Source organism: Martinezella dioscoreae (assembly GCF_009176305.1).
Classification (GTDB): Bacteria; Pseudomonadota; Alphaproteobacteria; order Rhizobiales; family Rhizobiaceae; genus Rhizobium; species Rhizobium dioscoreae.
The window spans coordinates 1-115,343 of the sequence record NZ_BLAJ01000009.1 but is presented as its reverse complement, the minus strand read 5'-3'; the positions used below and the strand labels follow the sequence as shown (position 1 = coordinate 115,343).

At 60.2% G+C, this 115,343-nt stretch carries 99 protein-coding genes (1 of these 99 running past the window's edge); 50 read left to right on the top strand and 49 right to left on the bottom strand.

The genetic code is table 11. From position 1 onward, the window contains the following. The 3 genes in view from GDN47_RS26210 to GDN47_RS32440 are tightly spaced (at most 40 nt apart) and all read right to left on the bottom strand, a layout consistent with a single transcriptional unit that may run on beyond the window. On the bottom strand, positions 1–2,543 hold the 5' portion of the coding sequence (locus GDN47_RS26210) for an error-prone DNA polymerase (protein ID WP_152094587.1). The gene continues 922 nt to the left of window position 1, outside the view; only the first 2,543 of its 3,465 coding nucleotides appear in the window; it begins with the start codon at positions 2,541–2,543; the stop codon falls past the left edge of the window. After that, complete coding sequence (locus tag GDN47_RS26205) at positions 2,540–3,967, bottom strand: Y-family DNA polymerase (protein ID WP_233790149.1); 1,428 nt, start codon at positions 3,965–3,967, stop codon at positions 2,540–2,542. Before GDN47_RS26205 ends, GDN47_RS26210 begins: the two co-directional genes overlap by 4 nt. 40 nt (positions 3,968–4,007) lie before the next feature. Beyond that, positions 4,008–4,988: an ImuA family protein gene (locus GDN47_RS32440; RefSeq protein ID WP_233790143.1), complete on the bottom strand. Its 981-nt coding sequence runs from the start codon at positions 4,986–4,988 to the stop codon at positions 4,008–4,010. A gap of 162 nt (positions 4,989–5,150) precedes the next feature. On the opposite strand from GDN47_RS32440, the gene GDN47_RS26200 reads away from it, so the two are divergent. Continuing rightward, the gene (locus GDN47_RS26200) at positions 5,151–5,588 is read left to right on the top strand and encodes a metallopeptidase family protein (protein WP_069611396.1); all 438 of its coding nucleotides are present in this window, start codon (positions 5,151–5,153) and stop codon (positions 5,586–5,588) included. A gap of 52 nt (positions 5,589–5,640) precedes the next feature. Here the strand turns inward: GDN47_RS26200 and GDN47_RS26195 are convergent, their stop codons facing one another. After that, positions 5,641–5,847, bottom strand: a complete 207-nt coding sequence (locus GDN47_RS26195) for a DUF1737 domain-containing protein (RefSeq protein WP_069611395.1) — start codon at positions 5,845–5,847, stop codon at positions 5,641–5,643. A 26-nt stretch (positions 5,848–5,873) separates the two neighbouring features. Continuing rightward, positions 5,874–6,818: an HpcH/HpaI aldolase/citrate lyase family protein gene (locus tag GDN47_RS26190; RefSeq protein WP_152094585.1), complete on the bottom strand. Its 945-nt coding sequence runs from the start codon at positions 6,816–6,818 to the stop codon at positions 5,874–5,876. Between the two features lie 111 nt (positions 6,819–6,929). Here GDN47_RS26190 and GDN47_RS26185 point away from each other — a divergent pair, with 111 nt between their 5' ends. From GDN47_RS26185 to GDN47_RS26140, 10 genes are all read left to right on the top strand, one after another. Continuing rightward, complete coding sequence (locus GDN47_RS26185) at positions 6,930–7,166, top strand: hypothetical protein (RefSeq protein ID WP_069613878.1); 237 nt, start codon at positions 6,930–6,932, stop codon at positions 7,164–7,166. A 191-nt stretch (positions 7,167–7,357) separates the two neighbouring features. Further along, complete coding sequence (gene leuD, locus GDN47_RS26180) at positions 7,358–7,966, top strand: 3-isopropylmalate dehydratase small subunit (RefSeq protein WP_113333457.1); 609 nt, start codon at positions 7,358–7,360, stop codon at positions 7,964–7,966. Between the two features lie 264 nt (positions 7,967–8,230). Next, a complete protein-coding gene (locus GDN47_RS26175) occupies positions 8,231–9,049 on the top strand; it encodes a sugar phosphate isomerase/epimerase family protein (RefSeq protein ID WP_152094584.1) in 819 nt (272 codons plus the stop codon). 156 nt (positions 9,050–9,205) lie between these two features. Next, on the top strand, positions 9,206–10,318 hold the full coding sequence (gene leuB, locus GDN47_RS26170) for a 3-isopropylmalate dehydrogenase (RefSeq protein WP_112722971.1): 1,113 nt from the start codon (positions 9,206–9,208) through the stop codon (positions 10,316–10,318). A gap of 194 nt (positions 10,319–10,512) precedes the next feature. Then, the gene (lpxE, locus tag GDN47_RS26165) at positions 10,513–11,277 is read left to right on the top strand and encodes a lipid A 1-phosphatase LpxE (RefSeq protein ID WP_152094583.1); all 765 of its coding nucleotides are present in this window, start codon (positions 10,513–10,515) and stop codon (positions 11,275–11,277) included. A gap of 146 nt (positions 11,278–11,423) precedes the next feature. Beyond that, entirely contained in the window at positions 11,424–11,678 is a 255-nt protein-coding gene (locus tag GDN47_RS26160; RefSeq protein ID WP_083258232.1) for an ArsR/SmtB family transcription factor, read from the top strand. Between the two features lie 157 nt (positions 11,679–11,835). Next, positions 11,836–12,585: an SDR family NAD(P)-dependent oxidoreductase gene (locus GDN47_RS26155; RefSeq protein WP_113352835.1), complete on the top strand. Its 750-nt coding sequence runs from the start codon at positions 11,836–11,838 to the stop codon at positions 12,583–12,585. Positions 12,586–12,880: 295 nt separating this feature from the next. Next, complete coding sequence (locus tag GDN47_RS26150; protein ID WP_152094582.1) at positions 12,881–13,390, top strand: Dps family protein; 510 nt, start codon at positions 12,881–12,883, stop codon at positions 13,388–13,390. A 374-nt stretch (positions 13,391–13,764) separates the two neighbouring features. Beyond that, on the top strand, positions 13,765–14,799 hold the full coding sequence (locus tag GDN47_RS26145) for an aspartate-semialdehyde dehydrogenase (protein ID WP_152094581.1): 1,035 nt from the start codon (positions 13,765–13,767) through the stop codon (positions 14,797–14,799). Between the two features lie 284 nt (positions 14,800–15,083). Next, positions 15,084–15,905: a lytic murein transglycosylase gene (locus GDN47_RS26140; RefSeq protein ID WP_092718611.1), complete on the top strand. Its 822-nt coding sequence runs from the start codon at positions 15,084–15,086 to the stop codon at positions 15,903–15,905. Positions 15,906–16,016: 111 nt separating this feature from the next. On the opposite strand, the gene GDN47_RS26135 is transcribed toward GDN47_RS26140, so the two are convergent. Both GDN47_RS26135 and pdxY read right to left on the bottom strand, forming a co-directional pair. Beyond that, positions 16,017–16,658: a carbonic anhydrase gene (locus GDN47_RS26135; protein ID WP_113389673.1), complete on the bottom strand. Its 642-nt coding sequence runs from the start codon at positions 16,656–16,658 to the stop codon at positions 16,017–16,019. Between the two features lie 72 nt (positions 16,659–16,730). Beyond that, positions 16,731–17,606, bottom strand: a complete 876-nt coding sequence (gene pdxY, locus GDN47_RS26130; protein WP_152094580.1) for a pyridoxal kinase PdxY — start codon at positions 17,604–17,606, stop codon at positions 16,731–16,733. Between the two features lie 294 nt (positions 17,607–17,900). Here pdxY and GDN47_RS26125 point away from each other — a divergent pair, with 294 nt between their 5' ends. Then, entirely contained in the window at positions 17,901–22,691 is a 4,791-nt protein-coding gene (locus tag GDN47_RS26125) for an NAD-glutamate dehydrogenase (protein ID WP_152094579.1), read from the top strand. A 48-nt stretch (positions 22,692–22,739) separates the two neighbouring features. Continuing rightward, complete coding sequence (locus GDN47_RS26120; protein WP_113397765.1) at positions 22,740–24,131, top strand: MFS transporter; 1,392 nt, start codon at positions 22,740–22,742, stop codon at positions 24,129–24,131. Positions 24,132–24,288: 157 nt separating this feature from the next. Here GDN47_RS26120 and purH read toward each other — a convergent pair whose 3' ends face one another. From purH to htpX, 4 genes are all read right to left on the bottom strand, one after another. After that, the gene (gene purH / locus GDN47_RS26115; protein ID WP_113397766.1) at positions 24,289–25,905 is read right to left on the bottom strand and encodes a bifunctional phosphoribosylaminoimidazolecarboxamide formyltransferase/IMP cyclohydrolase; all 1,617 of its coding nucleotides are present in this window, start codon (positions 25,903–25,905) and stop codon (positions 24,289–24,291) included. Between the two features lie 97 nt (positions 25,906–26,002). Beyond that, positions 26,003–27,649, bottom strand: a complete 1,647-nt coding sequence (locus tag GDN47_RS26110; protein ID WP_233790141.1) for a heparinase II/III family protein — start codon at positions 27,647–27,649, stop codon at positions 26,003–26,005. A 149-nt stretch (positions 27,650–27,798) separates the two neighbouring features. After that, a complete protein-coding gene (locus GDN47_RS26105; protein WP_152094577.1) occupies positions 27,799–29,208 on the bottom strand; it encodes an RsmB/NOP family class I SAM-dependent RNA methyltransferase in 1,410 nt (469 codons plus the stop codon). Further along, positions 29,205–30,203 (bottom strand): zinc metalloprotease HtpX, encoded by a 999-nt coding sequence (gene htpX / locus GDN47_RS26100; RefSeq protein WP_152094576.1) that lies wholly within the window; start codon positions 30,201–30,203, stop codon positions 29,205–29,207. The genes GDN47_RS26105 and htpX overlap by 4 nt, the downstream gene beginning before the upstream one ends. Positions 30,204–30,314: 111 nt before the next feature. Here htpX and GDN47_RS26095 point away from each other — a divergent pair, with 111 nt between their 5' ends. Further along, positions 30,315–30,542, top strand: a complete 228-nt coding sequence (locus GDN47_RS26095; protein ID WP_069613897.1) for a DUF1674 domain-containing protein — start codon at positions 30,315–30,317, stop codon at positions 30,540–30,542. Between the two features lie 32 nt (positions 30,543–30,574). Beyond that, the gene (locus GDN47_RS26090; protein WP_152094575.1) at positions 30,575–31,567 is read left to right on the top strand and encodes an alpha/beta hydrolase family protein; all 993 of its coding nucleotides are present in this window, start codon (positions 30,575–30,577) and stop codon (positions 31,565–31,567) included. Between the two features lie 62 nt (positions 31,568–31,629). Here the strand turns inward: GDN47_RS26090 and acs are convergent, their stop codons facing one another. Continuing rightward, a complete protein-coding gene (gene acs, locus GDN47_RS26085; protein WP_152094574.1) occupies positions 31,630–33,588 on the bottom strand; it encodes an acetate--CoA ligase in 1,959 nt (652 codons plus the stop codon). 224 nt (positions 33,589–33,812) lie between these two features. Here acs and GDN47_RS26080 point away from each other — a divergent pair, with 224 nt between their 5' ends. Beyond that, complete coding sequence (locus GDN47_RS26080; RefSeq protein WP_095433387.1) at positions 33,813–34,520, top strand: DUF1013 domain-containing protein; 708 nt, start codon at positions 33,813–33,815, stop codon at positions 34,518–34,520. A gap of 216 nt (positions 34,521–34,736) precedes the next feature. Here the strand turns inward: GDN47_RS26080 and GDN47_RS26075 are convergent, their stop codons facing one another. Further along, the gene (locus GDN47_RS26075; protein WP_113352909.1) at positions 34,737–35,396 is read right to left on the bottom strand and encodes a YggS family pyridoxal phosphate-dependent enzyme; all 660 of its coding nucleotides are present in this window, start codon (positions 35,394–35,396) and stop codon (positions 34,737–34,739) included. Between the two features lie 199 nt (positions 35,397–35,595). Between GDN47_RS26075 and leuS the strand changes: the two genes are divergently transcribed. Genes leuS through holA form a run of 3 tightly spaced genes read left to right on the top strand, consistent with a single transcriptional unit; the run spans position 35,596 to position 39,788 of the window. Then, positions 35,596–38,226 (top strand): leucine--tRNA ligase, encoded by a 2,631-nt coding sequence (gene leuS, locus GDN47_RS26070; RefSeq protein WP_152094573.1) that lies wholly within the window; start codon positions 35,596–35,598, stop codon positions 38,224–38,226. Beyond that, complete coding sequence (gene lptE / locus GDN47_RS26065) at positions 38,216–38,737, top strand: LPS assembly lipoprotein LptE (RefSeq protein WP_152094572.1); 522 nt, start codon at positions 38,216–38,218, stop codon at positions 38,735–38,737. The genes leuS and lptE overlap by 11 nt, the downstream gene beginning before the upstream one ends. A 13-nt stretch (positions 38,738–38,750) precedes the next feature. Continuing rightward, on the top strand, positions 38,751–39,788 hold the full coding sequence (gene holA / locus GDN47_RS26060; protein WP_113352849.1) for a DNA polymerase III subunit delta: 1,038 nt from the start codon (positions 38,751–38,753) through the stop codon (positions 39,786–39,788). 151 nt (positions 39,789–39,939) lie between these two features. Here the strand turns inward: holA and GDN47_RS26055 are convergent, their stop codons facing one another. From GDN47_RS26055 to hemE, 8 genes are all read right to left on the bottom strand, one after another. Further along, the gene (locus tag GDN47_RS26055; protein WP_152094571.1) at positions 39,940–40,824 is read right to left on the bottom strand and encodes a ParB/RepB/Spo0J family partition protein; all 885 of its coding nucleotides are present in this window, start codon (positions 40,822–40,824) and stop codon (positions 39,940–39,942) included. A 36-nt stretch (positions 40,825–40,860) separates the two neighbouring features. Further along, positions 40,861–41,658: a ParA family protein gene (locus GDN47_RS26050; RefSeq protein WP_075853352.1), complete on the bottom strand. Its 798-nt coding sequence runs from the start codon at positions 41,656–41,658 to the stop codon at positions 40,861–40,863. 21 nt (positions 41,659–41,679) lie between these two features. Next, positions 41,680–42,297 (bottom strand): 16S rRNA (guanine(527)-N(7))-methyltransferase RsmG, encoded by a 618-nt coding sequence (gene rsmG, locus GDN47_RS26045; protein WP_152094570.1) that lies wholly within the window; start codon positions 42,295–42,297, stop codon positions 41,680–41,682. Positions 42,298–42,326: 29 nt separating this feature from the next. Then, a complete protein-coding gene (mnmG, locus tag GDN47_RS26040; RefSeq protein WP_152094569.1) occupies positions 42,327–44,207 on the bottom strand; it encodes a tRNA uridine-5-carboxymethylaminomethyl(34) synthesis enzyme MnmG in 1,881 nt (626 codons plus the stop codon). Positions 44,208–44,321: 114 nt separating this feature from the next. Then, a complete protein-coding gene (mnmE, locus tag GDN47_RS26035) occupies positions 44,322–45,641 on the bottom strand; it encodes a tRNA uridine-5-carboxymethylaminomethyl(34) synthesis GTPase MnmE (RefSeq protein WP_173002572.1) in 1,320 nt (439 codons plus the stop codon). A gap of 148 nt (positions 45,642–45,789) precedes the next feature. Further along, on the bottom strand, positions 45,790–47,055 hold the full coding sequence (gene rho / locus GDN47_RS26030; protein ID WP_004127423.1) for a transcription termination factor Rho: 1,266 nt from the start codon (positions 47,053–47,055) through the stop codon (positions 45,790–45,792). A gap of 198 nt (positions 47,056–47,253) precedes the next feature. After that, positions 47,254–47,799 carry a protoporphyrinogen oxidase HemJ gene (gene hemJ / locus GDN47_RS26025; protein WP_173002571.1) on the bottom strand — a complete coding sequence of 182 codons (546 nt, stop codon included), beginning with the start codon at positions 47,797–47,799 and terminating at the stop codon, positions 47,254–47,256. Next, a complete protein-coding gene (hemE, locus tag GDN47_RS26020; RefSeq protein WP_152094567.1) occupies positions 47,799–48,833 on the bottom strand; it encodes a uroporphyrinogen decarboxylase in 1,035 nt (344 codons plus the stop codon). Before hemE ends, hemJ begins: the two co-directional genes overlap by 1 nt. Positions 48,834–49,234: 401 nt before the next feature. Between hemE and GDN47_RS26015 the strand changes: the two genes are divergently transcribed. Genes GDN47_RS26015 through dnaQ form a run of 5 tightly spaced genes read left to right on the top strand, consistent with a single transcriptional unit; the run spans position 49,235 to position 52,874 of the window. Beyond that, a complete protein-coding gene (locus GDN47_RS26015) occupies positions 49,235–50,056 on the top strand; it encodes a pyruvate, water dikinase regulatory protein (protein WP_113352854.1) in 822 nt (273 codons plus the stop codon). Between the two features lie 33 nt (positions 50,057–50,089). Further along, positions 50,090–50,689 carry a Maf-like protein gene (locus GDN47_RS26010; protein WP_152094566.1) on the top strand — a complete coding sequence of 200 codons (600 nt, stop codon included), beginning with the start codon at positions 50,090–50,092 and terminating at the stop codon, positions 50,687–50,689. After that, positions 50,682–51,539, top strand: a complete 858-nt coding sequence (locus GDN47_RS26005; RefSeq protein ID WP_152094565.1) for a shikimate dehydrogenase — start codon at positions 50,682–50,684, stop codon at positions 51,537–51,539. Before GDN47_RS26010 ends, GDN47_RS26005 begins: the two co-directional genes overlap by 8 nt. 1 nt (position 51,540) lies before the next feature. Next, positions 51,541–52,140, top strand: a complete 600-nt coding sequence (coaE, locus tag GDN47_RS26000; protein ID WP_152094564.1) for a dephospho-CoA kinase — start codon at positions 51,541–51,543, stop codon at positions 52,138–52,140. A gap of 17 nt (positions 52,141–52,157) precedes the next feature. Then, the gene (gene dnaQ, locus GDN47_RS25995) at positions 52,158–52,874 is read left to right on the top strand and encodes a DNA polymerase III subunit epsilon (RefSeq protein ID WP_069613912.1); all 717 of its coding nucleotides are present in this window, start codon (positions 52,158–52,160) and stop codon (positions 52,872–52,874) included. A 75-nt stretch (positions 52,875–52,949) separates the two neighbouring features. Here the strand turns inward: dnaQ and secB are convergent, their stop codons facing one another. Continuing rightward, positions 52,950–53,432, bottom strand: a complete 483-nt coding sequence (gene secB / locus GDN47_RS25990; protein ID WP_069613913.1) for a protein-export chaperone SecB — start codon at positions 53,430–53,432, stop codon at positions 52,950–52,952. Between the two features lie 95 nt (positions 53,433–53,527). Further along, complete coding sequence (locus GDN47_RS25985) at positions 53,528–54,046, bottom strand: FxsA family protein (protein WP_152094563.1); 519 nt, start codon at positions 54,044–54,046, stop codon at positions 53,528–53,530. Positions 54,047–54,192: 146 nt separating this feature from the next. Between GDN47_RS25985 and GDN47_RS25980 the strand changes: the two genes are divergently transcribed. The 5 genes from GDN47_RS25980 to gyrB all read left to right on the top strand — a co-directional run bounded on the left by GDN47_RS25980 (position 54,193) and on the right by gyrB (position 59,533). Then, positions 54,193–54,894 (top strand): Tim44/TimA family putative adaptor protein, encoded by a 702-nt coding sequence (locus GDN47_RS25980; RefSeq protein WP_152094562.1) that lies wholly within the window; start codon positions 54,193–54,195, stop codon positions 54,892–54,894. Continuing rightward, on the top strand, positions 54,891–56,009 hold the full coding sequence (gene mltA, locus GDN47_RS25975; RefSeq protein WP_152094561.1) for a murein transglycosylase A: 1,119 nt from the start codon (positions 54,891–54,893) through the stop codon (positions 56,007–56,009). The genes GDN47_RS25980 and mltA overlap by 4 nt, the downstream gene beginning before the upstream one ends. After that, positions 56,009–56,593, top strand: a complete 585-nt coding sequence (locus tag GDN47_RS25970; RefSeq protein WP_113352861.1) for a Smr/MutS family protein — start codon at positions 56,009–56,011, stop codon at positions 56,591–56,593. Before mltA ends, GDN47_RS25970 begins: the two co-directional genes overlap by 1 nt. Further along, complete coding sequence (locus GDN47_RS25965; protein WP_113333424.1) at positions 56,590–56,955, top strand: helix-turn-helix domain-containing protein; 366 nt, start codon at positions 56,590–56,592, stop codon at positions 56,953–56,955. Before GDN47_RS25970 ends, GDN47_RS25965 begins: the two co-directional genes overlap by 4 nt. Positions 56,956–57,103: 148 nt before the next feature. After that, positions 57,104–59,533, top strand: coding sequence for a DNA topoisomerase (ATP-hydrolyzing) subunit B (gene gyrB, locus GDN47_RS25960; RefSeq protein WP_113352863.1), 2,430 nt, complete (start codon positions 57,104–57,106; stop codon positions 59,531–59,533). A 64-nt stretch (positions 59,534–59,597) separates the two neighbouring features. On the opposite strand, the gene GDN47_RS25955 is transcribed toward gyrB, so the two are convergent. Continuing rightward, positions 59,598–60,197 carry a nitroreductase family protein gene (locus GDN47_RS25955; protein ID WP_113389657.1) on the bottom strand — a complete coding sequence of 200 codons (600 nt, stop codon included), beginning with the start codon at positions 60,195–60,197 and terminating at the stop codon, positions 59,598–59,600. Positions 60,198–60,275: 78 nt separating this feature from the next. Continuing rightward, complete coding sequence (locus GDN47_RS25950; protein ID WP_113333421.1) at positions 60,276–60,566, bottom strand: DUF2218 domain-containing protein; 291 nt, start codon at positions 60,564–60,566, stop codon at positions 60,276–60,278. Positions 60,567–60,728: 162 nt separating this feature from the next. Here GDN47_RS25950 and GDN47_RS25945 point away from each other — a divergent pair, with 162 nt between their 5' ends. The 11 genes from GDN47_RS25945 (at position 60,729) to GDN47_RS25895 (ending at position 72,761) form a co-directional block, all read left to right on the top strand. Then, on the top strand, positions 60,729–61,682 hold the full coding sequence (locus GDN47_RS25945) for a glutathione S-transferase family protein (protein ID WP_145321707.1): 954 nt from the start codon (positions 60,729–60,731) through the stop codon (positions 61,680–61,682). A 63-nt stretch (positions 61,683–61,745) separates the two neighbouring features. Continuing rightward, complete coding sequence (locus tag GDN47_RS25940) at positions 61,746–63,164, top strand: pyridoxal phosphate-dependent decarboxylase family protein (protein ID WP_152094560.1); 1,419 nt, start codon at positions 61,746–61,748, stop codon at positions 63,162–63,164. A 149-nt stretch (positions 63,165–63,313) separates the two neighbouring features. Then, the gene (locus GDN47_RS25935) at positions 63,314–64,156 is read left to right on the top strand and encodes a fumarylacetoacetate hydrolase family protein (RefSeq protein ID WP_113333418.1); all 843 of its coding nucleotides are present in this window, start codon (positions 63,314–63,316) and stop codon (positions 64,154–64,156) included. A gap of 298 nt (positions 64,157–64,454) precedes the next feature. After that, a complete protein-coding gene (gene phaZ, locus GDN47_RS25930) occupies positions 64,455–65,732 on the top strand; it encodes a polyhydroxyalkanoate depolymerase (RefSeq protein ID WP_152094559.1) in 1,278 nt (425 codons plus the stop codon). A 320-nt stretch (positions 65,733–66,052) separates the two neighbouring features. Next, positions 66,053–66,493 carry a DUF2852 domain-containing protein gene (locus GDN47_RS25925; protein ID WP_113333416.1) on the top strand — a complete coding sequence of 147 codons (441 nt, stop codon included), beginning with the start codon at positions 66,053–66,055 and terminating at the stop codon, positions 66,491–66,493. Between the two features lie 89 nt (positions 66,494–66,582). Further along, a complete protein-coding gene (locus GDN47_RS25920) occupies positions 66,583–67,344 on the top strand; it encodes a M48 family metallopeptidase (protein WP_152094558.1) in 762 nt (253 codons plus the stop codon). 275 nt (positions 67,345–67,619) lie between these two features. Continuing rightward, complete coding sequence (locus GDN47_RS25915) at positions 67,620–68,294, top strand: phosphoribosylanthranilate isomerase (RefSeq protein ID WP_069613928.1); 675 nt, start codon at positions 67,620–67,622, stop codon at positions 68,292–68,294. After that, positions 68,291–69,505 (top strand): tryptophan synthase subunit beta, encoded by a 1,215-nt coding sequence (gene trpB / locus GDN47_RS25910; RefSeq protein WP_113352870.1) that lies wholly within the window; start codon positions 68,291–68,293, stop codon positions 69,503–69,505. Before GDN47_RS25915 ends, trpB begins: the two co-directional genes overlap by 4 nt. Before the next feature lie 10 nt (positions 69,506–69,515). After that, positions 69,516–70,355: a tryptophan synthase subunit alpha gene (gene trpA / locus GDN47_RS25905; protein WP_113389651.1), complete on the top strand. Its 840-nt coding sequence runs from the start codon at positions 69,516–69,518 to the stop codon at positions 70,353–70,355. A 109-nt stretch (positions 70,356–70,464) separates the two neighbouring features. After that, positions 70,465–71,376 carry an acetyl-CoA carboxylase, carboxyltransferase subunit beta gene (gene accD / locus GDN47_RS25900; RefSeq protein WP_069613931.1) on the top strand — a complete coding sequence of 304 codons (912 nt, stop codon included), beginning with the start codon at positions 70,465–70,467 and terminating at the stop codon, positions 71,374–71,376. Between the two features lie 56 nt (positions 71,377–71,432). Beyond that, entirely contained in the window at positions 71,433–72,761 is a 1,329-nt protein-coding gene (locus tag GDN47_RS25895; protein ID WP_173002577.1) for a bifunctional folylpolyglutamate synthase/dihydrofolate synthase, read from the top strand. 270 nt (positions 72,762–73,031) lie between these two features. On the opposite strand, the gene trxA is transcribed toward GDN47_RS25895, so the two are convergent. From trxA to GDN47_RS25830, 13 genes are all read right to left on the bottom strand, one after another. Next, entirely contained in the window at positions 73,032–73,352 is a 321-nt protein-coding gene (gene trxA / locus GDN47_RS25890; protein WP_069613933.1) for a thioredoxin, read from the bottom strand. Positions 73,353–73,427: 75 nt separating this feature from the next. Beyond that, positions 73,428–76,994 (bottom strand): double-strand break repair helicase AddA, encoded by a 3,567-nt coding sequence (gene addA, locus GDN47_RS25885; RefSeq protein ID WP_152094557.1) that lies wholly within the window; start codon positions 76,992–76,994, stop codon positions 73,428–73,430. Next, positions 76,987–80,178: a double-strand break repair protein AddB gene (gene addB / locus GDN47_RS25880; protein WP_113389649.1), complete on the bottom strand. Its 3,192-nt coding sequence runs from the start codon at positions 80,176–80,178 to the stop codon at positions 76,987–76,989. Before addB ends, addA begins: the two co-directional genes overlap by 8 nt. Before the next feature lie 4 nt (positions 80,179–80,182). After that, positions 80,183–80,914 (bottom strand): nucleotidyltransferase family protein, encoded by a 732-nt coding sequence (locus tag GDN47_RS25875; protein ID WP_113389648.1) that lies wholly within the window; start codon positions 80,912–80,914, stop codon positions 80,183–80,185. A gap of 143 nt (positions 80,915–81,057) precedes the next feature. After that, on the bottom strand, positions 81,058–81,771 hold the full coding sequence (locus GDN47_RS25870) for a hypothetical protein (RefSeq protein ID WP_113389647.1): 714 nt from the start codon (positions 81,769–81,771) through the stop codon (positions 81,058–81,060). 34 nt (positions 81,772–81,805) lie between these two features. Then, complete coding sequence (gene tsaE / locus GDN47_RS25865) at positions 81,806–83,317, bottom strand: tRNA (adenosine(37)-N6)-threonylcarbamoyltransferase complex ATPase subunit type 1 TsaE (RefSeq protein ID WP_152094556.1); 1,512 nt, start codon at positions 83,315–83,317, stop codon at positions 81,806–81,808. Further along, positions 83,314–85,893, bottom strand: coding sequence for a PAS domain-containing sensor histidine kinase (locus tag GDN47_RS25860; RefSeq protein WP_113352878.1), 2,580 nt, complete (start codon positions 85,891–85,893; stop codon positions 83,314–83,316). The genes tsaE and GDN47_RS25860 overlap by 4 nt, the downstream gene beginning before the upstream one ends. A gap of 204 nt (positions 85,894–86,097) precedes the next feature. Beyond that, positions 86,098–87,498, bottom strand: coding sequence for an adenosylhomocysteinase (ahcY, locus tag GDN47_RS25855; protein ID WP_113352879.1), 1,401 nt, complete (start codon positions 87,496–87,498; stop codon positions 86,098–86,100). A gap of 183 nt (positions 87,499–87,681) precedes the next feature. Beyond that, a complete protein-coding gene (locus GDN47_RS25850; protein ID WP_069613940.1) occupies positions 87,682–87,957 on the bottom strand; it encodes an HPr family phosphocarrier protein in 276 nt (91 codons plus the stop codon). Positions 87,958–87,976: 19 nt separating this feature from the next. Then, positions 87,977–88,378: a PTS sugar transporter subunit IIA gene (locus tag GDN47_RS25845; protein ID WP_015338202.1), complete on the bottom strand. Its 402-nt coding sequence runs from the start codon at positions 88,376–88,378 to the stop codon at positions 87,977–87,979. Positions 88,379–88,518: 140 nt separating this feature from the next. Then, positions 88,519–88,983, bottom strand: coding sequence for an HPr kinase/phosphorylase (locus GDN47_RS25840; protein ID WP_113333405.1), 465 nt, complete (start codon positions 88,981–88,983; stop codon positions 88,519–88,521). A gap of 8 nt (positions 88,984–88,991) precedes the next feature. After that, complete coding sequence (locus GDN47_RS25835) at positions 88,992–90,785, bottom strand: sensor histidine kinase (protein WP_173002576.1); 1,794 nt, start codon at positions 90,783–90,785, stop codon at positions 88,992–88,994. A 105-nt stretch (positions 90,786–90,890) separates the two neighbouring features. Further along, positions 90,891–91,622, bottom strand: coding sequence for a response regulator transcription factor (locus tag GDN47_RS25830; protein ID WP_197044218.1), 732 nt, complete (start codon positions 91,620–91,622; stop codon positions 90,891–90,893). Between the two features lie 351 nt (positions 91,623–91,973). On the opposite strand from GDN47_RS25830, the gene GDN47_RS25825 reads away from it, so the two are divergent. From GDN47_RS25825 to GDN47_RS25815, 3 genes are all read left to right on the top strand, one after another. Then, positions 91,974–93,584 (top strand): phosphoenolpyruvate carboxykinase, encoded by a 1,611-nt coding sequence (locus GDN47_RS25825; RefSeq protein WP_113352881.1) that lies wholly within the window; start codon positions 91,974–91,976, stop codon positions 93,582–93,584. A gap of 117 nt (positions 93,585–93,701) precedes the next feature. After that, positions 93,702–94,136 (top strand): alternative ribosome rescue aminoacyl-tRNA hydrolase ArfB, encoded by a 435-nt coding sequence (gene arfB / locus GDN47_RS25820; protein ID WP_069613945.1) that lies wholly within the window; start codon positions 93,702–93,704, stop codon positions 94,134–94,136. 286 nt (positions 94,137–94,422) lie between these two features. Beyond that, positions 94,423–95,031, top strand: coding sequence for an alpha-ketoglutarate-dependent dioxygenase AlkB family protein (locus tag GDN47_RS25815; RefSeq protein ID WP_113389644.1), 609 nt, complete (start codon positions 94,423–94,425; stop codon positions 95,029–95,031). 3 nt (positions 95,032–95,034) lie between these two features. On the opposite strand, the gene coaA is transcribed toward GDN47_RS25815, so the two are convergent. The 7 genes from coaA to hisB are packed head-to-tail and all read right to left on the bottom strand — an operon-like array spanning position 95,035 to position 99,701. After that, complete coding sequence (gene coaA, locus GDN47_RS25810) at positions 95,035–96,030, bottom strand: type I pantothenate kinase (protein ID WP_113389643.1); 996 nt, start codon at positions 96,028–96,030, stop codon at positions 95,035–95,037. 5 nt (positions 96,031–96,035) lie between these two features. Then, positions 96,036–96,350 carry a phosphoribosyl-ATP diphosphatase gene (locus GDN47_RS25805; RefSeq protein WP_113352884.1) on the bottom strand — a complete coding sequence of 105 codons (315 nt, stop codon included), beginning with the start codon at positions 96,348–96,350 and terminating at the stop codon, positions 96,036–96,038. 13 nt (positions 96,351–96,363) lie between these two features. Beyond that, positions 96,364–97,152 carry an imidazole glycerol phosphate synthase subunit HisF gene (hisF, locus tag GDN47_RS25800; protein ID WP_113250780.1) on the bottom strand — a complete coding sequence of 263 codons (789 nt, stop codon included), beginning with the start codon at positions 97,150–97,152 and terminating at the stop codon, positions 96,364–96,366. Then, positions 97,149–97,892 (bottom strand): 1-(5-phosphoribosyl)-5-[(5-phosphoribosylamino)methylideneamino]imidazole-4-carboxamide isomerase, encoded by a 744-nt coding sequence (hisA, locus tag GDN47_RS25795; RefSeq protein WP_113352885.1) that lies wholly within the window; start codon positions 97,890–97,892, stop codon positions 97,149–97,151. Before hisA ends, hisF begins: the two co-directional genes overlap by 4 nt. A 25-nt stretch (positions 97,893–97,917) precedes the next feature. Then, the gene (gene hisH, locus GDN47_RS25790; RefSeq protein ID WP_113389642.1) at positions 97,918–98,568 is read right to left on the bottom strand and encodes an imidazole glycerol phosphate synthase subunit HisH; all 651 of its coding nucleotides are present in this window, start codon (positions 98,566–98,568) and stop codon (positions 97,918–97,920) included. A gap of 2 nt (positions 98,569–98,570) precedes the next feature. Beyond that, positions 98,571–99,068 (bottom strand): DUF2628 domain-containing protein, encoded by a 498-nt coding sequence (locus GDN47_RS25785; protein ID WP_113389641.1) that lies wholly within the window; start codon positions 99,066–99,068, stop codon positions 98,571–98,573. Between the two features lie 24 nt (positions 99,069–99,092). Beyond that, complete coding sequence (gene hisB / locus GDN47_RS25780; RefSeq protein ID WP_015338215.1) at positions 99,093–99,701, bottom strand: imidazoleglycerol-phosphate dehydratase HisB; 609 nt, start codon at positions 99,699–99,701, stop codon at positions 99,093–99,095. A gap of 213 nt (positions 99,702–99,914) precedes the next feature. Here hisB and hslV point away from each other — a divergent pair, with 213 nt between their 5' ends. From hslV to GDN47_RS25750, 6 genes are all read left to right on the top strand, one after another. Further along, positions 99,915–100,442, top strand: coding sequence for an ATP-dependent protease subunit HslV (gene hslV / locus GDN47_RS25775; protein WP_113333876.1), 528 nt, complete (start codon positions 99,915–99,917; stop codon positions 100,440–100,442). 47 nt (positions 100,443–100,489) lie between these two features. Continuing rightward, positions 100,490–101,800: an ATP-dependent protease ATPase subunit HslU gene (gene hslU, locus GDN47_RS25770; protein WP_069613954.1), complete on the top strand. Its 1,311-nt coding sequence runs from the start codon at positions 100,490–100,492 to the stop codon at positions 101,798–101,800. Positions 101,801–101,962: 162 nt separating this feature from the next. After that, positions 101,963–102,916, top strand: a complete 954-nt coding sequence (locus tag GDN47_RS25765; RefSeq protein ID WP_113389640.1) for a DUF1402 family protein — start codon at positions 101,963–101,965, stop codon at positions 102,914–102,916. Positions 102,917–103,035: 119 nt separating this feature from the next. Further along, the gene (locus GDN47_RS25760; RefSeq protein ID WP_113389639.1) at positions 103,036–104,430 is read left to right on the top strand and encodes a cytochrome P450; all 1,395 of its coding nucleotides are present in this window, start codon (positions 103,036–103,038) and stop codon (positions 104,428–104,430) included. 87 nt (positions 104,431–104,517) lie between these two features. Then, entirely contained in the window at positions 104,518–106,521 is a 2,004-nt protein-coding gene (locus tag GDN47_RS25755) for a hydantoinase/oxoprolinase N-terminal domain-containing protein (protein WP_113389638.1), read from the top strand. A 118-nt stretch (positions 106,522–106,639) separates the two neighbouring features. Then, on the top strand, positions 106,640–108,808 hold the full coding sequence (locus GDN47_RS25750) for a malate synthase G (RefSeq protein ID WP_113389637.1): 2,169 nt from the start codon (positions 106,640–106,642) through the stop codon (positions 108,806–108,808). Positions 108,809–109,069: 261 nt separating this feature from the next. On the opposite strand, the gene GDN47_RS25745 is transcribed toward GDN47_RS25750, so the two are convergent. Beyond that, entirely contained in the window at positions 109,070–109,744 is a 675-nt protein-coding gene (locus tag GDN47_RS25745) for a L,D-transpeptidase (RefSeq protein ID WP_095436107.1), read from the bottom strand. A 181-nt stretch (positions 109,745–109,925) separates the two neighbouring features. On the opposite strand from GDN47_RS25745, the gene GDN47_RS25740 reads away from it, so the two are divergent. Then, complete coding sequence (locus tag GDN47_RS25740) at positions 109,926–110,462, top strand: MmcB family DNA repair protein (RefSeq protein ID WP_113352892.1); 537 nt, start codon at positions 109,926–109,928, stop codon at positions 110,460–110,462. A gap of 58 nt (positions 110,463–110,520) precedes the next feature. On the opposite strand, the gene GDN47_RS25735 is transcribed toward GDN47_RS25740, so the two are convergent. The 3 genes from GDN47_RS25735 to hrpB form a co-directional block, all read right to left on the bottom strand. Beyond that, positions 110,521–111,108: an ActR/PrrA/RegA family redox response regulator transcription factor gene (locus GDN47_RS25735; protein ID WP_113333884.1), complete on the bottom strand. Its 588-nt coding sequence runs from the start codon at positions 111,106–111,108 to the stop codon at positions 110,521–110,523. A gap of 75 nt (positions 111,109–111,183) precedes the next feature. Then, the gene (locus tag GDN47_RS25730) at positions 111,184–112,476 is read right to left on the bottom strand and encodes an ActS/PrrB/RegB family redox-sensitive histidine kinase (RefSeq protein WP_173002575.1); all 1,293 of its coding nucleotides are present in this window, start codon (positions 112,474–112,476) and stop codon (positions 111,184–111,186) included. A gap of 47 nt (positions 112,477–112,523) precedes the next feature. Next, a complete protein-coding gene (hrpB, locus tag GDN47_RS25725; RefSeq protein WP_113389635.1) occupies positions 112,524–115,001 on the bottom strand; it encodes an ATP-dependent helicase HrpB in 2,478 nt (825 codons plus the stop codon). Positions 115,002–115,343: the final 342 nt, after the last annotated feature.

Sequence of the window (115,343 nt, the reverse complement as noted above, 5' to 3'; positions counted from 1 at the left end):
CGCGGCTCGACCGCATCCTTATCGAAGCGTCCCCGCTCGAGCAGGCAATCCCAGCTGGAGCGATTGATATCCACCGGCCGCACCTCGACGCCATGCTCGCGTGCGTCACGCACCAGCTGCGCCGGGGCATAGAAGCCCATCGGCTGGGCATTGAGGATGGCCGCACAGAAGACATCCGGATAATAGGCCTTGAGCCAGGAGGAGGCGTAGACGAGCAGAGCGAAGGAGGCCGCATGGCTTTCGGGAAAACCATACTCGCCGAAACCTTCGATCTGGCTGAAACAGCGTTCGGCAAAGTCCTGAGGATAGCCTTTCGCGACCATGCCCGAAACCAGATCCGTCTTGAATTCATCGACCCTCCCCGTTCGCTTGAACGTCGCCATGGATCGGCGCAGCCGATCGGCTTTGGCAGGCGAAAATCCGGCTGCAGTGATGGCGATCTGCATCGCCTGTTCCTGAAACAGCGGAACCCCCAAAGTTCGCTCCAGAACAGCCTTCAACTCCGGACGATGATATTCGATCGGCCGCTTGTGAAGATCGTCATCCCGCCGCTTGAGGTAAGGATGAACCATGTCTCCTTGAATGGGGCCGGGACGGACGATCGCTACCTCGATGACCAGATCATAGAATTTACGGGGCCGAAGACGCGGCAGCATGCTCATCTGCGCCCGGCTTTCGATCTGAAAGACGCCGATCGTATCGGCGCGACAGATCATATCATAGACCGGCACGCCATCAGGATATTCCTTGCTCCCAAGGTCGGCGAGCGCCTTCTTCACGTCGTAATGCAACAGCAGTAGGTCGAAGGCCTTGGCAAGGCAGGTCAGCATACCGAGCGCCAGCACGTCGATCTTCAATATATTGAGATTGTCGAGATCATCCTTATTCCACTCAATCATATAGCGATCGTCCATCGCCGTATGCATGATCGGCACGACCTCATCCAGCCGATCCCGCGTGATGACGAAGCCGCCGACATGCTGGGTCAGGTGCCGCGGAAATCCCATCAGCGTCGAGGCATAGGAAAGGACGTTCCGTGTCGTCTTGTCCTTGAGATCGAGGCCGGCAATCTTCGCCTCGCGCTCGGAAAGTTCTTCCGTCGACCAGCCCCAGACGCCGCTCGCAAGAGCCGATTGCACATCTTCCGACAGGCCGAAGGCTTTCGCCACTTCGCGGCCGGCCGAACGTGCGCGATAACTGGTGACCGCCGCCGTCAGCCCGGCATGCTCCTTTTTGTAATGCCTGTAGATGAACTGGATAACCTCTTCACGCTTCTCGTGCTCGAAATCGACATCGATGTCAGGTGGCTCCTCGCGTTCCGTCGAGATGAAACGCTCGAAAAGCAAGCTTGTTATTTCAGGATTGACCTCAGTAATCCTGAGGCAATAACAGACGGTCGAATTGGCTGCCGATCCGCGTCCCTGGCATAGGATATTCGCACTGCGAGCAAACTCCATGATGCGGTGCACCGTCAGGAAATATGGCTCATATTTCCGCTCCCTGATGAGCTTGAGCTCGTGCTCGATCTGCATCGAGACCTTTGACGGGATCCCTTCAGGAAAGCGCCATCTGGCCCCCTCCCAGGTCAGTCTCCTCAGCGTTTCCGCAACGGTCTCTCCAGGAACGCTTTCGTCGGGATAATTATGTTTCAGCTCGTCCAGCGAAAAAGAAAGCCGGCTAAAAAACTTCTGCGTATTGGCGATGGCCTTCGGATAATCCCTGAAGAGGCGCGCCATCTCGGCAGCATCCTTCATGTAGCGCTCGGCATTCGCCGCCAGCCTGAAGCCGGCTTCGGCGATCGGCACATGCTCGCGGATCGAAACGACGATATCGGCAAGCGGCTTGCGCTCAGTCGAATGATAGAGCGGCTGATTGCTGGCGATCAACCGCACGCCGTTGCGCTGCGCCAGAATGGAAAGCGTGGCGAAGACCATGCGGTCCCGCCCGTCATAGGCCGGCGACAGGACCATGTGGAACTTCCGGCCGAATCGCATCCATAACCGCTTCAGGCATTGCTCCAGCTTTTCCTGCCCTTGTTGCGTCTCGACACTTTCAGCATCGGGAATAAGCGCCAGCATCATCTCGTCGCCCCATTCCGTCAGATCGGCCTCTTCGAGCTGGCAGGAACCCTTCTCGGCTCTGAGATTGCCAGCACTCAACAGCCGGCAGAGATGCGCCCAGCCCTTACGGTTTTCCGGATAGGCAAGAATGTCAGGCGTGCCGTCCGAAAACACCAGGCGCGCGCCCGGCTGGAAAGGGACCGGCTTCAGAAGCGGCTTTTCTGGCTCGCCCTTCGCTCGAAGCGTTAGATTCTTCTCAATGCCCTCCTTGTATTTTTCCCAGAGAATCTTGGTATGCGCATGCGCCTTAACGACGCCGGCAACCGAATTGCGGTCGGCAATTCCAAATCCCGACAGTTTCAGGATGGCGGCCTGCGCCACGATTTCCTCTGGATGCGAGGCACCTTCGAGAAAGGAGAAATTCGTTCTCACCCCGATCTCAAAGAAGGGCACGGGTTCGTGGAAGCTCGGACGCGCGTTCATGCGAAGACTCCATGCATGTACCAGTCGGGCGTCGTGCCGCCTCGGCCATAGAGCCCCTTTCGGAACAGCCAGAAACGATGGCCTTCCTCATCTTCGACCTGGAAGTAATCGCGGTCAGGTTCTTGCCTTTCCTCGAGCCACCATTCCGCCGAAAGCCGCTCCGGCCCTTCGGCCCGGCTGACCCGATGCATGATCCGCCGCCAGCGAAATTGCCGGGGCGGGCCATCGGGCACTTCGGCAGCAATGGTTTCGACCAGTTCCGGCATGCGAAACAGCCGCAGCGGCCGCTCGCCGCGGAAGAAGCCAGACCCGGCATCTTCCTGGACTGTCCGCCGCCTCGATGCGAGGATAGTCATGGCCGGCAGCGGTCGCACGGCTCGTTCGGGGATATGGCTCTGCCGCAGCTCGAACCCTTGCAGGCAGTCCGGCCCCAGCCGGGCGGCCACGCGATCCACAAAGGCGGCAAGCGAGCCTTCCTGACGATCTCCTCCGACAAAATCGCCTTGCATGGCATCGAAGGGCGCATGCTGAAGCACATTCAGGCGGATGATTTCGAAACCATAGCCGACATCGAGATCGTCATGAATGGCGCCGAAGCGCTCAGTGAATAGGCTGGCGATCCGGCTCGGCTCACGCAACGGCTGCGATGCGCCGGCCGCGATGCGGAAGACCGCGCCATCCACACGGAAGAGCAGGAGCTCGAAGGAGCGACCGCCGATGCCGCGGGCTTCCAGCCCCGGCTTCAGGCTTTCGGCAAGCTGGCGGGCAAGCTGAAGAATATCCTCTTCGGCCTGCACCGGCTCGGCCAGCCGGCGCTCGGCCGACAATTGCGCGACCGGGCGGCGCGGCGAGATCGGCTCTTCGACCAGACCGACGGCCTGATCGAGCCGCAGCAGCAGCTGCGCGCCGAACCGGCGGGCAAGGGGCGCTCGTGGTGCGGCCAGAAGATCGCCCACCTGCTTCAGGCCCATCTTCTGCAAGGCTGCAATAGTCTCCTCGCCAAGCCGAAGACATGCGACCGGCAGCGATGCCAATGCCTCTTCCATGGCCTCCGGCGGAACGATACGGCTCTCGTCAAAGCGGGCAACGGCCCAGGAGAGGCCGGGTGCGGAGGAAATGGCGCCGCGCACATCGAAGCCCAGCCGGGAAATCCGGATCAAGACATCCTCGAGCAGCGCCTCTTCACCGCCGAAGAGATGGGCGCAGCCGGTAATGTCGAGAAACAGCCCGTCCTTGCCGTCGATCGCCACCAGCGGCGTATAACGGTCACACCAGTCGGCGATCGCTTCCAGAAGCTTGCGATCCGCCGCCGGATCCTCCTCGACGACATCGAGATCGGGACAGATCGCCTTTGCCTCGGCCACGCCCTGCCCCTGTTTCAAGCCGATCATTTCAGCCCGTTCGTTGAGCGCGGTCAGCCGCATGGCATTGTTGAGCTTGCCGGCACAGGCGAGCGGCGGCGCTTCAAGCCTGCCTGTCGAACGCCAGGACAGACCCCAGCGCTTGCGCGCGATCCGGTCGGTCGGCAGATGCGGAAAGGTCAGCGCCAGAATGCGCTGCGTGTTCGCCGGGAAAGGCAGGGTGCTGAACATCGGAGACAGGGGCAAAGCGGCGGTCATGGGCATTCCACTCCAGGGTTATGGAAAGGGGTGCCGGGTTTCGGCTCTTTTCCAAGGTCAGACGAAAGGCCGGATGACCGATGCTGCCGCCAAGCACCGATCCGTCCGGCAGGGGCCGCGCCTGCGCCGGCGCGGGTTCGACGGAAAAGCGGAAGAGGGCGCTGCTTGCTTCCTCCTCGCCTCCCTGTCGCAATAGAAACAAGGGCCGCCCCGCCGCCTTGGCCCTCAGCGCCAACCGCCGGCTTTCGGTCAGGCCGAAACGGGCGGGATTGCCGCGTACTTCCAGTATGATGGCGGCAAAGGCAGCACTGCCAAGCGCCGCCTCCGCCACCCAGAGCGCATCGTCCAGCTTGCGGGGCGACGCCTGCAGAAAAGCCTGAGGCTCCAGCCCAAAATCGCTGATGCCGATGGCATAGGGCAGGCCAGCCTCCATCGTCGCGACCGTATCGCCGATCCACAGAACCGGAGACTTGGCCGGGACCGTATCCGAAGCTTGCGCATGCAGCCGCGCGGCAAGCGCCAGGGCAAAACCACTGGCCACACCGGCATCGCGGAGGCCGAGCGAGCGGATTTCCGTCAGCGCATCGAGCGGCAAACCGCCTTGCAGCGCCGCATCGAGCTCGTCGACACCGATCGGAAGGAGCGATTGTTCACGCATAGGCTGGATATGCAGGGATTTCGCAATACCCGCCATCTGCCTCGCCGGCTTGTCTGCCAGCGTTTCATGCGCCGCAGCCGCCAGTGCCGGGATCGGCCTGCCTTCCAGTCGGGCAATGGTTTCACGCAGGGCGAAAAGCGTTTCCCGCGCCACGGCAGCCTCGGCCATGACGTTCACTCCAGATCGATAATGTTCCTGTTATGTTCTTATGGATTCCAGAGCTTGCAGAAAGAGTCAACACCATTTCATGAGAAAATATTCCTCTGCCGCAATCTACACTCGTAAAAGCGGCGTAAAGTCTCTATATGACCAGCCAAGGAAGGAATATTCATGGCTCGCGTCGACCAGAGCGAAGATTGGCGGGATCGCCACTCGCCCTCCATCAGTACATTCGAATCCCTGGCAATGGAGGCTTACAGCCACCTGCCAGACGAATTCCGTTCGCTCACCGGTGATCTCGTCATCCTCATCGAAGATTTCCCGGATGACGAGGTATTCGAGGACATGGCGCTGGAAACGCCCTTCGACCTGCTCGGCCTCTTCGAAGGCCGCGGCATCTCGGAGCGCTTCACCGCCCAGACGGGGGACATGCCCAACAAGATCCGCCTCTATCGCCGGCCGATCATCGATTACTGGGCTGAGAACGAAGAAACCCTCGGCGACATCATCACCCATGTCCTGATCCATGAGATCGGCCACCATTTCGGCCTGAGCGACGAGGACATGGAGCGCATCGAGGCGAGCGCCGAGGAAGCGACGGATCGCTGATATCGGTCCCGGCCGCAAGACGATCGGGAAGAATGAGAATTTCAGCCGGTGCTTACTGCTCGGAAAGCTTCATATCCGGATCGTAATCCTTGCCGGCCACGTCCTTGACGACAGCCTGACCGCATTCCATCCGCCCGCTTGCTGAATTGAAGCCATAGGTCGGCGAGCCGTATAACTCCCAGCCCTTGTTCAGCGCCGCGCTTACCTTGTGGCAGAAGGATGCGTCATCGGGGCCGGTGAGAAAGCGGTAGAGTTTCATCAAGGCATCTTTCTTGTATTTAGCAATCAGACATCGCTACGGGGCGTTCCGGCGGCGCCCGAAGAGCGCTGCTCGATCAGGCGAGCTTTATGGACGAGTCTCTCTGCCTGGACAAGATGCAGCCGCTCCACCATCCGCCCGCCGAGGTTCACGACATTGAGAGTGGCGGCATCCGGTGCGGCGAAGGCGGCGATGATGGATTCCGCCTCGGCAACAGCGGCCTTGTCAGGGCCAAAATGCCGGTTGGCGGCTTCGATCTGGCTCGGATGAATCAGCATCTTGCCGGCAAAGCCCATGGCAACCCCCTGGCTGCATTCTGCCTCGAATTCTTCGGTATCCTTGAAATCGTTGAAGACGCTGTCGATGGCCTCGAGGCCGTAAGCGCTGACGGCCAATATCACTTGCATCAGCCAGGGCACGAGATAGGGACGGCCGGGCTGCGTCAGGACGCCCGTTTCCTTCCTGAGATCGTTAAGGCCGACGACGAAACAATCGAGCCGGCTGCCGGCCGTGCGGCCAGCCTCGGCGATCGCCGCCGCATTCAGGATGCCGCGCGGCGTCTCGATCATCGCCCAGATGCGCAAGTCTTCCGGCGCATCGGCTTCCGCAAGCCGGTCACTGACACCAGTCACATCCTGCGGCTCACCCACCTTCGGCAGCAGCACCGCATCCGGCTCCAGCTCCACGACCAGCGCCATATCCTCAGCACCGAAGTTCGAGGAACGCGCATTGATGCGGATGATCCGCTCCTTGCCGGGAAGCGGGGAGGCGGCAAAGAAGGCCCGCAGATTTTCCCGCGCCTCGGCCTTTTTCTCCGGCGAAACGGAATCCTCGAGATCGAAGATGACGGCATCGCAATCCAGGCTCGAAAGCTTGTCCAGGGCACGACGGTTGATGGCGGGAACGCTCAAGACGGAGCGGCGCAGACGGGCAGGGCGGGAAGGGGAGGTTTGGCTCTCGGATTGGCTCATTGTGCCGTTTTGCCGCGCTTTTAATCGACAAGCAAGTCAACAAAAAGCCATGCTCCTCTTGCAGATGGCAGAGATGAAGACCACATTGCTTGGTGTAGAGAGGTCTCGACCATGCAGAATATCCGTTCCCTGTTCATCGCGCTTGCCGGTATCACCGTGTTTGCGGCCATGGCGCTGCTGACCGTTTCGGTCACGCTTGCTGTCGGTGCTATACTGACCGTGCTAATGGCGGCCCGCGCGATCTCGCTGCGCATGAAGCCGGCACCGGTGCGCGCCAAGGCGAAGACGAACGGCCAGCGCGAAATGCGCATCTGGAACGACGGTCGCGGCACCATCATCGATCTCTGAGATTGAAACAGGGCAGGGCGGCCTATTGCCGAATCCCTTGATCATGTGTCCAATTCAGGCCACGTGCTGAAGGGCAAAGCGTGCAAAGGGCCGCGTTTGAGAGCATTTCCAAGATTCTCCTTCATTTCGGGCCGGATTTGCTCTATTGGCAGGATAATTCGTGCTTAGACGAGAATGAAGGCAGGACCCCCATGGACAAGTTCGTGAAGTTGACCGGTGTCGCAGCACCCCTCCCGGTCGTCAATGTCGATACCGACATGATCATCCCGAAGGATTATCTGAAGACCATCAAGCGCACGGGTCTTGGCAAGGGCCTTTTCGCTGAAGCCCGCTACAATGAAGACGGTTCTCCGAACCCGGATTTCGTGCTGAACAAGCCGGCCTATCAGAACGCCAAGATTCTCGTTGCCGGCGACAATTTTGGCTGCGGCTCGTCGCGCGAGCATGCCCCCTGGGCACTGCTCGATTTCGGCATCCGCTGCGTCATCTCGACCAGCTTCGCCGACATCTTCTACAACAACTGCTTCAAGAACGGCATCCTGCCGATCAAGGTCAGCCAGGAAGATCTCGACAAGCTGATGGACGACGCCTCGCGCGGCTCCAACGCCATTCTGACGATCGATCTGGAAAACCTCGAAATCACCGGCCCGGATGGCGGCTCACTGAAGTTCGAACTTGACGAGTTCAAGCGTCACTGCCTGCTGAACGGCCTTGATGATATCGGCCTAACGCTGGAAAAATCCTCCGCGATCGACAATTTCGAAAAGTCGAACGCCGCATCGCGCCCTTGGGCCGCCTGATCGATTTCATCACTATTTCGCGTTTCGAAGCCGGGCCTTGTGCCCGGCTTTTTTCATGCCAAAACGCCCGCCGCCTGCAGAGAGAGGGAACTATCCGCGGCTGCGGCACCTCAGGGAGCGGAAAACGCAAATCCCGGAAACGGGACACCATCTTTCCCAACCGTTGTAATATGATCGACAAGAAGGGGGTTCATACAGGCGTGCCGAGACCTTCGGGCCTCTTCTCCCGCCCTTAAATCTTCTCCACGCAAATGGAGCCTCTCCATGACCTCCCTTCCCATTGTTGGCGCCGCCATGACGCTCGACGACGTCGAAATCCATCGTAACTGGTTGCTCGAAAAGCCGCGTGACCTGGAGCTGCAGAGCTTCGTTGAAGCCGAAATCCTCAACGGCGACTGGGCTCCGCTGGCCGACCGCGCCCGCAAGCTGCTTGACGGCCATCAGGGCCGCCTCGGCATCCACGGCCCGTTCTGGGGCTTTGTCATCGCCTCACAGGACCCGGACGTCCGCGGCGTCGTCACAAAGCGCCTGCTGCAGGCACTCGACGTCTGTGCCAATATCGGCGCCACGCAAATGGTCATCCATAGCCCCTATACGTCGTGGTCCTACAACAACCTCGATAACAACAAGGGCGAGCGCGAGAAGATCATCGAATATACGCATCTGACGCTGAAAGAGGCCGTCAAGCGCGCCGAAGACATCGGGCTCACCATGGTCATCGAGAACATCGAGGACAAGGATCCCCATATCCGCGTCGGCCTCGCCGACAGCTTCAATTCGCCCGCCGTCGCCGTTTCCATCGACACCGGTCATGCCCATTACGCCCACGGCTATACCGGCGCTCCGCCGGTCGACTACTACGTCCACGCCGCCGGCAATCGCCTGCAACATGTCCACCTGCAGGATGCGGATGGCTATGCCGATCGCCACTGGAGCCTCGGCGAAGGCAACATCCACTGGCGCGCCGTCTTTGCCGCTATTGCCAAGCTTAACAGCAATCCGCGCCTGATCATCGAAATCAAGGACAAGTCGAAGATCCCGGCATCGGCCGCCTACCTCGCCTCGCTCGGGCTGGCTGAGTAAGGATAAGCAACGCGAGCCACCCGCCCTCGTGGTCCAAGGGCGGGTGACTGGTCTCAAAAGCCCGAAAACCGTACCGTTTCGACCCCTTCCTCGCTTGAAAAGCCGCATTTGCAGGTCTAAAAACCCCGCAACTTTTTCTTTCGCGGAGGCTTTCCCATGACAGTTCGCAATCTTTTCCTCCTGCCGGGCGATGGCATTGGCCCCGAGGCCATGGGCGAAGTTCGCAAAATCATCGCCTATATGAACGAGGCAAAGAATGCCGGCTTCGTCACGGATGAAGGCCTTGTCGGCGGCAGCGCATATGATGCGCATGGCGCTGCCATCTCCGAAGAGGACATGCAGAAAGCGCTTGCCGCCGACGCCGTGCTCTTCGGCGCCGTAGGCGGCCCGAAGTGGGATAGCGTTCCCTACGAAGTGCGTCCTGAAGCCGGCCTGCTGCGCCTGCGCAAGGATCTGCAGCTCTTCGCCAACCTGCGCCCGGCCATCTGCTACCCGGCGCTGGCATCGGCCTCGTCACTGAAGCCGGAACTGGTCGAGGGTCTCGACATCCTGATCGTGCGCGAGCTCACCGGCGGCGTCTATTTCGGCGAGCCGAAGGAGATCATCGACCTCGGCAACGGCCAGAAGCGCGGCATCGACACCCAGGTCTACGACACCTACGAGATCGAGCGTATTGCCGGCGTTGCCTTCGAACTGGCGCGTACCCGCAACAACCGCGTCTGCTCGATGGAAAAGCGCAACGTCATGAAGTCGGGCGTGCTCTGGAACCAGGTCGTCACCGCGACGCATAAGGAAAAATATGCCGACGTGCAGCTCGAGCACATGCTCGCGGACGCCGGCGGCATGCAGCTCGTTCGCCAGCCGAAGCAGTTCGACGTCATCGTGACGGACAACCTGTTCGGCGACATGCTGTCCGACGTCGCCGCCATGCTCACCGGCTCGCTCGGCATGCTGCCATCCGCTTCGCTCGGCGCGCCCGATGCCAAGACCGGCAAGCGCAAGGCGCTCTACGAGCCAGTACACGGCTCCGCGCCCGATATCGCCGGCAAGGGCATTGCCAACCCGATCGCCATGATCGCTTCCTTCGCCATGTGCTTGCGTTACTCCTTCGGCCTCGTCGCTGAAGCCGATGCGCTGGAAAAGGCGATTGCCAACGTGCTCGACAGCGGCATCCGCACCGGCGACATCATGTCACCTGGCAGCCGTCAGGTCGGCACGACAGAAATGGGCGACGCCATCCTCGCCGAATTCAAGGCCCTTTCGGCGTAAGCCAGGTAGATCGCCTGGTATATTTCACGTGAAACACGAAACCCCGTTCCGCGAAGAACGGGGTTTTTTCTTGTGAACGGGATAGGCGCGTCTCAGCTCGAGATCGCCGCGACGCTCCGTCCTGATTTTCTAAAAAACTGTAACAACAACCTGCTATCAATCGGACCGATTGGAAATCGACATAGGCACTGATTATGCAGGCGATCTTGACGTCTCTCGACAGGCGTTGGCGGCGAAGTGATGCTGCTTTTGCACCATCCCATTGGAAAATATGCCTTTTTCTGACCGCCAATATCGTCCTTCTCTCGGCTCTCCTGTTCGATTGGCCTGTCGGCGCCACCCTTAAAAGCCTGTCACCCTGCCTTCGCTTCGTCGGCGGAATGTTGACGGATTTCGGCGATTCCGGATGGATCCTTCTCATCAGTGCCTTCCTGTTTTTCGAAGGTTGGGCTGGCAGCAGGCTGCTGTATTCGCAGCGCTGTCGCTGCCAGGCACTGCGCATCTGCCAGATCGGCGGCTATCTCCTGACGACCGTGGCGCTTTCCGGTATCCTCGCCAATTTGCTGAAGCGCACCATTGGACGCGCCCGCCCCACGCATTTTGCCGATTGGGGACCCTTCGGCTTTTCGCCCTTCAATGGCCGCGCCAGCTTCGAAAGCTTCCCCTCCGGCCATGCGACCACTATCGGCGCTCTATTTGTGGCGCTTGCCTTCCTGTTTCCTCGCTATCGCTATATCTTCGCCGCCTGCGCCTTATGGCTTGCGATCACCCGCGTCATGGTCGGCGCCCATTATCCGAGCGACGTGGTGGCCGGTCTGGCGCTCGGCGGCTGGTTTTCCTTCGTAACGGCGATCATCTATTCCCGCTACGGCTTGCTTTTTCGCATCAACGCCGCCGGCTGGCCGACGCCGCGCTTGCCACTATTCAAAAGCGGCAAGACGCGACAGGCCGATTCCTGAGCCGATCACGGCTGCTGCGCAAAGGTTGCCAAGGCCCTCGCACATTCATATATCTGGCAGAATAGGGATGACCGAAGACGGTCAACCCGATTTCGTTTGCGATGAACACCATGGATGCCGGGCCAATACGTTTAAGCGAAAGGCAGATGGGATTGATCTCCCGGGCACTTGCCGAACCGCGACGTGTGCAGATCTTGAAGGAGATCGGCACACGGAGCGAGCCCATGCCCTGCAGCCTCCTAAACGAGTGCCACGCCGTCAGCGCCGCGACAATGTCCCATCACATCAAGGAACTCGAGAATGCCGGGCTCATCGAGATCCAGCGCGAAGGTAAATTCGCCAATCTCGTGTTACGTCGCGACACTCTGAACGCTTATATGGCGGAACTTTCCAAGATCTGACAATTCCTTACACGCCATCAGCATTTCTTCTCGTGGCTCTTGTATCAATTAGATGATTATCTAAATATCAAAGTGACGGTGCGATCGGTTTTCGGGTCGCATGCGCCAAATGATTCGATGATTGTAAAATTGTCTAAGTTTTTCGAAGGAAAGTGACATGAGCAAACTGGCAGGCAAGGTCGCGATCGTGACTGGAGCATCCAAGGGCATCGGCGCCGGCATCGCCAAGGCAATGGGCGAAGCGGGCGCGGCCGTTGTCGTCAATTACGCATCGAGCCGCGAAGGCGCCGACAGGGTAGTAGCCGAAATCACCGCCAAGGGCGGCAAGGCGCTCGCCGTGCACGGCGACGTTTCCAAAGCCGAAGACGTCAAACGCCTCTTCGCCGAAACGAAACAGGCATTTGGCCGCGTCGATATCCTCGTCAACAATGCCGGCGTCTACCAATTCGCGACCATCGAGGAATTCACCGAGGAAGAATTCCACCGTGAATTCAATATCAACGTGCTGGGCACGCTGCTGACCACGCGGGAAGCCGTCAGGTATTTCGGCCCGGAAGGTGGAAATGTGATCAACATCGGCTCCAACGCCGTCAGCATGAACTTGCCGACTGCCTCCGTCTATACGGCAACCAAGGCCGCGGTCGATTCCATTACCAAGATCCTCGCCAAAGAGCTCGGGCCGCGGAATATCCGGGTCAACAACCTGGCGCCGGGCGGCGTTGAAACAGAGGGTGTCGTTGCGGCAGGCGTCATCGGCAGCGACTTCGAGAAGCATCTCGTCTCCCAGACGCCCCTCGGCCGTCTCGGCCAGCCGACCGATATCGCTCCGGTCGCCGTCTTCCTCGCTTCGCAGGATGCCGCGTGGGTGACCGGCGAAACCCTCTATGTCGGTGGCGGTCTGAAGTAGCCGCTATTCGCGGTGCTGCCTTCCGAGAGGAGGCAGTTTGCCGGGCGCGACACAACCGCGCGCCTGGCCAATACATTAGCAAGCAATTGCCAAACCACCTCATTTTCCTATTTAGTAAAGACGTTCGGGTTTTCCGCTTAGCATCGCAGTTGATCGTGCCGCGAAGCGACAGCTCGGCTGTGAGATTTAAAATGATCCTGTCTTCAATGCGATCCCACGCAGCAGCTGATGTCATCGAACTCCCCTAAGATCCGCCGACGATCGCTGTCGTGAACAACAAATGGAGGACGTCTTTATGAATACTGCCAATACCAAATCGAAATTGGGCACTCGCACCAATCTCAGCGAAGAAGCGACGCGCGATGTTTCCGCGGCTCTGACCGCGCTGCTGGCGGATGTCTTTGCTCTCTATTTGAAGACTAAGAATTTTCACTGGCACATGAGTGGCCCGCATTTCCGTGATTATCACCTGCTTCTCGACGAGCACGGCGATCAGATTTTCGCCATGACCGATCCTATGGCCGAGCGTTGCCGGAAGATCGGCGGAACGACCCTCCACTCGATCGGCCAGATCGCCAAGCTGCAGCGCATTCCCGACAACGACGCCGAATATGTCGATCCGCAGGACATGCTCGCCGAACTGGCTGACGATAACCTCAAGCTCTCCGCCGAAATGCGCGCCGTCCACGACGTTTGCGACGAATATGGCGATGTCGCCACGGCCAGCCTTCTGGAAAACTGGATAGACGAGACCGAGCGCCGCACTTGGTTCCTGTTTGAAACCACGCGCAAGTCCAACCGCTGACACCGAAACGGCACGCCTTCCAATTTGATAAGTTGAAGGCTGGTTTCGACGCCTCCGATTTCCTCGCTTCCGCACCGATACAAGCGAGGAAATCCTTGACTCCTGTGGAAAACATCTTAGAACCGGCGACGGAAAAGGAAGACTTCCATGGTTCGCTTCGAACAGCTCGATAGCTTCAGTCACCTGGCGCAATGTGCCGGGCGGGATGTCTATTTTCCGGTTTCTTCCAAAACCAAGGCCAAAACGACGACGAAAACCGTCTGACGTCTCTGGCCTGCCGCTCTCTCCCCGGCTCGGCCGGGGACAGGAACCGGTCGTTATGGCTGCGGTTCCCCCCTCGCCAAAGAGGAGAGAAGAGAAAGAGAGCTTGAGAAATGGGTTTCAAAGTTGCAGTAGCGGGCGCGACCGGGAATGTCGGCCGCGAAATGCTCAATATCCTGGCCGAACGCGGCTTCCCGGCCGATGAGGTCGTGGCACTCGCATCGGCCCGCTCGCAGGGAACCGAAGTTTCCTTTGGCGACCGGACGCTGAGGGTTTCCAACCTGGAGAACTACGATTTCTCCGACACCGACATCTGCCTGATGTCGGCCGGCGGCGACGTTTCGAAGAAGTTCTCGCCGAAGATCGGCGCCCAGGGCTGCGTCGTCATCGACAACTCTTCCGCGTGGCGTTATGACGCCGACGTGCCGCTGATCGTGCCGGAAGTGAACCCGGATGCCGTCACGCAGTTCACCAAGCGCAACATCATCGCCAACCCGAATTGCTCGACCGCGCAGCTCGTCGTCGCCCTGAAGCCGCTTCATGACTTCGCCAAGATCAAGCGCGTCGTCGTCTCGACCTACCAGTCGGTCTCCGGCGCCGGCAAGGACGGCATGGACGAGCTGTTCAACCAGACCCGCGCCGTCTTCGTCGCCGATCCGATCGAGGCAAAGAAGTTCACCAAGCGCATCGCCTTCAACGTCATCCCGCATATCGATGTCTTCATGGAAGATGGCTACACCAAGGAAGAATGGAAGGTGCTGGCCGAGACCAAGAAGATGCTCGACCCAAAGATCAAGGTCACCTGCACGGCTGTCCGTGTGCCCGTTTTCATCGGCCATTCGGAATCAGTCAACATCGAGTTCGAAAACGAGATCACCGCCGATCAGGCTCGCGATATCCTGCGTGAAGCGCCCGGCTGCCTCGTCATCGACAAGCGCGAAAACGGCGGTTATATCACGCCTTACGAATCCGCCGGCGAAGATGCGACCTATATTTCTCGCATCCGTGAAGACGCGACCGTCGAGAACGGCCTCAACCTCTGGGTTGTCTCCGACAACCTGCGCAAGGGTGCCGCGCTCAATGCCATTCAGATCGCCGAATTGCTCGTCAATCGCGGCCTGATCAAGCCGCGCAAGCAGGCTGCATAAGGATCTGTAAACCAATTTACGGTTTATCAACCCTCTTTGGGTAAGCAGGTTAGAACGGAAGCCCCGCCATTTCGGATGAAAGGCGGGGCTTTTCTGAATGATTTTGGCGGCGATGTTTCACATGAAACGAAAACATCACTCGCTAAAACATGATGACATGATGGTCGGATGCTGGCATGGTCCGGTGGCGACTAAACGCGCGTGATCCCCTGGCTTTCAAGGGTTTACGCGCCATTGAAAACGGTTACCGCGTTCGCACCGCGGTAAGATTTCGGGGACACTGAATGCGCTTCACAAAATCTGGAATGGCAGCTCTCGTGGCGGGCGGATTGCTGCTGGGAATGCCGCTTGCGGCAAACGCCGCATCTTGCGGCAACACTTCCGCCGGATTCGAGAATTGGGTGCAGGAATTCAAACGGGAAGCGCAGGGACAGGGTGTTAGCCCTTCTACCCTCGACAGGGCCTTCGCCAACGTTCATTACAACCAGCCCACCATCCGCGCCGACCGCGGCCAGAAGAGCTTCAAGCTTTCCTTCGAGGAATTCATGAAGAAGCGCGGCGGCCAGACGATCATCAATCGCGGCAAGAGCATGAAGCAGGCCAATGCGGCCCTCTTCGCCAAGATCCAGAAGCGCTTCGGCGTTCCCCCAGGCCCGATCATTGCCATCTGGGGCATGGAAACCGGCTTTGGCAGCTATATGGGCGACCAGCATACGCTTTCGGCCGTCTCGACGCTTGCTTATGATTGCCGTCGTTCCGCGTTCTTTACCGAGCAACTCTACGCGGCCCTGAAGCTCGTCGGCGAAGGTTATCTCAGCCCGTCAGCACGCGGCGCGGCTCATGGCGAAATCGGCCAGACGCAGTTCATGCCGAAAAACGTAGTCGCCTTCGGCGTCGACGAAGATGGCGATGGCAGGGTCGATCTTGTCGGCTCGCGCGCGGATGCACTGGCCTCGACCGCCAACTTCCTGCGCGGCCATGGTTGGCAGCCGGGTGCCGGTTACCAGCCCGGCGAGCCGAATTTCTCCGCCATTGCTGGCTGGAACGACGCGAAGGTCTATCAGCAGGCGATTGCCTATATCGGCCAGCAGATCGACGGCAAGTAAGCCTGATCTCGTGAATCAAAAAAGGCGCTGCGACCAGATGGTCTGCGGCGCCTTTTTCGTTTGATCCACCTGCCGTCCTGCCAGGCGCCTGACTCCTAAACCTCAGGCCTCTTAAATCTCAGGGCGGATGAAATCGCGCGTGGCCGGATCCATGACCCACAGCTCGCCTGTCGAAATATCGAACCATGCGCCGTGGAGATTGAGCTTGCCCTCCTCCTCACGTGCCTTGATTTCCGGAAAGCTGCGCAGATTGTCGAGCGAATTGCGGATCGAAATGCGCTCCAGCGCGGTCTGGCGCTCGGTCTGCGTCATGATGTCATTGCTCTGGATCTGTTCGGCCGCGGGCTTCAGCAGCGCCATCCAACGGCCGATGAAATCGCCCGGCGACAGCGGCTCCGCGTTCGGATCAAGTGCGGCGCGAATGCCGCCGCAGCGGCCATGGCCCATTACGACGATATCGGAAACCTTGAGCGACAGAACGGCGAATTCCAGCGCTGCCGAAGTCGCATGGAAATTGCTGTCCGGCTCGTAGGGCGGTACCATATTGGCGACGTTACGGATGACGAAGAGTTCGCCCGGTCCGGCGTCGAAGATGATCTCCGGCGCCGAACGGGAGTCACTACAGGCTATCACGAGGGTCGATGGGCTTTGGCCAAGCTCGGCGAGAGTGCGATAGCGTTCGCGCTCATCGACGTAACGCCCGCTCATGAAGTTGCGATAACCGTTCAGAAGGGTGTCGGGAAAGCTTTGCATGATATTGGATTACAATGCACTTCGGCCGATGGCAACTGCTGCGCTGCAAAAAGCTCCCGCCGCTTTCAGCCGTTACTTTTTCTTCCGCTGCGCCGGGTGGACGAGATGCCTCAGCTGCACCATCGCCATTGGCGTCGACAGGCTTGCGGAATCGACGGCAAGCGTCAGCTCGTTGCTGCCGCGTTTGACGGCGCGCGCCAGCACTTCAAAGACGCTGGCCGTCGTCAGCTGTAATGCCCGCTCCTCATCTATGCCGGAAAGCAGGCGCGACAGGAACACGGCAGACAGGAGATCGCCCAGTCCATTCGGCGCGCCTTCGACGCTGCGATGCTCGGCAAGCAGGGCGTTTCGGCCGCTCAGATAGAGATTGCCGATGCCGCCGGCCATCATCGGCACGGCAGACGTCACCAGCATGCGCGACGGGCCAAGCGCAAGAGCCGCCTCCATGATGGCGTTGTTATCCTCGAGAGGCGCTCCCGCAAGCCAGGCAAGCTCATAGCGGTTCGGCGTTGCAAGCGATGCCAGCGGGATCAGGTGGTCGCGGATCGCTTCCGCCGTCGCCTGCGGCACATAGAGCCCGCCGGCATCGCCGATGACGGGATCGCAGGCATAGAGAATATCCGGGTTTTTCTCCCGCAGCGCCTTTACCAGCCTTGCAACGGAACGCGCCTGCGCAGCATTGCCGAAATATCCCGACAGAACAGCCTTGACCTCGGAAAGCCAAGGTGCGGCGATGAGATCGTCGATCGCATGGTCGAAATCCGCCTCGTTGAAGGTCAAGCGCGTCGAACGTCCATGACCGGGATGCCACGGCAGAACGATCGTCGGCAGCGCCCACACCGGATGGCCAAGCGTCTCCAGCGCGAAAACGGCGGCGCGATTGCCGACGGACCCTCGGACGACGTGGCTGGAGATGACGATAACGGCGCCGGCGGACAGTTGCGACATGATGCTAGCTTTCAAGTTCAGGGCTTCAAACTGCCATGGCGCCGTTGATGATCCCTTTGGCGGCACTCTGTCAACCGCACTTCACAGAGTCATGAAAACCTCTGTTGACGAGTTGATTCCGCCAATGTCACACCGATGATATCCGCTTTGCATCGAGATCGCGCGTTTGGGCAAGATTTTTAAAGAAACCGGCCAAAATCAGTCCGAAAGCAACCAAATTCGCATTCTTTTTGCCAGTTTTTTCGCTAAACCTTCTGCTACTGTCGTCAAAATTCGAAGATCGGGAGGAATTCCATGGCGCCTAAGACCAATCCGAAACGGGAAAAACAGATCGAAGCGGCACGCAAAATTGCCGCGGCAACGGGTGAAGCGCATCTCGATCCCGAAATCCTATTCGGCCGGGCGAGCAATGACGACATGGAGCTTTACAGCCCGGAAATGCTGGCCCTTGCCGCAACCCATGCGGCTAGGGAACTGGCAGCCTGGAGCGGCACGGTTCCCCGCGTTAACATAGAGCAGGTCGCCGGCATCGAGCCCGGTGGCATTGCCGTTTCAATTCTCTCGATCACCGACCATAACATGCCCTTCCTCTATGAATCGATCATGGGTGAAGTGACCAGCAGCTATCGCGATCTCTACATGGCGGTGCATCCGATCCTAGTCATCGAGAAGGGCAAGCAGCCGGGCCTTTATTCGGCCGATCAACCGAGCGACCCGGCCCGTCGCGTCAGCCATATCCAGCTTCATCTCTCGCCGCTGACGACAGCGCAGGCGAGCGATCTGACCAAGCGGCTTCAGACCGTGCTCGATCAGACGCATCTTGCCGTTTCCGACTGGAAGCCAATGTTGTCGCGCCTGGATACCGTGATATCGGAACTATCAACCTATGAGGCCGCCGGCCGCCGCAAGAACGATCGCGACGAAGCGCTCGCCTTCCTTGCCTGGCTACGGGACGGCAATTTCACCTTCCTCGGCATGCGTGAATATGTCTATTCCGGCAAGGGCGCCGATGCGAAGGTCGAGCGGGATCGCGGCACCGGCCTCGGCATCCTCTCAAATCCGGATGTCCGCGTTCTTCGGCAGGGCAAGGACGCCGTCACGACGACACCGGAAATCCTCGCTTTCCTCGACGGCCCGGATTTCCTGATCGTCACCAAGGCCAATGTCAATTCGATCGTCCACCGCCGCGCCTATATGGATTATGTCGGCGTCAAGCGCTTCGACACGGATGGCAACGTGACGGGCGAGCTGCGCATCGTCGGCCTCTTCACCTCCACGGCCTATACCAGTGCTGCCGCAGAAGTGCCGCTACTGCGCTCGAAGGTGCAGAAGGTCAAGGATCATTTCGGTTTCGATCCCACAAGCCATTCCGGCCGAATGCTCGAAAACACGCTGGAATCCTATCCGCGCGACGATCTCTTCCAGATCGACACCTCATTGCTGGCAAGCTTCGCCGAGCAGATCAACGACCTGACCGACCGGCCGCGCGTTCGCGCATTGCCGCGCATCGACCATTTCGACCGTTTCGTCTCCGTCATCGTCTATGTCCCGCGCGAGGAATATGATTCCGTTGTCCGCGAGAAGATCGGCAATTACCTGAAGTCGGTCTATGACGGCCGCGTCTCCGCTTATTACCCGGCTTTCCCGGAAGGTGGCGTGGCGCGCGTGCACTTCATCATTGGTCGCAGCGCCGGCAAGACGCCGCATGTTCCGCAGGCCAAGCTGGAGGAGGCGATCCGTGCCATCACAGCCCGCTGGGACGAACGCTTCGCCATGCTGGCCGGCCCGAAGGCGCCGAGCATCTCCGTCAGCCAGGCTTTTCAAGAAGCCTTCTCGCCGGAAGACGCCTTTGCCGATCTGCCAGATATCATCGCCACTGCCGGTGTTGAGCCGATCCGCATCGGCTTCTATATCCGCAAGGACGAGGCAGGCGACATTCTCTCGCTGAAGATCTTCCACGGCGACGGCAACCTGGCGCTGTCGCGCCGCGTGCCGCTGCTCGAAAATCTCGGTTTCAACGTTATCAGCGAGCGCACCTTCGATATCTATGTCACGGCCAAGGACGGTTCGACCGGCCATGTCGTGCTCCATGATATGGAGCTCGAAACCCGCAGCGGCCTGACGATCGATCTCGCCCGCCATGGCGCCGCCCTGGAAGAAGCCTTCCTTGCTGCCTTCGGCGGCACGATCGACAACGACGCCTTCAACCGGCTGATCGTCTCTGCCGATCTCTCCGCCCGCGAAACCAATGTGCTGCGCGCCTATTCCCGCTATCTCAGACAGGCCGGCATCGCCTATTCGCAGGATTATATCTCTGCGACGCTGGATAAATATCCTAGGATTGCCGCATCGCTCTTCCGATTGTTCCACGATACGCTCGACCCGAAGCTCAGCGACAAGAACCGCACGAAGAAGCTCTCCGAGCTGCACGCGAGCATCGAAGCCGAGCTTGCCGACGTACCGAGCCTCGACGACGACCGCATCCTGCGCCGCTACGTCAACGCCATCGACGCGACGCTGCGCACCAACTATTTCCAGAAGAATGCGGACGGCACGCCGAAGGCCATGCTCGCCTTCAAGCTCGATCCCAAGCTGCTCGACGGCCTGCCGGAACCGCGCCCTTTCCGCGAAATCTTCGTCTACGGCGTCGAAGTGGAAGGCGTACACTTGCGCTTCGGCAAGGTGGCGCGCGGCGGCCTGCGCTGGTCGGATCGCGCTGAAGACTATCGCACCGAAGTTCTAGGCCTTGTGAAGGCACAGCAGGTGAAGAACGCCGTTATCGTCCCCGTCGGCGCCAAAGGCGGCTTCTATCCGAAGAAGCTTCCGGTCGGCGGCAGCCGCGACGAGATCTTCAACGCCGGCCGCGAAGCCTACAAGACCTATATCCGCACGCTGCTGTCGATCACCGACAACATCTCTGGCGCCGATATCATCCCGCCTGCCGACACCGTACGGCTTGACGGTGACGACCCCTATTTCGTCGTTGCCGCCGACAAAGGCACGGCGACCTTCTCCGACACTGCCAATGCATTGGCGCAGGAAGCAGGTTTCTGGCTGGACGACGCCTTCGCTTCGGGCGGCTCGGCCGGCTACGACCACAAGAAGATGGGTATCACGGCCCGCGGTGCCTGGGAAACCGTGAAGCGGCATTTCCGCGAAATGGACATCGATATCCAGACGACGCCCTTCAGCGTCGTCGGCGTCGGCGACATGTCCGGCGACGTCTTCGGCAACGGCATGCTCCTGTCGCCGAAGATCCGCCTGCTCGCCGCCTTCGACCACCGCGACATCTTCATCGATCCCGATCCGGACATGGACAAGACGCTCGCCGAGCGGCAGCGGCTCTTCAACCTGCCGCGTTCGAGCTGGCAGGATTTCGACAAGTCTGTCTTGTCGAAGGGCGCGATGATTATTTCCCGATCGGCAAAATCGGTCACGCTGACGCCGGAAGCCGTCGCCGCCATCGGCATCGACAAGTCGGTCGCAACCCCCTTCGAGATCATGACGGCGATCCTCAAGGCACCCGTCGACCTGCTCTGGTTCGGCGGCATCGGCACCTACGTCAAGGCGCCGTCCGAAACCGATTCGGAAGTTGGCGATCGCGCCAACGATCCGATCCGCATCACGGCGGACGAAGTCCGCGCCAAAGTGATCGGCGAGGGCGCCAATCTCGGCGTCACGCAGAAAGGCCGCATCGCCTATGGCCTCAAGGGCGGCCGGTGCAACTCAGACGCCATCGACAATTCGGCCGGGGTCAACACCTCCGACGTCGAGGTCAACATCAAGATAGCGCTTGCCAACGCCATGCATGACGGCCGCCTGACACGCCCCAAGCGCGATATGCTGCTCGCCTCCATGACCGACGAAGTGGCAGCGCTCGTCCTGCGCAACAACTATCTGCAATCGCTGGCGATCTCGCTGACCGAGCGCAAGGGGACCGGCAATGGCCTGGAACTCAGCCGCTTCATGAGCGTGCTGGAAGCGGCAAAGCAGCTCAACCGCAAGGTCGAAACCCTGCCCGACGATCAAACGTTTGCCGAGCGTTACGCCAATGGGCGGCCGCTGACGCGCGCCGAAATCGGCGTGCTGCTCTCCTACGCCAAGATCGTCCTCTTCGATGCGCTTGTTGCCAGCGACCTGCCTGACGATCCCTATTTCGCCACCACGCTCAGCCGCTATTTCCCGGCAAAGATGCAACGCTCGAATTCAACGGACATCGAAAGCCATCGTCTGCGCCGCGAGATCATCGGCACGGCGCTTGCCAACGAAGCGATCAATCGTGGTGGTCCGGGCTTTGCCGTCAGCATGATGGATGCAACGGCTGCGTCGGCGGCCGAGGTGGTCAAGGCCGCCGTCATTGCCCGCGACGGCTTCGATCTCGACCGGCTTTGGAACGAGACGGATGCACTTGACGGTAAGGTCGGCGGCCAGATGCAGAACCGCGTCTATGGCGAGATCACCGAAGTCTATACCGTGCTGACGCGCCTGCTATTGAAGACGGGGGCCGCCAAGGGTGAAATCGAGGAAACCGTTAGCCGGCTTCGCGCAGCTCTGAAGAAGCTGAGACCCGTCTTCCTCACCCATATCCCGGCAGATTTCGCGGCCGAGATCGCAGCCCGCGAAGCGGAATATCTGGCAGCCGGCCTGCCGGAGAAGCTCGCGTCGGAGATCGCCACGATCTATGCGCTTGTCCTCGTGCCTGAGATCATGCAGATCGCCGAACGCACCGGCGATACGCTGAACCGCGCGGCCGAAAGCTACTTCACCGTATCGCAGACCTTCCGCGTCGGCCGCCTGCTGCTGGCCGGCAGCCGGATCGTTACCGGCGATCACTACGAGAGCCTGGCGCTGGCGCGTAGCCTCGACCAGATCGCTGGCGCCCGCCGTGACATTGTCATCTCCGCTTTGTCCAACCATCCGAAGGACAAGCAGCCGGTTCAGGCATGGCATGCGGAAGACCGTATCCGCATCAATCGAATCGCCGAAGAGCTCGGCGGCCTCAGCGAAAGCGGCGATCCGAACCTCGCCCGCATCACCGTCGCTGCCGGCCTGCTCAGCGATCTTGCGAACGGCCGGGCAAGATGAGACAGTCCGCCTCGTCCCCGTCACGGGATGAGGGAATGAGGGCTGGATCTGGTGGCGACCGAAATTGTTGACGATAACGTGCCGGCCAAAGTGCCGGCACGCGGTATCTGGGGCTGGATGTTCTTCGACTGGGCGGCTCAGCCGTTCTTCACGGTCGTTACCACCTTCATCTTCGGCCCCTATTTCGTCGCGCGGCTGACGGCCGATCCCGTCTCCGCCCAGACGACATGGAGCAACATGGCGACGATCTCCTCGGTGATCATCGCCATCCTCTCCCCCGTCCTCGGCTCGATCGCCGATCAATCTGGCGCCCGCAAGCCATGGATCGCCTTCTTCGCCGTCATCAAGATCGCAAGCCTTTTTTGCCTCTGGGGCGCAGCCCCCGGCTCGCCGGTCATCTATCCGGTGATCTTCATGATCCTGGCGTCGATCTCGGCCGAATTCTCGATCGTCTTCAATGATTCCATGATGCCGCGGCTGGTTGGTAAGGATGATGTCGGCAGGCTGTCGAACGCCGCCTGGGGGCTCGGCTATCTCGGCGGCATGATCGTGCTGATCACCGTCGTGGCCTTGCTCGCCGGCAATCCGCAGACCGGCAAGACCATTCTCGGCCTCAGCCCGCTCTTCGGCCTCGACGCCACGCTAGGCGAGGATGCACGTATCACCGGGCCGATTTCGGCCGTTTGGTATTTCATCTTCATTCTGCCGATGTTTCTCTTCACGCCGGATGCCGCACGCGGCTTGCCCTTGGGCGCCGCCGTTCGCTCGGGCCTGCGCGAGCTATCGGCGACCTTGGGCGAGCTGAGGCGCCGGCGCGGCATCAGCCTCTTTCTTGTCGCCCGGATGATCTATCAGGACGGCGTCAACGGGCTCCTGATCCTCGGCGGCACCTTCGCGGCCGGCATGTTCGGCTGGGCGACGATCGAGATTGGCATCTACGGCATCATCCTCAACATCATCGCCATTTTCGGCTGCTTTGCCGCCGGCTATGTCGATCGCTGGCTGGGCTCGAAGACGACCGTTATCATTAGTCTGACGCTGCTGCTCGTCGCCACTTTCGGCATCCTCTCAACCGGCCCTGGTTTCACGCTCTTCGGCCTCGTGCCGCTCTCCACCGTCAGCGCCGGTGGTCTGTTCGGTACGGCGGCGGAAAAGGCCTATATTGGCTACGGCCTTTTGATCGGCATCGCCTTCGGGCCTGTGCAGGCCTCCTCGCGCTCTTATCTCGCCCGCAGCGTCAACCTCTCCGAGGCCGGCCGCTATTTCGGCATCTACGCGCTGTCTGGCCGCGCCACCAGCTTCATGGCGACTTTGTTTTTCTCACTGGTGACCTATTGGAGCGGCTCTGCCCGTCTTGGCATGGCGACGCTTGTCATCTTCCTCGCCGGTGGCCTGCTGCTTCTGTTGCCGACGCCTTATCCGGCAGATAAGCCGAGGTAGGGATATCTCTGACTTCGGTTGTGGATATCCAGAGAGAGATTAGCCCTCATGGTGAGGAGGCCCGAAGGGCCGTCTCGAACCACGAGGGCGGATGGTTAGCTACGTGGCCACCCTCATCCTTCGACGGGCTCAGGATGAGGTGGAGCAAGCGCACGACTTAGTGGCGGAAATGGCGAATGCCGGTGAAGACCATCGCGACGTTGTGCTCGTTGGCCGCGTCGATCACTTCCTGGTCGCGCATCGAACCGCCGGGCTGGATGACGGCGGTGGCGCCGGCAGCGATCGCCGAGAGTAGGCCATCGGCGAAAGGCAGGAAAGCCTCGGAAGCAACGGCAGACCCGCGGGTCAGCGGCTCTGCAAGTCCCATGGCCTTGGCGGCTTCCTCGGCCTTGATGGCGGCAATCCGGGCGGAATCGACGCGGCTCATCTGTCCGGCGCCGATGCCGGCCGTCTGGCCATCCTTGGCGTAAACGACGGCGTTCGACTTCACATGCTTGGCCACACGGAAGGCGAATTTCATGTCTTCCAGCTCCTGCGCCGTCGGCGCGCGCTTGGTAACGACCTTGAGCTCCATGTCCTCGACCAGCGCGTTGTCGCGGTTCTGAACCAGCAGCCCGCCGGAGACGGTTTTTGCGGTGAGGCCAGCGGCGCGTGGATCGGGCAGGGCGCCAACCGAGAGCAGGCGGAGATTCGGCTTGCGGGCGATGATCGCCTTAGCTTCCTCGCTCACTTCGGGCGCGATGATGACCTCTGTGAAGAGCTTGACGATCTCTTCGGCCGTTTCGGCATCGAGCAGGCTGTTCAGCGCAATGATGCCGCCGAAGGCGGAGGTGGAATCGCAGGCGAGAGCGCGCTTATAGGCTTCCACCAGGCTCGGGCCGGTGGCAACGCCGCAGGGATTGGCATGCTTGATGATCGCGCAGGCCGGCCCCTTTTCCGGCAGGAACTCGGCGACAAGCTCATAGGCCGCGTCGGTGTCATTGATGTTGTTGTAGGACAGCTGCTTGCCCTGAATGAGCGTTGCCGTCGAGACGCCGGGGCGGTTTTCGCCAGTTAGGTAGAAAGCCGCCTTCTGGTGGGGGTTCTCGCCGTAGCGCATCTCCTCGCGCAGAACACCGCCGATGACGCGGTGGCGCGGCGTGGCGATATCCAGCGCTTCGGCAAACCAGTTAGAGATCATCGCGTCGTAAGCAGCGGTGCGGGCAAAAGCCTTTGCGGCCATGCGCTTGCGGAAATCGTAGGTCGTCTGGCCGGCATCGGCGGAAAGCTGAGCCAGCAGCTCGGCATAATCGGCGGGATCGGTGAGCGTCGTCACATAGGCGTGATTTTTGGCCGAAGCTCGGATCATCGCCGGGCCGCCGATGTCGATATTCTCCACCGTTGTCGGATAATCGCCTCCGGCTTTGCGCACGTCCTCGAAGGGGTAAAGATTGATGACGGCAAGATCGATGCCTTCGATACCGTGCTCCTTCATTTCAGCCTGATGCTCGGCATCGTCACGAATGGCGAGCAGGCCGCCATGCACCTTCGGATGCAGCGTCTTGACGCGGCCGTCCATGATCTCAGGAAAATTCGTCACTTCCGACACGTCGGTCACCGCAAGGCCGGCTGCAGCAATCGCCTTGTGCGTACCGCCGGTCGACAGCAGGCGCACGCCCTGTTCGCTCAGCGCACGCGCCAGCTCGACGATGCCGGTCTTGTCGAAAACGGACAGAAGCGCGGTTTTCACCTTCACCTTGTCGGGAGCGGGAATTTTCTTGGAAACGACGGCCATGGGCTTTCTCCGGTCTGGCATAGGGAGATGTGGCGTCCGGCAAAAAAGGGTGCGGGACGGATAATGCCGCCCCGTTAGCATAGCTCACGCGCTTAGCCTATGGCCGATGCGATAAAAACCAGCGGATTTCCGGCTTTTCCGTGATCCGGAAGACAATCTCAAGCTGATCGGAGGAGCGCATGCCTGAGGGATCGGCAAAGAAGATATCTTCCGCGACCAGCACCTCGTTACCGGGGGAGGAGAAGATCCAGGTCTCTCCATCCGGGGCGATCAGCAGCGCGGCATCCGTCTCGGTCTGCAGCAGGCTGATGGAGGGGTGAATGTGAAAACGGGCAGAAGCAATGCCCTCACCCTTCGGCTGATGCTTCTTGCCCTCCGGCACGAAGAACCGGTCGCGGCCGGCGACGATCGTGCCGCTGGCATTCAGACTGATCTCGCGCTCATGGACGTAGCCGAAGGCGGAGAGATAGCCGTCATGCGCGGCACGGACATAGTCTCGCCCGTCTTCGGTCTCGGCGCGCTCGACGATGACCTTCTTGACGCCGCTGACCATGATCGGCCCAAGCGATTTCGATTTGGAGAACTGACAGGACGAGGTGTCGTTGAGCGTGACGGTCGAATGCGCCGCAGTCGCCCGCGCCGCCTGCATGAAGCGGTCACCCGCAAATTCAGGCGCGCCGGAATTGATGATGAAGCGCGACTTGCCAGACGACATCTCGAAGGAAAGACAGCCGGCATGCGCCGTGCGGCTGAGATCGACGGAGCCAGCAGAGCCGGCATCAACGATGACGACGGCCGAGCCGGCGGCCAAACGATGATATTTCGTGTGCGGTAGTGCCTTGAAGGTCTGGCCGGCCGTCTCGTCATAGCGCAGCACCGACATCAGCTCGTTGGCAAGCGTCGAGGTCGCACCGTTGAACAGCGCCAGATCGCCATCCTGATGGCGGAAGAAACGCAGCGCCGGATACATGCGGTCGATGCCGGGGATGAGCCGGATCGGTACGTCATGGCCGAGATTGACATAGGTCTGGCGCAGCGGCAGCAGATCGAGCAGCAATTCCAGTGACGCCCGCGGATTGCGGGAGATATGGCCGCCATCCTGCAGGATTTGCCGGTCGATCTCCCGGTCGAGCGCCTGACCGGCCCGTTTCAGCGTGAGGGAACTGCTCGGCATGGCGACCGAGGCCACGGCAAGCGCGATGCGCACACGGAACCGGGTGATGCCGTCAGGCGAGGACGCAACGATCCGACGCAGAAAGCGCACATGGAAGACGAGCATGCGCATGAAGCGGCGGTAGAAACCGCTATCCGTGCCCTGCAAAAGTACGGGCGAATGCGACAGAAGCGCGATCAGCCGCTGCGCCGCTATATCGGGTGACCAGGCAAGGCCATGCAGCCGGCGGCCGTGGACGGCAATCCAGTCTGTGAGGATCGATCGCGCCATGGCCGAGGCCTGATCGCTCTTTTCCGCCCGTAAATGCCGCAGCCAGCGAAAATTATGCAGCCTGGCGGCAAACGCAAGCGACGGCAGCTCCAGTGAGAAGGGCGATGCACCTTGTGTTTCCAGAACGCGCCCGGCGAGCAGAATGCGGCCGTTCAGAAGCTCCTCGACGAAAAAGGGATCGACGCTGCGCAGATCGGTCGGTGCCACGATCAGGCGCTCCGGCACACGCATCGTGTGGCGGGTAAGACGCAATCGCGTCAACGCCGCGCGGCGCGACATCCGCCGCCATGCTTCCCGCATGTATGAACTCACTAAACCCTGCCGCAGATCTGCATATTTGCTTCTGCTTACTCTCATTACCCGTGGTTAAAAAGAGGTTACAGATATACCAATTAAAGACATGTTTGCCGGTTTTTTAACCGGCCGGTAAAAACGATTCGAGGTGGGGACTAATGCGTGCGGCGAAGCACGACGGCAAAGAAGCCGTCGAGGCCGGAGGCGACGCCATCGGAAAGCGGCAGCATGTCCGGCGTGGTGCGGAAGGCTCCAAGCGGCGAAATCGCCGTTTCCAGACCCGGCCAATCGCCTGATGCGATCGGCACGCGCTCGACATTGCCAGTATCGGCAAGCAGGCGTGCAACCAGATCCTCACCCTCTTCGGGATCGAGCGAGCAATTGGAGAAGACCACCACACCGCCCGGCTTGACCAAGGTCAGGGCATGGCGAAGCAGGCGTTCCTGCAGGGCGGCCAGCTTGGCGATATCCTCCGGTCCCTTGGTCCACAGCACGTCCGGATGGCGGCGCGTCGTTCCCGTGGAGGAGCAGGGGGCATCGAGAAGAGCCGCATCGAAAAGTTCGTCGGGTTGATATTTGCTCATATCGGCAACGACGGTTTCTGCTTCGAAGCCAAGCCGTGCCAGATTGCCGGACAGCCTCTTCAGGCGATTGGCGGATTGATCGAGAGCCGTGACCTTAGCGCCGGCGAGAATGAGTTGCGCCGTCTTGCCGCCAGGTGCTGCGCAGAGATCCACCACCCGCTTGCCGGCCAGCGAACCGAAAAGTTTTGCTGGAATGCTGGCGGCAGCATCCTGAACCCACCACTCACCCTCATCGAAACCTTCGAGAGAGGGAATGGAACCTTCGAAGGCGGCAAGCCGCACGCCGCCGGTCGGCAGCACCACGCCGTTCAACCGCTTCGCCCAGCCCTCGGCATCGGATTTCACGGTGAGATCGATAGCGGCCGGCTCAAGCTGCGTGTCGGAAATTTTGCGCGCGGCTGGCGCGCCATAGGCCGCTTCCAGGCGGGACAGGAACCAGGCGGGCATGGCCGGCACGTTCGCAACCCGCTCAAGGATTGCCTGCTTCTCGCGACCGATGCGGCGGAGAATGGCGTTGACCAGCTTGGCGAAGCGGCGATTGCGGGGATCGCGATTGGCCTGCTCCACTGCAAGATCGACAGCGGAATGATCCGGCACGTCGAGATAGAGGATCTGGGTCGCACCAACGACGAGGACATGATGCAGGGCACGGGCGCCCTCCGGCAGCGGCGAATCGAGCAGCGACGAGATCGCCGCCTCGATGCGCGGCAGGTGGCGCAGCGCGCTGTTCAAGATAGCGCGTACCAGCGCACGGTCGCTATCGCTAAGTGTCGTATAGGCGGCGCTGCCGCCTTCGGCATCCAGCATGCCGTCGAGCGGCGTCTTGCGGTCTAACACGGCCCCCAGGATCTTCGACGCCGCCGCGCGGGCCGCAAGGCCGGGCTTGAGTGGAAACGAATCAAGCGGCCGCGATTGCTGAGGCCGCTTGCCCGATCGTTTTCCATCTCTATCGGAAGCTTTGTTTTTCGTGTCAGAACTCAAGACCAGGGACCCTTCGGCGGTTGCGAACCACCGCGACCCGTATTCGGCACGGAGCGCGATTTGCGCCCCGGATTAGCAGTGAAGGACGGTCCCGTCGAGCCAAAGCCCGAAGATGGGCCAGAAGACGGTGTCATCGGCGAAGCACCGCCGCCACCGTAACGGGCCATGTCATGCAGCGCGGCGATGCGGTTTTCCGTGTTCGGATGGGTGGAAAACAGATTGTCCATGCGCTCGCCTGAGAGCGGATTGATGATGAACATATGCGCCGTCGCCGGATGGCCTTCAGCCTCTTCGTTCGGAATATGCGCCGCGCCGCGGGCGATCTTGCCGAGCGCGGAGGCAAGCCAAAGCGGATTGCCGCAGATTTCCGCGCCGCGGCGGTCGGCAGAATATTCGCGCGTGCGGCTGATCGCCATCTGCACCAGCATGGCGGCCAGGGGGGCAACGATCATCGCGACAAGGACACCGATCATGCCGAGCGGATTGTTGTTGTCGCGGCGGCCGCCGAAGAAGAAAGCGAAATTGCCGAGCATGGAAATAGCACCGGCAAGCGTCGCTGTGATCGTCATCGTCAGCGTGTCGCGGTTCTGCACGTGGGCAAGCTCGTGCGCCATCACACCGGCCACCTCCTCCGGCGTCAGCGCGTGCAGCAGGCCGGTGGAGGCAGCGACAGCGGCATTTTCCGGATTACGGCCCGTCGCGAAAGCATTCGGCTGCGGGCTGTCATAAAGATAAACCTTCGGCATAGGCAGGCCGGCATTGCGGGCGAGATCGCGAACGATGCGGTAGAATTCCGGCGCGCTTCGCTCATCGACCTCCTGCGCACCATAGGTGGACAGCACCATGCGGTCGGAATTCCAGTAGGAAAAGAAATTCATGCCGGCGGCGGCGACCAATGCGATCAGCATGCCCGATTGGCCGCCGATCAGATAGCCGACGCCCATGAAGAGCGCGGTCATGAAGGCAAGCAGCATGGCAGTACGCATGAGATTCATCGAGGGGTCTCCAACACGATCGGCAGTCCGAACCTTTTTCTTTGCGGCCGGACGCACTATGATTTGGCTATTCCTCCCTCCATTTCAATATTTCGGAGGTCGCGCGAGACCATGCAAACCGCAGATAACGACAATAGACTCGACACCGAAGCCGGTGAAATCACCCGCAAGCCGCTCTCACCCGCGGCCAAGCGCGCCCTCGCCGAAGCAGAAGAGCGCCGCAAGGCGCAGGAAGCTCAAGCACAGGCCGAACTTCCCCCCGAAATCGGCGGCCGCGGCGGCGCCGACCCCGCACGCTTCGGCGACTGGGAAATCAACGGCCGTGCGATCGATTTTTGAGTTTAGGTTAGCCGTAATTCGATGAGAGAATAATGCCTGTAGGTTTCTCTCAAGGTCTGTCCCTTGATAGGAAACGCGCAAACTGGAGCCGGACGGGCCACCGCCCTTTGGCTTGGTGCGCGTGGTATCCGGCCAATGATGATGCAGTCGAAATCGCACCCTCGCCGTCCTGGTTCAAGCAAAAGCCGGTCGCGCCCAACGCGCCGATGAAGAAATCCACCGATCCGCGCTCCCTGGTGTTGCTGTCTCACGGATCGGGCGGCCTTGCCATTGGCCTGGAATGGCTCGGACATCGCCTGGCGCAGGCCGGCTTTGTGGCCCTGGGCATCGATCATCACGGCCACACAGGTTCAGAACCTTACAGAGCTGAGGGATTTCTCTGTCTCTGGGAGCGGGCGGCCGATCTGACCGCCTTGCTCGATGCCAATGACTGGAGAGAGGTTTTGGGCGGGGCTATCGAAAAGCATGCCTACGTCGCGGGTTTCTCCGCCGGCGCCTATACCGCGATGCTGCTCGTCGGCGCGCGCGTTGCGTACTCTCAGTTCGAACCGGATAACCCTCAGAAGAGCCCGATACGAGGACCGAGAGAATTCCCTCATTTGGCGGATCACATTCCCTCGCTTCTCCAAGATGAGATATTCCTGGAATCATGGAATCGACGACGGGACAGTTTTAGGGATGATCGATTAAAAGCCGCTTTGGCGATCGCGCCAGGTCGGTCGGTTCTCGGCTTTTCCAAGGAAAGTCTCGAGGAAATAACAGCACCAGTTCAGGTCGTTGGCGGCGATGCGGATGTCATAGCGCCGGCCCACGAATGCTGCACATGGCTCCACGAGAATGTGCGCTCGAGCTCCCTTGAAATCATGGGCGGCGGGGTGGGCCATTATACGTTTTTGCCTGAACCCACGCCGCAAGGCCTGAAGGCCGCACCAGCTGTCTTTACCGATGTTGCTGGCTTGGTGCGAGAAAACGTGCACAACTATGTTGCTCAAATGGCAGTTGCTTTTTTCAGCACTGCAAGATGAAAGATTTAGGCGAGAGCCAAGCTCTCGCCTAATGTCAAATGACTCAGTGCCCCTGGCTCAACCTACGCCGCATCCGCCTTGTTCTGCCTGTTAGCGATCAGATCGTCGACGACAGCAGGATCGGCGAGCGTCGAAGTATCGCCAAGCGCGCCGAAATCATCTTCGGCGATCTTGCGCAGGATGCGGCGCATGATCTTGCCGGAGCGTGTTTTCGGCAGGCCAGGGGTAAACTGGATCTTGTCCGGTGAGGCGATCGGGCCGATTTCGGCGCGGACATGCTTTATCAGTTCCTGTCGCAGCGCTTCAGTGCCTTCCATCCCGACCATCAGCGTCACGTAGCAATAGATGCCCTGGCCCTTGATGGAGTGCGGATAGCCGACGACGGCCGCCTCCGAGACATGCTTGTGGGATACGAGCGCCGATTCCACTTCTGCCGTGCCGAGGCGGTGACCGGAGACGTTGAGCACGTCGTCGACGCGACCGGTGATCCAGTAATAGCCGTCCTCGTCGCGACGGCAGCCGTCGCCCGTGAAGTACTTGCCCTTGTAGGTGGAGAAATAGGTCTGGATGAAGCGCTCATGGTCGCCATAGACGGTGCGCATCTGGCCGGGCCAGCTGTCGGCGATGACGAGATTGCCGTCGGCCGGCCCTTCCAGCACGTTGCCTTCATTGTCGACCAGCTGCGGCTGCACGCCGAAGAAGGGCAGCGTCGCCGAACCGGCCTTCAGATCGGTCGCGCCCGGAAGCGGTGTGATCATGTGGCCGCCCGTTTCCGTCTGCCACCACGTATCGACGATCGGGCAGCGGCTGTCGCCGACCACCTTGTAATACCATTCCCAGGCTTCGGGATTGATAGGCTCGCCGACGGTGCCAAGGACGCGCAGGCTGGAGCGCGAGGCACGCTTGACGAAATGATCGCCGGCGCCCATCAGCGAGCGGATCGCCGTCGGCGCAGTATAGAAGATATTGACCTCGTGCTTGTCGATGACGTCCCAGAAACGGCCCTGATCCGGGTGGTTCGGCACGCCTTCGAACATCAGCGAGGTCGCTGCATTGGCGAGCGGCCCGTAGACGATATAGGAATGGCCGGTCACCCAGCCGACATCGGCCGTGCACCAATAGATATCGCCGGGATGATAGTCGAACGTGTATTCGTGCGTCATCGCCGCGTAAACGAGGTAGCCGGCCGTCGTGTGCAGCACGCCCTTCGGCTTGCCCGTGGAACCTGACGTGTAAAGGATGAAGAGCGGGTCTTCCGCCTTCATCTTTGCCGGCGGGCACTCCGCCTTCACCTTGGCGGTTTCCTCGTGATACCAGACATCGCGGCCGGGCTCCCAAGCAACCTTGCCGCCGGTGCGCCGCACGGCGATGACGGTCTTGACCGCGACCTTCTGCTTGGCGGCGATCTGAATGGCCTTATCGGTGTTTTCCTTCAGCGGGATGGACTTGCCGCCGCGGACACCTTCATCGCAGGTGATGACGACGGTCGAGGCGCAATCGACTATACGGCCGGCGAGCGCTTCCGGCGAGAAGCCGCCGAAGACGACCGAATGCACTGCGCCGATACGGGCACAGGCCAGCATCGCATAGGCGGCTTCCGGGATCATCGGCATGTAGATGGTGACGCGGTCGCCCTTCTTGACGCCGTGCTTCTTCAGCACATTCGCCAGCCGGCAGACCTGCTCGTAGAGCTCGTTATAAGTGATCTTCTTGTCGATATAGGGGTTGTCGCCTTCCCAGATGAAGGCGACGCGATCGCCATGCTTCTTCAGATGCCGGTCAATGCAATTATAGGAAACGTTGGTGACGCCATCCTCGAACCACTTGATCGAGACCTTGCCGGTAAAGGACGTATTCTTGACCTTGGTATAGGGCTTGAACCAGTCGATGCGCTTGCCGTGCTTGCCCCAGAACTTGTCGGGATCCTCGACGCTCTGCTCATACCATTTCTGGTACTTCGCCTTGTCGATCAGGGCGCGCGCCTTGACCGGTTTCGTCACGGGATGGATCTTCTCCGACATTGTTTCCTCCTCAAATCCTCGCACGCCGATTTTGTAACCGCGAGTGCTCTTTCCGCGCAATAAATAGCAGGTCAAACTACGACAGCAATTGGACAAAGTGCATTTCATGCGCAAAGAATTGCAATTCCGCGACACTATCGCTATATAGGGCCGTATTTCCCGGACAATGTGGTGTTACACCCCGGACCGCGACACCGGCGCGGACTGACAGAAGGACTATATCCATGGCTCAACAATTGCTCATGCCGAAGGCAACCGCCATCTGGCTTGTCGACAATACGGCCTTGTCATTCGACCAGATCGCGCAGTTCTGCAAGCTGCATCCGCTCGAAGTGAAGGCTATTGCCGATGGCGAAGCAGCGCAGGGCATCAAGGGCCTCGACCCGATCTCGACCGGCCAGCTGACCCGCGATGAAATCGCCCGTGCTGAAGCCAACCCGAACCATAAGCTGAAGCTTTCCGAGCCAAAGGTTCGCGTGCCGGAATCCAAGCGCCGCGGCCCGCGTTACACGCCGGTCTCCAAGCGTCAGGACCGTCCGAACGCTATCCTCTGGCTGGTGCGCAATCATCCTGAACTGAAGGATGCGCAGATTTCACGCCTCGTCGGCACCACCAAGTCGACCATCGAGCAGATTCGCGACCGCACGCACTGGAACTCGGCCAACCTGACGCCGATGGATCCGGTCACGCTCGGCCTCTGCAGCCAGATCGACCTCGACATGGAAGTCGAAAAGGCATCAAAGGGCCGTCCGCTGCCGACCGCCGCCGAACTCGGCGCAACCCTGCAGCCGGCTCAGGAAACCGAAAAGCTCGGCTTCAGCTACGATCGCGAAGAAGAGAAGGAAAAGGAAATCGACGCCGACGCTGTTTTCGCCAAGCTGAAGTCGCTGAAGTCGACCAGCCGCGACGACGAGGACGACGATCAGTTCTGAGATCCGGCATAGCGGATAAGAATGCAAAGCCCCGGCCAAACCGGGGCTTTTTTTGTTTGTCGGAGAGCATTGTAGACGTCGTCTCCCAGCAGGCGTTGAGAGGACAATTCCATGATTGCCATCTCCAGGCACCGAGGGATTCCGTCAAATCTCCAATCCGAGCCAGTCCTGTGCTCCACACACCAAGGCCTTCCGCACCTTTTGTTTTCGGCAGAACTACCGCGCCCCAAAAATCGCCGAGCCGACCCGGACGCTTGTCGCGCCGAAAGCGACGGCGATCTCGTAGTCGCTGGACATGCCCATGGAGAGCTTTTCGACACCGGCCTGCTTGGCAAGCTTGGCCAGCAGGGCAAAATGCGGCCCCGGATTTTCCTCCGCCGGCGGAATGCACATCAGGCCCTCGATCGAAAGCCGAAGCTCCTTGCGGCACAGCTCGACGAAAGCGAGGGTATCATCGGGCGCGAGCCCGGCCTTTTGCGGTTCTAGCCCGGTGTTGACCTGCACATAAAGCCTCAGTGTCTTGCCCTGCCGCTTCATCTCGTCGGCGACAGCGCGCGCGATCTTTTCCCGGTCGATGGTCTCGATGACATCGAACAGCGCCACCGCATCTGCGGCCTTGTTCGATTGCAGCGGCCCGATCAGATGCAGCTCGATCCCGGGCGTCTCCGCCTTCAATTCCGGCCACTTGCCCTGGCTTTCCTGCACGCGGTTTTCGCCGAACACGCGCTGGCCGGCCGAAATGGCGGGCCGGATCTGATCGGCAGCGAACGTCTTGGAAACGGCAACGAGCTGCACCGAGCCGGGAGCTCGGCCGGCCTGACGCTCGGCGGCTGCGATATGGGAACGGACTTCGTTCAGGCGCTCTTGAAGTTCCATCTTTTCGCCTCGATATTTGGCTTGCTTCTCAAACTTTGCAGTAATGAGGCTCGCAGGCTTTGCCAAGGGCGAATGCACCCGAATCCGGCTTTGCTTTGCAAGATAAGGCACTTGCTGCACCTGCTAAACTTGACGCTTGGGTGGTTTCGTGGTGAAGGTCACGCCTTAATCCCCATGATTTTCCGGAATACAAGAACAGATGACTAGCGAACGTTATAATCCGCGCGACGCCGAGCCCCGCTGGCAGGAAAAATGGAACGAAGAAAAGGTCTTCGTGACAGACAATGCCGATCCGCGTGAGAAGTACTACGTTCTAGAAATGTTTCCCTATCCGTCAGGCCGCATCCACATGGGCCATGTGCGCAACTACGCCATGGGCGATGTCGTTGCGCGCTACAAGCGTGCCCGCGGCTATAACGTGCTGCATCCGATGGGCTGGGACGCCTTCGGCATGCCGGCGGAAAACGCAGCGCGCGACAACAAGGTGCATCCGAAGGAATGGACCTACCAGAACATCGCCTCGATGCGCACCCAGCTGAAGGCCATGGGCCTCTCGCTGGACTGGAGCCGCGAGTTCGCGACCTGCGATGTCGATTATTATCATCGCCAGCAGATGCTCTTCATCGACATGATGGAAAAGGGCCTGGTCTACCGCAAGAAGTCCAAGGTCAACTGGGACCCGGTCGATAACACCGTTCTCGCCAATGAGCAGGTCATCGACGGGCGCGGCTGGCGTTCCGGCGCGCTCGTCGAGCAGCGCGAGCTGACGCAGTGGTTCTTCAAGATCACCGAGTTCAGCCAGGAACTGCTGGATGCCCTGGATACGCTGGATCATTGGCCGGAAAAAGTGCGGCTGATGCAAAAGAACTGGATCGGCCGCTCCGAGGGCTTGAGCGTTCGCTGGGAAATTGTGCCGGAAACAGCTCCCAATAGCGATCGCGAAATCACCGTCTACACGACCCGTCCGGATACGCTGTTCGGCGCCTCCTTCCTGGCGATCTCGGCCGACCATCCGCTCGCCAAGGAAGCGGCGGCCAAGGATCCGGCCATCGAGGCCTTCTGTGAGGAATGCCGTCGCGCTGGCACCTCGCTGGCAGCCCTGGAGACGGCCGAGAAGAAGGGTATGGACACCGGCATCCGCGTCCGCCACCCCTTCGACCCATCCTGGGAACTGCCCGTCTACATCGCCAATTTCGTGCTGATGGACTATGGCACGGGCGCCATCTTCGGCTGCCCGTCCGGCGACCAGCGCGATCTGGATTTCGCCCGCAAGTACGGCTTGCCGGTCGTTCCCGTCGTCATGCCTGCCGATGGCGATGCGGCGAGCTTCACCGTCGGCGATGTCGCGTATGACGGCGACGGCGTGATGATCAATTCCCGTTTCCTCGACGGCATGAGCACCGACGAAGCCTTCGAAACCGTAGCAACGAAGCTCTCCGAGACCAGCCTCGGCAATGCACCGCAGGCCGAGCGCAAGGTGAATTTCCGCCTGCGCGACTGGGGCATCTCCCGTCAACGCTATTGGGGCTGCCCGATCCCGGTTATCCACTGCGATGATTGCGGCGTGCTGCCGGTGCCGAAGAAGGATCTGCCGGTCAGGCTGCCCGACGACGTGACCTTCGATCAGCCGGGCAACCCGCTCGATCGCCACGCGACTTGGCGGCATGTCGCCTGTCCGCAATGCGGCAAGGACGCCCGTCGTGAAACCGACACGATGGACACCTTCGTCGATTCGAGCTGGTATTTCGCGCGCTTCACCGCCCCCTGGGAAAGCCAGCCGACGGATCCCAAGGCCGCCAATCATTGGCTGCCTGTCGACCAGTATATCGGCGGCATCGAGCACGCGATCCTGCACCTGCTCTATTCGCGCTTCTTTACCCGCGCCATGCGCGAGACCGGACATCTTGACGTGAAAGAACCCTTCAAGGGCCTGTTCACGCAGGGCATGGTCGTGCACGAAACCTATAGCCGCGGAAGCGGCCTCACGCGCGAATGGGTGTCCCCAGCCGATATCAAGATCGAGGAAGTGGACGGCCAGCGCCGCGCGACCCTGCTGTCGACGGGCGAGGACATCGCCATCGGCTCGATCGAAAAGATGTCGAAATCGAAGAAGAATGTCGTCGATCCCGACGATATCATCGCCTCATATGGTGCCGATACGGCACGCTTCTTCGTACTCTCCGATTCGCCGCCCGATCGCGACGTCATCTGGTCGGAAGCTGGTGTCGAGGGCGCGCATCGTTTCACGCAGCGCATGTGGCGTCTGGTGTCCGAAGCCGCCGACGCCCTGAAAGCGGCCGAATCGACTCCAGCTAAGGAAGGCGAGGCACTGGCGATTTCGCAGATAGCCCATCGCACGCTGAAGGCCGTTCAGGGTGATTACGACAAGCTCGCCTTCAACAAGGCCGTGGCGCGCATCTATGAATTCGTCAATGCGCTGGCGGCACCGCTGACGAAAGTGGCCGCCGGCCAGGCGGATGGCGCCTATCGTTCTGCCGTCCGCGAAGCCGTCGAGATCCTGATTGCTTTGGTTGCACCGATCACGCCTCACCTGGCCGAGGAATGTTCGGCCGCCCTCGGCAACACGCATATGGTCGCGACTAGCCCATGGCCGGTCTATGACGAAGCTCTCGTCATCGAGAACGAGATCATCTATCCCGTTCAGATCAATGGCAAGAAGCGCGCCGAATTGACAATCGCGCGCGATGCAGATCAGAATGCCGTGCAGCAAGCCGTGCTCGCCCTGGATGCCGTTACGAGCGCATTGAATGGTCAGGCGCCAAAGAAGATCATCGTCGTTCCACAGAGGATCGTAAACATTGTCGTCTGATAGTCTTTTCAAATTCGCCCGCATCGCCGGCGTTGCGTCTCTTGTGGCCGTTGCCAGCCTTCTGTCGGCCTGCCAGGTTCGGCCGCTCTATGCCGTCAGGACTGGCGTCACGCAGAAGCTGTCGGAGGTTTCCTTCTCCGACGTTGGCTCGCGCGTCGGTCTACAGGTGCGCAATCAGCTGATCTTCATTGCGGGGCGTGGCGCAGGCGAGACCAAGACGCCGAAATACAATGTCGATCTGAGCGTCAGCTCCGGTACTGGCGGTGTGCTTTATCTTCCGTCTTCGAGCACGTCGGCCGCAGGCCGCACGACTGTGACCGTCTCGTTCACATTGAGGGAGATCGGCACCGGCAAGGTCATCAAGTCCGGCAGCCGTTCGGTGACGTCGCTGGTCGATTTCCCCACGCAGGAATTCGCCAAGCAGCGCGCAATTCGTGATTCGGAAGACCGTGCTGCCCGCGAAGTCTCCGAGATGGTCGCAGCCGATATCGCTGCCGCACTCAGCCGCTGATAAAGAGCGCGGCATGGCAGAGATCAAGTCTCACGAATTTGATGGATTCCTGCAAAACGCCGCGCGCAATTATCGGGTCTTCGTAATCTACGGCCCGGATCGCGGCCTCGTTTCCGAACGTGCCGCACAGATTGCCGCCAGGACCGGCGTCGATCTCAATGATGCCTTTTCCCTCATCAAACTCGATGTCGGTGACCTGCAGAACGATGCGGGTCGCCTGCTCGACGAAGTCAACGCCATCGGTTTGTTCGGCGGCGAAAAGCTCGTCTGGATTCGCGGCGCCGCCAATGAAAAAGCATTGGTCGATTCGCTGCAGATCATTGCCGAAAGCCCGCCGGAGGCAAGCTTCGTCATCATTGAAGCCGGCGATCTGAAGAAGGGCGCAGGTCTGCGCAAAGTGGCGGAACCGACGCGCTCGGTCGCAACCATTCCCTGCTATGCCGACGATGCCAGAGCGCTGAATGGTCTGATCGATACGGAACTGGCAAATGAAGGGTTGCGCATCGCCCCCGCAGCCCGCCAGGCATTACTCGAGCTTCTGGGCGGCGACCGGATCGCCTCTCGAAACGAGGTGCGCAAACTGGCGCTTTACTGCCGCGGGCAGGGCACAATCGAAGAGAACCATGTCATGGAGATCATCGGCGATGCCAGCGCGATTTCCACTGACGATGCCGTCGATGCCATCTTGAAGGGGGATTCCGAGGCCTTTCTGCATGCCATGCAAAAGATCGCCTCCTCCAAAACTCCGATGTTTCTCGTGCTGCAGAGCTGCCTCCGGCAATTTCAGATGCTCGATACGATGCGAGCCGAAATGGATGAAAAGCGCGTTGCCCCGGCACAGGTCATGCAGACACATGGGCGCCATCTGCATTTCAGGCGTAAGCCGATCATTGAACAGGCCCTCAAGACCTGGTCGGGCCCTGCGATCGCCCGCGAGATGAACAGGCTGCAATCCGCCATTCTCCAGACACGCCAGCGTGCGAGCCTCGAAGACACAATCGCAACACAAACCCTGCTTGCGACCACATTGCAGTCGGCACGCAGAGCCTGATGTTTCACGGGAAACGGACTTGGACAGGCATCCGCCATCCGGACGCCGCAGCCTATCCCATTGTTTTTACAGGACTATAGTAACCTTCCGCACAATTGTGGAGAAGCAAACAGCGGGAACCATTTGACGTTCCATACAGAGCAGAGCCGTCTTAGCGGCGCTCCAGAAGCCGGCAAATTTCCTCGAGTTGTTCCAGCGTCTTATAGCTGATCTTCACCTGGCCACCATTGCCGCGATGATTGATGGAAACATCGAGACCTAGCGTGTCAGACAGCGTACGCTCGAGCGCCAGCGTATCGGAATCCTTCTCATCCCTGCGTACGCCAGCGGGGCGGGGGTCGTTCTGAGCCTTGATGTCATTTTGCGCGAGACGTTCGGCATCGCGAACTGACAAGCCCTTGGAAACAACAGTTCGCGCCAGCGCGGTCGGATCGGAGGTCGAAACGAGAGCGCGGGCATGGCCGGCGGAAAGCGAGCCTGCGGCAAGCATATCGCGTACCTGGTCAGGAAGCTTCAACAGACGCAGAGAGTTGGCGACATGGCTGCGGCTCTTGCCGATGATTTCGCCAAGATCGTTTTGTGTATAGCCGTGTTCTGCGATCAGTTGCTCGTAACCGAGCGCCTCTTCCAAAGGATTGAGGTCCGCGCGTTGCACATTCTCGACAATGGCGATCTCAAGCGCGGTCTTATCATCGACGTCGCGAACGATCACTGGAATTTCGATCAGACCCGCAAGCTGTGCCGCTCGCCAGCGCCGTTCACCGGCAATGATCTCATACCGATCGGAAGAAATGGTGCGGACCACGACCGGCTGCACGATGCCGTGCTGGCGAATGGAGCTGGCGAGATCATGCAGCTCGGTCTCGTCGAAATAGCGGCGAGGATTACGTGGATTGCGGCTGATGAATTCGATCGGCACCAGCCGATCGGGATTGACGGCCGGTCTGCCGGCATCCACGGGCGTCGGCTGATCCATCTCACCGATGAGAGCCGCCAGTCCGCGCCCGAGACGCCGCTTCGAAAGATCATCATTCATCGCCGATACTCACTCTGGAACAAATACTACGTCATATCAGGCGGCAGCTTTTCGCTGCCGCTCTCTTTGGATTACTTCCGAAGCGAGCTGCAGATAGGCCTGGCTGCCCGCGCACTTCAGGTCGTAAAGAATGGCGGGCTTGCCGTAGGACGGCGCCTCGGACACGCGAACGTTGCGTGGAATCAACGTATGGTAGACCTTCTCGCCAAGATGAGTCCGTACATCGGTGACAACCTGCTGCGCTAGATTGTTGCGGGAATCGAACATGGTCAAGACGATTCCCTGGATATCGAGGGACGGGTTGACCGTGCGCCTTACCTGATCGACCGTCTCCAGCAGCTGGCTAAGGCCTTCCAGGGCGAAAAATTCGCACTGTAAAGGCACTAAAACAGAATGCGCCGCGGCCATTGCATTCATCGTCAGAAGGTTAAAGGAAGGCGGGCAGTCCACCAGAATATAGGAAAAGGCGAGGGCGTCCGACGCATTCAGCGCGCGCCGCAGCTTGAAAACGCGGTCCGGTTGCTGCGCGATCTCCATCTCAACACCAAGCAGATCCATGGTCGATGGCACGATGAAGAGATTCGGAACGGCCGTCTCCTGAACCGTATCCATGATCCCGTGGCTACCCACCAATAGATCGTAGGAAGACAGCTTGCGGTCACGCCGCTCTATGCCCAACCCCGTGCTGGCATTGCCTTGGGGATCGAGATCGACAATCAGGACGCGCTCACCAATGGCGGCAAGAGCTGTCGCCAGATTGATCGCGGTCGTGGTCTTGCCGACGCCGCCCTTTTGATTTGCGATGGTAATAATCCGGTTTCGCTCGCCGATCATCTGCCGCACATCCAATTATGGTTAATTCAGGCGTCGAAGGCGACTAAGCTCCAGAATGACGGAATCTCGCTCAACGACACTCTGATGTTTTACCAGATCGAATTGCCAACGACCACGGGCTTTCTGCAGCTCGCGTTCGTAATCCCGGCCTTTGTGCAGGAAGAGGCGCAGATTTTCGTTGCGCTCGAGCCAGGGGGCTGCGTAGTCCAGCAAGATTTCAAGCTCCGCAAGAGCCCGCGCTGAGATAACGTCGCAGGTCTGGATCGCTGCCGGTGCCTCTTCGATGCGAGTGGCATGAACAGCGCCCCGGGCCGCGCATTCCCGCAGGCAGACACGCAGAAAAGCAGCTTTTTTCTGATTGCTTTCAACCAGATCGACGTGCCCCGCACCTTTTTCCGCCAGCAGGATTGCCGTTATCACACCGGGAAATCCACCACCACTCCCCAAATCGACCCAATGATCCGTCGCCGGATGCAGCTGGAAAATCTGCGCACTATCCGCGATGTGACGGCGCCAGAGATCGTCAATCGTGGATGGCGCAACAAGGTTGATGGTCTTCGCCCATTTCTGGAAGAGCTGCGCAAAATGCTGCAACCGTTCCTGTGTTTCACGTGAAACACGCACACCGTTCAATTCCATGCTACGGACTCTCTAACCTTGTAGTATTGTCAGGAAACGAGCTTCTGGTCTTCCGGCACGCTCATTTTCCTCAAATAAGCCAATAACAAAGAGATAGCCGCCGGCGTCATCCCGTCGATTCGCGAGGCCTGGGCGATATTCTTCGGCCGCGCTGCTTCCAGCTTCTGTTTCAGCTCATTGGACAACCCTGAAAGAACCGAAAAATCAAATTCCGCCGGAATGACGCGCTCTTCTTCCCTGCGGGCCTGAACGATATCGGCTGTCTGGCGATCCATATAGACGGCATAAGCCGCCTCGATCTCGATGGCTTCAGCTACGTTACGCTCGATGGACCGCAATTCCGGCCATAGGCGCGACAGGTTCTCTACGGATTGACCAGGATGAGAAAGAAGCTCATAGGCCGAACGCCGCTGACCGTCCTTGTTAAGATGCATACCTGCCTTTTCGGCTTCGTTCGGTGTTACGGTTAGGCTTCTCAGCTGGTCACGCGTCTGTTCAAGCCTCTTTACATATTGGCCGAAACGCGCTGCACGGCTGAAACCGACGCAGCCCAAGGCCAGTCCGACGGGCGTAAGGCGGACGTCAGCATTGTCAGCGCGGAGCGACAAGCGATATTCCGCACGGGACGTGAACATACGATACGGCTCCGCCACACCCCGAGAGGTCAAATCGTCGATCATCACACCGATATAGGATTCCGTTCGGCTGAACTCGATGGCTTTGCCACTGCTGGCGAGACGCGCGGCATTCAGCCCGGCGACGAGACCTTGGGCCCCAGCTTCCTCATAGCCCGTCGTGCCGTTGATCTGGCCCGCTAGGAAAAGTCCCGGAATCTTTTCCACTTCGAGGGACAGCTTCAATTCGCGCGGATCGACGTGGTCATACTCGATGGCATAGGCGTGCTGGAGAACGCGAACTCGTTCCAGACCCGGAATGGTCTTGATGAATTCATCTTGAACATCCTCGGGTAGGGAGGTCGATATGCCGTTTGGATAGACCGTGCTGTCATCCAATCCCTCCGGCTCAAGGAAGATTTGATGACCGTCCCGTTCGCCGAATTTGACGATCTTGTCTTCTATCGACGGGCAATAGCGCGGTCCGACACCTTCAATCTGACCAGAATACATTGCCGAGCGCTTCAGGTTTTCGGCAATGATCCTGTGGGTTTCCGGCGTGGTTCGGGTTACCCCGCATTCAATCTGCGGATTCACGATGGAATCGGTCATAAATGAGAAGGGTGTTGGATCTTCGTCCGCCCCCTGACGTCCGACGGAATTCCAATCGATGGTCGTTCCGTCGAGGCGAGCAGGTGTTCCAGTTTTCAATCGCCCCAGAGCAAGGCCGTGTCGCAGCAATGTGGCAGAAAGCCCAAGCGAAGGCTCTTCGCCAACACGGCCCGCCGGGATCTTCTTGTCGCCGATATGAATGAGACCGCGAAGAAAAGTGCCTGTGGTCAGAACAACGGCGCCGCAGTGGATGGCTCGCCCGTCCTTCAGGATTACCGCGGCCACCCTGCCGTGCTCGAAGGTAAGATCGAAAGCATCGCCTTCGATAACATCAAGATTGTCGATTGCGCGGATTTCCGCCTGCATGGCCAGACGATAGAGCTTGCGGTCCGCCTGAGTGCGCGGACCGCGTACGGCGGGACCCTTCTTGCGGTTGAGCATACGGAACTGGATGCCGGCAGCATCCGCGACACGGCCCATTAAGCCGTCGAGAGCGTCAATTTCCCGGACCAGGTGGCCTTTGCCGAGACCGCCAATGGCGGGATTGCAGGACATGACGCCGATCGTGTCGCGCTTATGTGTTATCAATGCCGTGCGCGCACCGAGGCGTGCGGCCGCAGCCGCAGCCTCGCTGCCCGCATGCCCGCCACCCACAACGATCACATCATACGCTTTATCGAACATCATCAGGTCCCTCGGTCGTGCCGCTTGTTTGGCACACCAATTTCAGGAGTCAAGAAGGTTTCACGTGAAACGTCTGGTGAGAGTAAGAGTATATGACTCTCTGTTTCACGTGAATCATTTTCCTATGCAGAATTCTGAGAAGATCACGTCCAGCAAATCTTCCACATCGACGCGGCCGGTGATACGTCCAAGGCTTGTGGCCGCCTGTCTTAGGTATTCGGCTCTGATATCCAGGCCGCGATCTTCCGAACCTAGTGCAGCCTCAATTGCATCAAGGCTCTCTGCAAGCAGGGTGCGATGACGCAGCCGACTCGGCAAAGCGAGGGATAGCGCCCCGGAACGGGCCTGCAGATCCTGCCGCAGAAGGTTATGCAATTCCGTCAGGCCTGAGCCGGTGGTCGAGGAGATCAGCAAATCATATTGATTGGTTTTCTCGGCGTGAATATCGGCTTTCGTACCGACAGTCAGGACCTTGCCGGCAAAACCCGGAAAACTCCGCTGTGCCTCACCGCCAATCTCGGCCAGAGACAGAACAAGGTCCGCATCCGCAACCGTCCGCAGTGCCCGACGAATGCCCTCACGCTCCACCACCTCATCCGTATCCCGCAACCCAGCCGTATCATAAAGCTTAACGGCATACCCTTCGATATTCAGATCGACATGCAATACGTCACGGGTCGTGCCGGCGATATCGGTGACGATCGCCACCTCGCGCTTTGCCAAGGCATTCATGAGACTGGACTTGCCAGCATTTGGCGCGCCTGCAATGACCACCTTCAAGCCATCCCGGATGATCTCGCCGAGATCGGCGCCTGCGAGATGGCCGGAAATTTCAAGACGCAGCCGCTTCATATCGGCCCATACCATATCGGAGACCGAACCAGGCACATCGTCTTCATCGGCGAAATCGAGTTCCGCCTCGATCAGGGCGCGTGCCCGCGTCAGCCTGTCGGCCCAACCGTTATAGAGGCCCGACAGCCCGCCGGCCGCATGCTCCAGCGCAAGCCGGCGCTGCATCTCCGTTTCCGCGCCAATGAGATCGGCAAGGCCTTCCACCTCCACCAGATCCATCTTTCCATTCTCGAGTGCGCGTCGCGAAAACTCGCCATGTTCCGCCATTCGGCAATGCTCGAAGGTCGAGAGCTCTTTCAGAAGCGCGTTCACCACTGCTTTACCGCCGTGGACATGAATCTCAACGCAATCTTCGCCCGTAAAAGAGGCTGGACCAGGAAAAATCAGGACAAGGCCGCGGTCTATCACCAGACCGTTACGAGTCCGAATCGTTCTCAGCGCGGCCTGCCTCGGCTGCGGCAGCGTACCGGCAAGGGATTCGGCAACACGGAGCGCCTGATTTCCGCTGATACGGATCACAGCAACGCCGGCCGGTAGACCGCCGCTGGACAAAGCATAGATCGTCTCGTTCATCGTCAACATAAGATTGATCCGCATCCGAATCGATTGCCGAGCGACCCTTCATCTCGACATTCGATCCCGCAAAACAAAATCGGGCTGCAATTCGCAGCCCGATCATAACACCATGGAAGCACCGCTAAAGCGGCAATATGACGAATCCGGCTAAGGATTACGTATTCATCGAATCGAAGAAATCCGGGTTGTTCTTTGTCTGCTTGAGCTTGTCGATCAGGAACTCGATCGCGTCGGTCGTGCCCATCGGCGCGAGGATACGGCGAAGAACGAAGATCTTCTGCAGATCCTGGCGCGGCACCAGCAGGTCTTCCTTGCGCGTACCGGACTTGAGGATATCCATAGCCGGGAAGATGCGCTTATCGGCAACCTTGCGGTCGAGCACGATTTCCGAGTTACCGGTGCCCTTGAATTCTTCGAAGATCACTTCGTCCATACGGCTGCCGGTATCGATCAGCGCCGTCGCAATAATCGTCAGCGAACCGCCTTCTTCAATATTACGCGCAGCGCCGAAGAAGCGCTTCGGACGCTGCAGGGCGTTGGCGTCCACACCACCGGTCAGAACCTTACCGGAAGAGGGGACCACGGTGTTATAGGCGCGGCCAAGGCGGGTGATGGAGTCGAGCAGGATGACGACGTCACGGCCATGCTCGACCAGACGCTTAGCCTTCTCGATGACCATTTCGGCAACCTGGACGTGGCGCACGGCCGGCTCGTCGAAGGTCGACGAGATGACTTCGCCGCGCACGGAGCGCTGCATGTCAGTCACTTCTTCCGGACGCTCGTCGATTAAGAGAACGATCAGATAACAATCCGGATGATTGGCGGTGATGGAATGGGCGATGTTCTGCAGCAGGACGGTTTTACCCGTACGCGGCGGGGCGACGATCAGGCCGCGCTGGCCCTTGCCGAGCGGCGCCACGAGATCGATCACGCGGGGCGACAGATCCTTCGAGGTGGGAACGTCGAGTTCCATACGGAAACGCTCGTTCGGATAGAGCGGCGTCAGATTGTCGAAGTGAACCTTGTGACGGATCTTTTCCGGATCGTCGAAATTGATGGTGTTGACTTTCAGCAGCGCGAAATAGCGCTCGCCTTCTTTCGGTCCGCGGATCGGTCCCTCGACTGTGTCGCCCGTCTTCAACGAGAAGCGGCGGATCTGGGAGGGGGAAATATAGATATCGTCCGGACCGGGAAGATAATTAGCATTCGCGGAACGCAAGAAACCGAAGCCATCCTGCAGAACCTCGACGACGCCCTCGCCGATGATTTCTACGTCTTGGCTCGCCAGCACCTTCAGGATCGCAAACATCAATTCCTGTTTGCGCATCGTGCTGGCGTTTTCCACCTCGAGCGATTCGGCAAAGGCCAGAAGATCGGTCGGGGATTTATTTTTCAGTTCCTGAAGCTTCATTTCAGCCATGAAGGGAATTACTCATTTTTTTGGAGGGGGAAGGCAATGTTGCTCGTATTCAGAACCGCGATAGGGGCGCTCGCGGGCGACAGAATGGATACATGCCACGAAGAGAAGATGGCGGGAAAATAGCGACTCACTTTCTGAACCGCAAGGGGGGGCCGCAAAATGAAAGAAATTTTACGTCGCCCCTAATACAGTCCCGCCTCATGCAAACGGCTTGACGACCACGAGAATGACGATCGCGATCATCAGAAGCGTCGGCGCCTCGTTCATGACACGCCAGTATCGGGCAGAATGCTTGTTCTGGTCGCGAGCAAAGGCACGCACCGCAGCACTGAAATGGCCATGAACGCCCGAGAGGATCAAGACAAGCCCGATCTTGGCATGCAGCCAGCCGCCCTGGAAATCATAGACCGACCAGGCCAGATAAAGCCCGAAAATCCAGGTCAGAATCATCGCCGGGTTGATGATATAGCGCAGCAGACGCTGCTCCATCACCTTAAAGGTCTCGGATTGCTGCGAGCCGGGCGCGGCATCGGTGTGATAAACAAATAGCCGAGGCAGATAGAACATGCCGGCCATCCACGAGATGACGGCGATGATGTGCAGCGCCTTGATCCAGAGATAGAGATCGGCCGGATGCCAGGCGAACAGACCGATCGCCAGCACCGCAAAGATCAGGATCATGAAATAGGCCCGTCGTCCGGCCTTCTGGCCCGCCGCGGAATCCGTCTGCTTTTCCACCGTCATCACTTCCTCCATCCCCGCACACGTTCGACCAGCGCCGCCACATTGGCCGGATCGGCCTGGGGCGTGATCCCATGCCCGAGATTGAAAATCAGTGGGCCATTTCCGAGCTGCTGCAGGATATCGTCGATACCATCATCCAAAGCCTTGCCGCCGGCAACCACGCGCATCGGATCGAGATTACCCTGCACCGGTCCATCCTTCTGCAGTTCCCGAGCAAAGGCCAAAGGCACCGACCAGTCGAGGCCGATCGCATCGGCGCCCGTCTTCTGCCGATAGGTTTTCAAGAGATAGCCCGCACCCTTGGCGAAGGCGATGATCCGAGCCTGTGGCCGCCGCGACTTGATCGACGCGATCATCTTTGCGACCGGCTTGATGGCGAAAGCCTCGAATTCCTTCTCACCAAGCACACCGGCCCAGGAATCGAAGATCTGCACGGCATCCGCACCGGCATCGATTTGCGCCACGAGATAATCGGCTGATATGTCGGCAAGCAGCATCAGCAGATGTTCGAAGGCCTTGGGATAGCGATAGGCAAATAGCCGCGCAGGGGCCTGATCCGGCGTGCCGTGTCCGGCGATCATATAGGTCGCAACGGTCCAAGGAGCGCCGCAGAAGCCGAGAAGCGTGGTTTCCTGAGGCAAGTCCTGCCGCAGCCGGCGCACCGTCTCCATGACAGGCTCCAGATACGCCGTGATGCCCTCCGGTTTCAAAGCCATGATGCCCGTCTCGTCGATCGGGTCCATTTCCGGCCCATGTCCTTCGGTGAAACGCACATTCCGCTTCAGCGCATCGGGGATGACGAGAATATCGGAAAAGAGAATGGCCGCATCAAAGCCATAACGGCGGATCGGCTGCAGCGTCACCTCGACGGCGTGATCCGGCGAATAACAGAGATCGAGAAAGCTTCCCGCCTTCGCACGCGTTTCACGATATTCAGGTAGATAACGGCCTGCCTGTCTCATCAGCCAGAGCGGGGGAGGGGTGAGCGTTTCTCCGCTCAAGACCCGCATGATCTTCCGGCGTTCATCAGTCACAGACGTCGTCCTATATAAAACCAAACATATATTGAAAGGTTTCTATTTCTTAGAGTCGGTGAGTAGCAAGGATTAAAGTTCATCCCTTGCCTGTCCAATTTGTCGCGCCTCGCGCATAAATTTGGAGAGATTTCGAGATCGCAAGCCAATATGTGGATAAGAGAGGTGATTTTTCAATCTTTTGAGGAGGTTGAGGAGAAATTCGGCTTTTCGTCTTCTGGGGACAAGTCGGGGATGAGCGAGGTGTTGTCGATCTTATCCACATTGCCCACAGCCGCCGTGAAAGCCTCCTCTCGAAAATTCCAAATGTGGAAAACTCGGCCGTTTTCCACTTGCCCAAGATGGCCCCCTTCTCGTACCTCTCTTTTCTCCCGAGATATCAACAGGCGATGGAAAGTAGCGTGGAAAACCGAACTAGCTTCTTTCATCTGCATCTGATTTCTGACTCAACGGGCGAGACTCTCATCTCCGCCGGCCGCGCGGCCTCTGTGCAATTCCATGCTAGCCAGCCGATTGAGCACGTCTATCCGCTGATCAGAAATCGCAAGCAGCTTCTGCCTGTATTGGAAGCGATCGATCACAGCCCCGGCATTGTCCTCTATACGATCGTCGATCGCGAACTTGCCGATTTCATCGCCGAGCGCTGCAGGGAGATGGGCGTACCATCCGTCAATGTTCTCGAGCCGGTCATGAATGTCTTCCAGACCTATCTCGGCACGGCCTCGCGTCGGCGCGTCGGCGCGCAGCATGTGATGAATGCGGATTATTTCGCCCGCATCGAAGCGTTGAACTTCACCATGGATCATGACGACGGCCAGATGCCCGATGACTATGATGATGCCGATGTCGTCATCATTGGTATCAGCCGCACCTCGAAAACGCCGACGAGCATCTATCTTGCGAATCGCGGCATCAAGACGGCCAATATTCCGATCGTCCACGGTGTGCCATTACCGGAAAGCCTGATCAAGGCGACAAAGCCGTTGATCGTCGGATTGGTGGCGACGACGGACCGGATCTCGCAGGTTCGCGAAAATCGCATCCTCGGTACGACTCCTGGCTTCGACCGCGGCGACTACACCGATCGGGCCGCCATCTCCGAAGAGCTGAAATATGCCCGCTCGCTCTGCGCCAGACATAACTGGCCGATCATCGATGTCACGCGTCGTTCGATCGAAGAGACTGCTGCCGCGATTGTTGCCCTGCGACCCAAGCTGCGCTAAGCGCTGCACATGATTATCTCGGAGGCAGCCGTCATGACCTCGCCCCTTATCCTCGCATCGTCCAGTCCGTTCCGCCGGATGCTGATGGAAAATGCTGGGCTGCATTTTCAGGCTATTGCTGCCGATATCGACGAGCGCGCGATCGAAGCACCCCTGGAAATGGGTGGTGCCAGCCCGGATGCTGTCGCGCTCGTGCTGGCAAAGGCGAAGGCAAAAGAGGTGAGCGATCGCTTCCCCGGATCGCTCGTGATCGGTTCGGATCAGACCATGTCGCTGGGTGCGCGGGTCTTTCACAAGCCGAAGTCGATGGCGGAGGCGGAAAATCATCTGCGGACGCTATCGGGTAAAACCCATCGGCTGAACAGCGCCATCGCTTTGGCGCGCAACGGCGACATCATCTGGGAACATGTATCCCGCGCCGATCTGACCATGCGTGAGCTGCCGGCCGATTTCATCCATCGACATCTGAGCCGCGTCGGGGAAAAGGCATTGTCGAGCGTCGGCGCCTATCAGCTTGAGGGCGAGGGCATCCAGCTTTTCTCGAAAGTCGACGGCGATTATTTCACCATCGTCGGTTTGCCGATGCTGCCGCTTCTGGAAAAACTGCGAGAGTTGGGGACGATCGATGGATGATTCACGTGAAACACAAAGCGTAAACGCTTTCGTAACGGGTTATCCGGTTCGGCATTCGCGCTCGCCCTTGATCCACGGTTACTGGTTGAAGCAGCTCGGGCTTGCCGGTAGCTACCGGGCATACGAAGTTCCCGTAGAGGCTTTCGAAGCCTTCGTCTCATCCTTGAAGGACGGTTCCAGCGGCTTCGTCGGCGGCAACGTCACCATCCCCCATAAGGAAGCAGCCTTCAAGCACGCCGATAGGCCCGACGAAATTTCGGAAGAATTGGGCGCGTCCAACACCCTGTGGCTTGAAAATGGCAAGTTGCATGCAACGAATACCGATGGCCGCGGCTTCACAGCGAACCTCGACGAGCGTCATCCCGGTTGGGATCGCAGTGATCGTGCAGTCATCCTCGGAGCAGGAGGTGCCAGCCGCGCTGTCATCCAGGCGGTGCGCGACCGCGGCTTCAAGGAAATCCATGTGGTCAACCGCACGGTTCAGCGAGCGCAGGAACTGGCGGATCGGTTTGGCGCGAGGGTCCATGCGCATCCGATGGCCGCACTCGGCGAGGTCATGCAGGGTGCCGGCCTCTTTATCAATACGACCTCGCTCGGCATGGATGGCGAAGTGGCACCCCGGATCGATTTCTCTCCTCTTGTGGAAGGCGCCGTCGTCACCGACATTGTCTATGTACCGCTGAAGACGCCGCTTCTCGCTCAGGCCGAGGAACAGGGCTTCGCCATCGTCGATGGTCTTGGCATGTTGCTGCACCAGGCCGTGCCGGGCTTTGAAAAATGGTTCGGAAAGCGTCCTGCGGTCGATGAAACCTTGAGGACATTGATCATCGCCGACATGGAAAAGCACTAGCATGATCAGGATCGGACTGACAGGATCGATCGGTATGGGAAAGTCGACCTCGGCGAAACTCTTCGCTGAAGCCGGAATCCCTGTGAACGATTCCGATGCGGTCGTGCATGATCTCTATAGTGGCGAAGCCGTTCCCTTGGTCGAAGCTGCTTTCCCCGGGACAACGGCTGACGGCAGGGTCGATCGGCAGAAACTTAGCCAAAAGCTGGCGGGCGATCCCTCCGGCTTCAAGCGTCTCGAAGCCATCGTTCATCCGCTGGTGCGCGATCGCGAGCGTCTGTTTCTGGAACGTCAGCGCGAGGCCGACGCCGATATGGTGGTGCTGGATATCCCGCTGCTCTTCGAAACCGGCGCCGACAAGCGATTAGATAAGATCGTCGTCGTCAGCTGTGATCCACAGATTCAGCGGGAGAGGGTGCTTGCTCGGCGAGGCATGACGGAGGAAAAATTCAACATGATTCTCTCCCGCCAGACGCCGGATGCGGAAAAGCGGGCACGCGCCGATTATGTCATCGATACCGGCGGAAGCATCGAGGCGGCCGGCGAACAGGTCAAAGAGATCATCGCGGATCTGCGGCGCAAACAGCAGAGCAAGAAATAGGAAAGCGAAGTCCCGATATGCGCGAAATCATTTTCGATACGGAAACCACCGGCCTCGACAACAGGGCAGACCGCATCATCGAAATCGGCGGCATCGAGCTCTTCAACCATTTTCCGACCGGTAAGACATTGCACATCTATATCAATCCGGGCGACCGCAAAGTGCATCCCGATGCTCTGGCCGTGCACGGCATTACCGATGAGTTCCTGACGGGCAAACCGCTCTTCGAAACCGTCGCGGACGAAATTCTTGAATTTTTCGGCGACGCCAAATGGATCGCGCACAACGCCACCTTCGACATGGGCTTCGTCAATGCGGAGTTCGCAAGGCTTGGCCGCCCGCCGATCTTGCCCGACATGGTGATCGATACGCTCGCCATGGCGCGCCGCAAGCATCCGATGGGGCCGAATTCGCTGGACGCGCTTTGCCGTCGATACGGCATCGACAATTCGCACCGCACGAAACATGGAGCGCTGCTCGACTCCGAACTGCTGGCCGAAGTCTATATCGAGATGATCGGTGGCCGGCAGACGGCGCTCGGGCTCGGCAGTGCTGTCGGTTCATCGGCGCGCTCGCGCCAGAGTGAGGATGCTGGGGAGGTGGTCGTCGATATCTTTACTCGACCCAATCCATTACCCATTCGGCTGAGTGAGGAAGAGCTTTCGGCTCATGCTGCACTGGTCAGCAAGCTCGGCGCGAAGGGCATCTGGTCGAAATATCGCACGTCCGAGTAAATTGCTTTTCTCGCGTACGAAAAGAAAATGCCCGGATTGGTGTCCGGGCATTTCTGTTTCCAAGAGGCGAAAATCTTAGTTCGGAACAGCCGAAACCTGAGCGCGGGCCTGTTCTTCGGCCATGCGCTGCGTGAACATCTGCGCAAAATCGATCGGGTCGATCATCAGCGGCGGGAAGCCGCCATTGCGCGTGACGTCGGCGATGATCTGGCGTGCGAAGGGGAACAGCAGGCGCGGGCATTCGATGAAGAGCAGCGGCAGCATGTGCTCCTGCGGGAAGCCGGTCACGCGGAAGACGCCGCCATAGACCAGCTCGGTGTGGAAGAGAACGCGCTCGCCATCCTTGGCTTCGGCGCTCAGCGTCAGCACGACGTCGAAATCGGAATCCGACAGCGGGTTGGCGTTGACGTTCACATTGATATTGATGTCGGGAGCATTTTCCCGGGCCTGGAGCGAGCGCGGAGCACCCGGATTTTCGAAGGAAAGATCCTTGGTGTACTGAGCAAGGATGCTGAGGCTCGGGCTGGCTGCACCGTTGCCGTTGGTCTCGTTGGCCATGGGGGTGTCCTCTCACGTCTCGATGGGTGTCGCCATCTAGCATTTAGAAAAGGGGCTTACAACCCTTATGGCTCCGGCGCTCCGGAGGCCGTTGTCTAGTCTTCCAGCCGCTTTTGATCCGACCAGGGCGAGTTGCGGTTCGGCTCCCGATGGAAATCGCCTTCGTCGAGATCGACGACGTTTCCGGGTTTGTTCGGCCGGCCTTGCGGTCCGGCGCCCGGGCTTTGCCCGCGGCGGAACGCCCGCGAATTGCCGACGACGACGATGCGCTTGCGCAAAACCTGCCAGGCGAGATCACGTACGGCCGGGATGAAAAGCAGCAAGCCGATGATATCGGAGATGAAGCCGGGCAGCATCAGGAAGAAGGCGGCAACGACGATCATGGCGCCATGCACCATCTCGCGGCCGGGATCGCCGCCGTTGCGGCTTTCGGCCGAGATGCGCTGGAGAATACCGATGCCCTGGATCCTCAAGAGAGCGGCACCGAGCAACACGCTGAGGATGACAAGCCCCAGTGTCGCCCAGACGCCGATCAACTTTCCGACGACGATGAATCCGGCGATTTCAGCCAGAGGCATCAGAAAAACGATGATAGGAACAAGTGATAGGCGCATGTTACGGTGGTCCTGAGAGCGGGTTTCTTCGCGTAAGCGTTGGTTTCTCGCATATAATAAAGAAACCGGGCCGCTATTTGAATGATAGATCGATGCGGACTATATGGGGACTGATCTTTTAATTTTAACGGTGGTTCCGATACGAGATGGGTGCAAACGACTTTGTGACGATCTTTTTCCTGGTGGCGGCGGTGCTGATTTTCTTTCAGTTGCGCAGCGTTCTCGGCCGCCGCACAGGAAATGAGAAGCCGCCGCGCGATCTCTATGGTTCCGCAGATCCGGCCAATGGCCCGACGCCGCCGGATGCCGGCAAGGTGGTGACCTTGCCGCGCCGCGATGGCACCGAAGAGGAAGACCGTTTTGCCGCCATCGATGCCTTCACCCCGGCCGGCACGCCGCTTAATGATTCGCTGCGCGAAGTGAGCAAAGCCGATCCTTCCTTTAATCCGAAGGAATTCGTCAACGGTGCCCGCATGGCCTATGAGATGATCGTCATGGCCTTTGCCGAGGGCGATCGCAAGTCGCTGAAGGGGCTGCTGTCGCGTGAGGTCTATGAGGGCTTCGATGCCGCCATCGCCGATCGCGAAGCCAAGGGTGAAAAGGTCAAATCGACCTTCGTCGGCATTGATAAGGCCGATATCGTCACTGCCGAGGTGAAGGGAACGGATGCTCTGATCACCATGCGCATCATCAGCCAAATGATCTCCGCCACCTACGACAAGGCTGGCACCTTGATTGATGGCGATGCTGAAGCTGTTGCCGAGATCAGCGATCTATGGACCTTCGCCCGCGACACGCGTTCGCGCGATCCGAACTGGAAACTCGTGGCGACCGAATCGGAACAATGACGAGCCCATCGCAGGAATTCAGGCTGGAGCCGGTAACCTTCGCCGATCTGAAGGGCTGGGAGGAGGACGATCCTTCCAGCCTTTTTCGCGCGATGAAGGACTGTCGCACTCACATCCGCGATGTGAAGCCCTATCGCGCGGGTGCGGTGGGACTGACAGCCGACGATCTCCTGACGCTCCTCGATGCCGCAGAAGGGAAGGAACCGCGCAGTGCGGCAGAAGCCCGTGCTTTTTTCGAGGAGCACTGCCAGCCCTTCTTCATTCGCCGAGATGGCGGTGCGACCGGCTTCGTGACCGCCTTCTTCGAGCCGGAAATAGAAGTCTCGGCCGAGCCGACCGAAACCTACCGCTATCCATTCTATCGCCGGCCGGACGATTTGATCGATCTGGATGACAGCAATCGACCCGCGCAACTTGACTCATCCTACATGTTCGGACGGCTGCGAAACGGGATAATCTCCACCTATCCAGACCGCGGCGAGATCGATCGCGGCTATCTCGAAGGCAAAGGGCTGGAAATCGCCTGGGCGAAATCCAAGGTCGACGTCTTCTTCGTGCATGTACAGGGCGCGGCGCGTCTGCGCTATCCGGATGGGCGCCTCGGCCGCATCACCTATGCCGCCAAGGCTGGTCATCCCTTCTCGGCCGTCGGGCGTTTGCTGATCGACCGTGGGCTGCTGGATCGCACGACGATCTCCATGCAGACGATCCGCGACTGGCTCTACGCACATCCGGAGCAGGTCGATGAAGTCCTCTGGCACAATCGGTCCTATATTTTCTTCCGTGAGGCCGATGTCAGCGATCCCGCTCTCGGGCCGATTGCAGCGGCGAAGGTGCCGCTGCTGGCTGGCCGGTCTCTTGCAGTCGACCGGCTCATTCACACTTTCGGTTTTCCCTTCTTCATTCGGTCTGAAAGCCTGACCCATCTCGATGCCGGCAAGCCCTTCGCCCGGCTGATGCTGGCGCTCGATACGGGTTCCGCTATCGTCGGGCCGGCGCGCGGGGATATCTTTACCGGTTCGGGCTACGATGCAGGCGAGCTGGCCGGCACCGTGCGCAACGATGCCGATTTTTATATACTCATTCCGAAGGCGGCGGCGCAGAGGTTCGGCTGATGGCCCCGGAACGGAAGGACAAGGAACGAAAGCTCAGCGCGGAGGATCGCATCCTCTGGGGTAAGGTCGCCAAGAGCACGCGCCCTATGCCAGGACGCGTGGCTGATATCGAGGCCTTCGAAGCCGCACTGCAGGCAGAAGCCGAAAGCGAGGAACGCACCCGGGCTGCAAAGACGAAACCCGTATCTCCCTCGGCTGAAACGCAGGAAGCCCCGGCGCCGGCCAAGCAGCCCGCCGGTCGTCATCATCCGCTCGAACGTCCCGTCAAACGCAAGATAGCGAGGGGTCATCTGGCGCTGGAGGCGAGGATCGACCTTCACGGCCTCTTCCAGAGCGAGGCCCATGGCATGCTTCTGGATTTCCTGATGCGCGCCCATAGCCGCGGCCTGCGCCATGTGCTCGTCATAACAGGTAAGGGCAGCTCCATGGGCAGCGAGGGGGCGCTGAAGCGTGCCGTGCCGCTGTGGTTCTCCAAACCTGAATTCCGGTTCCTGATTTCTTCCTACGAGACGGCAGCGCAGCATCATGGCGGCGAAGGTGCGCTCTATATTCGCCTGTCGCGCCTGAAAGGGGAGAAGCCTTGACCCCGTTCGGCGAAGCGGTTCGCAAGCTGCGCCTGCGCAAGGGCGTCTCGCAGAAGCAGATGGCGGCTGCGCTGAACGTGACTCCGGCTTATTTATCCGCCTTAGAACACGGAAAGCGTGGTCTGCCAACCTTCGATCTCCTGCAGCGCATCGCCGGCTATTTCAACATTATCTGGGACGAGGCCGAGGAATTGTTCCTGCTCGCACGATTTTCCGACCCGCGCGTTGTCGTCGATACATCCGGGCTTGCACCGGAATATACGGCCTTTGTCAACCACTTGGCGGGCAAGATCCGCAACCTTGACGCGGCAACGATCCGCGAACTGTCAAAGGTTCTGGAAAATGCCGGAAAAACCGGCTGAAAACCGCCTTAATCCCCTGTTTTATACCTGATTTCGGGGCCTTCCGTTTGGAACTTCAGGGTGAAACATCCTATATTCAGGCTAGGAAAAACCGCTGATTCGCAAGGGATCGGCGATATTCTCTAAACGCTGGAAAGACTTCAATAAAATGACCGATATTACCGATAATGGCGGCAATGCCGAATATGGTGCAGATAGCATCAAGGTTTTGAAAGGCCTTGATGCCGTGCGCAAGCGTCCGGGCATGTATATCGGTGACACGGATGACGGCTCGGGTCTGCATCACATGGTTTATGAGGTCGTCGACAACGCAATTGACGAAGCCCTGGCCGGCCATGCCGATATCGTGACGGTGACGCTCAATCCCGACGGCTCCGTTACCGTCACGGACAATGGCCGCGGCATCCCGACGGATATTCACAGCGGCGAAGGTGTTTCGGCGGCTGAAGTTATCATGACCCAGCTTCACGCCGGCGGTAAGTTCGACCAGAATTCCTACAAGGTCTCCGGCGGCCTGCACGGCGTCGGTGTTTCGGTCGTCAACGCGCTTTCCGTCTGGCTGCGCCTGAAGATCCGCCGCCAGGGCAAGATCCATGAGATGAGCTTTACCCACGGTGTTGCCGACGCGCCGCTGAAGGTAACAGGCGATGCCGGCGAAGCCACCGGCACCGAAGTCAGCTTCATGCCGAGTGCCGAAACCTTCACCATGACGGAATTCGATTACGGAACGCTGGAGCATCGCCTGCGCGAACTCGCTTTCCTGAATTCCGGCGTCCGCATTCTCTTGACCGACAAGCGGCATTCCGACGTCAAGCAGGAAGAAATGCTCTATGACGGCGGCCTGGAAGCCTTCGTCTCCTATCTCGATCGCGCCAAGAAGCCGCTCGTCCAGAAGCCGGTATCGATCCGCAGCGAGAAGGACGGCATCACTGTCGAAGTGGCGATGTGGTGGAACGACAGCTACCACGAAAATGTGCTCTGCTTCACCAACAACATTCCGCAGCGCGACGGCGGCACCCATATGGCCGGCTTCCGCGCGGCTCTCACGCGTCAGATCACCTCCTATGCCGATTCGTCTGGCATCACCAAGAAGGAGAAGGTGACGCTGACGGGCGACGACTGCCGTGAAGGCCTGACCGCCGTGCTGTCGGTTAAGGTTCCCGATCCGAAGTTCTCCTCGCAGACCAAGGACAAGCTGGTTTCCTCTGAGGTTCGTCCGGTCGTCGAAAGCCTGGTCAACGAAGCCCTCAGCACTTGGCTCGAAGAACATCCGTCCGAAGCCAAGGTTCTGGTCGGCAAAGTCGTCGAAGCTGCTGCGGCTCGCGAAGCCGCCCGCAAGGCGCGCGAACTGACGCGCCGCAAGGGCGCACTGGATATTGCCTCGTTGCCCGGCAAGCTTGCCGACTGCTCCGAGCGCGATCCCGCCAAATCCGAAGTCTTCCTCGTCGAGGGTGACTCGGCAGGCGGTTCGGCCAAGCAGGGCCGCTCGCGCGAAAACCAGGCCATCCTGCCGCTGCGTGGCAAGATCCTGAACGTCGAGCGCGCCCGCTTTGACAAGATGCTGTCGAGCCAGGAAATCGGTACGCTGATCACCGCACTCGGCACCGGCATCGGTAAGGATGAATTCAACGCCGAAAAGCTGCGCTATCACAAGATCATCATCATGACGGACGCAGACGTCGACGGCGCGCATATCCGCACCCTGCTGCTGACCTTCTTCTTCCGGCAGATGCCCGATCTCATCGAGCGCGGCCATCTCTACATCGCCCAGCCGCCGCTCTATAAGGTGACGCGCGGCAAGTCGGTGCAATATGTCAAGGATGAGAAGGCGCTGGAAGAGTATCTCATTGGCCAGGGCACCGAAGATACCAGCCTGCGCCTCGGCAACGGCGAAGTCCGTACTGGCCAGGATCTGCGCGAAGCGATCTATGATGCGCTGCGCCTGCGCACGCTGATCGATAATCTGCATTCCCGCTACAATCGCGCCGTGGTCGAACAGGCTGCAATCGCAGGGGCCCTCAACGCCGAAATGGTCAGCGATCCCACGCGGGCGGAAGCGCTCGTCAACGACGTTGCCAAGCGGCTCGACGTCATCGCCGAGGAAACCGAACGTGGTTGGAGCGGTGCTGTGACCGGCGAGGGCGGCCTGCGCTTCGAGCGCACGGTGCGTGGCGTCAAGGAAGTCGTCTTCCTCGACATGGCGCTCATCGGTTCACAGGATGCCCGCCTGATCGACCAGCTCGGCTCGCGGCTGAAGGAAGTCTATGTCACACCGCCGAAGCTTGTTCGCCGCGATGGCGAGACGGAGATTTCCGGTCCCCGCCAGCTACTGGACACGATCTTTGCCAGCGGCCGCAAGGGGCTGACGCTGCAGCGCTATAAAGGTCTTGGCGAGATGAATGCCGAGCAGCTCTGGGAAACGACGCTTGATCCGAACGTGCGCTCGCTGCTGCAGGTAAAGGTCACGGATGCGACCGATGCCGACGGTCTGTTTGCCCGGCTCATGGGCGATGAGGTCGAGCCGCGGCGCGAATTCATTCAGGATAACGCGCTGAGCGTTGCCAATCTCGACATCTGATCGTTTACATCACATGCAAAAAGGGCCCGCCGGATGTTTCGGCGGGCCCTTTTCTTTTCATCGGTTACTTGGCGATGAAGGTGCCGTTGAAAGCAAGTTCCGAAAGTGGTTTGCGCTGGCTCGGCACCTCGCGCTCGCGCAGCTTTTCCGGAAGCTGGTTCTTGTCACCGATCTTGCCAATCGCGACGGCCGCTTCGACGCGGAAGCCATCCGGAATACCGAGGACTTCATAGGATTTCTCGACGTGGAAGCCAGTCATGCCATGGGCTTCATAGCCGGCTAAATGTGCCTGTATTGCCAGGAAACCCCAAGCCGTTCCGGCGTCGAAGGAATGGCTGTAGCTCGGCTTCTGTTCGGCCGAACCAAGCTCGCCGCTGTGGGTGCGGGAAATGACGAAAAGCAGCGCGCCGGCGGATTTCACCCAACCTTGATTGAAGTCGATCAGGACGCTCAAAAACCGATCCCAATGTTCCGAGCCGCGCAGCGCATAGAGGAAGCGCCAGGGCTGCAGGTTCGAGGCGGAAGGTGCCCAATGCGCTGCTTCCAGAATGGTCAGCAGGTCTGCTTCCGGCATCGCCTCGTTGGAATAGGCGCGCGGCGACCAGCGGTCGAGAAAGAGCTTATCGATCGGATATTGGGATTCGCGGCTGTTGCTTGATGTCATGAGGGCTTCTTTCCTTGGAGATGATTGGCCGCGGGCGGTCGAAGCTGGCCGTTGGCTGGTTATGAAAGGGACGGAAACTTAAACTGGAGCAGTCCAGCTCACGTCAAGCTCCTCGCGGAAGGCGAAGCGCTTGAGGTGGTCGGCAACGACGTTCTGCATGCGCTCAAGGTCTTCGGGCTTTTCGACCGTCAGCGTCATGACGAGGGTGCCGGGCTCGGCTGCCAGATCGAGGAAAGTTTCCGCGCTGAACGGCACCTTGCCGACAGCCGCATCGAATTCCACGCTGAAGCGATGGCTCCAATGCTTGCAGAGCTGCTGGAGATAGCGACTGGCATGGTCGGTCCTGACGTGGGAAACGGATTTTGCCATGGGATTTCTCCGATAAACCTGTTCGCAAACGCGTTGTTTGATACATAGAGGCATCTACATTCGCCAGGTAGACAGTCTGTTTCAAGTTTGCGTTATTCCGGTGAAATTCTGTTTCGCTATGCTGAGCGTCGATAGGAACGTGTGCGACGCGGAGATAGAGTCTTGCTGGTAAATGGAAAATGGACTGAGGATTGGCAGCCTGTCCAGGCCAAGGATGAGAAGGGCGGTTTCGTTCGCCAGATTTCGAGCTTCCGCAACTGGGTGACGCCGGATGGCCGGCCGGGGCCGACGGGCGAGGGCGGTTTCAAGGCGGAAGCTGGCCGCTATCACCTCTACGTCGCGCTGATCTGCCCCTGGGCGTCGCGTACCCTGATCGGCCGCAAGCTGAAGGAGCTGGAAGAGGCTATTTCGGTTTCCGTGGTCGAGCCGGCGCTCTCCAATCAGGGCTGGCGGTTCGGCGATTATCCCGGCGCGACAAAGGACCCTATAAACGGCGCTACCTATATGCATGAAATCTACACGAAGGCCGATCCTCACTTTACCGGCCGCGCCACGGTGCCAGTCCTATGGGACAAGCAGAATGGCACGATCGTCAACAACGAGTCCTCAGATATCCTGCGCATGCTGAATGACGGCTTCGGCGATCTTGCCCGCAACGAGATCGATCTCTATCCGGCCGGCAAGCGGGACGAGATCGACAGCTTCAATGCCCGGATCTATCCCGCGCTCAACAACGGCGTTTACCGCGCTGGCTTTGCAACGACGCAGACTGCTTATGAAGAGGCCTTCAATGAGGTGTTCGATTGCCTCGATCAGGTCGAGACGGAATTAGAGGGCAAGGACTTTCTCTTCACCGGGCATCCAACCGAAAGCGATATCAGGCTCTTCGTCACGCTCGTCCGTTTCGACGTCGCCTATCACGGCCTGTTCAAATGCAATCTCCGCCGGCTGTCGGACTATGCCAATCTCCAGTCCTTCTGTCGCCGGATGCTCGATTGGCCGGGTGTTGCCGAAACGGTGAATTTCGATCATATCAAGCGCGGATACTACTCGATTTCGACGCTCAATCCCACCGGTATCGTGCCGCTCGGACCGGCGCTGGACGAGCTGTTCTGATACTCGACCGAGTTCCAAAACCGGTCTAAGGTCCCCTCGTTCGATGGATCAGGGAGGATCGTCATGAACTGGGAAGAGTTCCGGCAGTGGTCGGAGAAAGCGGCACATTGGGGCGCGGATTACCGCGCGTCGCTTCGTGACAGGCCGGTCCGGGCGAAGATGGCGCCGGGCGAAATATCGGCGCATATAGCTGATTCTCCACCGGAATCGGGCGAAGCGATGGAGGATATCTTCAAAGATTTCGAGGATATCCTGGTGCCCGGCATGACGCACTGGCAGCACCCGCGCTTCTTTGCCTATTTCCCAGCCAACGCCGCTCCCGTCTCGGTGGTTGCCGAATATCTGGTCAGCGCCATCGCCGCTCAATGCATGCTCTGGCAGACGTCACCTTCCGCCACCGAGCTTGAAACGAAAGTTGTCGATTGGCTGCGGCAGGCCCTCGGTCTGCCGGAAAGCTTCACCGGCGTCATTCAGGATTCCGCCTCGACAGCAACGCTTGCCGCCGTCCTCGTGATGCGCGAAAGAGCGCTGGACTGGCAGGGCAACAAACGCGGACTTGCGGCCAACAAAGCGGTGCGCATCTATTCGACCGATCAGGTCCATACGTCCATTGACCGCGCCATCTGGATTGCCGGGGTCGGGCAGGAAAATCTGGTGCGGATTCCCTCTGGTGGTCCCAACAAAGCCATGGATCCGAAAGCAATTGCCGATGCGATCGAGCGTGATCGCGCTGCTGGACTGCTGCCGGCCGGCGTCATCGCCTGTGTCGGCGGCACCAGCGTCGGTGCCTGCGATGATATCGCCGCTGTCGTTAAGGTGGCCCATGCGCATGGGCTCTACGTCCATGTCGATGCCGCCTGGGCTGGCTCGGCAATGATCTGCCCGGAGTTCCGCACCCTGTGGCACGGCGTCGAGCATGCCGATTCCGTCGTCTTCAACCCGCATAAATGGCTCGGCGCGCAATTCGATTGCTCCGTCCAGTTCGTGCGCGAGCCGGAGACGCTGGTCCGCACGCTGGCGATCCAGCCCGAATATCTCCGCACGCATGGCCATGACGGTATCATCAATTACTCGGAATGGTCGGTGCCGCTTGGGCGCCGCTTCCGCGCGCTCAAACTTTGGTTCCTGTTGCGCTATCACGGCTTGGAAGGATTGCGGACGATGATCCGAAATCATGTCTCCTGGTCGCAGAATCTGGCTAAGCGTCTCGCCGCCGAGCCCGATTTCGAAATCGTCACCGAACCGTTCCTATCGCTGTTTTCCTTCGATCACAAGGCGCCCGCGGGTATCGATCAGGAAAGCCACACCCAGGGGCTACTCAATGCCATCAACAATGATGGCCGCATCTATCTGACGCAGACCCGCGTTGGCGGCAGGTTGGTCATCCGCTTTCAGGCCGGCCAGTTTGAGGCGACGGCTGATGACATCGATATGGCTTTCGATGTCATCGTCGAAATCGCCAGGTCATTATCCCCGAACTAGAAAAGCTGTTTTTCCGGCGCGAAGAGCCGAACCGTGCTAGGCTCCTCAAAATCGATTGGTGACACTGGTGAATAACTCGTTCATATATGGTGCCAGCAATTTTATCGTAAGAGTAATCTCGTCTTTGAAGATGCAGGGAAGGAAAGTCCATGAAACTGTTGCGTGTTGGCGAAGTCGGTAAGGAAAAGCCGGCGCTTCTGGATAGCGACGGCAAGATCCGCGATCTCTCCGCCCACGTCGCCGATATCGGCGGTGAGGCCATTTCGCCGGCAGGTCTTGCGAAGATCGCAGCCCTTGATCCGAAAAGCCTACCTGAATTGCCGGAAGGCCGCCTCGGTGCCTGCGTTGCGGGCACCGGCAAGTTCATCTGCATCGGCCTGAACTTCTCTGATCATGCCGCCGAAACCGGCGCGACCGTGCCGCCGGAGCCGATCATTTTCATGAAGGCAAGCTCGGCCATCGTCGGCCCGAACGACAATGTGCTGATCCCGCGCGGCTCCGAAAAGACCGACTGGGAAGTCGAGCTTGGCGTCGTTATCGGCAAGACGGCAAAATATGTCAGCGAAGCCGATGCGCTTGATTATGTCGCCGGTTACTGCGTTTCCCACGACGTCTCCGAGCGCGCCTTCCAGACCGAGCGCTCCGGACAGTGGACCAAGGGCAAGTCCTGCGACACCTTTGGCCCGATCGGCCCTTGGCTGGTCACCAAGGATGAGATTGCCGATCCGCAGAATCTCGGCATGTGGCTGAAGGTCAACGGCAAGATGATGCAGAACGGCTCGACCAGGACCATGGTCTATGGCGTTGCCCATCTCGTCTCCTATCTCAGCCAGTTCATGTCGCTACATCCCGGCGACGTCATCTCCACCGGCACGCCTCCGGGCGTCGGCATGGGCATGAAGCCGCCGCAGTACCTGAAGCCGGGCGATGTCGTTGAGCTGGGCATAGAAGGCTTGGGCACGCAGCGCCAGACCTTCCTGGCCGACGCGTAAGGCGTGCGAAGCTCAGGAACTTTAACCTTTTGAGATCATTCTTGATGCCGGGGAAGCAATTCTCCGGCGTTTTTTATCGATAAGAACCAATTGTAGTTATGTTGCTCTGCAGCAAAAACTGCTAGGTTGGATTATAGGAAGGATAATGATCGCGCACGAGGAACCGTCATTATCCTGCTGCACAGCGCGACCGGAGGAGCGCCGCAGTGAAGGCAGCGACACGCAAGGCGCGTGCGCTTCAATGATTTAGGTGATCTGCGCGGCCGAATGCCCTCGCATCACGAAAGGTAAAGCCCCCATGTTTTATCAGTTTTACGAACTCAATCACGCCGCTCTCGCACCCTTTCGCGCCGCGGCGGACATGATGCGCCTGGCCTATGCCAATCCCCTTAATCCCCTTTCGCATACGGTATTCGGCCGCACCTTGACGGCCAGTCTCGAAGTTTTCGAGCGCACCACCCGGCGCTACGGCAAGCCGGAATTCGGCCTTCCGGAGACGGTGATCGACGGCAAACCGGTCTCGGTTCACGAAAAGATCGTCTGGAAGAAGCCCTTCTGCAATCTCATCCATTTCGAGCGCAGCCTGCCCGCCGGCCACAGCGCCGATCCGCGCATCCTGATCGTCGCGCCGATGTCGGGCCATTATGCGACGCTGCTGCGCGGCACCGTGGAAGCACTGCTGCCGGGTGCCGATGTCTACATCACCGATTGGATCGATGCCCGCATGGTGCCGATGACTGAAGGCACCTTCGATCTCGACGACTATATCGATTACATCATCGAGATGCTGCACCACCTCGGGCCGGATACGCATGTCGTCGCCGTCTGCCAGCCGTCAGTGCCTGTCCTGGCCGCCGCTGCTGTGATGGAAGCGGCGGGTGATCGCCTGGCACCCTCATCCATGACGCTGATGGGTGGCCCGATCGATACCCGCATCAATCCGACGGCGGTCAACCAGCTTGCCAAGGAAAAGCCGCTGGAATGGTTCGCCGACAATGTGGTCATGAACGTGCCCTGGCCGCAGCCGGGCTTCATGCGGCCGGTCTACCCCGGCTTCCTGCAGCTTTCCGGCTTCATGTCGATGAACCTCGACCGACACATGATCGCGCACAAGGACTTCTTTGTGCACCTCGTCAAGAATGACGGCGAACCGGCGGAGAAGCACCGCGATTTCTACGATGAATATCTGGCGGTCATGGATCTGACGGCGGAATTCTATCTGCAGACGGTCGATCAGGTCTTCATGAAGCATGCGCTGCCAAAGGGCGAGCTGATGCATCGCGGCGAGCGCGTCGATCCCTCAGCTATTCGCAACGTCGCGCTTCTAACCGTCGAAGGCGAAAACGACGATATCTCCGGCGTCGGGCAGACGCATGCGGCGCAGACCATCAGCACCAATATCCCCGACCATATGCGCATGCACTACCTGCAGCCGGATGTCGGCCACTACGGCGTCTTCAACGGCTCGCGCTTCCGCCGCGAAATTGCGCCGCGCATCCTGGCCTTCACCCGCGAACATGCCCGCACCGGCCGGTCGGTGGTCAAGCGGGTCATCAAGGGCGGAAAATCCGCTTGAAAGAAGTAAGATCAAATAGATAGGGCAGTTCGGAACTTGTTGATGAGCCGAACTGCCCTACTATGCAAAATATTAGCTTTTGTTGAATTATCCGCGCCGATTCAAGCACTTGTCCGATTCCATCAAGCGATCCCATTGAAGCCTCACGAACAGGTTACCATCTCGAATCCGGCGGTACCGCAGAGATGATCGGGCCGTTTACCGCGCCGCGCGTCCTTGGAACGCGCTGAGATGCAGGTAGAGCTTTAAAAACCGCGCAGAAGCCTGACCATTGACCGGCGTCGGTCGAGGGGCAATGCGCAGTGCGAGGATACCTGACAATGAACCAATCTGCATTGCTTCGCCCGGATTGGACTCCGGCTACTATTGCCCTGATGGTGCTTGGCTTCGTGGTCTTCTGGCCGCTTGGCTTCGCCATGCTCGCCTATATTCTCTTCGGAGAACGTTTGCGGGAATTCAAACGGGATGTGAATGAAAGGACCGACGGCATGTTTGCTGGCTGCGGACGCTATCGCAATCGTCATCGCCATTCCTTTTCCTCCACCGGCAACGTCGCCTTCGACGACTGGCGCCGGGCAGAGCTTGAGCGCCTCGAACAGGAGCGCCGCAAGCTGGACGAAATGCGCGCCGAATTCGATGCTTATGCTCGCGAACTGCGCCGCGCCAAGGATCAGGAAGAATTCGACCGCTTCATGCGCGAGCGCAACAGCGTCAAGCGCAATGACAATGGCGGCTCGCCAACCGAGTTCAAGACGCCGTGACGGGAGTTCCGTCACGAGGTCAAAACCGGCATCGCTCGATGCCGGTTTTTCTTTGCCAGAAATCCCCGCGAATCATATAAAACTGCCTCATGTTTCCGCTGCTCTCCAGACCCCGCAAACCGCAAGCCAAGGTGGCCGCACCGGAAACGCGTACGCTCGATGTTGCCGGCCGGTTGATGCCCCTGACGATCCGCCAGCACGAGCGCGCCACCCGCATCACGCTCCGGATCGAGCCTGGCGGGCGATCGCTGAAGATGACCATCCCGCGTGGCCTGGCGGCACGCGAGGTCAATGCCTTCCTCGATAGGCATCAGGGTTGGCTGCTGACCAAGCTCGCGAAATTCTCCGTCGACAACAGCCTGCGCGGCGGCAGCGAAATCCTCCTGCGCGGCGTGCGCCACCGGATCGAGCACACCGGAACCTTGCGGGGCCTCACCGAAGCCATCGTCGTCGAGGGCGTTCCGGTGCTGCGCGTCAGCGGCATGCCGGAACATGCCGGCCGCCGCATCGCCACTTTCCTGAAGAAAGAGGCCCGCGCCGATCTGGAAAAGCTTGTGGCTGTCCACGCCAAGGCCATCCGCGCCAGCGTCACGTCCGTCACCATGAAGGATACCCGCAGCCGTTGGGGCTCCTGCTCCTCGCAAGGGAACCTGAGCTTCTCCTGGCGCATCGTCATGGCGCCGCCCCTGGTCATCGATTACCTCGCCGCCCACGAAGTCGCGCATTTGCGCGAAATGAACCATGGCCCGCGCTTCTGGGCGCTCTGCCGCAAACTCTGCCCCGATATGGACGAGGCCAAAGCCTGGCTGAAGCGCCACGGCAGCCAGCTGCATGCGATTGATTTTGATTGAGCTGCATAGAGGTGCGCAAGGCAATCGCATATAGGCAGGTTGGCCCATCATCCGTCCTCTCACAGTTCGCTTCGCTCAACTGTTCGAGTCCACCTTCTCCCCGCACGCGGGGCGAAGGAGTTTTGCCAGATTGCCCCTCTTCCCGTCAAAACGGGGAGAGGGCTGGGTGAGGGGCACTTTCTATTTCATATACGATGGCCTTGGAGCCACGCAAAAATCCCGCCAACGTCGCCTTTAGGCTCGACTCTTGCGAAATTTCGTGTCACTCCGCTGCCATGAACCCCGATATCAAAATTTGTGGTCTGAAGACGCCGGAGGCGGTGGATCGTGCTCTTGAGCGCGGTGCTACCCATATCGGCTTTATCTTCTTTGAAAAAAGCCCGCGCTATATCGAGCCGGATCTCGCCGGCGAGCTTGCCGAGCGCGCGCGCGGCAAGGCGAAGGTTGTCGCCGTCACGGTCAACCCGACCAATGACGATCTCGATGAGATCATGTCGCTGGTGAAGCCGGATATGCTGCAGCTCCACGGCAATGAGAGCCCCGAGCGTGTCTTGACCATCAAAGCGGTCTATAATGTCCCCGTCATGAAGGCCATGTCGGTGCGAGACGCCGACGATCTGAAGCGGGTGGAATCCTATATCGGTATTGCCGACCGCTTCCTGTTCGACGCCAAGCCGCCTGTTGGTTCGGAGCTGCCGGGCGGAAATGGCGTATCCTTCGATTGGAGCTTGATGAGTTGGGTCGACGATCGGGTGGACTATATGCTGTCCGGCGGTGTCAACAAGGACAATGTCGCCGAGGCACTGGCCTCCACCAAGGCCAGCGGTATCGATCTCTCCTCGGCGCTGGAAAGTGCGCCTGGTGTGAAGGATCTCGGCAAGATCGACCAGTTTTTCGACGCTTTTGCAGAAGCATGTCTGCCGGAACCGGCAGCAGGGAGTAGAAAGTGAACCAGACGCCTAAACTCAATTCCTTCCGCTCCGGCCCCGACGAGGATGGCCGTTTCGGCATTTACGGCGGACGTTTCGTAGCCGAAACGCTTATGCCGCTGATCCTGGATCTGCAGGAGGAATGGGCGAAGGCGAAGGACGATCCGGCCTTCCAGGCAGAGCTGAAGGCTCTCGGCACGCATTATATCGGCCGCCCGAGCCCGCTTTATTTCGCCGAGCGCCTGACGGCCGAGCTTGGCGGCGCCAAGATCTACTTCAAGCGTGAGGAGCTGAACCACACCGGCTCGCACAAGATCAACAACTGCATCGGCCAGATCCTGCTCGCCAAGCGCATGGGCAAGACCCGCATCATCGCTGAAACCGGCGCCGGTCAGCATGGCGTGGCCTCGGCGACGGTTGCCGCCCGCTTCGGCCTGCCCTGCGTCGTCTACATGGGCGCGACCGATGTCGAGCGCCAGGCGCCGAACGTCTTCCGCATGAAGCTCTTGGGCGCCGAGGTTGTTCCGGTAACGGCCGGCAGCGGCACGCTGAAGGACGCGATGAACGAAGCCCTTCGCGACTGGGTCACCAATGTCGACGACACCTATTATCTGATCGGTACGGCCGCCGGCCCGCATCCCTATCCGGAAATGGTTCGCGATTTCCAGGCCGTGATCGGCACCGAAGCCCGCGCGCAGATCCTGGAGGCCGAAGGCCGCTTGCCGGATCTCGTCATAGCGGCTGTCGGCGGCGGCTCGAATGCCATCGGCATCTTCCATCCGTTCCTGGATGACGAGGGCGTCAAGATCGTCGGCGTCGAAGCCGGCGGCAAGGGCCTGCAGGGTGATGAGCATTGCGCCTCCATCACCGCCGGTTCGCCCGGCGTGCTGCATGGCAACCGCACCTACCTGCTGCAGGACGGCGACGGCCAGATCAAGGAAGGTCATTCGATTTCGGCCGGCCTCGATTATCCCGGCATCGGCCCGGAACATTCCTGGCTGAACGATATCGGCCGCGCCGAATATGTGCCGATCATGGACCATGAGGCGCTCGAAGCCTTCCAGACGCTGACGCGCCTCGAAGGCATTATCCCGGCGCTCGAGCCGAGCCATGCGCTCGCCGAAGTGATCAAGCGCGCCCCCAAGATGGGCAAGGATGAGATCATCCTGATGAACCTCTCCGGCCGTGGTGACAAGGACATCTTCACCGTCGGCAAGATTCTGGGAATGTGAGGTAGACGCCATGACCGCACGTATGGACAAACGCTTCGCCGCTTTGAAGGCTGAAGGCCGCCCGGCACTCGTCACCTATTTCATGGGCGGCGATCCCGATTACGAGACCTCCCTCGGCATCATGAAGGCGCTGCCGGAAGCCGGCGCCGACGTTATCGAACTTGGAATGCCCTTTTCCGATCCCATGGCCGACGGTCCCGCGATCCAGCTTGCCGGCCAGCGCGCCCTGAAGGCCGGCCAGACGCTGAAGAAGACCCTGCAGCTCGCCGCCGATTTCCGGAAAGTCGATGCCGATACGCCGATCGTGATGATGGGCTATTACAATCCGATCTACATCTACGGTGTCGAAAGGTTCCTCGATGATGCGCTGGCTGCCGGCATCGACGGCCTGATCGTCGTCGACCTGCCGCCGGAAATGGATGACGAGCTTTGCATTCCGGCGATCCGCAAGGGCATCAACTTCATCCGCCTGGCAACGCCGACCACCGACGACAAGCGCCTGCCGACGGTTCTGAAGAACACGACCGGCTTCGTCTATTACGTCTCTATGAACGGCATCACCGGTTCGGCGCTGCCGGATCCGTCGCTGGTGTCGGGCGCCGTCAAGCGCATTAAGCAGCACACCGAGTTGCCGGTCTGCGTCGGCTTCGGCGTCAAGACCGCCGAGCACGCTAAGCTGATCGGCGCTGCCGCCGATGGCGTCGTCGTCGGTACCGCGATCGTCAATCAGATTGCCACCAGCCTCACGAAGGATGGCAAGGCAACGGCAGACACCATCCAGGCTGTTGCCACCCTGGTGCGCGGCCTGTCGACGGGAACGCGTTCCGCCCGCCTTGTTGCCGCCGAATAGTTTCCCCATATAGGCCTCTCAGCAATCCCCTGCGGATTGAGGGAAAAGCCCTATGGGCATTTGGTGACGGCTAGGATATCGATTAATTCGGTCGATTAGGAGTTTCGAATTGAACTGGATCACGAACTACGTCCGCCCGCGGATCAATTCCATGCTGGGCCGTCGCGAGGTTCCGGAGAATCTCTGGATCAAGTGCCCGGAAACGGGCGAAATGGTCTTCCATAAGGATCTGGAAGAGAACAAGTGGGTCATCCCCGCATCCGGCTTCCACATGAAGATGCCGGCCAAGGCCCGTCTTGCCGATCTCTTCGACAATGGTGAATACGAAGCCCTGCCGCAGCCGAAGGTCGCGCAGGACCCGTTGAAGTTCCGCGACTCGAAGAAATATACCGACCGCCTGAAGGACAGTCGCCTCAAGACCGAGCAGGAGGATACGATTCTTGCCGGCCTCGGCAAGGTCCGTGGTCTGAAGCTCGTGGCTGTCGTGCATGAATTCAACTTTATCGGCGGTTCGCTCGGCATGGCCGCCGGCGAAGCCATCGTGAAGGCTTTCGAGCGCGCTATCGCCGAAAAGTGTCCGCTGGTCATGTTCCCGGCTTCGGGCGGCGCCCGCATGCAAGAAGGCATCCTGTCGCTGATGCAGCTGCCGCGCACGACGGTCGCCGTCGACATGCTGAAGGAAGCTGGCCAACCCTACGTCGTGGTTCTGACCAACCCGACGACCGGCGGCGTCACGGCCTCCTACGCCATGCTGGGTGACATTCATCTCGCCGAACCCGGCGCCGAAATCGGCTTTGCCGGCAAGCGCGTGATCGAGCAGACGCTGCGCGAAAAGCTTCCCGAGGGCTTCCAGACCTCGGAATACCTGCTGGAGCACGGGATGGTGGACATGGTCGTCAAGCGTCATGACATTCCGGACACTTTGGCGACGCTTCTGAAGATCCTGACCAAGGCGCCGGCAAACGACGTATCGGTCAAGAACAAGAATGGCGCGGCACTGGCGATAGCAGCGAGCGCCTGACATCATCGATTGCCGACGGGCGGAGGTGCGGGATGACGTCTATGGATCAGTCCGCAATGAGCGAGGCAGCACGCGAGATCGAGAAGCTCATGGGATTGCATCCCAAGGGCTTCGATCTGTCTCTGGAACGAATAACCCGCCTGCTCGACGTCCTCGGAAATCCCCACCAGAAATTGCCGCCGGTGATCCATGTCGCCGGCACCAATGGCAAGGGTTCGGTGACGGCCTTTTGCCGTGCGCTGCTCGAAGCGGGTGGCTATAGCGTCCATGTCCATACCTCGCCGCATCTCGTCAACTGGCACGAGCGCTACCGTATCGGCGTCAAGGGTGGCCGCGGCAAGCTCGTCGACGATACCGTGTTCGCCGATGTGCTCAGGCGCATCGCCAAGGCGAATGAGGGGCAGAAGATCACCGTCTTCGAAATCCTGACGGCCGCGACCTTTCTCCTCTTTGCCGAGCATCCGGCCGATGTCGCGATCATCGAGGTCGGACTTGGCGGCCGTTTCGATGCCACCAATGTCCTTTCCGATCCGGCCGTTTCCGTCATCATGCCGATCTCGCTCGATCACCAGCCCTATCTCGGCGACCGCGTCGAACTGATCGCAGCGGAAAAGGCAGGCATCATGAAGCCGGGCCATCCCGTCGTCATCGGCCATCAGGACTATGATGCCGCGCTTGACGTGCTGATATCGACAGCCGAGCGGCTTCGTTGCCCGACCGCCGTCTTCGGCCAGGATTTTTCCGCCCATGAGGAATATGGCAAGCTGGTCTATCAGGACGAGTTCGGTTTGGCCGATCTGCCGCTGCCGCGGCTGCCGGGCCGTCACCAATATGGCAATGCCGCTGCCGCCATCCGCGCCGTCAAGGCCGCTGGTTTCGTCGTCACCGAAGCGATGATGGAAAAGGCGATGACATCGGTCGAATGGCCGGGCCGCCTGCAGCGGCTGACGGAAGGCGATCTGGTGGCAAATGCGCCCGAACGCGCCGAGATCTGGATCGATGGCGGCCACAATCCTGGCGCCGGCGAAGTCATCGCCGAGGCCATGGCCAATTTTGAAGAGCGTCAGCCGCGGCCCTTATTCCTGATCATTGGAATGATCAACACCAAGGATCCAATCGGCTATTTCAAGGCTTTTGCCGGTCTTGCGGAGAAAGTCTATTGCGTGCCGATTCGCGGCAGCGAAGCCATGGTCGATCCGGTCATCCTGGCGAATGCCGCCTACGATGCCGGTCTGATCGCAGAGCCCATGTCGACTGTGGGCGAGGCGCTGGATGCGATCAAGGCTATGACTGTGGCGAATTCGCCGGCACCGCGCATCCTGATCGGCGGTTCCCTCTATCTGGTCGGCGATGTTCTTGCCGACAACGGCACGCCGCCGCGGTAATTCCGGCGGGGTTGTTACTCACCACCTGCTCTCTTGCTTCGAGACGGCCCTGCGGGCCTCCTCACCATGAGGGCCGCTCCTCAACTGGTTGGCAACTCGCTCCACCTCATCCTGAGCCTGTCGAAGGATCGGGGCGGCGGCCCATGAGCAAGTGCAAGCACAACACCGTTGTTGAGGCGCGAAGCCTCGAAGGGAGAAGATGGCCCGTGCTCTCCGACCAACAAAAAACCCCGCCGAAGCGGGGCTCTTGTTCCATACAATCGATACCGATTAGGCTGCGCTGGAGATCCAGCTCTGCAGGGCCGTCTTGGGAGCGGCGCCGACCTTGATGTCAGCGACTTCGCCAGCCTTGAACATGGCGAGCGTCGGGATCGAGCGAACGCCGAACTGGGCGGCCAGTTCCGGATTCTCGTCGATGTTGAGCTTGGCAACCTTGACCTTGCCTTCGAACTGCACGGCGAGCTCTTCCAGAGCCGGGGCGATCATCTTGCACGGACCGCACCATTCGGCCCAGAAATCAACGACGACAGGCTCTGCAGACTGCAGCACTTCGGTGGCGAAGTTGGAGGTATCGACTTTAACGGTAGCCATAGGCTGCTCCTTACCAGGATTTACGGGTTGCTAGATATGTGATGGTGCGGTGCCCAGATTTCAATATCTGGTATTTCACTTTGTCTCGAGCTCCGCAAGCGCCAATGCAAGCACCTCGTCCGACAGCGTGTAGATCGAGGCATTTTCGGTATAGACCAGCATGCAGTCGATGCGCTTTCCCGGATAGAGCGGCGAAAGGATCTCGCGATAGATGGCAAGCTGCGCCTTATGCGCGAAGGGGATGTTGCTTTCCCAGTCAGGCGGCACGCGATTCGTCTTATAGTCGAGGATGACGACGCGGTCGTCCAGATCAGCCAACCGGTCGATGCGGCCGGAGACGGCATAGGATTGGTTGCCGAGCTTCAGCGTACCCATGATCGAGACTTCGGCTTGCGCATGGGTGCTGAAGGTGCCCTGCAGGTCAGGATGCGACAGCAGCGCCATGACGGACTTCACCAGCGCCTCTTGCTCGGCCTGAGGCCAGAAGCGCGCCGCTCGTTCGGCATAGCGACGGGCGGCATCGGCGCGCTCCTCGGGCGCGATTTCGGGCAAGGTCTGCAGCATGCGGTGAATGAAACGGCCTTTCTGAAGGGCGCGGTCGGTTTTGGTTTTCTCGCCGAAAAGCGCCGAAGTCACCAACAGATCGTCGGCTTCCTCGTCGATGACGGTGCCGACGCCGGAGGGGCTGAGCGGCCGCGGTAGGCTTTTTTGCGGCGGCAATGGCCGGCTGAGACCCGCCGGCAGGCCGACGCGCTCCGAACGCTTCTCATGCTCTCTTGCGGTCTCGAATTCGAGCTGAACCTGGGCAACCCGCCAGCTCAAGCCCTGCCAGTCGCCATCCGGGCCGGTGAAGGTCTTCTGCGTGCAGTACAGTTCTTGCCCGCGCAGCGCCGCGGAAATCATCGCATGCCAGGTATCGGCATTCTCGCGGATGCCGCGGTAGCCGCAAATGATCAGGCGGTCGGCGGCGCGTGTCATGCCAACATAGAGCAGGCGGCGATATTCCTCCTCCGCCAGTGCCTGCAGCCGCGCCGTATCGGCCTGCGTCAGCGAATTGGCGAGCGCCGAGATCGGCACCCAGACCGGCAGCGGGATTTCGTCCCTATCGGCTTCGATCAGCCGCAGCTTCGGCAGATGCGTATGGGTAAAGGCCTTGCCGCCACCATCGACGAGGAAGACGATCGGTGCCTCCAGCCCTTTCGAGGCATGCACCGTCATGATCCGCACTTCGTTGCGGCCCTTGTCCTGCTCGCGCTTGACCGTCGGTGCTTCCAGCTCCAGCGTCGAGATGAAGGATTGCAGGCCGGGCAGGCCGCTGGTTTCATGATCGAGCGTGAAGGTCAGGAATTCGTCGAGAATATCGCTGACTTCGGTGCCGAGCCGCGCCAGAAATTTCCGCCTGCCGCCGAAGCTGCCAAGCACGCGGGCATAAAAATCATGCACGGGCAGGCTCTTGGACAGAGCAAGAAAGGTTTTCAGCCGTTCGACCACCTGCCTGAAGCGGTCATGGCCGTCGGCGGCAAATCTCTGCAGATGGCTCCAGACGCCTTCCTCGTCATCGCGATAGGCGGCGACCGCAAAGACATCCTCTTCGCTGAGGTCGAACAAGGGGCTCTTCAGCAGCGCACAGAGCGAGAGATCGTCCTCCGGCAGCAACAGGAAACGGCCAAGCGCCAGAAGATCCTGAATGGCGATATGGCTCGTCAGCACCAGACGATCGGCGCCGGCGACGGGAATGTTGCCGCGCCGCTTCAGCGCTCGGGTCAGCGCGTTGACGAAGCTGTCGCGCTTGCGCACCAGCACGAGAATGTCGCCGGCCTCGATGAAACGCGCCTTACCCTTCTCAATGATCGTTTCCCGGCCGATGAGATTGCCGATCGTATGCGCCATCCGCCGCGCCAGGATGGCAGCAGGTGCGCTCTCCGGGGTCGAATCGAACGGTGCCGTCCAATCCTCTTCCTTGGCGGCCGGCTCCGGCGCGATCATTTCCCAGAGATCGACGGCGCCGGGGTGGCCGATGCGGCTGGAACGATGCACGACAGGCTCGTTAACGGCGCTAAGCCCCCGGGCATTCTCCGGACTGGTAAAGACATGATCGACGGCGCCGAGCACATCGGCCGTCGAGCGGAAGGACAGCGGCAGGCGGATCGATGAGAATTGCTGGCCGCTCGCCGCCACGCGCCGTCTTGTGCGGTCGCTCTCCTCGGAGAATCGTTCGGGCCGGGCGCCCTGGAACGAATAGATCGACTGCTTCTCGTCACCCACGGCAAAGATCGTGCGCAGCGTCGGCCGGGCGCTGTCACCGGAGAAGAAATCCTCCGCCAACGACTGGATGACGCTCCACTGGATCGGGCTCGTATCCTGCGCTTCGTCGACGAGAATGTGATCGATGCCCTGATCCAGCTTGTAGTGGATCCACGGCCCGACATCCTTCTTGGTCAGAAGGTCGGCCGTGCGGGTGATGAGGTCTTCGAAATCGAGCTGGCTGCGCCGCTTCTTCAGCTCCTCATAGTCGCGATTCAGACGATCGGCGAGAATGAGCGCAGCATGGGTGGCCCGATACATCCGCATCAGCTTCAGCCGGTCGCGGCTGGCAACGACATGGGCGCGCGCCGCAGCCACGGCATCGGCGAGGGCAGGCGCATCGGCGAGCATTGCCTTGACGAAGAACTGGCTGTCCGATTTCGGCTCGCCCTTGGCGGTCAGCATGGCCTTTTCGAGGATCTCGGCGCGAGCAAGCGGATCTGCCTCGCGCTTGGCAAGGCGCAGCGCATAAGCCACTTCCTGAGCCTTGGCACCGCCCTTCTCGTCGGCAAGCGTTAGGTAAAGCTCCAGCGTTGCACCAGACAGACCGGGCAACGGCCAATATTGCTCGGCAATGCTCCTTTCCGTCTCACCGGGCGAAAGGCCAAGCCGAGCAAGCAACGCAGTTTCGACACCGCCGTTGCGTTCGGCCGTCTCGGTAAAGCGGCGGATCGCATTGCGATTGGCAATGATATCGCCAAGTAGCGTCTCAAGTCCCGATTCGTCACCGAGATCGAGGACATAATCGAAGGCCCGCGCCAATTCGGCGTCGCCGTGGGGCGTCGTGGATGTCAGCAGCGCACGGCGCGCATCGTCGAGCAGGACTTCGGCCGCCCGATCATCGAGTACGGAGAAGTGGCCGGCGACATTGGCCTCGAGCGGGAACTGATGCAGCAAGGCCTCGCAAAACGCGTGGATGGTCTGGATCTTTAGTCCGCCTGGCGTTTCCAGCGCCTTGGCAAAAAGCCGCCGCGCCGCTGCGAGCTTGAATAGATCCGGCTCCTTGCCCTCGATATCGGCAATACGCGTCTTCAGCTCGTCGTCCGGCATGGTTGCCCAGGCAGCGAGCCTGTCGAAGACGCGGTTGGACATTTCGGAGGCCGCGGCCTTGGTATAGGTAAGGCAGAGGATCGCCGAGGGCCGCGCGCCGGAAAGAAGCAGGCGGATGACGCGTTGCGTCAGCACATGCGTCTTGCCGGAGCCGGCATTGGCCGAAACCCAGGCCGAGCGTTCGGGGTCGGAGGCGATCGATTGCTGAATCGTCGTCCAGCTGATCCAGACGCCGGGATCGTCGCTTTCGGGCAGGATGGCGATATCATCGGCGGGAAAATCACTCATCGCCGCCGCCTTCCTGCTCGGTCTCGGCCGTCGACCATTCCGAAACGCGGGCGAGGTGATCGTAGTCACCGCCATATTCGAACTGCTGGGCCGGGATCAGCCGCGAGGAAAACCCCTTCTCGCCCGATTGCAGCAGCGAGACGAATTTCACCAGCTGGTCCATCGATTCCTGCGCGAGATCCATAGCCGACTTGGTTTCCGTCTTGCCGCCGCGGCTGGAATGTTCGTTGTTGACCTGGTCGACCTTGAAGCGGTCGCCGGGCCGCAAGCGGACATAGAGCAGGTTTTCGGGCATGAGTGCGCCGATATTGCGGAAGGCACCGGCTTGCAACGCATAGGCTTCCAGCGCCAGCTGCGGATCGAGAAGCGCGCGCGCCTGTGGCGGTGAGGGATTGTAGCCGGTCTTGTAATCGATGAGATCGGCGCCCTTGTCGCTCTTGATGTCGATACGGTCGGCAACGCCGGTCAACCGAATGCCGATCGGCTCGATCTCGACGCCGGCCGGCACTTCCGTCGCCGTTTTGCGAACCGCCGACCGCCGGCCCGCTTCCCAGTCAAGGAAGGCGCGCGCCACCTCGCGAAAACGCGGGCGCCAGACGCTGTCGATATGGACGGGCAGCCGCTCGGCATCGAAGAGCTCGGCGATGATCCGATCCATGGCCAGCGCCGCATCCGCCGTGCCGGCCACATGCCCTTCGCGGACGAAACGATCGATGATCTTGTGATAGAGCGTACCACGTTCGGCTGGGCCGGGATCGCGATTGAACGGCTCCACAGGATCGAGCCGCAGCACGCGCCGGGCATAGATCGCATAGGGATCGCGCCGCAACCGGCCCACTTCGCTAAAGGAATAGCTCTTCGGCTGCAGCTCTGCAGGCGGCTTCGGTGCCGGGCGCAGCGCCGGCGCCTGGTTTTCTCCTTCGTCGATCATCCCTGCCCAATGGCGATACTGGTCGCCGCGCGCCTTCATTGCGTCCTCTAATTCTTTGCCGCCAAGCGCTATCAGCCGCTGCAGCCAGCGCGACGCGACTGTCGGTGTCGAGCCCTGACGCAGCGCGCGGGAATAGATCAGATCGCGCGTGCCGTTCGCCATTTCGAAATCGTGCGCGAGCTGGCCGATGCGGCGCTCCGGCGGCTCCAGGCCGATCTCTGTCTTCATGCCGCGCGAAATGAAGGGATTGTTTGCCGTCTGCCCCGGCCAGGATCCTTCGTTCAACCCGCCGAGGATCAGCGTGTCGACGCTCTGTAGGCGTGCTTCCAGCGTACCGAAGATGAAGAGGCGAGGATGGCTGAGCGCCCGCGGCTTCACCGCTTGGCCGACGCAGAGCGCGGCCATGATATCGATCCACTGCACGCCATCGGCCTCAAGCTGACCTTCGGTCTCAATGATATCCCGGAGTAGGCTGGCAAGCGTGTCCCCGGCTTCGCCCGCCCAAAGGCCTGCCAGGCTGCCACGCTCGTCGACGGCGACGGCTTCCAGGGCACGGCCGGTGCGCTCCGCCCAATCCGAAAGTGTGAGGAGGCCTTCTGACGCGGGCAGGGAAAGCGTCGATACCAGAGGTTCGCATGCCGCGGTCACTCGCTGGGCCAGCGCCCGCGCATGCTCGATGGTCTCAGGCGGCAGCGCTTTGCGCCATTGCGGCGTATGGCGGTCATTGGCCTGCTCCGCCACGCGGTCGTCAAGCAGGGCTCCCAGCCGACTGATCTCGACGTGATCGACGCCGCCCCTGAGCGCAAGAACCTCCAGCGCATCGACTCCTGGCTGGTGTATTTCCGCCGACAGGCCGAACAAGGCGAGGGGATGCTTGAGCAGTGAGACGACGGCAACGGGATCGCCAGGGCGAAGGGATGCCTCCAGCAGCAATTGCAGCAACGTACCCTGTGGCGTGGCATTCAGCGGCGTCCCGGCCGAATCGTCGGCGGTGATGCCGAAACGGGCAAGCTCGGCCGTCACACGCCGGGCGAGATTGCGGTCGGGCGTGATCAAGGCCGCCTGGCTTTCACCGCCGTTGCGCCCCGGCTTATCCAACGCCAGCCGCAAGGCGATGGCGATCGCGGTCGCCTCCTCGCGTTCATTGGCTGCTTCGATCAGCGCGACATCGGCAAATGCGCCCGAGATCGCATCGGGAGCGAGCGTCTTGCGCCAGCTTCCCCAGCCGCTCGTCGCCTTGGCCGGCGCCAGCGCTCGAGACAGGATCTGCGCCCGCATCTGCATGGTTTCAGACGCATCCGCGACAGTTTCGACATCACGCCGGGTGACCTGCAATCGTTTCAGCAGCAGCGAAAGACCATATTGCGGATGGCTGCGTGTGGTCGGATCGGCTCTCTCGCCAATCGATGTCTCCGGCGCCACCAGCTGCCAATCTTCCTCAGGCATCGAAAGATCGAGGCCGGGGAGCACGATGACACCTTGCGGCAGGGCGGCAACGGCTGCGATCAGCTCAGCCGTTGCCGGCACCGAGCCCGTCGAGCCGGCAATGATGACCGGGCCGGGATGGCGCATGGTGGACATGCGCTGCGCTTCCGCACGCAGAATGGCGTTGCGGTTGCGGGTGGGCGATGATTTGCCGAGTTCTTCGAGGCGCGCCGGCCAGAAGGCGCTTGCGATCGCCAGAAATTCGGCCGTCAGCTGCCACCAGAGCGCATGATCCTCCGCGCTGAGGCTGGCAAGCTCGCTCCATTCGCGATCCTCGGTCTCCAGCGAGTCGATGAGCTCGGCGAGATTGCGTGCGAGCCATATGGCATCCGCTGGGCTCGCGGGTGCGACTAGCGGCGAATCGGAGTGAATGTCGCGGACGATCTGCGGCAGCTTGTTGCGCCACGCAAGGATCAGCCGCGCCAGCTCAAGAAGTCGCGCCGTATTGGCAAGCGGTTGCGCGAGATCCGCCGTTTCGGGCAAGGCTTCTTCGAAATAGCCGCTGTCGTCATCGGTTTCTCCAAGAGGGCGAATGACCGGCAGGATGGCGGAGCGGCCGCCGAGCAGATCGACGAATTCCGAACGCAGCACGCGCGCCGCGCGCCGCGTCGGCAGGAAGATGCTGACCTTGGCGAGCGACAACGGGTCGCTCGGATCATGGTGGAAATGCTCGGTCAGCCGGCCATCGCAGAGAGCCGACGCCAGCGTTTTCAGGAAGGGCAGGCCTGCCGGAATCGTCAGAATGCGCTGCCGGTGTCCGCCTGCCATAGGCTCACGCAAACGCCCGGAAATTCCGGATCGCTTCCTCCGCCTCGCCGATTGCTTCCGGCGTACCGACTGTCAACCAGTGACCATCCATCAGGGTGCCGTAGAGCCGGCCGCGCTCGATGGCCTTGTCGAAGTAGATATTGACGTTGAAAGCATCATCAGGCGCATCATCGAGGAAAGAGGGGCTCATCGCAATTGCGCCGGCATAGACGACGCCGTCGCGTCCGACATCGCGGTAGCGGGCGAGCCTTCCGTCTTGCGCCATGGCGAAGTCATTCTTGCCGTTATGGCCTGTAGTCCGTTCTAGTTCGACGCAGAGCATAGCCATGTCCATGCGCTGCTCATCGTAGAATCCGGCTAACTTTTCCAGATTGGTGGGATGGCCTGGCTTCTCACCGATCCAGAACAGATCGGCGTTCATAACGAACACCGGATCGCGGCTCAGAAGTTTCAGGCCTTTGACGAGGCCGCCGCCATTGTTCATCAGCGCGTCCCGCTCGTCGGAAATCAGGATTTCAAGCCCGCGATAGCTGCGGAGATGCGCCTCCATCTGGTCGGCATGGTGATGGACGTTGACGACGGCCCGCGCGACCCCCGCCTGCACCAATGCATCCAGCGTATAATCGATCATCGGCTTGCCGGCGATCTTCACCAGTGGCTTCGGGATGGTGTCAGTGATCGGTCGCATGCGGGTTCCAAGCCCCGCGGCCAAAACCATGGCTTGCTTGATGGTCATTTCGTCTCGAACTTTCGATTCATATCTTCTTTCCATAGCACAAGGCCGGAAAGCCGTCGCCAGTCTTGGTTCGGTAGAGCAGTTCTGCTTTTCTTCGCCGCCACGCGTCGAGTCGTTTCCAGCCATTGCCGCCAATCCGGCCGTCAGAGCGATCGCATCTGAGCCAAGTGTCCTATCGAAGGTGTTGTCGCGAAGTCAGTACCAATTTTTAATGGATTGATACTCCACTTCTCGGCTAGCAGCGATGGATTATCCTCCGAGCCAAAAATCCAACGGTCGTATAAAGGATCGGATGCTTTGGTGAGATACTCCGGTGTAAGCGCCGAAATTTCCGGCAGGCCGAGATCCATTTCATCGCGCGTTGTCGCGCCAAAATTCAGAGTAACGGTACCATCGGCTACGCTGAAAGCCCGCTCCATTGCGCCGTGGCGTGCGCGTTGCCATACTTGAGCGTTGACCACTCGATAAGAGGCAAAATACTGGGCATCGCCAAATCTATTCGACAGATCGCATAAAGCTTTCCGTAAAGCCTCGCTATCACCATCAACGTTTAGCCCTGTGACAACGAGCGTCCAGCCATTGATTGGTGGGCACACAAAAACGGGAACTCCCTTCGGGGGATAGGCATGAGTTTCTTCGAGCCCTCGTCGCCATGTCGCGCCCTGCACCTGGGTTAGTCCGAGTTGATTAATGACCGCAGTCGTATCACTGGTGCTAATTGCCAACCAACCAGTCTTGTAGCCGAAAGGCTCTGGCTTATCAGGACTGGCCAAATCGTCTCCAAAACCGCGCTTTACCAAAAACATAAAGCCGGAAAGCCAAGCAATCGAAAATAACGTCCGGCGTCCTAAAAGCATGTTCCGATTTTGCCTATTGCAAAGTCTCCATAACTCAAACCTGGCCAATGCCGGCCTTTTCGCACCATTCTCGCAGAGGTGCGAGCGCTTCGTGTTCGAGAGCGATGGCGAGGTAGGCGAGTGTGCGCGGCATGTGCTTCAGATATCCCGGCTTGCCGTCGCGCTGCAAGAGCCGGACCCAGAGACCGGCAAGCTTGCAATTGCGCTGTGCCGACATGATCGCCCAGCTCTTCAGGAATTTCGTCTCGTCGAAGTCGCCTTGGGCATGACGAAGTGCGAGATAGTCGACCAGAAGCTGGTCATGCAGGTCGCGTTCGATCGTCACGCGCGCATCCTGCACCAGCGAGGCGACGTCGTAGGAGGTCGGCCCGATCATCGCATCCTGGAAGTCGATGAGGCCGATACGCTTTATGCCCTGTTCATGCGCCCGCCAGATGATGTTTGGCGAATGCATGTCACGCAGCAGCAGGTTCTTTTCCGCATCTTCGAGCTGATCGATCAGCTTGTCCCAGATCGCGAGATAGTCGGCCCGTTCCTCATCGCTTGCCGGCGTGCCGCGCTTCCAGCGCAGATGCCAGTCGAGCAGCAGCCGCGCTTCCATCTTCATGGCGGTCCGGTCGAAATCCGGAATGTGATGGATGTGATCCGGCGTGACTGGAATATCGCCGGGAATCGAAAGGCTGTGTAGGTGCGCAAGGCAGGCAACGCTGGCCCGATAGCGCTCGGCAATCGGCTTGCCTTCGGCATCGAGAACGCCATCGGTGCCGAGGTCCTCGATCAGAAGAATGCCCTGGTCGTAATCGGCGGCAAAGATTTCCGGAGCGGCAAAGCCGTTTTGGCGGAGGATATTGGCGATCGCCACGAAGGGATAGGCATCCCAAGCGAGATGCGCGACCTTCGGATAGGGTTTCCCATCGAGCACCGGCGGCCCTTCCGGGAGGCGCGGCCAATCCATCAGGATCACGCGGCTGCCGCCATCCTTTGGATAGATGGACTCATAGGCACGCAGCGAGGCATCGCCCGTGAGGAAACGTCTGGCGGAACCGCGATAGCCATGCGAATCGAGAAAGGCGCGTATAGCCAGTACGCGCTCGATGCGTGCGATCCGCTTGGCCGGTGCCGTGATGATGGCGCGCCGTCCTTCGCCTTCATGCGTTAGCTTGAGGTCGATGCGCTCCTTCGGCAGCTCGCCTTCGGCCATTTCAGGCCATTCCACAAGGCAGATGCCGGTCTGGAGGGCCTCGTCGAAGCCGAGTTCCGTTAATTCGCTGGGATCGCCGAGGCGATAGAGATCGAAATGCGAGACGGGGATACGCAGCTCGTAGGATTGCACGAGCGTAAAGGTTGGGCTTGGCACGTCCAGTTCGGAATCGTCGGCCATGGCGCGTAGTAGCGCGCGTGCCAGCGAGGATTTCCCCGCGCCGAGATCGCCTGATAGCGCCAGACAGTCGCCGACCCTTAGGGCCAGCGCCAGATCCTCGCCGAGCTGCGCCGTGGCGGCGTCATCTGCGAGGAAAAGGGAAATGCTGTTGTCGGAGGCTGTCATTCTGCTGCGACGGAGTGAGGCAGCTCGGCTGAAGGAATCCGGCAGGTGACCGTCGTTCCCTTGCCCGGCTGGCTTTCGATCGAAACCTCGCCTTCATGCAGGCTGACGAAGCTTTCGACGATGGAAAGGCCAAGGCCGGCACCGCTGCGCTTGCCGCCCTTGCCACCGGAGGCGAAGCGGTTGAAAACCGTGTTGATCAAATCCTCGGGAATGCCGGGACCCTTGTCCGAGACGGAGAAGACGAAATCCGTGCCTTCGCGTCCGCATCTCAACGAGATCGTCGATCCCTCGGGCGCGAAATTGGCGGCATTGGTCAGAAGTTTCAGCAGGATCTGCTTCAGCCGCTGCTGATCGGCAACGATAGAGCCGAGGTGCGCCGGCACGGTGATTTCAAGCATCACGCCGCTTTCCTGCAGCCGGTCGGCGATCTGCATCGAGACTTCGTCAAGCAGGTCGGAGAGCACGATCTCGGAATAGTTCAGCCGCATGATGCCGGCGTCGAGCGTGGCGAGATCAAGGATGTCGTTGACCAGCGTCAGCAGCACGGAAGACGAGGTCGAGATATGGTCGATATATTCGGCCTGCCGCTCGTTCAGCGAGCCGATGCCCGGCGTCTTCAGGAGGTCGGTAAAGCCGATGATATTGGTCAGCGGCGAACGCAGCTCGTAGGAGACGTGCTGGACGAAATCGTTCTTCAGCTCGTCCGCCTTCAGCAACGCTTCGTTCTTCTCGGTCAGGGCGCGCTCGGCGCGCACGCTGTCGGTCTTGTTGACAAATGTCAGCATGGTCTGTGCATTCGGCAGAGGAATGACGGCGTAGTCGAGTACAAGATTGGAGTAAAGTTCCAGAGTGCCCTGCGATGAGGGCCGCTCGTCGTTGAAACTGGTGATCTGCTCGGCAAACCGCTTCCACCCGTCCGGCCGGTCGTAAGAAGGCGCGCACGCCTCGGCCAGGGCTTGAATATGCGTCCCGGGCTTCGCCTGTGCCTCTGTGATGTTCCAGAGAATGCGGAAGGCCGGATTCGACAGGCGGATGCGGCCATCGGGACCGAAAACGGCGACGCCTTCGGACAGATGGTCGATGGTTTCGCCCTGAACCTTGACCAGGGTGTTGTAGCGGGTTTCGAGATCGACCTGTTCAGTCAGGTTCTCGAACACCCATGTCGCACCCCCTTGAGGATGCGCCGTGGCGAAGACCCGGAGAATCTGGCCGTTGGGCAGATGCCAGAGATCGGTCTGTGTATCGAGTGCGCGATAGACCGAAAGTACGCCGTCCTTCCATGTCTTCCAGTTCAGCTGCTCGGGCAGCTTCTTGGCGCTGCGCAGCCTGTCCAGAAGCTCGCTGTTGTCGGGTCGCTTTTCGAGGAACGCGATGTCGAGTTCCCACAACTGGACGAAAGCCTGATTGTAGAATTGCAGCCGCCGCTCGCCGTCGAAGATCGCAACCGGCGTTGCCAGATGATCGAGTGTTTCGGCATGGCTCTTCAGCGTGCGTGCGAGCTCCGCTCGAACGCCTTCTGCCTCGGAGACGTCGATGGCGATGCCGGCGGAACCGTTCGGAGCCTTCACATCGACGACATCGAAGAAAGTGCGGTTGCCATGCACGACGGTTGAAATCTTGTCGTGGAATGGCGACTCCGGCGTGGCTGCCGCACGAATGCGCTCGCGGGTCACGGTCGTCAGGAATTCCCGTCCCTCGCGCACCGCTTCATCGGTCGAAACCGCTTCCACGGCCTCGCCATAGGCCTGATTCACCCAGGTGAGCTTGCCTTCCGCATCGCGCTGCCAGACCGGCAGGTCGATGGCATCGAGCAAATTCTGGAAGGTAGAGATCGAGGTCATCAGCCGGTCGCGTTCGATCTTCAGCTCAGCGAGTTCGGCGCGCAGGTTGTTGAGCGCGATGAAGCGTACAAAAGCGCGCCCGCCGGAAATGCGGCCCTGCGCCTCCAGAATTTCGTCGCGATTGGTCTCGACCACCATGTCGAAGCTCTGGCCGCTGCTGCGCAGCGTGTCGATAGCCTTGTCAAGCTCGCCGGCCGACCATGATTTCAGCCAGCGACCGAAGGCGAGGAATTCATTGTCCTGCGGCGCGCCGGTCTCGACCGGAAGCTGTCCGAGCAGTTCGGGCCGCGCATTCGGGCCATCCCAGATGACGATGCGGCGGTTCTTGTCGGCAATCAGCGCCTGATATTGCGAAATACGCTGGTTGGCATCCGAAAGGGCCGTGCGGATCTCGCGGCTTTCGCTTTCCATGTTGCCGCGCTGTCGGACCATCCACATGGTCGAGAGGAGTGCGGCGGAGATCACGCCAATGATGACGGAGAAGATGGCCATTTCCGAAGAGGTGAAGAGGCGCATGCTCGCCTGCGCGGCATCATTGCTTTGAGCGAGAACGGGACCTGCCAGGCCGGTCACGAGACCGCCGAAAACGCTGAGCTGCAGTAAGCGGCTCAGGCGCACCAGCCAACCTTTGCCCAGCTTCGCTTTTGCCGAAAGCCAATATGCACCGCCCTGCCGCAACCGCGTCGCCACTCGATGTAGCGCTGGTTGATGCAGGTTGTCTTCCCCTTCAAACATAAGAGGTCTGTCTCCGTCCTATAATGTGCCGCATCCTGACAAGACATCCCATTTTCATGGCTCCGGGCACGCCCGGTTCGTCACGAATCAAGTGTAAAAACAATACTGCCTAGGAGAATCTGGGGGAAGGGAGCTGGCTAAAAAATAAGCCCCGGCATTTGTCAATGCCAGGGCCACAAGATGTTGTGGATACTGTTTTAATAATCAGTATCTGTAGTGGTCAGACTTGAATGGGCCCTTCGGCGTCACGCCGATATACGCAGCCTGCTCTTCCGAAAGCTCCGTCAGCTTCACGCCGAGCTTGGCAAGATGCAGACGGGCAACTTTCTCGTCGAGGTGCTTCGGCAGTACGTAGACTTCGTTCTTGTAGTGCCCGGGCTTGGTGAAGAGCTCGATCTGCGCCAGCGTCTGGTTGGTGAAGGAAGCCGACATCACGAAGGATGGGTGGCCGGTGGCGTTGCCGAGGTTCAGCAGGCGGCCTTCCGATAGCAGTATGATACGGTTGCCCTTGGCAAACTCGACCATGTCGACCTGCGGCTTAATGTTCGTCCACTTGAGGTTCCGCAGGGCGGCAACCTGGATCTCGTTGTCGAAGTGGCCGATGTTGCCGACGATCGCCATGTCCTTCATCGCGCGCATATGGTCGATGCGGATGACGTCCTTGTTGCCGGTCGTGGTGATGAAGATGTCGGCCGAGGAAACGACGTCCTCGAGCTGAACGACTTCATAGCCGTCCATGGCGGCCTGCAGGGCGCAGATCGGGTCGACTTCGGTGACCTTGACGCGGGCGCCGGCGCCGGAGAGCGAAGCGGCAGAACCCTTGCCAACGTCACCATAGCCGCAGACGACGGCGACCTTGCCGGCCATCATGACGTCGGTAGCGCGGCGGATACCGTCGACCAGCGATTCCTTGCAGCCATACTTGTTGTCGAACTTCGACTTGGTGACGCTGTCGTTGACGTTGATCGCCGGGAAGGGCAGCAGGCCCTTCTGGCTGAGCTGATAGAGGCGGTTGACGCCCGTGGTGGTTTCTTCGGTCACGCCCTTGATGGCGTCGCGCTGCTTGGTGAACCAGCCGGGCGTTGCCTGCAGGCGCTTCTTGATCTGTGCGAAGAGGATTTCCTCTTCTTCCGAATGCGGATGGGAGAGTACGTCCTCGCCGGCTTCGGCGCGGGCGCCGAGCAGGATGTACATCGTGGCGTCGCCACCGTCGTCGAGGATCATGTTGGAGAGACCGCCATCCGCCCACTGGAAGATCTTGTCCGTGTAGGTCCAGTAGTCCTCAAGGCTCTCGCCCTTGACGGCGAAGACCGGAACGCCGGAAGCGGCGATGGCCGCGGCGGCATGGTCCTGCGTCGAGAAGATGTTGCACGATGCCCAGCGCACCTGAGCGCCGAGGGCCACCAGCGTCTCAATGAGAACGGCCGTTTGAATCGTCATATGCAGGGAGCCAGTGATGCGTGCGCCCTTCAGCGGCTGCGCTTCGCCGAATTCGGCGCGGCAAGCCATCAGGCCTGGCATCTCGGTTTCGGCGATTGCGATTTCCTTGCGACCATAGTCGGCAAGGCCGATATCGGCGACGATGTAGTCCTTTTCAGCGCTCATCAATGAGTCTCCAGCCTGAACGATGCAATCGCGCCGCGGGCAGACGCCTCAGCCGAATGCAACAAGAATTGCACGCTATAGCGTGTAGGAATGATGCCGTGTAGCAGGCTTCAGGGTGGAAATCAATAATGATATAAAGAAGTCTTTATGTCTTTATATCCACAGGGGAGGAGGCGGAAAAGCCTAGATTTCCTCGCCGAACTTGTTGGCGACGAGCTGGTCGAGCGCCTCAAGCGCTTCGGCGGCCTGATTGCCGCTTGCCGTGACAAGCACGCTGCAGCCGGGGCTGGCGGCAAGCATCATGAGGCCCATGATCGAGGTGCCGCCGACGGTGGTGCCGTCCTTTGAAACGGTGATGGCGGCGTCGTAGGCTTCGACGGTCTGCACGAATTTCGCCGACGCACGGGCATGCAGACCCCGCTTGTTGATGATCAGGAGTTCCCGGGAAAGCTCGGTCATGGGGGCGGTGTTTGCCTCGTTATTTGCCACTGAGCACACGGCTGGCCACGTTGATATATTTACGCCCGGCCTCTGAAGCTTCCACCAGGGCCCTTTCCATGTTGTTGTCGCCGCGCACGCCTGCAAGCTTGATCAGCATCGGCAGATTGACGCCGGCGATAACCTCGGTGTGGCCGCTATTCATGACGGAGATTGCGAGATTGGAAGGAGTGCCGCCGAACATATCGGTGAGGATGATGACGCCGTGCCCGTCGTCGGCACCGGCAACGGCCTGCAGAATATCCTGCCGCCGCTTGTCCATGTCGTCTTCGGGACCAATGCATACCGTTTCTATGAACTTCTGCGGACCAACGACATGCTCGACAGCATGCCGAAACTCTTCAGCCAGCTTGCCATGAGTGACAAGCACAAGTCCAATCATGATATTACTGCTCCCATCGCATACGCAAACAGGTGGCCCATATCGCAATGCAGCAATGTCGTCCACCAGTGGGGGGACATCTTGGCGATGAAAAGACGAAGTGCAAGCTTAAAATACAGGATTTACGCGCCTATGCGGGCCTAAATGGCCGATTCACCAAAACTTGCGCCGGTTTTCGCCATTATTACGGCAAGCGGATTCGCAGAGGTTGCAGCCAATCGGATCAACGGCAACCGAGCAGACGCGGTAATATCGATCTGCTCATCCTCGGGTGGTAGTCTTTCCGCGGTTGCCGGGTCGACAGGGCGAACGGCAAAATGCATTTCGGCCTCGGAAATATAAGGCATGCGAACGATACCGGTGTAGCGGATTTCCATAAGCCCTGCGATCGAGGGCGGGCATTTCGCAATAATGGAGCCGTTCTGTTCGGCAATCAGCACGCGGTCGTCTGCGACCAGGCTTGCCGTCAATCCCAGCGGCTTGGCAGCCGCAAGGCAGGAGAAGGCGAGGGCGGATTTGCCGCTGCCCGAGGGGCCAAGGAACAGCAGCCCTATCCTGCCAATGACGATCGCCGTTGCGTGGGAATTGGTCGCCTCACCCGTCATGCGGCCGCTCACGCCGTCGTCTGGGCTGGCAGCGACAGGATGAAGCGGGCGCCAAGCAGCGTCGAGCCATCGCTGTCGACGATATTCTCGGCGCGCAGCGAGCCACCATGCGCTTCGGCGATCTGCCGGCTGATCGACAGGCCGAGGCCGGAATTCTGCCCGAAACCTTCGGATTCGGGCCGGTCGGTATAGAAACGTTCGAAGATGCGGTCGATATTTTCGGCCTGAATGCCGGGACCATTATCCTCGATATAGATGACACAGCGCGTCCGCGTCCGCGTCAGCCGCACGGTGATCTTGCCGGTTTCCGCGGGGACGAAGGATCGTGCGTTTTCGATGAGATTGGTGACGATCTGGCCGATGCGCAGGTCGTGGCCGTCGACGGAGAAGTTCGCCTTATTGCCTGGCTTGCGGTCGATAATATAGTCGATCTCGACAGATTTCTTGCTGTGCCCGACCTGTCTGGAAATATCGATCATGTCGCGCAGCAATACTTCCAGATCGAGCGACTTGGCATCCGAACGTGCAAGCTCGGCATCGAGGCGCGATGCATCTGAGATATCGCTGATCAGGCGGTCGAGGCGGCGAACGTCATGCTGGATCACATCCATCAGCCGCTTCTTGGAATCGTCGCTCTTGGCGAGCGGCAGCGTTTCGACGGCGCTGCGCAGAGATGTCAGCGGATTCTTGAGTTCATGGCTGACATCGGCCGCAAAGCTTTCGATCGCATCGATGCGATCGTAGAGCGCCGATGTCATATCCCGCAGCGCGATCGACAGATTGCCGATCTCGTCCTGGCGAGCGGAAAAGTCCGGAATCTCCTCGCGCTCCTTCGCCCCGCCGCGGCGCACGCGGATGGCCGCAGCCGAGAGCCGGCGTAGCGGATTGGCGATGGTGGAGGACAAAAGCAACGACAGCACGACGTTGACGAGCGTCGCGACGCCGAAGACGCGCATGATCGCGAGGCGCTCGGCATGAACGATCTTGTCGATATCGCCGGCCTGGGTCGACAGCAGCAGCACGCCGAGCACGGCGCGGAAGCGCTGGATCGGCACGGCGACCGAGACGATCAGTTCGCCCTTCTCCGTGGTGCGGACCACGGCGCCGCGCACGCCGGTCAGCGCATTCATGACCTCGGGATAGATGGAGCCGTCGCCGCCGGGCGCTTCCTTATAGACAGGCAGGTTACCCGGCTGCAGCATCTTGTTGAGCAAGCCGCTGAACCAGTCGGACCAGCTCTGCTTCTCGTCGTCGACGGGTGGCAGATCGTAGCGCAGCACCTGGCCGCGGGAATAGAGATGGCGGCTGTCGAGCAGCAGGTTCGCGTCGGCATCGAAGATGCGTGCGCGCGTGCGCGTCGGCGAGATCAGCCGCGTCAGCACCGGCGCCACCTTTTCCGGATCGATCGGGAATTCCAGATCCTCGTCGTTCGGAACGGGCGTGATGCTCTGGCCGGCCTGCAGCTCCAGCAGCTTCTGCGGATCGATGGTGATGGAGTTGGTGTCGACCGATGCCGAAGCCGAGACGGCACCGGCGATGATCTCGCCCTGCGTCAAGAGGCTTTCGACACGGGCATCGATCAGGCCCTCGCGGAACTGATTGAGATAGAGAATGCCGCCGACCAGAACGACGAGGGCGGCCAGATTGAAGAACAGGATGCGCCGCGTCAGGCTCGAAAAGACGGCATTGCCGAAGATGCGGCGGATCAGGACGAAGGGATGAGTCCAGCGCCGGCGCGCGATTCGAGCGCCGCTCGGGCTTTCCGAGTCGTCTATGTCCCTGTCCTGCACCAGCTGTGCCAAGCCTACGGCCCTTTCGAAGAACGGGGTCGGCGACCCCGTCCGCATGCTCTTAATCCATTGTCCGCCGTATGGTCCAGTTAACTATCCGTATGGTCTCGCTAACTATTATGCTGCTTCGCGGAAGCGATAGCCCACGCCATACAGCGTCTCGATCATATCAAATTCGAGGTCGACCATCTTGAATTTCTTGCGCAGCCGCTTGATGTGGCTGTCGATCGTGCGGTCGTCGACATAGACTTGCTCGTCATAGGCCGCATCCATCAGCGCGTCGCGGCTCTTGACCACGCCGGGGCGCTGGGCAAGCGAATGCAGGATGAGGAACTCGGTGACGGTGAGCGTCACCGGCTCGCCCTTCCAGGTGCAGGTATGGCGTTCCTGGTCCATCACGAGCTGCCCCCGTTCCAGCGAGCGGGCCTGCTGCACAGCACCCGGTTTGGCGGCGGCTGCGCCGCCGGCAGCGTTTGCGGCGTCTCGGGCGGAGGCACGGCGGAGAACAGCCTTGACGCGTTCGACCAGCAGGCGCTGCGAGAACGGCTTGGTGATGAAGTCGTCGGCGCCCATCTTCAGGCCGAAAAGCTCGTCGATCTCTTCATCCTTCGAGGTGAGGAAGATCACGGGCAGATCGGACTTCTGCCGCAGGCGGCGCAGGAGCTCCATGCCGTCCATGCGGGGCATCTTGATATCGAAGATCGCCAGTTGCGGCGGCCGGGCAAGCAGGCCGTCCAGCGCCGAAGCTCCGTCCGTGTAGGTTTCTACCTTATATCCCTCTGCTTCCAAGGCAATCGATACGGAAGTCAGGATATTGCGGTCGTCGTCAACGAGCGCGATTGTCAACATGGTGTTCGTCTCCGTCATCAGTGCGCGTCTCCCGGATTTGGAATCCAGCCCAGGCGGTCTGCCAGCTCGGTCGGCGGTAACCTGGCGCGCTTATGGGGATAAAGGTGGAACAAATTGTGGCAAAGATAAAGGGGAGGATTGTTGTGAGGAAAAACCCTTGCGCAGAGGTTGTGTGACATGACGTCCCTCCACCCTCTATTCAAACGATTTAAAATTGAGGAAATTTATTTAAATCGATTAAATAACTGATATCATTAAATATTTCTCGCTTCTAGCTCTTGTGCTTTTAAAAAGAGCCCTCTACGCTTTAGTTAGTTCTAACGGCCAAGCCCCTTTGTAGAGGAAAAAGTGATGGAGCAATTCGGCGTCCGCAATCCCGCGACTGAACTGGGATCGATCGGCCTGGGAGCCGCCGCCAGTGTGCGCTACAACCTCATGGAAGCTCACCTTTACGAAGAGGCGATTCGCCGCCGCGAAGCCGATCTGACCGCCCATGGCGCGCTCAGGGCCTTGACCGGCCAGCACACCGGCCGTTCTCCGAAGGACAAGTTCGTGGTGCGCAATGCCGCCACGGAAGACCAGATCTGGTGGGATAACAACAAGCCGATGTCGCCGGAGCATTTTGAGCTCCTGCATGAGGACATGCTGGCCCATGCCCGCGGCAAGGATCTCTTCGTGCAGGATCTGATCGGCGGCGCCGATGTCGACTATGCTTTGCCAACGCGCGTCATTACCGAATTCGCCTGGCACTCGCTGTTCATCCGCAACCTGCTGATCCGCCCGGATCGCGCGGCGCTGGAAAGCTTCGTGCCGCAGCTGACGATCATAGACCTGCCGAGCTTCCGCGCCGATCCGGAGCGCCATGGCTGCCGCACGGAAACGGTGATCGCCTGTGATCTCGTCAATGGCATCGTCCTTATCGGCGGCACCTCCTATGCCGGCGAAATGAAGAAATCGGTCTTCACCGTCCTGAATTACCTGCTGCCGGAACGCGGCGTCATGCCGATGCATTGCTCTGCCAATGTCGGTCCCGAAGGCGATGCCGCGATCTTCTTCGGCCTGTCGGGCACGGGCAAGACGACGCTGTCGGCCGATCCGACCCGTACGCTCATCGGCGATGACGAACATGGCTGGGGTGAAAACGGCATCTTCAACTTCGAAGGTGGCTGCTACGCCAAGACCATCCGTCTTTCGGCCGAGGCCGAGCCGGAAATCTACGCCACGACGCGCCGCTTCGGCACCGTCCTGGAAAATGTCGTGCTCGACGAGCATGGTAGGCCGGATCTCGATGACGGTTCGCTGACGGAAAACACCCGCAGCGCCTATCCGCTGCATTTCATCCCGAATGCATCGGAATCCGGCATCACCGGTCATCCCGAGACGATCATCATGCTGACGGCCGACGCTTTCGGCGTCATGCCGCCGATCGCCAAGCTGACGCCGGATCAGGCGATGTACCACTTCCTGTCCGGCTACACCGCCAAGGTCGCCGGCACGGAAAAGGGCGTCGTCGAGCCGGAAGCCACCTTCTCGACCTGCTTCGGCGCTCCTTTCATGCCGCGCCATCCGGCTGAATATGGCAATCTCCTCAAGGAGCTGATCGCCCGCCACGGCGCCCGTTGCTGGCTGGTCAACACCGGCTGGACCGGTGGCGCCTATGGCAAGGGAAGCCGCATGCCGATCAAGGCGACGCGCGCTCTGCTCGCGGCGGCTTTGAAGGGCGACCTCGATAATGTCGAATTCCGCACGGACGCGAATTTCGGCTTCGCGGTTCCGGTCGCGGTCGACGGTGTCGATACTGCGATCCTCGATCCTCGCTCCACCTGGGCCGATGGCGAAGCCTACGATGCCCAGGCCAAGAAGCTAGTACAGATGTTCGTCACGAACTTCGCCAAGTTCGAAGATCATGTGGACGGCAACGTCCGTGATGCCGCTCCGGGGATGCCGGTCGCTGCAGAATAATCATCCAGAGCGGAATGACTCACGTGAAACCCGGCGACCGATTCGCCGGGTTTCGTTTTATCCGGTAGTGGTTTTCAACCGCGCATCAATGTGGGATAGACAGGCGCGGAGAAAATCATGGCCAGCGAAGCGCTTTACATTAACGACCGGATCACGATTGCCGGCTGGGAGCTGACGGAACAATTCGTTCTGGCGGGCGGTCCCGGCGGCCAGAACGTCAACAAGGTCGCAACCGCAGTTCAGCTTTTCTTCAACGTTCAGAATTCCCCATCGCTGACGGATCGCGTCAAGGCGAATGCGGTTAGACTTGCCGGTCGTCGCGTCTCCAAGGAAGGTGTTCTGATGATCGAGGCCAGCCGCTTCCGCAGCCAGGATCGCAATCGCGAGGATGCGCGCGAGCGGCTGAAGGAACTGATCCTCGAAGCGGCCGCTCCGCCCCCGCCGCCGCGCCGAAAGACCAAGCCGACGAAGGGATCAATCGAGCGCCGGCTGAAGGAAAAATCCGGACGCTCCGAGGTCAAGAAGATGCGCGGCAAGGTCGGCGGCGACTAGGGTTGGCTTTCGGGCTGCAGTTTTGAGTTGGCTGAGTAAAATGAGGCTTGTCAGGCGAGTACGGCGTTGCTGTAGTTCTGTGCCTGGACTCTCATCCTGGCCTTCTCTCGGCATGCGGGAGAAGGGACGACAGCGTGAAACAATAAGTCTCCCTTTGAGGCGGCTAAGTTGAGGCAGATTAGACCCCCTCGCCCTGCCGGCGGGGAGAGGGTTGGGGTGAGGGGCCATGCATGAAGGCGCGGCAATGGCGCACTGACCTGACCAGTGTTGCGCAAAGGAAGTATGGATGCTGCTCCCCAACGGAATTCGCCATCTGCCCGGATATCTCGGCCGTCCCGCCCAGGAAGCGCTCGTCGAGACGATTCGCGGTATCGTGGCCGAGGCGCCGCTGTACACACCGGTCATGCCGGGTACCGGCAAGGAAATGTCGGTGCGCATGACCAATTGCGGTTCGCTCGGCTGGGTGACGGACAAGCAGCGCGGCTATCGCTATCAGCCGACGCATCCGGTCACCGGTCGCCCCTGGCCGGCCATGCCATCGCAATTGCTGGATTTCTGGCACGATATAGCAGGCTATGAAAAGCCGCCGGAAGCCTGTCTCGTCAATTTCTATGGCGACAATGCCCGCATGGGCCTGCATCAGGATCGTGACGAACAGGATCTCAAGGCGCCCGTACTATCGATCTCGCTCGGGAACACCTGCCTCTTTCGCGTCGGTGGCCTCAACCGCAATGATCGCACGCTATCCTTCAAGCTGGCGAGCGGCGATATCGTCGTTCTCGGCGGCGAGGGAAGATTGTGCTTTCACGGTGTCGACCGCATCTATCCTGCAACCTCGACATTGCTGAAGAATGGTGGGCGGATCAACCTGACTTTAAGGCGTGTTCAGCCCTGAGCCTCAGAGTTTCCTCAACGCCACCTGCTCGATCAGATGATTCTTCCCCTTCTGCAGGATGAGGTCGGCGCGCGGCCGCGTCGGCAGGATGTTCTGGCGCAAATTCTTCAGGTTGATATTCTTCCAAAGCCCCTCGGCAATCGCCAAGGCCTCGTCCTCGCTGATCGAAGCATAGCGATGGAAGAAGGAGTTGGGGTCGCGGAAGGCCGTCTCGCGCAGCCGCATGAAGCGGGCGACGTACCAATTGTGGATGAGCTCCTCCTCGGCATCGATATAGATGGAGAAGTCGAAGAAATCCGAGACCATCGGCACGATCTTGCCGTCAGCAGGCAGATGCCGCGATTGCAGCACGTTGATGCCTTCGAAGATCAGGATATCCGGGCGATCGACCGTCTTGAATTCGTTCGGCAGCACGTCATAGACGAGGTGCGAATAGGAGGGCGCCTGCACATTCGGCTGGCCGGCCTTGATCGCCGAGAGGAAACGCAGCAGTGCCGCCGTATCGTAGCTTTCCGGAAAACCCTTGCGCTGCATCAGGTTGCGGCGCTGCAGCTCGGCGTTCGGATAGAGAAAGCCGTCCGTGGTGACGAGATCGACCTTCGGGCTCGATGGCCAGCGGCCCAGCAGCTCCTTCAGGATACGGGCCGTGGTGGATTTGCCGACAGCGACCGATCCGGCGATGCCGATGACGAAGGGCGTCTTGGCGATATCGGAAAGACTGAGGAAGCGATTGCGCTGCTCGAAAAGGATCTGCGAGGATTCCACATGCGAGGACAAAAGCCGTGACAGCGAAAGATAGATGCGCCGGACTTCGTCGAGATCGATCGGGTCGCCCATGGAGCGCAGCCGCGTCACTTCGTCGGCGGTCAGCGTCAGCGGTGTGTCGGCCCTGAATTTCGCCCATTCTTCCGAGGAGAAGAAATAGTAGGGCGAATAGGCTTTCGCCTGGAAAATATCGAGCGTCTCGTGTGTTGGCTCGGTCTTGGTCGCTATCGTCATCGGTTTTACCGGCTTGCCTTCTCTTGAAGGCCGGATTGACTGGTGCGCCTCTCGAGCTCACCCATGACATTCTCTAACGGAATGCCGGCAATCTTCAATACGACTAAAAGATGATACAGCAGATCGGCCGCCTCATAGGTGAGGTTGTCGCGATCATTGACGACCGCCGCCATCACCGCCTCGATCGCCTCTTCGCCGAGCTTCTTCGCCGCTTTCGGCTGGCCGGCAGCAAAAAGCTTTGCCGTCCAGGATTCGCCCGGCGAGGCCTTGGAGCGTTCCTCGACGATCCGTTCGAGGTCGGAAAGGGTAAATCCGCTCATCGCTCGCTGTCTCCTAATCCAGCCGCATGGGAATGCCGCGCTCGGCCATGTAGCGCTTTGCTTCGCCCACCGAATAGGTGCCGAAGTGGAAGATCGACGCCGCAAGTACGGCCGTCGCATGACCTTCCTTGACGCCTGCGACGAGGTCGTCGAGATCGCCGACGCCGCCGGATGCAATGACGGGCACGCGCACCGCATCGGCGATCGCCCGCGTCAGCTCCAGATCGTAGCCGACTTTGGTGCCGTCCCGATCCATGGAGGTGACGAGCAACTCGCCGGCGCCGCGCTCCACCATCCTGCGGGCAAAATCGACGGCATCGATGCCCGTCGCATTGCGGCCGCCATGGGTATAGATCTCCCAAGCGCTCAGATTGTCGCCTCCGAGCGCCTCGGTGCGTCGCCGCTTGGCATCGATGGAAACGACGATGCACTGGTTGCCGAATTTGTCGGCCGCCTCGGCCACGAAATCGGGATTGTTGACTGCCGCCGAATTGATCGAAACCTTGTCGGCGCCGCAAAGCAGCAGCTTGCGGATATCGGCAATAGTGCGCACGCCGCCGCCGACCGTGACCGGCATGAAGCATTGTTCTGCCGTGCGGGCCACCACGTCGAAGATCGTGTCGCGATTGTCGGAAGAAGCAGTGATATCTAGGAAGCAGAGTTCGTCGGCGCCGGCAGCATCATAGGCCTTGGCGGCTTCGACGGGATCGCCGGCATCGACGAGATTGACGAAGTTGACACCCTTGACGACGCGGCCGTCCTTGACGTCGAGGCAGGGGATGACGCGGGCTTTCAGGGTCATTGCGCTGCCTCCTTGGCCTGTTTGATCAGCGCCAGTGCTTCCTTCGGATCGATCCGGCCATCATAAAGCGCGCGGCCGGAAATCGCACCTTCCAGTTTGCGGGCATCCGGCTGAATCATGCGGCGGATATCGTCCAGCGAGGCAAGCCCGCCGGAGGCGATGACGGGGATGGAAACGGCATTGGCCAGTTCGAGCGTCGAGTCCCAGTTGATGCCAGTCAGAACGCCGTCGCGGTCGATATCGGTGTAGATAATGGCGGCAACGCCAACGCCCTCGAATTTCTTGGCGAGTTCGATGACGCCGAGTTCGGAAGCCTCCGCCCAGCCCTCGACTGCCACTTTGCCGCCTTTGGCATCGATGCCGACGGCGATGTGACCCGGATAGCGCCTACAGGCTTCGACGACCAGCGCCGGGTCACGCACGGCAACCGTGCCGAGGATGACGCGGGCAAGCCCGCGCGACAGCCAGTTTTCGATATGATCGAGCGTGCGGATGCCGCCGCCGAGCTGCACCGGATTTTTCGTCGCCTTGAGGATGGCGTCGACCGCAGCGCCGTTCACGGTTTCGCCGGCGAAGGCACCATTGAGATCGACGACATGCAGCCATTCGAAGCCCTGGTCTTCAAAGGCTTTCGCCTGAGCGCCGGGATCGGGATTGTAGACGGTCGCCTGCTCCATGTCTCCGAGCTTGAGGCGCACGCATTGGCCGTCTTTTAGGTCGATAGCGGGAAAAAGAATCATGATGTCTGTCCTTGGAGCGCGAGCCTTATGGCTTCCAGCGCAGGAAATTGGCGATCAGGGTAAGGCCGAGTTTCTGGCTCTTTTCCGGATGGAACTGAGCGCCGGCAATGTTGTCTCGACCGACGAAAGCGGTCATCGGCCCGCCATAATTCGTCGTCGCGATCACGTCGTCGCTGTGGTCGGCGGCCAGATGGTAGGAATGGACGAAATAAGCGTGCAGGCCGTCAGGCCCGGTCTCAATCCCGTCGAAGAGTGCGTGCGGATGGCGAATATCCAGTGTGTTCCAGCCGATCTGCGGGATTTTCAGGTCGGGATCGCTCGGCGTCATTTCCTTGACGTCGCCCTTAATCCAGCCGAAGCCTTGCGTGATCGTCTTTTCCAGCCCGCGCGATGACATCAGCTGCATGCCGACGCAGATGCCAAGGAAGGGGCGGGCCTTGTGTTCCACGACGTCGATGACGGCTTCCGTCATGCCGGGAACGGCATCGAGGCCGCGACGGCAATCGGCATAGGCACCGACGCCGGGAAGCACGATGCGATCCGCGGTGGCGACGCGCTCGGCGTCATCGGTGAGGTCGATCTCGGCGTCGATGCCCGCCTCGCGGGCCGCCCGCTCGAAAGCCTTAGTAGCTGAGCGCAGATTGCCGGAACCATAGTCGATAATCGCGACGCGCATGGTCAGCGTCCTCCATCATAGCCGGGAAGGCCGAAGCTCGGGCCTTGGCGGCTGGTATTCGTGTTGGTGGCCGAGATATCCCAATTTTTCACATGGATATTCGGGTTGGGCGCCTGCGCTAGTTCGGAAAAATGGATTTCCTCTGCTGTCGCCAAATCGTGTGCCGAGACGAGGTTTTCAACCGTCCAGCCGCGGGCGAGGAGATGATTGCTGATCGCGTGCCGGCCCTCAAGAGCCGCAAGGACATGCACGCCAAGCAGAAGTGCTGCCCCTGCGGCGAAAAAGCCCGGCTGCCGCATCAGCTCCAGCGCGATGCCCTGCAGCAGAAAGGCGGCGACCGCATACAGCCACAGCCGATGAAAGAGCATCCAGAGCGTCGGAAATAGAAACGCCGTCCATGAAAAGCCGTCGCGGATGAATCGCGTGTCATCGCGATACCGATCCGATGCTTCGGACCGGTTCGTCGCTCCGGGCGGAGTCAAAATCAGATAGCTTGCCATTTCCTCAATTCCCCAGTTCGGGGCTCAGGCGAGCGTGCCTTTCGTCGAAGGCACGCGGCCTGCCTGCCGCGGATCGATCTCGGTTGCGGTGCGCAATGCGCGCGCAACGGCCTTGAAGCATGTCTCGGCTATATGGTGATTGTTGGCGCCATAATGGTTGAGGATATGCAAGGTGATACCGGCATTCTGCGCTAAGGCCTGGAAGAATTCGCGCACCAGCTCGGTATCGAAGGTGCCGATCTTCGGGGCGCTGAAGGAAACGTTCCAGACGAGAAAGGGCCGGCCCGAGAGATCGACGGCCGCCTTCGTCATCGTCTCGTCCATGGCGAGGTCGATCGAGGCATAGCGGGTGATGCCGCGCCGGTCGCCCAGCGCCTTGGCAATGGCCTGGCCGATCGCGATCCCGGTATCCTCGACGGCATGGTGATCGTCGACATGCAGGTCGCCCTTGGTGTCGATCTCCATATCAATCAGCGAATGTCGCGACAGCTGTTCCAGCATATGGTCGAAGAAGCCGACCCCCGTCGAAATCGTCGATTTACCGCTGCCGTCGATGTTGACGGAAACGGAGACCGAGGTCTCGTTGGTTTTGCGGGAAACGCTTGCCGTGCGGCTCGCTGCGGTCTCTGCCATGGGCTGCTCCATCGGAATACGGCCGTTCCTTATCAGGCGTATCGGGAAATATCCAGAAGTTACGCGCGGGGCTTATGCGTTTAGCCGGCTTGACGGCATCATTCGGGCGCGGTTGCCATTTGCAATCGCAAAAACCCCTCTTACATAGGTGCTGACGGGGCCGATACGCGGCCCGGCAGAAAGCCCGCCGAAACGGGGGCAAACAGGTGTTAAATGACGACAATCGTGACTATTCGCAAGGGTGGCAAGGTGGTGATGGCTGGTGATGGCCAGGTGAGCCTTGGCCAGACCGTGATGAAGGGCAATGCGCGCAAGGTTCGCCGCATCGGCAAGGGCGATGTCATCGCCGGTTTCGCCGGCGCGACCGCCGATGCCTTCACTCTCCTCGAACGCCTAGAAAAGAAGCTCGAACAATATCCCGGCCAGCTGATGCGTGCCGCCGTCGAGCTTGCCAAGGACTGGCGCACCGACAAATATCTGCGCAACCTCGAAGCCATGATGCTGGTTGCCGACAAACAAGTGACGCTCGCCATCACCGGAAACGGCGATGTGCTTGAGCCCGAACATGGCGCCATGGCGATCGGTTCCGGCGGCAATTATGCGCTCGCCGCCGCACGCGCGCTAATGGATAGCGACAAGTCAGCTGAAGACGTCGCTCGCCGCGCTCTCGATATTGCTGCCGACATCTGCGTCTACACCAACCACAATGTGGTCGTCGAAACGCTCGATGCCGAAGCCTAAGACGTTCCTCTCTTGATAGTTTCCAGCCCTGATAGGGAACATACGAAATGACCACTTTTTCCCCCCGCGAGATCGTTTCCGAGCTCGATCGCTATATTGTCGGCCAGCACGAGGCCAAGCGCGCCGTGGCGATTGCCTTGCGCAACCGCTGGCGTCGCCAGCAGCTCGAGCCTGAACTGCGCGACGAAGTCATGCCCAAGAACATCCTGATGATCGGCCCGACCGGTGTCGGTAAGACGGAAATCTCCCGCCGCCTTGCCAAGCTCGCCGGCGCCCCCTTCATCAAGGTCGAGGCCACGAAGTTCACCGAGGTCGGCTATGTTGGCCGCGATGTCGAGCAGATCATCCGCGATCTCGTCGAAGTCGGCATCGGCCTGGTGCGGGAAAAGAAGCGCGCCGAGGTGCAGGCCAAGGCACATATGAGTGCCGAAGAGCGCGTGCTCGATGCGCTGGTTGGTGCCACCGCCTCGCCGGCAACGCGCGACAGCTTCCGCAAGAAGCTGCGTGATGGCCAGCTCGACGACAAGGAAATCGAGATCGAAGTGGCCGATACCGGCTCCGGCATGCCCGGCGGCTTTGAGATTCCCGGTATGCCCGGCGCCAATATCGGCGTGCTCAACCTCTCCGAAATGTTCGGCAAGGCGATGGGCGGCCGCACGAAGAAGGTGCGCACGACCGTCAAGGATTCCTACAAGGAACTGATCCGCGACGAGTCGGACAAGCTGATCGACAATGAGGCGATCCAGCGCGAAGCCGTGCAATCGGCCGAGAATGACGGCATCGTCTTCCTCGACGAGATCGACAAGATCGCCGCCCGCGATGGTGGCATGGGTGCCGGCGTCTCCCGTGAAGGCGTACAGCGCGACCTGCTGCCGCTTGTGGAAGGTACGACCGTTTCGACGAAGTATGGTCCGGTCAAGACCGACCATATCCTCTTCATCGCATCGGGCGCGTTCCATGTCTCGAAGCCTTCGGACCTTCTGCCGGAACTGCAGGGCCGCCTGCCGATCCGCGTCGAGCTCCGTCCGCTGACCAAGGAAGACTTCCGCCGCATCCTCACCGAGCCGCAGGCGAGCCTCATCCGCCAGTACAAGGCACTGATGGAAACCGAAGACCTGAAGCTCGACTTCACCGATGATGCCATCGACGCGCTCGCCGATGTCGCGGTGCATCTGAATTCGACCGTCGAGAATATCGGCGCCCGTCGCCTGCAGACGGTCATGGAGCGGGTGCTCGACGAGATCTCCTACAATGCCTCGGACCGCGCCGGCGTATCGGTGACCATCGATGCCGCTTATGTCCGCGAACATGTCGGCGACCTCGCCAGTAACACCGACCTGTCCCGCTTCATTCTGTAAGCGGGCCGGCAAAGGCGATCTAAACAGTAGACACTCGACAACGGGCCGTTAACTTTTTAGTTAGGGGCCCGTTTCCTTATGTCGGATGGCTTTATTCGGCCAAGATTATCCGCCAGTCCGTCGCACGGAAACATCGGTTGAAACTTCGACGGGGCAGCCATCGTGCGACGCATACTGATCACTCTCCTTCTGGCGGTCGCCAGCTTCTCCTGGATACCAGCCCATGCGGATGCGGCGACCACGGTGCCTCCGGGCAACCGCAATGCCGAGCAGCCGCCGGTTCCCGGCGCCTCCGTCCGGCGCACGCGCGGCACGAATTCGACCTTCGAACGCAAGTACCAAAAGGTCCGCGAACTGCTGGCGACCGATACGAAGCTGATGTCGAAGATCAAGTCGACGGCGCGGGCCTACGGCATCGATCCGATCCACATCATCGGCGCGCTCGTCGGCGAGCATACCTATAACGTCGATGCCTATGACGGCCTGCAGTCCTATTATGTCAAGGCTGCCTCCTATGCCGGCCAGAGCTTCCGCTTCGCTTACAACGGCGAAAACGTCGATGATTTCGTTGCCCGGCCGCAATTCGATGCCTGCAAGGGCAAGGGTGATTCCTACAGCCTCTGGACCTGCCGCGAGGATGTCTGGGAAGATGATTTCCGCGGCAAGACAGTTGGTGGCAAATCCTATCCCGACAATCGCTTCAGCGCCGTCTTCTTCCAGCCCTTCTATGCCGGCCAGACCTTCGGCCTCGGTCAGGTCAATCCGCTGACGGCGCTTGAACTCTCCGATCTCGTCAGCCGCACCTCAGGGATTCCGAAGCTGGATGAAAAGGATGCCGGCGGCGTTTACAAGGCGATCATGGATCCGGATCTGTCGCTCGCCTTTGTCGCCGCCTCGATCCGCAAGTCGATCGACGACTATCGCTCGATCGCCGGCATGGATATTTCGGGCAATCCGGGCATCACCGCGACGCTCTACAATCTCGGCAATTCCCGCAAGCGCGCTGCCGCCCTTGCCGCCAAGAACCGTGGTTCCTCGCAGCCGGTCTGGCCGGAGGAAAATTACTATGGGTGGCTCATCAATGATAAGCTCAGCGACCTAAAATCGCTTTTATAAGCGCGCAGCGCGACGTTTTATCGTCTGGATTTTGCCGGCGGCGTTCCCCATATCGGATGGGCACGCCGTTCCAGCGGCTTAGATTAAGCAACGGCTGCTTTTCGAGGAGAATTGATCTGATGGACATGATTCCGGAAGCCTTCTCCCCGCCGGCACCGATTCCGCGCACCGTGCCGCCCTCTCGTTTAACGATCATCCGCACGATCCTGCGCAATCCGCTCGAACTCTGGGGCGAGCCCTCCTACACGCTGCCCTGGATCAAGACCAAATTCTTCAACGAGCGGACGCTGATCGTCAATGATCCCGGCCTGATCAAGCATGTTCTGGTCGACAATGCCGCCAACTACCGCATGGCCGATATCCGCCAGCTCGTGCTCCGGCCGATCCTGCGCGACGGTCTGCTGACGGCGGAAGGATCGGTTTGGAAGCGCTCGCGCAAGGCGGTGGCGCCGGTGTTCACGCCGCGTCATGCCCAGGGTTTCGCCGGCCAGATGCTGAGCCAGAGTCTAGACTATGTGAAGAAATACGAGGATGTCAGCAAGGAAGGCGCGGTGTTCGATATCGCTGCCGACATGACGGAGCTGACCTTCGCCATTCTGGCGGAAACCTTGTTTTCCGGCGAGATCGTCACTGAAGGCGAGCATTTCGCCGATGAGGTCAATGAGCTCCTGCATCGCATGGGCAGAGTCGATCCCATGGATCTTTTGCGTGCCCCCGCCTGGGTGCCGCGCATCACCCGCATCGGCGGCCAGCGCGTGCTCGACAAGTTCCGCGGCATCGTCCGCACCACCATGGACCAGCGGCTGGAAAAAATGCGGAGGGACAGAGCCAGCGCACCCGATGATTTCCTGACGCTGCTTCTCGAAAAGGCCGGTCCGGATGGACTGACCATGGAAGAGATCGAGGACAATATCCTCACCTTCATCGGCGCCGGTCATGAGACAACGGCTCGTGCATTGGCCTGGACGCTCTATTGCGTCGCCAACAGCCCGCACATTCGCGAGGCCATGGAAGAGGAAATCGACCGGGTACTCGCAACCGATGCGGAGCCAGTCGCCTGGCTCGATCTCATGCCGCATGTCCGCGCCGCTTTTGAGGAGGCGATGCGCCTCTATCCGCCGGCACCCTCGATCAACCGCGCCGCGATCGCCGATGACGAATGGACAAGCGCCAAGGGCGAGCGCGTGACGATAGAGAAAGGCATTACCGTCCTGATCATGCCCTGGACGCTGCATCGCCATGAGCTTTATTGGGAAAAGCCGCGCGCCTTTATGCCGGAGCGCTTTCTTCCGGAGAATCGAACAAAGATCAATCGCTTCCAGTACCTGCCTTTTGGCGCAGGTCCCCGCGTCTGCATCGGCGCCACATTCGCGCTTCAGGAAGCGGTCATCGCCCTCGCCGTGATGATGCGCCGCTTCCGCTTCGATCTGACCGAAGAAACCAATCCCTGGCCTGTGCAGAAGCTGACCACGCAGCCGCGCGGCGGTTTGCCGATGCGGGTTACGAGACGATAGAACTGTTTTTGCCGCCTGCCAGCTAGCGGCTCGGCCCGGAAGGGTGCAATAACGGCATCGCATTGCATTCAAGAGCTGGATATTGCCGTGACATCTCATTTCCTGCTCGGCATCGATACGGGTGGAACCTACACCGATGCCGTTCTCTTCCATGAAACCGATGGCGTAATCGCCAAGGCGAAATCGCTGACCACGCGGCATGATCTGGCTGTCGGCATTGCCGGCGCCGTAGATGCCGTCATCGCCAAGGCCGGCATTCCCGTTTCGGCCATCGGCCTCGTATCGCTGTCGACGACGCTTGCCACTAATGCGCTTGTCGAAGGGCAGGGCGGTCGCGCCGGGCTGGTCATGATCGGTTTTGGCCCCGAGGATCTCAAACGTGATGGCCTTGCGGAAGCGCTGGGCTCCGATCCCGTGCTCTTCCTCCCCGGCGGTCACAATGTTCATGGCAATGAAAATCCGCTCGATTTGACGGCTCTGCGCGACGCGTTGCCGGAACTGGCGAAATCGGTCTCCTCCTTCGCTGTTGCCGGCTATTTCGCGGTCAGGAATCCGGCTCATGAAATCAAGGTGCGCGACTGCATCCGCGAGCTCTCGCATCTGCCCGTCACCTGCAGCCATGAGCTTTCTTCAAAGCTTGGCGGCCCGCGCCGCGCCCTGACGACGCTGTTGAATGCCCGCCTCGTGTCGATGATCGACCGTCTTGTCGGTGCCTGCGAAGGATTTCTGACGACGCGCGGCATCTCTGCGCCGATGATGGTGGTGCGCGGCGATGGCGCCCTCATTTCCGCCGATGAAGCCAAGCTGCGGCCGATCGAGACCATTCTGTCTGGTCCCGCCGCAAGTCTTGTCGGAGCTCGCTATCTTACCAGCCTCGACAATGCCGTCGTTTCCGACATCGGCGGTACCACCACCGATGTCGCCGTCATGGAAGATGGCCGGCCGCGGCTCGATGCCGATGGTGCTGTGGTCGGAGGCTACCGCACCATGGTTGAGGCAGTCGCCATGCGCACCTACGGCCTTGGTGGCGATTCCGAAGTCAAGATCAACGATCGCGGCCTTATCGCTGCTTTCGAACTCGGCCCGCGCCGCCTGCTGCCGCTGAGCCTTGCCGCTCATACGCATGGTGCCGTCGTGCTTGAGGTCTTGGAGCAGCAGCTGCGGGCGACGCATCTCGCCCGTAACGCCGGCCGTTTCGCGCTCCGCACCGGCGTACCCGATCATCTTGCAAGCGGCCTCACCGGGCCAGAGCAGACGCTGTTCGATCGCATCGGCAGCGTGCCTGTAGCACTCGATAAGCTTCTGGCGATGACGTCGCAGAAGGCGACGCTGGATCGGCTTGTCGCGCGCGGTCTTGTGCATTTGAGCGGCCTGACGCCTTCCGACGCCATGCATGTGCTTGGGAGGCAGGGGCAATGGAACGCTGAAGCGGCCCGCCTCGGGCTGGCCTTGGCGATGCGGCTGAAGGATGGCTCTGGCCGTCCGATCGCCGAATCCGTCGAGGAGCTGGCGAAGAAGATCGTCGATCGCCTCACTCGCCAGTCGGCCGACGTCATTCTTGCCGCCTGCTTGGCCGAAGATGGCGTAGCCGATCTCGATCCAGCAAAATCCATCTCCATCGATCGCGCGCTTCGCCGCGCGCCGGGGATCGCCCGCTTCGCCATTTCGCTCGATCGGCCGCTGGTCGGCCTCGGTGCTTCCGCTCCGGTCTATTACCCCGCCATTGCCGAGATGCTGGCGACCGAGAGTGCCATTCCCGGCGATTCGGATGTGGCGAATGCCGTCGGTGCTGTCGTCGGCCAGGTCCGCACCAGCGTCACCGTCTTCGTCACCATGCCGGAGGATGGCATTTATGTGCTGAATGGTGCCGGTGAGAGCCTGCGCTTTACCGACGAGAGCCACAGTTTCTCCGATGCCCGCGCGCGGGCGATGGAAGCTGCAACGGCGCAGGCAAGGCTGAATGGCGCGGTCGACCTCGTCGTGACAGTGGATGAGCAGGTGGATGCACCCGAGGTGGAAGGCAGTCGCAAGCTGATCGAGGCCCGGTTCGTGGCAACCGCCACGGGCCGTCCCCGAATCGCCATGGATTGATTATTTCCATAAAGGCATAAATCTTTCGAACTATTGCCAAATTGACAGAAGTGAAACCGTGAGCAAAGTGGCAACATGTTAAAATTGAGCCGTAGCACGGCCTTGAGGAGTATATGGCATGAGCCGCATTGAAAAACACGGGCTTCAGATCGAACAGGTCCTCTACGATTTCCTCGTTAAGGAGGCGCTTCCAGGTTCGGGCGTGGATGCCGACGCCTTCTTTGCCGGTTTTTCCAAGATCGTCCATGATCTCGCGCCAAGGAACCGTGAGCTTCTCGCCAAGCGGGACCGCATGCAGGTAGCGCTTGACGATTGGTACCGCAAGAATGGCGCGCCCGTCGATCTCGCCGCCTACGAAGCCTTCCTGCGCGAGATCGGCTATATCGTGCCCGAAGGTCCGGCCTTCACGATCTCGACCGCCAATGTCGATCCGGAAATTTCAGAGATTGCCGGCCCGCAGCTCGTCGTTCCCGTCATGAATGCCCGCTATGCCCTGAACGCGGCCAATGCCCGCTGGGGATCGCTCTATGACGCTCTCTACGGCACCGATGCCATTCCGGAGACCGCTGGCGCCGAAAAGGGCAGGGGCTATAATCCCAAGCGCGGCGAGAAGGTCATCGCCTGGGTTCGGGATTTTCTTGATTCCACCGTTCCGCTTGATGGCGCAAGCTGGAAGGATGTCACAGGCTTCGCTGTGAAGGATGGCGCCTTGGCGGTTACGACCGAGGGCGGCGCCGTAAAGCTCGCCGATGGCAGCCATTTCGCCGGCTATCTCGGTGATGCCGCTACCCCCACCCATATCCTGCTGAAGCAGAACGGCATCCATATCGAAATCGTCATCGACACGAGCACCGCCATCGGCAAGTCCGACCCGGCCGGCATTTCCGATGTCCGCCTGGAATCGGCGATCACGACGATCATGGATTGCGAGGATTCGATCGCAGCCGTCGATGCCGAGGACAAGGCGGAGGTTTACCGCAACTGGCTCGGCCTGATGAAAGGCGATCTGACCGAGGAAGTCGCCAAGGGCGGCAAGACCTTTACCCGCCGGCTCAACCCCGATGTCACCTATACGGCGCCGAATGGCGGCACGTTCGATCTGCATTGCCGCTCGCTTATGCTGGTGCGCAATGTCGGCCACCTGATGACCAATCCGGCCATTCTCGACCGTGATGGCAATGAGGTGCCGGAGGGTATCATGGATGCCGCCATCACCGGCCTGATCGCGCTCTATGACATCGGCCCCAGTGGCCGCCGCAAGAATTCCCGCACCGGCTCCATGTATGTCGTCAAGCCAAAGATGCACGGGCCAGAAGAAGTCGCCTTCGCGGTGGACATCTTCTCGCGCGTCGAGGATCTGCTTGGGATGCCGCGCAATACCATCAAGATGGGCATCATGGACGAGGAGCGCCGCACGACGGTCAACCTCAAGGAAGCGATCCGCGCCGCCCGCGAGCGCGTCGTCTTCATCAATACCGGCTTCCTCGATCGCACCGGTGATGAAATCCATACTTCGATGGAAGCAGGCCCAATGATCCGCAAGGGCGATATGAAGCAGGCGGCCTGGATCGGCGCCTATGAGAACTGGAACGTCGATATCGGCCTGGAATGTGGCCTTTCCGGTCATGCCCAGATCGGCAAGGGCATGTGGGCCATGCCGGATCTGATGGCGGCCATGCTCGAGCAGAAGATTGCGCATCCCAAGGCGGGTGCCAACACCGCCTGGGTGCCATCCCCGACGGCCGCGACGCTGCATGCTACCCATTATCATCGCGTCAATGTTGCTGATGTGCAGAAGAGCCTGAAGAGCCGCGCCCGCGCCAAGCTCTCCGACATCCTCTCCGTGCCGGTCGCCTCGCGGCCGAACTGGACGCTGGAGGAAATCCAGCGGGAAATCGACAATAACAGCCAGGGCATCCTCGGCTATGTTGTGCGCTGGGTTGATCAGGGCGTCGGCTGCTCCAAGGTTCCAGACATTAACAATGTCGGCCTCATGGAAGACCGCGCCACGCTGCGCATCTCGGCGCAGCACATGGCCAACTGGCTGCATCACAAGGTCATCACGGAAGCGCAGATTCTGGAAACGATGAAGCGCATGGCGGCTGTGGTTGACCAGCAGAATGCCGGCGATCCTAACTACGTTCCCATGTCAGGCAATTTCGACGGCTCCGTCGCCTTCCAGGCCGCTCTCGATCTCGTCCTCAAGGGGCGCGAGCAGCCGAATGGCTATACCGAACCGGTCCTGCATCGCCGCCGCATCGAGCTGAAGGCAAAGCAGGCGGGGTAACTTCATCCCGTCGGAGGTCACCTCGATCGTTCGAGGCCTTGTCCTCTGCGCTGACGCTTTGACTGCAAGGCAACTCGCGATGAGGTGGAGGGGCTCTTGCGGCCAGCGGAAAAAGTGAGCCCTCATTCCGAGGCGCGCAGCCAAGGGCGGAGCCTTGAAGGATGAAGGCGAGTCCTGACGATTGGGATCGATCCAAATCCCTCAAGCAAAAAAGCCGCCGGATCAGTATCCGGCGGCTTTTTCAATTCGAATGTCCAGTGATTACTGGATAACGATAACCTTGGTGCTGCGGCCGGGAAGAACGCGGCTGTAGAGATCGATCACGTCCTGATTGATCAGGCGGATGCAGCCCGAGGAGGCAGCGGTGCCGATCGAAGCCCATTCCGGCGTACCGTGCAGGCGGAACAGCGTGTCCTGGCCCTTTTCGTTGTAGAGATACATGGCGCGTGCACCGAGTGGGTTGGAAAGGCCCGGGTTCATGCCGCCATCGACATACTTGGCGATTTCTGGACGGCGGACAGCCATTTCCTTCGGCGGATGCCAATTCGGCCATTCCTGCTTCCACGCGACGTATGCGGTGCCGGACCAGGAGAAGCCCTGCTTACCGACGCCGATGCCGTAACGCATCGCTTCGCCATTGCCGAGGATATAATAGAGGTGACGCTCGCGTGTATTGACGATGATCGTGCCTTCCGCTTCATCCGTCTTGTATTCGACGATCTGACGGCGGAACTGCGGCTTCACCTTCTGGATCGGGATCGCCGGCAGCTGAAAGCCATTGTCGGTCGTCACGCCGTAGTCGCCATCGAACGTCTTGATGGTTTCGGTGGCCGAATTTGCGGTGGCGGCCGGCGCTGCTGCGGCGGTGGTGGCATAGCCAGCCGATGCGAGCATTGCGACAAGGCCGAGTGCGGTCATAGCATTACGGATGCGCATGGAAGTCTCTTGAATTTTCGTGGCGGGAAATGGATGGCTGTAAACCATCTTTGTCTAAAGTTTATTTTCCATTAAACTTGGCTTTGCAAGCTGCTCTGGCCCTACAAAAATAGGGCTGGCGCGCAAATTAGAAGGACATGGTTTTTTTGCAACAACGCCAAGCCTGTCCCCGAGACAATTCATGACGATTTTGAACGTTTACAATAACAATCCGTTAATAGATGGCCGGCAGTCGGAACGGGCCATGCTTGTACGCAAAGGCGTGCAACTATTACTGCACGAAATGCGTCACGCCGTGCTACCGGAGCTGCCGCTCGCCAGCGGTCGCCGCGCCGATCTCGTCAGCCTTTCGGAGAAGGGCGAGATCTGGATCATCGAGATCAAGACCTCGATCGAGGATTTCCGCGTCGACCGCAAATGGCCCGAATACCGGCAGCATTGCGACCGGATGTTCTTCGCGACGCACAAGGATGTGCCGCTGGATATCTTCCCGGAGGATTGTGGGCTGTTTCTGTCGGACGGCTACGGCGCCCATATGCTACGCGAGGCGCCGGAGCATCGCCTGCCGCCGGCGACGCGCAAATCGGTAACGCTCAATTTCTCTCGCGCCGCCGCCCAGCGCTTAATGCTGGCAGAATGGGCGACGGGTAAAGATTTTGCCTTCTCCCCTCGGGGAGAAAGCGCCCGAAGGGCGGATGAGGGGGGTGAGACGCCTTAGCTTCGAGCGCCTTTGAAGCTTGCACTTACAGCGTCCTCTCCCGATACAATAGTATGCTCTATTTCGGCGCCCGCTTGGCAAGGATGCGCTGTAAGGTGCGGCGATGCATGTTGAGGCGCCGGGCCGTCTCGGAAACATTGCGCTCGCACATTTCATAGACACGCTGGATATGTTCCCAGCGCACGCGGTCAGCAGACATCGGATTTTCTGGCACTTCGGCCTTCTCGCCGGGGCGCTGCGTCAGCGCGGCATAGACGTCGTCGGCATCGGCAGGTTTGGCGAGATAGTCGAGCGCGCCAAGCTTGACGGCGGTGACCGCAGTCGCGATGTTGCCATAGCCCGTCAGCACCACGATATGCGTGTCGTCCCGCCGCTGACGGATGGCTTCGATCACATCGAGCCCGTTGCCGTCGCCGAGGCGAAGGTCGACCACGGCATATTTCGGCGGGGTCGCCTTGGATTTGGCAACGCCTTCCGCCACCGATTCCGCCGTCTCGACCACAAAGCCGCGTGCCTCCATTGCCCTCGCCAGCCGGCGTAGAAAGGGACCATCGTCATCGACGATCAGCAATGTAGCATCCGGGCCGATATGGGCCTCGGCATCCTTGGCCCCGACCGGCGGAGCAGCACTTTCCTTATCCGTCATGTTATCTTCTATCCCGGCGACCATCCGCCTGCGTATTCAACCGATTTTGACGATGGCAGTTTTAAGCCGCGAAAATCATTTTGTCGAATTACTGTCGATTAATACGCGCGGCCATTCGACGCGGACGCGCGCTCCCGGCGTTTCCGGATCGCGATTGCCGAAGGAAAGTGTGGCGCCCGAGCGCTCGAGCAACGTCTTGGCGATGAAGAGCCCAAGCCCAAGGCCGCCTGCCGTGTCATCCCGCTGGCGTGAGGTGACATAGGGTTCGCCGATCCGTGCCAGTATTTCAGGCGAGTAACCGCCGCCATCGTCCTCGATGATAATAGTCAGAGTTTCGGCGGTGTATTCCACCGTCACCGTCACAGTCTTGCGGGCATAATCGACCGCATTTTCGATGAGGTTGCCGAGGCCATACATCATGCCGGCATTGCGTGACAGAACAGGTTCGCCCGCCCGCGGGCTCTTCTCGATGAATTCCAGGTTGATCCCGAACTCGCGGTGCGGCGCGATCACTTCTTCCATCATCGACGACAGCGTCAGCCGCCTCATATGCGCTTCGTCCTCGGAGGAGAGCGTCGTCAGCCGCCTGAGAATATCGCGGCAGCGCTCGCTCTGGCTGCGCAGCAGCGCCACATCCTCCCGGAAACGGTCGTCCTCGCGCAGTTCCCGCTCCATCTCCTTGGCGACGACGCTGATCGTCGCAAGCGGCGTGCCGAGCTCGTGTGCCGCCGCCGCCGCCAGCCCGTCGAGCTGCGACAGGTGCTTTTCCCGCTGCAGCACCAGCTCCGTCGCCGAAAGAGCATCCGCAAGCTGGGAGGCTTCCATGGAGACGCGATAGGCATAAAAGGCGGCAAAGGCCATGGTGGAGGCGATAGAGCACCACACGCCCAGCTGCATGACGCTATGCACGCTGACCGAAACGCCCTCATACCAGGGCAGGGGGAAGGGAGAGAATGCCAGACCGGTAATGCAGATCATTGCAAGTACGATGAGCGGCATACTGTAGCGGATCGGCTGCGATGCGAAGGAGATGATGACAGGCACGCAGACGAGCGCCGAGAAGGGATTGGCAAGCCCGCCGGTGATCAGCAGCAGTCCGCAGAGCTGCAGGAGATCGAGGCTGAGCAGCGCAAAGGCTGCCGGCGGCTCCAGTCGGTGCGTGGGCGGATAGCGCAGCGTCAGGAAGAAGTTGATCCAGGCAAGGCAGGCGATCAGTACGCAGCAGGGCAGCAGCGGCATGGGAAATTTCAGCCAGAAGGCGACGATCATCACGGTTACCGTCTGACCGCCGACCGCAAGCCAGCGCAGGCGCACCAGCGTCTGCAGTCTCAGCCGCCGGCTGGTATGATGGCCCTCCTGCGCCTTCATTTCGGCTTCGGAGAGCTTTTCCAGTCCCCGGAAGAAGCGTGCCATCGTCATGTCCCCCTTGGCTTGGCGCGTGTCGTCGGCAAGGCCTCGGCCGGATCTTCCGGCCAGGGGTGCCTGGGGTAGCGGCCGCGCATATCGGCGCGCACATCCTTCCAGGATCCGGCCCAGAAGCCCGGCAGGTCGCGTGTCGTCTGGATCGGGCGATGTGCCGGCGATGTCAATTCCAGCACCAGCGGCAATCTGCCGCCGCCGATGGCCGGATGCTGCTTTAGCCCGAACAGCTCCTGCACCCGAATGGTCAACAGTGGTTCCTCGCCATCATATTGAATGGGATGGCGGTGGCCGGTCGGCGCCTCGAAATGCGTCGGTGCCATTCGAGCGAGGTCGCGCTGCAGCTCGTGCGGCACGAGAGACATCAACCCGTTGGAAAGGCTGCCCGCGGAGATATCGGAGAGGCCGCGCGCGTCGGGCTGAAACGGCATGAACCATTCCTCAAGCCGAGCAAGCAGCGCCTCGTCGCTCATATCGGGCCACGGATCGCCGATCGTCCGATGCAGGAAGCCGATCCTGTCCCGCAGCTGCGTGGCTTCCTTGGAAAACGGCAGGACACCGATCCCGAGTTCCCGTATGCCGTCGGCCAGCGCCTTGGCCGCCGGCTCGCCGGTGGGCCGCGGCAGAGGCGTCTCTTCGAAGATGATGGCACCGAGCCTTGTCACCCGCCGCGCCCGCACCTGCCGGCTCGCTCTGTCGAAAAAGCTCTGGTCTTCGGTGCGAATTTCGCCCGGCAAATGCTCTTCGACATCGGCGCGGGAAATCTCCGCCGCAGCAAGAACGCGCGCGTGCGCCGCACGTCCCGTCAGGTCCGCGACGACAAGCATCTGGGAGCCGGCAAGCCGCTCGGTCTCCGGCAACTCTGCGCCGCGCCCATTGGCCATGACGAAACGTCCCCGCCCGCCACGCTGCAGCGCGATGCGGTCGGGAAAGGCATGCAGCAGCAGCGCGCCGACAAGCGGAGGAATAGAGGAAGGGGTGCCGCCGTTGCCACCGGCCGCTTGAGCGAGACGCCCGGCAAGACGACGCGCGGCCTCGGCCCGTTCACCCTTCTCGGTCTTGAAGCGCCGCAGCCGGTCTTCCACGTCGATGCTCTGCCCACCAAGCCCCTGTTCCGTCAGCAGTACCGCAAGCAGCGCCGCTTCGCGCGCCTGGCCGAATTCGCCAGCCGAAATCACCATCGCCGCCAGTCGTGGCGGCAGGGCGAGCTCGCGCATCAGCCGTCCGCGCGCCGTCAGCCCGTTTTCCGCGTCGAGCGCACCCAGCTGTCGCAGCAGGGCTCGTGCTTCGGCAAGCGTGGTCGCAGGCGGTTGATCGACGAAGGCAAGCGTCGCAGGATCTTGCACGCCCCAATGGGCCAAATCGAGTGCCAGGCCGGAAAGATCGCTCGAAAGGATCTGCGGCGGCGTGAACGCCGGAAGCGCCGCGGTCTGCCCCGGATGCCAGAGCCGGATGGCGATGCCCGGTTCGGTTCGTCCGGCGCGGCCGGCGCGCTGATCGGCCGAGGCGCGCGACACGCGCACCGTCTCGAGCCGCGTGATACCAGTGGAAGCCTCGAAAACGGGCAGGCGCTGCAATCCGCTGTCGATAATGATTCGCACGCCATCGATGGTGATGGAAGTTTCGGCGATCGAGGTCGCCAGCACGATCTTGCGCGTGCCCTGCGGCGCTGGCCGAATTGCCGCATCCTGTTCCTTCTGGCTGAGATTGCCGTAGAGCGGCGCAATCATCGTCTCCGGCCGGAAGCGGCCCTCCAGCCGCTCCACCGTGCGGGTGATTTCCGCCTGCCCGGGCAGGAAGGCGAGGATGGAGCCCTGTTCGCGCGCGTGCGCATCAAGTATTGCCCGCGTCACCGTATCCTCGATCCGCTCTCCCGCTGGCCGATCCTGATGACGGATATCGATCGGGAAGCTGCGACCCATGCTTTCGATCACGGGCGGGTGGTCGAGGAGTGCAGCGACACGCTCCACATCGAGCGTTGCCGACATGACGAGAATGCGCAGATCCTCTCGCAGCGCCGCTTGCACATCGAGCGCCAGCGCCAGGCCGAAATCCGCATCCAGCGAGCGCTCGTGGAATTCGTCGAAGATGACGGTGGAGATGCCTGAGAGTTCGGGGTCGTCGAGGATCATCCGCGCGAACACACCTTCCGTCACCACCTCAATGCGCGTCTTAGGAGAAATGCGGTTGTCGAGCCGCATGCGGTAGCCGACTGTATCGCCCACCTGTTCGCCGAGCAGTGAGGCCATGCGGGCAGCAGCGGCTCTTGCGGCCAGCCGCCGCGGCTCCAGAAGAATGATCCTGTCATCGCCGCGCCAGGCTTCGTCCAAGAGATAAAGCGGTACCAGCGTCGTCTTGCCGGCGCCGGGCGGCGCGGAGAGCACGGCACGCCGCTCTTCAGCGAGTGCCGCACCGATATCGGCGAGCACATGCGAGACAGGCAGCCCCGGCAATGAAGGTACTCTATATGTCACGCCTGCCCGCTCCGCATATGTTTATGGGCGAAAGCTGGCGTTTGCCGGTTCGACCCCGCCTGTGCCCGCCTTTTATCGAGAAGCACCATATCTGCTCCCTTCAATCTCTCGATGTCTATTAGGTCCTGGGTGTCCGGCTGGCAATGCGAGCCGGATCCAATGCTTGCAATAGGCGCAAGTGGCCCTTTAGGAGCGCTTATCTGGATGATTCCGGCAGATGGCGTAAAATGAATCCTGAAATCGTGACCAATCGCGAAAAAATCTCCAAGATTTTGATCGCGTTCACAAATCCGCTTTTTAATTCAATCACTTACAAAAATGTCAGAATTTTTACAGTTGGAG

Excerpts from the sequence above, each read along its gene's own strand:
- GDN47_RS26205 (WP_233790149.1), bottom strand. The coding sequence starts at position 3,967 with ATGCGGCTGACCGCGCTCAACGAACGGGCTGAAATGATCGGCTTGAAA.
- GDN47_RS32440 (WP_233790143.1), bottom strand. The coding sequence starts at position 4,988 with ATGGCCGAGGCTGCCGTGGCGCGGGAAACGCTTTTCGCCCTGCGTGAA.
- GDN47_RS26200 (WP_069611396.1), top strand. The coding sequence starts at position 5,151 with ATGGCTCGCGTCGACCAGAGCGAAGATTGGCGGGATCGCCACTCGCCC.
- GDN47_RS26195 (WP_069611395.1), bottom strand. The coding sequence starts at position 5,847 with ATGAAACTCTACCGCTTTCTCACCGGCCCCGATGACGCATCCTTCTGC.
- GDN47_RS26190 (WP_152094585.1), bottom strand. The coding sequence starts at position 6,818 with ATGAGCCAATCCGAGAGCCAAACCTCCCCTTCCCGCCCTGCCCGTCTG.
- GDN47_RS26185 (WP_069613878.1), top strand. The coding sequence starts at position 6,930 with ATGCAGAATATCCGTTCCCTGTTCATCGCGCTTGCCGGTATCACCGTG.
- leuD (WP_113333457.1), top strand. The coding sequence starts at position 7,358 with ATGGACAAGTTCGTGAAGTTGACCGGTGTCGCAGCACCCCTCCCGGTC.
- GDN47_RS26175 (WP_152094584.1), top strand. The coding sequence starts at position 8,231 with ATGACCTCCCTTCCCATTGTTGGCGCCGCCATGACGCTCGACGACGTC.
- leuB (WP_112722971.1), top strand. The coding sequence starts at position 9,206 with ATGACAGTTCGCAATCTTTTCCTCCTGCCGGGCGATGGCATTGGCCCC.
- lpxE (WP_152094583.1), top strand. The coding sequence starts at position 10,513 with ATGCAGGCGATCTTGACGTCTCTCGACAGGCGTTGGCGGCGAAGTGAT.
- GDN47_RS26160 (WP_083258232.1), top strand. The coding sequence starts at position 11,424 with ATGGGATTGATCTCCCGGGCACTTGCCGAACCGCGACGTGTGCAGATC.
- GDN47_RS26155 (WP_113352835.1), top strand. The coding sequence starts at position 11,836 with ATGAGCAAACTGGCAGGCAAGGTCGCGATCGTGACTGGAGCATCCAAG.
- GDN47_RS26150 (WP_152094582.1), top strand. The coding sequence starts at position 12,881 with ATGAATACTGCCAATACCAAATCGAAATTGGGCACTCGCACCAATCTC.
- GDN47_RS26145 (WP_152094581.1), top strand. The coding sequence starts at position 13,765 with ATGGGTTTCAAAGTTGCAGTAGCGGGCGCGACCGGGAATGTCGGCCGC.
- GDN47_RS26140 (WP_092718611.1), top strand. The coding sequence starts at position 15,084 with ATGCGCTTCACAAAATCTGGAATGGCAGCTCTCGTGGCGGGCGGATTG.
- GDN47_RS26135 (WP_113389673.1), bottom strand. The coding sequence starts at position 16,658 with ATGCAAAGCTTTCCCGACACCCTTCTGAACGGTTATCGCAACTTCATG.
- pdxY (WP_152094580.1), bottom strand. The coding sequence starts at position 17,606 with ATGTCGCAACTGTCCGCCGGCGCCGTTATCGTCATCTCCAGCCACGTC.
- GDN47_RS26125 (WP_152094579.1), top strand. The coding sequence starts at position 17,901 with ATGGCGCCTAAGACCAATCCGAAACGGGAAAAACAGATCGAAGCGGCA.
- purH (WP_113397766.1), bottom strand. The coding sequence starts at position 25,905 with ATGGCCGTCGTTTCCAAGAAAATTCCCGCTCCCGACAAGGTGAAGGTG.
- GDN47_RS26110 (WP_233790141.1), bottom strand. The coding sequence starts at position 27,649 with ATGCGGGAAGCATGGCGGCGGATGTCGCGCCGCGCGGCGTTGACGCGA.
- htpX (WP_152094576.1), bottom strand. The coding sequence starts at position 30,203 with ATGAATCTCATGCGTACTGCCATGCTGCTTGCCTTCATGACCGCGCTC.
- GDN47_RS26095 (WP_069613897.1), top strand. The coding sequence starts at position 30,315 with ATGCAAACCGCAGATAACGACAATAGACTCGACACCGAAGCCGGTGAA.
- GDN47_RS26090 (WP_152094575.1), top strand. The coding sequence starts at position 30,575 with ATGCCTGTAGGTTTCTCTCAAGGTCTGTCCCTTGATAGGAAACGCGCA.
- acs (WP_152094574.1), bottom strand. The coding sequence starts at position 33,588 with ATGTCGGAGAAGATCCATCCCGTGACGAAACCGGTCAAGGCGCGCGCC.
- GDN47_RS26080 (WP_095433387.1), top strand. The coding sequence starts at position 33,813 with ATGGCTCAACAATTGCTCATGCCGAAGGCAACCGCCATCTGGCTTGTC.
- GDN47_RS26075 (WP_113352909.1), bottom strand. The coding sequence starts at position 35,396 with ATGGAACTTCAAGAGCGCCTGAACGAAGTCCGTTCCCATATCGCAGCC.
- leuS (WP_152094573.1), top strand. The coding sequence starts at position 35,596 with ATGACTAGCGAACGTTATAATCCGCGCGACGCCGAGCCCCGCTGGCAG.
- holA (WP_113352849.1), top strand. The coding sequence starts at position 38,751 with ATGGCAGAGATCAAGTCTCACGAATTTGATGGATTCCTGCAAAACGCC.
- GDN47_RS26055 (WP_152094571.1), bottom strand. The coding sequence starts at position 40,824 with ATGAATGATGATCTTTCGAAGCGGCGTCTCGGGCGCGGACTGGCGGCT.
- GDN47_RS26050 (WP_075853352.1), bottom strand. The coding sequence starts at position 41,658 with ATGATCGGCGAGCGAAACCGGATTATTACCATCGCAAATCAAAAGGGC.
- rsmG (WP_152094570.1), bottom strand. The coding sequence starts at position 42,297 with ATGGAATTGAACGGTGTGCGTGTTTCACGTGAAACACAGGAACGGTTG.
- mnmG (WP_152094569.1), bottom strand. The coding sequence starts at position 44,207 with ATGTTCGATAAAGCGTATGATGTGATCGTTGTGGGTGGCGGGCATGCG.
- mnmE (WP_173002572.1), bottom strand. The coding sequence starts at position 45,641 with ATGTTGACGATGAACGAGACGATCTATGCTTTGTCCAGCGGCGGTCTA.
- rho (WP_004127423.1), bottom strand. The coding sequence starts at position 47,055 with ATGGCTGAAATGAAGCTTCAGGAACTGAAAAATAAATCCCCGACCGAT.
- hemJ (WP_173002571.1), bottom strand. The coding sequence starts at position 47,799 with ATGACGGTGGAAAAGCAGACGGATTCCGCGGCGGGCCAGAAGGCCGGA.
- GDN47_RS26010 (WP_152094566.1), top strand. The coding sequence starts at position 50,090 with ATGACCTCGCCCCTTATCCTCGCATCGTCCAGTCCGTTCCGCCGGATG.
- GDN47_RS26005 (WP_152094565.1), top strand. The coding sequence starts at position 50,682 with ATGGATGATTCACGTGAAACACAAAGCGTAAACGCTTTCGTAACGGGT.
- coaE (WP_152094564.1), top strand. The coding sequence starts at position 51,541 with ATGATCAGGATCGGACTGACAGGATCGATCGGTATGGGAAAGTCGACC.
- dnaQ (WP_069613912.1), top strand. The coding sequence starts at position 52,158 with ATGCGCGAAATCATTTTCGATACGGAAACCACCGGCCTCGACAACAGG.
- secB (WP_069613913.1), bottom strand. The coding sequence starts at position 53,432 with ATGGCCAACGAGACCAACGGCAACGGTGCAGCCAGCCCGAGCCTCAGC.
- GDN47_RS25985 (WP_152094563.1), bottom strand. The coding sequence starts at position 54,046 with ATGCGCCTATCACTTGTTCCTATCATCGTTTTTCTGATGCCTCTGGCT.
- GDN47_RS25980 (WP_152094562.1), top strand. The coding sequence starts at position 54,193 with ATGGGTGCAAACGACTTTGTGACGATCTTTTTCCTGGTGGCGGCGGTG.
- mltA (WP_152094561.1), top strand. The coding sequence starts at position 54,891 with ATGACGAGCCCATCGCAGGAATTCAGGCTGGAGCCGGTAACCTTCGCC.
- GDN47_RS25970 (WP_113352861.1), top strand. The coding sequence starts at position 56,009 with ATGGCCCCGGAACGGAAGGACAAGGAACGAAAGCTCAGCGCGGAGGAT.
- gyrB (WP_113352863.1), top strand. The coding sequence starts at position 57,104 with ATGACCGATATTACCGATAATGGCGGCAATGCCGAATATGGTGCAGAT.
- GDN47_RS25955 (WP_113389657.1), bottom strand. The coding sequence starts at position 60,197 with ATGACATCAAGCAACAGCCGCGAATCCCAATATCCGATCGATAAGCTC.
- GDN47_RS25950 (WP_113333421.1), bottom strand. The coding sequence starts at position 60,566 with ATGGCAAAATCCGTTTCCCACGTCAGGACCGACCATGCCAGTCGCTAT.
- GDN47_RS25940 (WP_152094560.1), top strand. The coding sequence starts at position 61,746 with ATGAACTGGGAAGAGTTCCGGCAGTGGTCGGAGAAAGCGGCACATTGG.
- GDN47_RS25935 (WP_113333418.1), top strand. The coding sequence starts at position 63,314 with ATGAAACTGTTGCGTGTTGGCGAAGTCGGTAAGGAAAAGCCGGCGCTT.
- phaZ (WP_152094559.1), top strand. The coding sequence starts at position 64,455 with ATGTTTTATCAGTTTTACGAACTCAATCACGCCGCTCTCGCACCCTTT.
- GDN47_RS25925 (WP_113333416.1), top strand. The coding sequence starts at position 66,053 with ATGAACCAATCTGCATTGCTTCGCCCGGATTGGACTCCGGCTACTATT.
- GDN47_RS25920 (WP_152094558.1), top strand. The coding sequence starts at position 66,583 with ATGTTTCCGCTGCTCTCCAGACCCCGCAAACCGCAAGCCAAGGTGGCC.
- GDN47_RS25915 (WP_069613928.1), top strand. The coding sequence starts at position 67,620 with ATGAACCCCGATATCAAAATTTGTGGTCTGAAGACGCCGGAGGCGGTG.
- trpA (WP_113389651.1), top strand. The coding sequence starts at position 69,516 with ATGACCGCACGTATGGACAAACGCTTCGCCGCTTTGAAGGCTGAAGGC.
- GDN47_RS25895 (WP_173002577.1), top strand. The coding sequence starts at position 71,433 with ATGAGCGAGGCAGCACGCGAGATCGAGAAGCTCATGGGATTGCATCCC.
- trxA (WP_069613933.1), bottom strand. The coding sequence starts at position 73,352 with ATGGCTACCGTTAAAGTCGATACCTCCAACTTCGCCACCGAAGTGCTG.
- addA (WP_152094557.1), bottom strand. The coding sequence starts at position 76,994 with ATGAGTGATTTTCCCGCCGATGATATCGCCATCCTGCCCGAAAGCGAC.
- addB (WP_113389649.1), bottom strand. The coding sequence starts at position 80,178 with ATGGCAGGCGGACACCGGCAGCGCATTCTGACGATTCCGGCAGGCCTG.
- GDN47_RS25875 (WP_113389648.1), bottom strand. The coding sequence starts at position 80,914 with ATGACCATCAAGCAAGCCATGGTTTTGGCCGCGGGGCTTGGAACCCGC.
- GDN47_RS25870 (WP_113389647.1), bottom strand. The coding sequence starts at position 81,771 with ATGCTTTTAGGACGCCGGACGTTATTTTCGATTGCTTGGCTTTCCGGC.
- tsaE (WP_152094556.1), bottom strand. The coding sequence starts at position 83,317 with ATGACAGCCTCCGACAACAGCATTTCCCTTTTCCTCGCAGATGACGCC.
- GDN47_RS25860 (WP_113352878.1), bottom strand. The coding sequence starts at position 85,893 with ATGTTTGAAGGGGAAGACAACCTGCATCAACCAGCGCTACATCGAGTG.
- ahcY (WP_113352879.1), bottom strand. The coding sequence starts at position 87,498 with ATGAGCGCTGAAAAGGACTACATCGTCGCCGATATCGGCCTTGCCGAC.
- GDN47_RS25850 (WP_069613940.1), bottom strand. The coding sequence starts at position 87,957 with ATGACCGAGCTTTCCCGGGAACTCCTGATCATCAACAAGCGGGGTCTG.
- GDN47_RS25845 (WP_015338202.1), bottom strand. The coding sequence starts at position 88,378 with ATGATTGGACTTGTGCTTGTCACTCATGGCAAGCTGGCTGAAGAGTTT.
- GDN47_RS25840 (WP_113333405.1), bottom strand. The coding sequence starts at position 88,983 with ATGACGGGTGAGGCGACCAATTCCCACGCAACGGCGATCGTCATTGGC.
- GDN47_RS25830 (WP_197044218.1), bottom strand. The coding sequence starts at position 91,622 with ATGTTGACAATCGCGCTCGTTGACGACGACCGCAATATCCTGACTTCC.
- GDN47_RS25825 (WP_113352881.1), top strand. The coding sequence starts at position 91,974 with ATGGAGCAATTCGGCGTCCGCAATCCCGCGACTGAACTGGGATCGATC.
- arfB (WP_069613945.1), top strand. The coding sequence starts at position 93,702 with ATGGCCAGCGAAGCGCTTTACATTAACGACCGGATCACGATTGCCGGC.
- GDN47_RS25815 (WP_113389644.1), top strand. The coding sequence starts at position 94,423 with ATGCTGCTCCCCAACGGAATTCGCCATCTGCCCGGATATCTCGGCCGT.
- coaA (WP_113389643.1), bottom strand. The coding sequence starts at position 96,030 with ATGACGATAGCGACCAAGACCGAGCCAACACACGAGACGCTCGATATT.
- GDN47_RS25805 (WP_113352884.1), bottom strand. The coding sequence starts at position 96,350 with ATGAGCGGATTTACCCTTTCCGACCTCGAACGGATCGTCGAGGAACGC.
- hisF (WP_113250780.1), bottom strand. The coding sequence starts at position 97,152 with ATGACCCTGAAAGCCCGCGTCATCCCCTGCCTCGACGTCAAGGACGGC.
- hisA (WP_113352885.1), bottom strand. The coding sequence starts at position 97,892 with ATGATTCTTTTTCCCGCTATCGACCTAAAAGACGGCCAATGCGTGCGC.
- hisH (WP_113389642.1), bottom strand. The coding sequence starts at position 98,568 with ATGCGCGTCGCGATTATCGACTATGGTTCCGGCAATCTGCGCTCAGCT.
- GDN47_RS25785 (WP_113389641.1), bottom strand. The coding sequence starts at position 99,068 with ATGGCAAGCTATCTGATTTTGACTCCGCCCGGAGCGACGAACCGGTCC.
- hisB (WP_015338215.1), bottom strand. The coding sequence starts at position 99,701 with ATGGCAGAGACCGCAGCGAGCCGCACGGCAAGCGTTTCCCGCAAAACC.
- hslV (WP_113333876.1), top strand. The coding sequence starts at position 99,915 with ATGACGACAATCGTGACTATTCGCAAGGGTGGCAAGGTGGTGATGGCT.
- hslU (WP_069613954.1), top strand. The coding sequence starts at position 100,490 with ATGACCACTTTTTCCCCCCGCGAGATCGTTTCCGAGCTCGATCGCTAT.
- GDN47_RS25760 (WP_113389639.1), top strand. The coding sequence starts at position 103,036 with ATGGACATGATTCCGGAAGCCTTCTCCCCGCCGGCACCGATTCCGCGC.
- GDN47_RS25750 (WP_113389637.1), top strand. The coding sequence starts at position 106,640 with ATGAGCCGCATTGAAAAACACGGGCTTCAGATCGAACAGGTCCTCTAC.
- GDN47_RS25745 (WP_095436107.1), bottom strand. The coding sequence starts at position 109,744 with ATGCGCATCCGTAATGCTATGACCGCACTCGGCCTTGTCGCAATGCTC.
- GDN47_RS25740 (WP_113352892.1), top strand. The coding sequence starts at position 109,926 with ATGACGATTTTGAACGTTTACAATAACAATCCGTTAATAGATGGCCGG.
- GDN47_RS25735 (WP_113333884.1), bottom strand. The coding sequence starts at position 111,108 with ATGACGGATAAGGAAAGTGCTGCTCCGCCGGTCGGGGCCAAGGATGCC.
- GDN47_RS25730 (WP_173002575.1), bottom strand. The coding sequence starts at position 112,476 with ATGAAGGCGCAGGAGGGCCATCATACCAGCCGGCGGCTGAGACTGCAG.